Here is a 115,343-nt window from a genome sequence, read left to right as displayed (position 1 = left end):
CATTTATATAATGAAAAAGTAACGGGCGACCATAACCGGCCTCAAGTGGCGGCAGCGAAATAAAATGGACTTTCATACTCTCAAAGCGGGAACTCTTAAATTGGCCAGCAGCTGTGAAGGCCGCGTTGCCTTATATATTCATACAGAGGATGGCTTCATTGAAAAAGATGCTGATGCTGTATTCTCTTCAGCAAGCTTAATAAAGGTGCCGATTTTACTCGCGGGACTTTTACAGGCAGAGAAAGGGCTGCTGCAGCTTGAGGATGAAGTGGAGGTTACTGCTTCTGCCCGGGTCGGCGGATCAGGTGTATTGCAGGCAATGGCGCGGGATTTGAAGATCAAGGTGACAGACTTATTGACACTTATGATTATCGTGTCTGATAATACCGCGACTAATCTTATCATTGAGCTGCTGGGTATGGAGAAAACCAATCAGTTAATCAAATCTTTAGGATTTAATAACACATCATTAAACAGAAAGATGATGGATTTTGCAGCACTGAAAAAAGGAACGGATAACACCACGACTGCAAGGGATATGGCATATGGCATAAAGGCTTTGGCAGAGCAAAAGCTTCTATCAGGGAAGTATACTGAAAAAGCACTGTATATATTGGAAAACCAGCAGTTTAAAAATAAACTGGCCAATACGATAGAAACGGAAAAAATCAAAGTTGCCAGCAAAACAGGCGAACTGCCCGGAATAGAGCATGATTGCGCCATATTTACCCATAAAGGCAAAACAGTCTATGCTGCAGTACTTGTGGACAGGCTCGAAAATCAGTCAGCGGGCAAAAAAGTACTGTCCGCAATCGGAAACCGTATTAGTCAATATATTACACATAAATAAGGAACCGCTCACTGGGAACGGTTCTTTATTTGTGCAAACCAGCGATTTATTTATGGTGAAAAGGGCATTTCCCTTCAATTGGCTTAATGTCATCACCGATGAAGTATTGTTTCCACTCGCGGTGTTCAGGATCGCCATAGTGGCTGATATTTGGATGGGTAGGAAGGCCATCCCATTTTTCAACGCGTTCTCTTACTTTTTCCCTGGACATGACGCCGCCTTTAGAGGTACCCTCAAGTCCTTCAAAAATGCGGCGAGGCTGAAATCCGAGCACAAGACTATTGCCCAGATCCCTCGTTTTACGCTGCTTGTAGGCAGGCGCATTGCCAAACACAAAGAAGGGCTCCTCCGCAAAAGAAAACGCCCATAAATGATGGTCCGGATCGGTCGGGTAATCCTTCGGCCAAGGCTTTGTATCAACCTTATGCAAATACTGAAGGATATTCCAGAAATTCTCTCTGTAATGCTCAAGCGGCTTTTCATCTTTTTCCGGCTCCACAAAAACAAACAGCCCATGACGAATAAGCTTTGGTGCATCAAAAAGCTCAATGAAAGATTCAAGAGCTTCCGGCAGATTAGACCAGTCCTCCTGTGTAATATAGGCATATCTCAACTCACCGCGCATTTCGGCAGTCAATCCAAAATAGCATGGGAAGGTTGTATCTGTAACCGTATCATGAAACGTCTTATATTCTTGAATAACCCACTCAGGCACAATATCGGGGTTCGTCATATCTTCTTTTGTTAATAGAAACTTACTGGCAGTTTTCATTTTTTCACCTCAGGTTAATGGACTTATGAAATATGTACCCCTTAAAAAGTCCTTTGAAACAAGCTGAGTGAATAGGGAATGAAAAAGACAGCCGAAATGGCTGCCTTACGATTTTCGGTATCTATACTGATTAAGCTGAAAGCGGATAAAACAGCCGATGCAAAAGCCCAGAATAGCAATAAATGCTGCTAGACCAACCATAGCTGTAAAAACATACCCTGCAGCTGTCCAGTCCAAGAGAAAGCTGATCAGCCCAAGCGCCAGGCAGGCAACGGCAATCACCTGGTTAAACTGCTGCTGCTCCCAGTCCTCGGGTATGTACTCCGAAGGACTTTTTCTAAGAAAATACCTTGCTGCACGCATTATCGGATTGAAGCCGAACAATAGGCCCATTATACCTGCAAGCAAGGGAATAGCGAGAATCCAGGCTTCTCCGGTAAACCACGAAGCTAAAACACTTAAAACGATTGACCATTGATTGGTTCTGACGAGCGGACGGGGAATCGAAACTGGTGTGTCTGCCATTTTTTCCGACCTTTCTCATTGGTTTTATTGGTAATTATAGTTTACTGAAGTTTTTGGATTTTGGGAACAGAAAAAGCTTGGAAAAGACTAGTGGTGAATGGGAATGGTTCCACTTTTGGCAGAGGGGAGCGTTGGATTAGGAGCCTGCTTCACCTTAGGACACAGAATGCAGAAAGAGGAGTGTTCGAGATGGAACCTGCTCCACCTACAGACACAAGGAGAAAAGAGCCAGTTAGAGTCCGAACCCAGGCCAACTTCGGAAACAAAAAGGAGAAAAGAGCCAGTCAGAGTCCGAACCCAGGCCACCTTCCGACATAAAAAGGGAAAAGAGCCAGTTAGAGTCAAAACCCAGGCCAACTTCGGACACAAAAAGGAGAAAAGAGCCAGTTAGAGTCAGAAGCTGCCCCAACTTCGGACACAAAAAGGAGAAAAGAGCCAGTCAGAGTCCGAACCCAGGCCAACTTCTGACACAAAAAGGAGAAAGGAGTCAGCCAGAGTCAGAACCTGCTCCACCTTCCGACACAAAAAGGAGAGAAGAGCCAGTCAGAGTCCGAACCCAGGCCAACTTCTGACACAAAAAGGAGAAAGGAGTCAGCCAGTGTCAGAAGCTGCTCCACCTTCCGACACAAAAAGGAGAAAAGAGCCAGTCAGAGTCAGAAGCTGCCCCAACTTGGACACAAAAAGGAGAAAAGAGCCAGTCAGAGTCAGAACCCAGGCCACCTTCCGACATAAAAAGGGAAAAGAGCCAGTTGGTGTCAGAACCCAGCTGCACCATCCATAAACACCCGCAAACCACCAGCTGTAAAGTAAAAAGGCCTTGGAATAAGCTCCAAAGCCTCTCTTTACGCAAGCAAGTTGCCAAACCCCAGCGAATCCAGCCATAAAAATCCTACGTACTATAACGATTCTTCGCTGACTTTTTAAATGAAAACTGCGGTATGCTGATTCCGATCAGGATCAGCACAATCCCAAAAGTCTGTGCTTCTGATATTCTCTCGCCAAGAATCAGCATGGCGGCTGCAACAGCGGCCGGAAGTTCAGCAGAGCCTACAATCGTGGCAAGCCCTGAATCTAAGTGGGGTGAACCAATTGCAAAGAATACAATTGGGAAGATGGCGCCAAACAATGCCATCAGCAGCCCGAATTTCCATAGGCCTCCAAGCTGGATGCCGCCGCTTATAATGACTGGGCCTGAAACAGCAGCAACTAGTAGAAGTCCGCCAAATGTGATGAAGATGCTTCTCTGAATGGTTGGGATTCCTTTGCCGGCCTTGCCGCTTGCAAAAATGAACACTGCAAATGTGACCGCAGATAATAAACCATAAATCAGGCCATCTGCTTGAATAGTATAGGATCCGGAATTAATCAGGTTGCTTGCAAATACGGTTCCAATAATAAGCATGATTGAAGAAATGATTTTGGCTTTGCCGGGCATCTTTCTTTCATATAGTGCTTCAAAAAGAATTCCAATCCAGGTGAACTGAAATAAAAGAACAACAGCGATGGATGCCGGGTTCCTGTCAAGACTCATGCCATACAGAATGCCTGTTAAGCTTAGGGAGGCACCGGTCAATAACAAAGCTGCCGCTTGTTTAAAAGTGATCTTCGTTCTTTTGATAAATGGGAAAGAAAGCAATAACAAAAGGAGCCCAATTAAATATTGGCTTCCGGTTAATTCAGGAACAGAGTGGCCGGCCTGAAGACCGAGTTTGACAATGGAGGCCAGAATGCCATAACTGCATGCGCCCAGAAAAATAAATAAGGAATATTTTAAGTTTGCCATTATGGAGACTCCTTTCTAAAAATAAATGAAGCAATCAGGTCAATCATAACACCTCAGAGAGCACAAAGGGCAAAAATTTTTTCAGCACAAAAATAAGAGCCAGTGATTATTCTCACTGACTCTTTTATCAAACTCAATTATTCTCCTAAGTAGGCATTCAGCATCCAAATATGCGTATCTAATTTTTCCAATAGGCCGATGGCAAAATCGCCTGTCACTTGATCTCCATGTTCCTCGGCAAGATCGGCTAAAGAAATTAACTCTTCTTTAATATGTTTATAATCGGAAGCAAGAGCGGCAACCATATCTTCTGCTTTCTTCTCCCCATTGGATTCTTCAAGAGTGGTAATGCTCAAGTACTCTTTAAATGTTGCTGCCGGTGAGCCGCCGATGGCAAGCAGGCGTTCAGCTGCCTCATCCACTACTTCCGCTGCTTCATTGTATAATTCCTCGAACTTTTCATGAAGAGTAAAGAAAAGCGGGCCATTTACAAACCAATGGTAGCGATGCAATTTAGTATAAAGGACACTCCAGTTTGCTACTTGAACATTTAATGCTGCATGTAATTTTTCCATCGTAATTCCCCCTAAGTAATTTATATGTTAATTATAACAAATTTTAAATTATAATCAATACTTATTTATAATTATTATAAATAAGTATTCGTCGGTATAACCATGTGCGTTTATGGTAAAGTGATATAGTATTGAATATCTGGCAAGACATACAGGTGAGTGGGGATTTTTAATGGAATATCTTTTATTTATTACGCTCGGGGTTCTTATTAGTGTGCTCTCTGGTTTTTTTGGGGTGGGCGGGGGATTCATCCTTACTCCGACACTCATGCTGTTTGGTTTTTCTCCGGTAGAAGCAATCACCACAAGTTTGCTTTTTTCAATTGGTACCTCTCTTTCAGGCATCATCGCCCATATCAGGATGAGGAATATATGGCTTAAACAAGGGCTGATTCTTGGACTAAGCGGCATGGCAGCTACTCAGGCCGCGCATCCTTTTGTGATGTTTCTAGCAGATAGGGGATGGGACACATGGGCCGTTCCTTTGTTTTATACCATCCTGCTGTCTTATTTTGCTTTAGGGATGTTAAGAAGGGGGAAAAAACCAGATGGTTCCGCTCAGTCATATTCTCCTTCCATTCTGAAGATGGTGCTGATTGGATTTTTTGCAGGATTTGTTTCTACGACATTAGGGGTGGGCGGCGGTTTTATTATGGTGCCTTTATCGGTCGCCTATTTAGGGATGAAGCCGAAAAATGCAGTAGGGACCAGCTTGTTTGCTATCATGTTAATCGTATCCGCAGGCTATCTATCCTACTCTTCCACTGTCAGTATCGATTATTGGATTGGCCTTTCACTCGTAGGAGGCGGCCTCATAGGATCACAATTTGGAGCGAGGCTTACCTCGTATTTTGATAATGAAGAGATCACCTATATGCTTGGAGCTTTATACATGGCGACAGTCGCAAGTGTGATTCTGAAAGTAATCCATTTGAATTATACCGGCTTAGTGCTGATGGTCATTTTTGTCGGAGGATTTTTAGTGCGGAGCCTTGTGAGAGTGCAGAAAGCAAATGCCCGCCTCAAGGCAAAAAAGAAGAGGCCATAACGGCTTCTCCTTTTACATTTCCCGGGGCACCTTCATGCCGAGTGTCTGCATGCCATCTGTAAGAATAATGGTGACTGCTGTGACAAGGGCAAGCCTAGCCTGGATGTCTGCATCCTTCTCCAGTATCCGTACATGCCCATAATATTTATTGAAGGCCTGGGCCACATCAATCAGATATTTAGCGAGAACGGAAGGGGAAAGCTGATTATACGACTGTCTGATTTTCTCGGGATAGTGATAGAGCAGTTTAATAATTTCCCAGCTGTAAGAATCGGTTAGCCCGCTAGCGGCAGAAGGGAGATCGCCAGCCTTGCGGAGAAGTGAACAGGCCCGGGCATTGGTGTATTGCAGATAGGGACCGGTTTCTCCTTCAAAAGTCAGCATGTCTTCAAGTGAAAATTCAATATTGTTCATGCGGTCATTCTTCAGGTCATGGAACAAAATGGCTCCGATCCCGACTGCTTCAGCGACTTCATTTTTATTTTCCAGCCCGGGATTTTTAGACTCGATGTTGTTTTTTGCGAGAAGAACAGCTTCATCCAGGACTTCCTCCAGAAGGATGACTCTGCCTTTACGGGTAGACATCTTTTTGCCATCTTTCAAATAAAGCCCAAAAGGGACATGTATCATTTTATCTGCCCACTCGTAGCCCATTTTTTTGATCACGCTTTTAACCTGCCTGAAATGGATGCTTTGTTCCTGGCCGACAATATATAGGGAGTGATCAAATTGATAGGTTTCCCTTCTGTAATATGCTGCAGCAAGATCCCGCGTTGCATACAGGGTCGCTCCGTCGGATTTTTTAATCAGGCATGGAGGAAGGTCTTCATCAGGCAGCTGAACGACCTCTGCACCATCAGATTCAGTCAGCAGCTCCTTAGCAACCAGTTCCTCGATAACGGGCTCCATTTTATCATTATAAAAAGCTTCGCCATTGTATGAGTCGAAATGAATGCCAAGCATATCATAAATACGCTGAAATTCTTTCAATGATTCATCTCTGAACCAATTCCAGAGTGCCTGTGCTTCTGTATTTCCGTTTTCAAGCTCTTTGAACCAGGAACGTGCTTCATCTTCAAGGGCTGGATCATTCTCTGCTTCTTCATGAAACCGTATATAAAGGCTGAGCAGCTCCTTAATCGGATGCTCCTTCACTTTATCCAGATTGCCCCACTTTTTATAAGCGGTGATCAGCTTGCCGAATTGTGTGCCCCAGTCGCCTAAGTGGTTGATTCTGACCGACGTATAACCGCATTTTTCAGCCAGGTTCCCGAGGGCATTTCCAATGACAGTTGACCGCAGATGACCCATGGAAAAGGGCTTTGCGATGTTGGGTGAAGAGAAATCAAGCACGGCTGTTTTGCCTGCGCCATCCTTCAGCATTCCGAATTTTTCTCCTTCTTTCAGGATTTCATCCAGTATGTCAGCACCAGCAGCTCCTTTTGAGAAAAAGATATTAATGTAGGGGCCGTCAGCTACCGCTTTTTCAATAAATGGTCCCTGAATCTTGCACGCTGTCTCCTCAGCGATAATTGCTGGTGATTTCCTGAATGCTTTTGCCAGTGTAAAACAGGGAAAAGCAAGATCGCCAAATGCCGGGTTCTTTGGCGTTTCAATTAAATCTGAAATGGCTTTCTCAGTAATCTCCCCATTCAGCACTGAAGCCAGCTGATCGGTGAATATAGCTTTGAAGTCGATCATTTAAACACCTCCTAAAAAATAAAAAAGCCCGCCTCTATATAAAATAGAGACGAGCTGAAATTCCCGCGGTACCACTCTGATTGTCCAAAGGACCTCTTGCGAAAGGACGCTTCATTAGTTTTGAAAGCATTCCTTTAGGGGTTTTATAACGGGACTCCTAACCCGGCACAGCCTACTTTTCTTTCAGCTATGCATCTCCGAAGTGCGCTTCACAAAAAGGGTTTCCGACAGGCTTGCACCGCCCCTGTCTCGCTATTAGGAAAGAGCCCATTGCTACTCTCTTCATCATAGACACTAAATATATTACTGTTATTATACGCGCCTGGTATTATTTTGCAACATAATTTGAGTCAGTTGAAAACATATAGTTTCTGTGATGGTAGCGAATGCTGAATATCAGTCCCATCGCCATCATATTTCCCATAAGCGAGCTTCCGCCGTAGCTGATAAAAGGCAGCGGAATGCCGGTGATTGGCAGGACCTGAATGGTCATTCCGATATTTTGAAATACGTGGAAGGTGATCATACTGATTACCCCGACGCAAATATAGGTATTAAAAGGGTCAGTCGTTTCAAGGCCGGTTTTCGTTAAGTGATAGATAAGCAGAAAGAAAAGGCTGATTACCACACTGGCGCCGAAGAAGCCGTACTCCTCGCCAATGACGCTAAAAATAAAATCAGTGTGGGCATCTGGCACATATACCTGTCTATCGGTAAAGCCTTTACCTGAAATTAATCCCGAGCCGATGGCGAGCATGGAATTATACAGCTGCATTCCGGCCCCCTGCTTGTGATTGACCGGGTCAAGCCAGGAATAAATCCTGCTGAACTGATAGGGGTCGATCCCGAGGTACTTCTCTAAAATCTCCGGTGCTATGATTACCAGATATAGAACTGTTCCTGCAAGAGCTCCGAGGATTCCATAAATAGGCACAAGGATTTTCCAGGTGATGCCGGATACCAGGATGATCCCTGCTAATATCGCGATAAGGACAAGAGCAGTGCCCAGGTCTTCGATAATAATCAATCCTAATGGAGGCAATGTGGCCGCCCCCAGTTTGATGAGGAGAAAAAAGTCCGTGCCTGCGGTCTTCGCCTGATACTTCAGATGGTGGTCAGCAATAACTTTGCTGAGGGCAATGATAAGGAATACCTTAACAAACTCTGAAGGCTGCACCGAACCGAGGCCAGGGATGATATACCACAGCTTGGCACCTTTGCGCACAGGTGCGATGCTTTCCGGTGCAATGAATAGCCCGACAAGCAATAGGATGCCGAAACCGTACAGCAGCCATGTGAGTCTCCGGATCTGTTCGCCGTCAAAATACATGACAATCCCTACAATGACCGCTCCAACAATGTAATTTTTAATTTGAGAGATGACAAAATTCCCTTCATATTGATTGGAGGATTGTCCGCTGTAAATCGCAATGCAGCTGATAAGAAAAAATAGCAGCAGAAGAAAACATAATGTCCAATCGAATCGGTCTGAGAATCTATTATTCTGTTTCATTTTTACACACCTGGTTCCTTTATCATTTACATTTTTATCCTATCAGAGAAAAATTAACCTTACAATGGAGAAAGTGATTTCATTGGTTAGACGAAAAAATCAATGGGATGGTTTCCTGCATTTTCAAAATAACGGTAAAAATTTTTTCGCATTGCAAAGATATTTTCAGATATTTTTGCTACAATAAGAGAATAAAATACTGGAAGTTTGGCAGACAGTTTCAATAAGGAAGCTGTCTTTTTATCGCAGTCTAACGGGCAATAAGATCCCTGCTTCAAGATTGTGAAGAATCAAGGAGGATATGCGGGGTCAATCTGCCCGTAAGGCCCGATTAATTCAATTAAGGCTATGAAAATACTACTTTGCGTAACGGCTCGGAGGTTTCGTCATTGAAAAGAAGGAATCAAACTATTCGTGATCTCATCTACATCCACCTTAATGAAAAGGATCAGTATGTGATGACCTATGGAATTGAGTTTGCAGAGTTTGCCCAGTCACTTGCAGATTCTATTAATAATTTGCTGCTGTTAAAGCACCGTTATGAAGATGGGGACTTTAATAGCCATACGATGTTCGATTATGTGTCAAGGGACAAGCTGGGCAGGCTGGTAGAGGATGATGTATACGGCTATGGCGATTTTTGCTGGATCGACTTCGAGGAAGAGGAAGCAGTGAATGAGCTTCCCGGCCAGGCCATTGCGGAGCTTCTTTATCTCAGTCATATCAAAGAGCATCTTAAGCCGCCTTTTTACAATTATCTGAGTAACCGGTATGTGTACCTTGCCCATGAGGATGGCTGGTTTAACCGCACATATTATCGCGATTTGAACGATTTTTACCGTATGCTTGGAGAAGTGGTTCCCGGTAAAATGGGACAGATGAAGGTAGAAAAAACACTCCTTGGCATTAAAAAGAAAAAGACGTATCCTCCTATCACGAGAGACGTGCTGCTTTCATTAAAGCCCCTTATGAAAGAAGGAGCTGTCCTTTCCATTAAGGATATTGAACAGAATCGGGTCCGGATTGAAATTCCGATTTGGATAATTGGTGATTTTGCCAATATGGATGATATGTATGATGAGTATGTAGCCTTAGTGAAAGAACCATGTGAAGCAAAGATTGTATTCGATAAGAAAACGAGGGAATGGAAAATCTACTCGCGTTAGACTCTGAACTTTTTTACAAGCTTCAGCAATTTTCTGTTACTTTTCCTGCGGGATGGTGTATAATCGGAAATAGAAAATTTTATATCGCAATAGAACAGGTGTCTTCTCAAAAGGGCTTTAAAGCAGGCTCTTTTGAAGACTTAATAGGGAAGCTGGTGAAATTCCAGCGCGGTCCCGCCACTGTAAATGGAAGCAGTCTGCAAAATCCACTGTACATGAATGTATGGGAAGGAGCAGAAAATGCAATGACCATGAGCCAGGAGACCTGCCTGATTCTTAAGCACCCATTAACCTACGAGGATAGGGAGGTGTTTGGTCCGGCCATCTATTCTGCATTTCTTGTAAATGACCATGCCAACATCTCCTTGCCGTTCGAGGGGATGTTTTTTTATTTTTACCGGTGGTGACAGGCACCACCCGAATTTTGTCGATAGTTCTAGGAGGATTGCTGAGTATGAAGAAGTTTTATGCATTTTTAGTAACGATGCTGCTCGCGGCAGGAGTGCTTGCAGGCTGCGGCGAGAGTGCCGAACAGCCTAAAGAAGAGAAAAAGGTTGAGGAAGGGCAGAAAGGTGCTTTTCCTGTAACAATAAATGACGCGCTTGATCATGAAGTGGTTATTGAAACTAAGCCTGAAAGAATTGTTTCTGTTATTCCAAGCAATACCGAAATAGCATTCGAATTAGGATTTAGAGAAGAAGTGGTGGGGGTCTCTGATTTTGATAACTACCCGCCAGAAGCTGAGAAAAAGGAAAAGGTTGGAGGTCTGGAATTTAATGTAGAGAAAGTGATCTCTTTGAATCCTGACCTTGTCCTTGCCCATGCTTCAACCGCACAAAGTTCGGAAGCCGGTCTTCAGCAATTAAAGGATGCGGGTGTGCCTGTCCTTATTGTCAATGACGCGAAGAACTTTGATGAGGTATATGAATCCATTGAAATGATTGGGACTGCAGCGGGAGCGAAAGAAAAAGCCGAACAGCTTGTTTCCGACATGAAGAGCAAGCTTGAGGAAATCAAAACAAAAGCACAAGCGATAAAAGAAGAAGACCGCAAATCGGTAATGGTTGAAGTTTCACCTGCTCCTGAAATCTATGCAGCCGGCAAGAACACCTTTATGGATGAAATGCTAAGTGCAATCAACGCAGAAAATATCATATCGGAAGAAGGATGGCCGAAGATGGATTCGGAAGCAATTATCGAGCGGAATCCGGATGTAATCGTCACCACACATGGCTTTTACACTGAAGACTCTGTCGGCAATGTCTTAAGTCGGGATGGCTGGCAGGATATTACCGCAGTGAAGAACAAGCAGGTTGCCGCTGTTGATTCCGATATGGTGACCCGCTCTGGCCCTCGTATAATTGAAGGAGTCGAGGAACTTGCAAAAGCAATCTATCCGGACGTATTTAAATAATAAATTACTGGCTTATACAACAGCAGCAGCTTTCCTGCTTTGTGCCATGCTGATGGGAATTTCAATCGGAACAGTGTCCATTCATCCCCTGACCATCATCAAAGTAATAAGCGCTGAGATTTTTCCCTTTGTCTCATTGGGAAAAACAGATATCATGCATGCAAATATTATTATGAACATAAGACTTCCGCGTGTACTGCTGGCAGGCTTGGTTGGGGCGTCTCTTGCAATTGCGGGAGCCGCCTTTCAAGGTTTATTAAGGAATCCCCTGGCAGATCCCTATACAATTGGGGTATCTTCCGGGGCTTCGCTCGGTGCAGTTTTAACCTTGTTCTTTGGTCTATCTATTCCGCTGGCAGGAATCTTTACACTGCCGTTATTCAGCATATTTTTCTCCTTTTTAACGATCTTTGCTGTTTTGCTTTTTGCGAGAAGTATTGAAAGATCCATGAAAGTGGAAACGATTATTTTAACAGGCATCATCTTCAGTTCTTTTCTAGGCGCCCTTATCTCTCTAATGATTGCACTGACAGGTGAGGAGCTTAGACAGATTATTGGCTGGCTTCTTGGCAGTGTATCCATGAGGGGCTGGGCGTATATTAACATTATCCTTCCGTTTTTTGTGATAGGCGCGGTTCTATTGCTGGTTAACAGCAAAGAGCTGAATGCGATGAGCTTCGGAGAGGAAAAGGCCCGGCATATAGGGGTGGACGTTCAAAAGAGAAAGATGATGGTCCTGATAGCAGGCTCCATCTTAACGGGTGCGGCTGTTGCGGTGTCTGGAACGATAGGGTTTGTCGGACTGGTGATCCCTCATCTGACCCGGATGCTGTGGGGTCCGGATCATAGGCATCTATTGCCGCTATCCATTCTGATGGGATCAGGATTCCTTATTATAGCCGATCTGGTTTCGCGGACAATCATTGCTCCTTCCGAGCTTCCAATCGGTGTGATTACAGCCTTAATCGGTGCGCCTGCTTTTGGGGTTATTTTAATGAAAAGAAAGAATAAAATTTAAGCACATAAAGGCGCTTGCGCTTTTCTATTCAGAAAGTAGTGATGAATCATGCTAAGAGTCGAGCAGATCACTGGCGGGTATGCCGGTGCTCCGGTTGTAAAAAATATCAGCTTTGAAGTGGAAAAAGGAGAGCTTTTCGGGATCTTGGGGCCAAATGGAAGCGGAAAAACGACGATTCTGAAGATGCTGAGCGGCGTTCTGCCCAATACATCAGGTGATATTTTAATCAAAGGTAAAAACCTTTCAGAATATACACCGAAAGAGCTGGCGAAAATCGTTGCCGTTTTGCCCCAGCATACCTCTCAGGCCTTTTCCTATACTGTAAAGGAAACTGTTTCCCTTGGCCGGTATGCCCATCAAAAAGGCTGGTTCCAGAGCTGGACCGGTAAAGATGAAGAAGCGGTTTGCCGGGTTATGGAGCAGACAGGCATCTCCCGATTTCAGGATGATAATATTCAGCAATTATCCGGCGGTGAAAGGCAGAGGGTGTTTTTAGCGCAGGCCCTTGCCCAGGAGCCGGAAATATTATTGCTGGATGAGCCGACGAACCATTTGGACTTATCTTATCAAAAAGAGCTGCTTGATCTTCTTTCTGTCTGGTCAAAAGACTGCGGATTGACGGTCATTTCCATCTTTCATGATTTGAATTTGGCCGGACTTTACTGTGATCGCTTATTGCTGCTTGAGAATGGTGAAATCAATATTAACCATGTTCCGAATGAGGTTTTAAAAGAAGGGCGGATACGGGAGGTTTACAGGACGAATATTGAGAAGCTTCCGCATCCAAGAGTGGCGGCTCCTCAGATGGTGCTGGTGCCTGAACGCTCACAGGCAGAAAGCCAATTGGAGAAACGAATCGATCCGGCCAGCCTGGAAGTAAGGGAAGACTTACTTGTTCTTCGCTCGCCATTTCCGCTTAAAACCATGTCTTCAGGTGTAACCGGTTCAGGCACTGGCTGGCATCGGATTTTTCTTAACCGGCATGTGAGCAAGAATTATGACTGCAGTGATCATCGGGCAGAAATGGCGGAATTTGTCCGGGGGATTGGCTTTGAACCAGGAGAAACTGTGGGGATGATGACTGCCGTATATATTGAGGATTACTTCAGCAAATTTTATGAAGAAGAGGCATTCTCTGTGTATGTGGTAGTGACAGCAGGTGTCGGCAATGCTGTGGATGCCTCAAAAAGCGAAGAGCATTCTTATCATCTGATTCCGGGTACTATCAATACATGGATTTTCGTTAATGGCCATCTGACTGAGGAAGCCTTCATCCAGTCTATTATGACTGCAACTGAGGCAAAAACCCGTGCACTACATGATCAGAAAGTTAAAGATGGTGTCACAGGGACGATAGCGACTGGAACTTCGACAGACAGTATTTTGATTGCGGCCACACAGCAGGGGGAAAATCTGGATTATGCGGGTACCATTACACCGCTTGGCAAATTAATTGGCAAGGGTGTCTACGAATGTACAGTTGAGGCGATTAAAAAATCACAAAGCAGGATAAAGAGATGATTATAAATCACCTGATGGCTCTGACCTTTGCCTGTATCATAGATAAGCTGATAGGGGACCCGCCCAGCTGGCCGCATCCAGTCAGGTGGATGGGAGCCCTGATACATAAACTTGAACAAGCTCTGAATAAAGGCCGTTTTAAAAAATTAAAGGGGATCCTCATGCTATCTATAGTCCTCCTGGCTGCAGGAGGAATAACTTATTTAATCATATCGCTCTTCTATAAAATTCATCCGGCTGCCGGCATTCTGGCAGAGGGGATCCTTATCTTCACAGCCATTGCACAAAGAAGTTTAAAAGAGGCAGCTCTGGAGGTCTATGTGCCTCTGGCAAAAGGAGATATGGAAGAAGCAAGAGTGAAGCTTTCATACATTGTCGGCAGGGATACTGAACGACTAGATGAACCCGGCATTGTCCGGGCTGCCGTGGAGACTGTGGCAGAAAACACGAGCGATGGCATTACAGCTCCATTATTTTGGGCACTCATCGGCGGTGCTCCGCTTGCTCTTATTTACAGGGCCATTAATACATGTGACTCGATGGTGGGCCATACAAATGATAGATATTTAGATTTTGGATGGGCATCCGCCAAGGTGGATGATATCGCGAACTGGATCCCGAGCCGGCTGACTTCCGTTTGCATCATGCTCACCCAAAAGCCGGAGCATTCTACATATGAGGAAGCTTGGGGAATCCTTTTAAGGGATGCGCCGAAGCATCCAAGCCCGAATAGCGGCTGGGGCGAAGCTGCTATTGCAGCCCTTATGGGGGTCCAGCTGGGAGGAATCAACTTCTATAAGGGATTAATTTCAAACCGTGCAACGATGGGAAAGCCAAAGGTGCTGCTTGAAAAGGAACATATTTTAAAAAGCATCTCGATCATGAACAAGACGGTTTTCTTATTCTTGCTTTTATTATGGACAGGAGGGATGCTCTTTGATTTGGCCTTCACACGGATCTAACCCGCAATACTTATATGAAGCGATGGATAAGCAAATGCCCGAGGAGCGGATTGATTTCAGTGCCAATATCAATCCCCTGGGGCCTCCCCGTGAATTAAAAGACAGGTGGGGCAGTCTATTCCAATATATTAGCGACTATCCCGATCCCCGTTCTTCTCTATTAAAAAGCAAATTGGCGGCTGAAGAGGGAATAGAGGAAACACAGATTCTAGTGGGAAATGGGGGAGCAGAGCTGATTACCCTGATTGGCAGGATGATAGCAGGGAAAAATGCGCTGATTATACAGCCGGCTTTTTCAGAATATGAAGAGGCCTGCCGCGTTAATCATTGTACAGTCTCCTATCATCAGCTGGAGCCCGGGGATTGGAATCTGGATATGGAAACGCTATCTGAAAAGTTAAACGCTGCTGATGCTGCTTTCTTTTGCAACCCAAATAATCCGACGGGTGTCTACTATCCCTCTGCGATGGTGAAGAAGCTGATGGAGGAGTGTCAGAGACACGGCTGCCTGCTTATTATGGATGAAGCTTTTTATGACTTTGCCAGTGAGTATCAATCTATTGTTCCATACATAGGAAAGGATTCGAATGTGGTGGTGCTGCGCTCCATGACGAAGATGTTTTCCATACCGGGCCTGCGCCTTGGCTATATGATGGCAGGTGAGAGGCTAATTGAAAAAGCTGCTGCTCTGAAACCTCATTGGAGCGTGAATGCCCTTGCTTTAAAAGCAGGAGAGTGGTGTTTGGACAGCAAGGAGCACGTCAGGCTGACAAAGGATTTGATCCGGCAGGAGAGAGCGAGGCTGGTTCGGTTTTATCAGCAATTAGACTTTAACGTTTCTCCTTCATCCGTGAACTTTTATTTATTAAGGGATCCCCGCCTGGATGAGCAGCTGCCTCTCTTTCGATTTTTGCTGGAAAAGGGCATTATCCCAAGGCACACGATGAATTTCCCCGGCCTGGAAGGCAGATGGCTGCGTTTTGCGATTAAAGGGCCGAAAGACAATGATGTCCTGATGGAGGCGATGGAGGAATGGCGGAAGGTTCGCTGATTTTTATCACAGGGGGCGTGCGGAGCGGAAAAAGCTCATATGCGGAGAGGACTGCAGCTCGGATTGCAGAAAAAACAGCCGGAAAGCTTCACTACATTGCTGCCGGAAAAGCTTTTGATTCCGAGATGGAGGCGCGCATCCGGAAGCACCGGTATGACCGGGATAAGAGCGGCTTGGGCTGGACTACCTGGGAGAAGCCTAGCAAACTTGATGAGATCTCGGGAAGCTTTGGCAATCAGGATATTATTCTATTTGATTGCTTGACCACTCTCTTGAATAATGAATTTTTTGGAGGAGAAGATGTCTGGCAGACCAGAGAATTTCAGCAAAACCTTTCTAATGAAATACTAAGTTCCGTTGTTGAAATACGCAAAAAGTGCAGCTGCTTGATCATAGTCAGCAACGAAGTCTTGAATGAGGCAATTGGCGAAAACGAATTGGTATTTACATATGCGAAAATATTGGGGAAGCTTCACAGGGAGATCGTAAAGCTGGCTGATGAAGCCTTTCTTGTTGAAGCAGGCATTCCCATTCAAATGAAAGGAGATCCGGCATGAAAGGGATCATGATTCAGGGGACTTCATCCGATGTCGGGAAAAGCCTGATTGCTACCGCTCTTTGCAGGGCATTTGCGAACGAAGGATATCGCGTAGCTCCATTTAAATCTCAGAATATGTGCAACTATACTTATCAGACCAAAAGCGGAAAGGACATCGGCAGAGCACAGGGATTGCAGGCAGAGGCCGCTAAGACTACAGCGAATCAATGGATGAATCCGATCTTACTAAAGCCAATGGCCGGCTGCCAATCCGAGGTCATTATGCTTGGGGACCATGCAGAAGTGGTTTCAGGTAGCTCTTATCAGAATGATTTTTATCAAAAGGGGCTTGAAGCGATTAGGCTGTCACTTCTAAAATTGCGGGAAGAGTATGAGCTTCTTGTGCTGGAGGGGGCAGGAAGTCCGGTTGAGATCAATTTAAAGGAAAAAGAGCTCGCAAATATGAAGGCCGCGGAAATGGCGGATGTGCCCGTGATTCTGGCTGCGGACATTGAAAGAGGCGGGGTTTTTGCCAGTATTATAGGGACGCTGGAGCTGTTGAGTCCACAGGAGCGAAACCGGGTAAAAGGAATCATGATTAATAAATTTCATGGGGATCCGGAGCTTTTTGAGGAAGGGAAGAGGTGGATTGAGGAAAAAACCGGGCTTCCGGTACTTGCTGTTCTCCCATACATAGGCCAGCATGGCATTCCTGTTGAAGATTCCCTTTCGGATGGACCTGAAGCCGCTCATCCGGATATAGTGGAAGACAGCAAATATGATGAGCTGTCAGAAGCGATGCTAAAGCATATGGATTGGGAAAAATTAAAGGAAATTGTCTTTAGCTGGAGAAAACAGAATGAAATGGCTTAAAGGATTATTGATTAATCTTCAATTCTTCACAAGCATTCCCATTCCGGTATCCCTGCCCATGGATAAGCCTCATCTGGAGAAGGCCATCAGGACATTCCCTATAGCCGGCATGATACAGGGCGGGATATACGCATTTATACTCTATGCTTTTCTTGAATGGACTCCTTTTTCCCTATTAGCAGCGGCTTTTGCTGTCTGGCTTGCCGGTATTTTGCTGACCGGCGGAATCCATCTTGATGGGTGGATGGATGCGGGTGATGCGTTCTTCTCCTATCGCGATCAGGAGAAGCGGCTTGAAATCATGAGTGATCCCCGGGTAGGAGCTTTCGGGGTTCTGTCTGTTATTGTTCTGCTGGGTGCCCGTTTTCTGTTTATCTATGAAATTGTGCTGTTATCAAATCCATCTTCCTATTTTTTAATTGCAGTGATTCCCTTTTTAAGCAAGATGGCAATGGGGGTATTGCTCATAAAAGTGAAGGCAGCCAAAAAAGAGGGGCTGGGCTCCTTATTTCAGCAGGCTGCTTCGAAAACCACCTTATTCATTTACCCTATCTTCCTTCTGGGCGCCGCGGCAGCCGCCTGGCTGTCTGGCTTGCCGGCTTTAGCCGGATTTCTTTTCATGGTTCTATTTTCAATCCTGTTTATCGTATTTTTATCAAGAAAAGTTATTGCCTGGTTTGGCGGAATGACAGGGGATGTACTTGGAGCCAGCGTGGAAGGGACGGAGGTGCTTTTATGGATGACACTGTGGCTGTTGCATTATTTCGTCATGGGATGACAGAAGCCAATAAGTCCCATGCTTATCTGGGCTGGACGGATTCCCCTTTGTGTCCGGAACATAGGAGAAAGCTGGCTGCGGCACCTCAAGGCTACAGCAGAATTTATGCAAGTGATTTAGGCAGATGCATGAAGACGGCAGCTATTCTTTTTCCGGGTCATCCTGTTAAACCATGTCCCGAATGGAGAGAAATGCATTTTGGCGAGTGGGAAGGCAGGACTTATGAAGAGCTGAAAGGGAACCCGGATTATCAAAAATGGCTGGAAAATCCTTTCTCGGGAGTACTGCCTGGAGGGGAGTCTTTCTCAGCATTTACTTCAAGAGTGGATAAAGGGTGGAAGAATTTAACCGATCAATTGCTACGGAATGAGATTTGTGATGCTGCTGTAATTACACATGGCGGAGTCATAAGGTACCTTCTTGGAAAGTACGCACCGGAGCAAAAGGAATTCTGGGAATGGCAAGTTCCGTTTGGAAGAGGCTATGAGTTTAGATGGTCTCGGGAAGCGTTTAGGAGGGGAGAAAGATGCACTTCATTACAGGAGGCAGGTTTAACGGGAAATCCGAGTGGGTGAAGGAATTTTATCAATTGGAAGATACTCCCCATAAATGGATTTCTGCTTATCATGGTGAGTTTCCTGATGATTTAGATTACCAGCTGATTGTTTTTGAGGGAATTGAACAGATGATTCGGGAGTGGTCATCGACGCTTGAATTTGAAGAAATCCGGGGCAAGTGGCAGGCGCAGCTGGAAAAGTGGCTTAAGTGGGAAAAAGCAGCTGTTAACCGGAAAATGGTTTTAATCGGATCTGATATGTCAAAAGGGATTGTTCCGATGGAGGCAGCTGACCGAAAATGGCGGGATGCATCAGGATGGGCCTTTCAGGATGCAGCAGCAGCTGCAGATAGAGTTGATTTGATTTGGTACGGCATCAGCCAAAAAATTAAATGAAATGGGGAATTGCAGATGAAGCTTTATACGCGAACTGGTGATGAGGGAAAAACAAGCATTATCGGAGGCAGAGTGGAAAAGGATGATGTACGGGTTGAAGCCTATGGAACAGTGGATGAAGTCAACTGTTTTGTCGGGCAGGCGATGACACAGCTGGATCCAGTCGCTTTTCAGGATGTCCTGGAGGATCTGGAAAAGATCCAGCATGAGCTTTTTGACTGTGGCGGAGACCTAGCAAATGTGTCGAAAAAGCGGGAGCTGAAATTAACGAAGGTATCTGTGGACTATTTGGAGACTAAGATTGATCAAATGATTGAGGAAGCACCCAAGCTTGAAAGATTTATTCTGCCTGGCGGAGCCCCAGCATCGGCGTCCATTCATATTGCCAGGACAGTAACCCGGAGAGCAGAGCGGCTTGTGGTCTCACTAAAAAAAGCAGATCCGGAAACCTCTCCAGTGGCGCTGAAATACTTGAATCGCTTATCTGATTACTTCTTTGCTCTGGCCAGGGTGATTAACTTCCGTCTGAACCAGAAGGATGTGGAGTATGTGCGCAGTGCCAATGTATTCCGTGAAGGAAAGCGCAAGGAGGATAAGTAATGAAGAGCATGCGCTTAGGAATGGCAGCGATGCTGATTGCACTGACAGCAATTGGAGCAGCGATTAAAGTTCCGGCCATTATCGGAAGCGTGGCATTGGATGCATTTCCTGCCTTGCTTGCAGCTGTTCTGCTCGGGGGTTATGGCGGTGCAGCTGTTGCGGCTATCGGGCATCTGCTTTCGGCCTTATTGGGCGGTATGCCTTTAGGGCCTCTTCATCTCCTGATTGCTGCTGAAATGGCTTTGTTAGCCTTTATTTTCAGTTCGTTGTATCAGAGGGGCCGGCACTGGCTGGCGGGAATTCTTTTTGTGTTAGGCAATGCCTTTGCAGCCCCGCTTCCATTTATCTTTGTAATGGGCAAGGCCTTTTATCTGGCAATTGTGCCTTCCCTTTTTATAGGTTCTGTGATAAATGCCGTTATTGCTTATATAGTGATTCCAAGGCTTGTTAAGCTCGTGGGACCGGTTCTTTCCAAAGCGGGTGCTGAACAGTGAGGGATGTCTTAACCTTCCCATTTAATTCGGAAGACACCATTGTGGTAGCAAGTGATAACAGCGGGGCAATTGGCGAGAAAGAACAGGACGCTGTCCAGGTTCCGTACGAGACCGTTTCATATTATTCCTTCCGGGTCGCTGTCATGGAATGCATGTCAGCTGGTGCTCAGCCATTCGCGGCTGTTCTTCAGAATTTCTGCGGAGATGATGCCTGGGAGCATCTTATACGGGGCATCAAAAAAGGGGCAGATGAATTAGGCATGACAGAACTGCAAATCACTGGCAGTACAGAAAGCAACTTTAACCTGCTGCAATCTGCGGCAGGGTTATCGGTACTTGGAAAAAGGCGGGGAGAGCTTCCTGCTGAGACCCTGACATTTACAGAGGATACAAGGATAGCGGTAATCGGTTCCCCTTTGGTTGGCCAGGAGCTGGTTGAAAGAGAGGAAGAGGCAGCACCCTTGAAGCTTTTTAAGGCAATAAATTCAATGGAGAAGACTGTAACTCTTCCAATAGGCTCCAAAGGAATAATGAAGGAGCTGAATGGTTTGTTTTCCAACATGGAATTTAAAGAGAAAGATCTTGAAAGCCCATTGGATCTTAAAAAATCAGCTGGCCCTGCGACTTGCTTCGTCGCGGTTTTTCCGAAGAAGGTATCTGAAGGAATAAGTAAGATTGCAGGGGATTATCTTCACATGCTTGAAATCAGGACATAGAGGCTCGCTTAAAAACGAGCCTTTCTCTATGCCCTTTTCTCCCACTCTTCCCTCAGTACACCCATCCGGATACTGTCATAATATTCCCCGTTTACGATTCGGCACTTTCGCATTCTTCCTTCAAGCTGCATGCCGATCTTTTCAGCTGCCTTCATCATTCTTTTGTTGCCGGACCAGGTGGTTATTCCCACCCGGGCAAGCGGCATAGAGGAAAAGAGTAAATTCACCCAGAGAGTAAGAGCTTCCGTTCCATACCCGCCATTCCAATAATCTGGATCATAAATAATGATTCCTGCTTCAAGCCAATTAGAATCTTGATGCTCCCAGTAATATCCCACAGTGCCGATCACTTTTCCGGAGGCTTCAATTGCCATGCTGCGTGGCGGATATTCTTCTGCCTTTTGGCGAAATCCCTGCTGGTACGTTTCAAAGTCTTTATGCTCAAGAGGAAAATAGGGGGCATCCCATTTTTTCCATTCAGTGCAGTCCGTTCCATAAATATAGTTCCATAAAATGGGCAAGTCCTCTTCCTGAACGGGACGAATCTTTACCTTTAGGGCTATTTCTTTGGTCATAGCGGGTACACCTCCATTAAATCTTAGTAAAAACTCTTGTCCTGCTTGCTCCTTCTGTGTTGTGCTCTTCATCCCAAACCGAATGGATCTCAAAAGTTCCTTCTTCAAAAAATAGCGGCAGTTTCCTTTTAAACCAGGGCTGCATAGGCAGTGCCAGTGCCTCGTTTCGTGGAACCCAATGCAGTTCTCCTTCAGGGGGGGCCTCTAACAGGCTGCCTTCAAAGGAGTCTGCCAGATAATTAAAGACCATGTAGCGGATATTCGTCTGCGGGTTGACGTACTCATCCCAGCCTTTAAAAATAATATTCTTGACGTGCAGGCCTGTTTCTTCCAGCACTTCGCGTTTTGCTGCGTCGGTTATGCTCTCGGGAAACTCGACCTTTCCGCCGGGAGCAAGATAGCCGGGGAAGCCTTTATGATCCGGCCGCTTTATGAGAAGGATCTGATCTTCATCCACAACCATGCACATCGTGTACATCTGATGTTCAATTTCTTTCCATTTCATTGCAGCACCTCTATTGATTTCCAAGTTTATACATTCTTTTGAAAGGAGAAAATACCTCCTATATTGAAATCATATCATGAATAGAAATTCTGAAGAGGTGAACATAATTGGAATTGAAAATGGGTTATGTCATTTTATATGTGGAGAGTCTGGAAAAAACGAAGCATTTTTACGGTGAAATGCTTGGCCTGAAGCTGAGGAATGAATTTGGCACTTACATCGAGTATGATACTGGCAGCACCATTCTTTCCTTTAATACGAGAGAAGGCGGGCGGGAAATCACTGGGCTTCCGATACCGGGTGGAGTCAGAAAGGAGCAGACCTTCGAGCTTGGGTTTGTAACGGAAGAAGTGGAAGGTGTTTTTGGAAAGCTCAAGGCTGCAGGAGTACCAGTCCTGCTTGAGCCTGTTGAAAAGCCCTGGGGACAGAAAGTGGCATATGTGGAAGACCCGGATGGGCATTATATTGAGATTTGTTCACCTATCGGTTGAAAATGACTCTGTTTTCAGGGTCATTTTTTTATTGGCTATATAGTAATCGTGAGAATTGAAAAGAAAAAATAAGATTTTACGGGTTATTTGCGCTTACATGAGGGCTTGTAAATATAAGTAAATGTGTTATGATTCTATATGTTTTTGTCGGCACGACTTTGATGAGAGTTCAAAGTCATTACTATAAATCTATTAAACGAGGTGTTTATTTGAGAATACTGACAAAAAAAGAACAATGGTTTGGCAATGTGAAGGGAGATATCCTTTCTGGAATCGTAGTGGCATTGGCACTGATTCCTGAGGCGATTGCTTTCTCCATTATTGCAGGTGTCGATCCGATGATTGGATTGTATGCTTCCTTCTGTATAGCTGTGACCATTGCTATAGTGGGCGGAAGGCCTGGAATGATTTCTGCTGCAACCGGTGCGATGGCGTTATTAATGGTTACTTTAGTAGCTGATCACGGATTGCAGTATTTATTTGCTGCGACGATTTTGACGGGGATGCTGCAGATTTTATTTGGTGTGCTTAAATTAGCCCGCTTTATGAAATTCATTCCCCGCGCCGTTATGATTGGATTTGTGAACGCACTGGCAATACTGATTTTCATGGCTCAGCTGGAGCAATTTACTGATGCTACCTGGGTGATGTATGCAATGGTTGCCGGTGCATTGGCGATTATTTATATTTTCCCGAGATTCACTAAAGCAGTGCCATCTCCTCTGGTGGCTATTATTGTTATTACGATCCTAGCCATCTTGACAAAGAGTGATGTGCGCACAGTTGGCGACATGGGAGCCATCTCATCTGCCCTTCCGGCATTCTTTTTTCCTGATGTTCCATTGAATTTTGAGACTCTGAAGATCATTTTCCCTTACTCTATTGCCCTTGCAATCGTTGGCTTGCTTGAATCTCTTCTGACTTCATCCATTGTGGATGACATGACCGATACAGCCAGTGATAAGAACATGGAAAGCCGCGGACAGGGAATTGCGAATATCGTGTCCGGTTTATTTGGCGGAATGGCAGGATGTGCGATGATTGGACAGTCTGTCATTAATGTGAAATCCGGAGGAAGAGGAAGGCTGTCAACCCTAGTGGCCGGCACATTCCTGATGTTTCTGATTTTAGTATTAGGAGATATTGTCATTCAGATACCAATGGCCGCCTTAGTGGGAGTTATGATCATGGTATCGATTGGAACATTTGACTGGTCATCCATTAAGGGCCTTGCAAAAACGCCTGTAACAGATTCGATTGTTATGATTGTAACCACTGTTATCACTGTTTTCACCCACGATCTATCCAAGGGAGTTTTTGCCGGGATCATTTTAAGTGCGATCTTCTTTGTGGCTAAAATTTCGAAAGTGCATGTTTCATCACGAGTTGAAGAGGACAAGAAAATATATGCTGTAAAGGGACAGGTATTCTTTGCTTCCGTGGATGAACTTATAGCAGCAGTTGATTTTAATGAAGATTTACAAGAAGTTGAAATTGATTTTACACAGGCGCATGTCTGGGATGACTCAGGTGTCGCCGCCATCGATAAGATTGTATTAAAGCTTCGTGACAATGGTGTGCTGGTCCGCCTATCAGGATTAAACGCGCCAAGTTCGAACCTGATTGAGCGTTTGGCCGTTCACCGCAAACCAGGTGCAAAATTATCAGGCCATTAAAATACTGCAATTAATACCACAGTCAGCTTTGACTGTGGTATTTTCTTTATAAGAATAAGTTAGGGGTGAGGCTCTGTGTTTAAAAAAATATTGATGGCTGCAGATGGATCAGATCATTCCATTCGGGCAGCCGCTAAAGCTGTTCAACTGGCTGAACAGAATCCTGATTCTGAAGTAACCGTAGTGTATGCCGTTGATGGCCAGACCTCAAAGGAAGATATCCTTCACCATTTTGATAAGAGTATCGTGGACCAGGTGAGGAAAAAACGTTTAGAGCCTATAGAAAGCCTATTAAAAGAGAAGGACATTTTATATGAAATAAAAATCCTGCAGGGAGAGCCTGGACCAGCCATTGTGGAATTTGCCAACAAGGGGGATTATGATGTTGCGGTTGTTGGCAGCCGGGGTTTGAATACTCTTCAGGAAATGGTGCTCGGAAGTGTCAGTCATAAGATTGCCAAACGTGTGAAAGCGCCTGTTTTAATTGTTAAGTAAATGTTTAAGCGATAAATCGTCTAACTGAAAAAAAGATGCCCCAAATCGGGACATCTTTTTTCAATCATCCAGCTTTCACAGCCGATTGGGGTTGAAGTTTCTTCTCTTTGCCGCTTACCTTATCAGAAAGCAGGGTCAGCGCACCGTCTCCAGTTACATTGCATGCAGTTCCGAAGCTGTCCTGGGCAAGGTATAGAGCAATCATAAGGGCAAGCATGGTTTCATTGAATCCGAGCATGCTTTCAAGCAGACCCAACGCGGCCATGACAGCTCCCCCAGGAACACCTGGAGCTGCAATCATTGTGATTCCAAGCATTAATATGAAAGGCAGGATTTCTGTAAGTGAGGCTGTTTGCCCCTGCAGCATCATTACGGCGATCGCACAGCTCACAATCGTAATTGTGCTGCCGGAAAGATGAATTGTTGCCAATAATGGTACAGAGAAATCCGCAACCTTTTCGCGTGCACCAAGCTTTTTTACCTGTTTAAGCGTAACAGGAATTGTGGAGGCAGATGACTGGGTTCCAAGCGCCGTAAAGTACGCAGGCATCATATTTTTCATGAGCCTAAGCGGGTTGGCCTTCATCAGGCTGCCGGCTGCTGAATATTGAAGCAGTAAAAATAAGAGATGAAGAGCAATAATCATGACAAATACTTTGGCAAATACCGAAATAATAGCGCCAACCTGTCCGCCTTGCGTCATATTGGCGAAAATCCCGAAAATATGGACAGGCAGCAATGGAATAATGACCTTTTCAATCAGTTTTTCAATAATATCCCGGAAATCATTCATCGCATGTTGCAGTGTGTTCCCTTTAATTGCGGCCAATCCAAGACCTAAAGTGAATGAAATCAGCAATGCCGTCATGACACCCATTACAGGAGGCATGTCCACCTGGAAAAAGGGTGATAGCAAAGCATCCTCAGGATTCTCAAACTCTTTGAAGCTTTGGTTTTTTAATAGAATAGGATACAGCGCCGTCGCAGAAAAATAGGCGACTAACCCGGCAGTGATCGTAGAAGCATAGGCAAAACCGGTTGTAATTCCAAGCAGTTTCCCTGCACCTTTCCCCATGCTGCCGATTCCCGGCGCGATAAATCCGATAATAATTAAGGGAATCGCGAAACCAAGGAAGTTTCCGAACAGTCCGTTAAACGTAGCAAATAGCTGAATAAGCCATTCGGGAGAAAAAGAACCTATTAAAATACCTAATGCAATCGCTGCAATAATTCTGGGAAGCAAACCAAACTTCATTATTTTTGTCCTCCTAAAAAATACAATTGTTTTTGTTAGGGGGATTATATCCTGTTTTGCTGTAAAAGTTAATAGATAAAGGTATTGTTTTAATAATAAAAAAACTCTGATTACTATCTGCAGATTAAGTGTTTTGCTCAATTAAAGGGGGGTAAACGTTTTCCTAAAATAATTAATGCCAGAAAAGGAAATTATTTTGATTAAGTTTCCTTTTATAGCTCTCAGTCATACATATAGAAATATGGGCGTAGGGGCAGAAAAAAATTCCTGAAGAATTGAACATGTAATCACTCCCTTTCTTAAATGTGAAAGTGTTACAATATAGAGTAGCTTGAATGAACATATAAACAGCTTAAGAAAAATAAACGGCATAAGAAGCCATGATTGAATATTGGAGGTTCTTTTTATGAAAACAAAGGTTGGCCTTTTATACGGCGGAAAATCTGCAGAGCATAAAGTATCTATGCAGACTGCAATGGCTGTCATTAAAGCCTTGGATTTAGAAAAATTTGAAATTCATCCTATTTATATATCTGAAGAGGGACAATGGGTGAAGGGCCCTCAGCTGCAAGGTCCTGTTTCCAATGTAAAGGAGCTTGAATTCTCACGAGGGGAAGCACTGCCTCCGACAGCATTGGCACCGACCCTTTTCCAGGATGCCCAGGAGAAAAGCCCATTTGATGTGATCTTCCCGCTGCTTCACGGTCCGAACGGGGAAGACGGTACAGTTCAGGGGCTTTTGGAGCTCTTAAACCTGCCTTATGTAGGAAATGGAGTATTGGCTTCATCTGCGGGCATGGATAAGGTCATCATGAAGAATATATTTGCACAGGCTGGCCTTCCGCAAGTGAAGTATGTCTGGTTTATCCGAGGTGAGTGGGAAAATGAAACTGAGGCAGCTTATGATAAGGTGGAAAAAGAACTCGGCTACCCGTGCTTCGTAAAACCGGCCAACCTCGGTTCAAGTGTGGGCATCAGCAAGTGCATGAACCGCTCCGAGCTTGAGGAGGCTTTTAAAGAAGCTTTCCAATTTGACCGTAAAATCATTATCGAAGAAGGCGTTACTGCAAGAGAAATTGAAGCAGGCGTGCTGGGCAATGATAATCCGGAATGCTCTGTTGCCGGAGAAATTGTCCCGAAGGTTGAATTCTATGACTATAAGGCGAAATATGAGGATGGAGATACAGCATTAATCATCCCTGCCGAAATTTCCGAAAGTGAGTACAGTGAACTGAGAGACATGGCCATTAAGGCATTTAAGGCTCTTGACTGCTCCGGTCTTGTCCGGGCTGATTTCTTCTTGACCAGAGAGGGTAAGTTATACATTAATGAAGTAAATACCATGCCGGGCTTTACACCTTTCAGCATGTTCCCGCTTCTTTGGAAGCATACGGGTGTAGAATATCCTCAGCTGATTGAGAAGCTTGTCAATTTGGCCATCGAACGCCATACTGAGAAACAAAGCATCAAGCACACCATGTAAAAAGGCAAACTGTTTAAGGAAACACGGCATTTTTGCCGTGTTCCTTTTGTTCATACATAATTGGCAAAATCAGGACTCGTGATTTTGCCCAATAGGAGGCGCCATATGATTAAGAAAAAACTTCAGGAAATTACACAGATGATTAAAGTCGATAATGATGTATCTTCTTTTAATGACACTTCCATACAGGGCGTCAGCATTGACTCCAGAAAAATCGGGAAGGGGAATTTATTTGTTCCTTTTAAAGGGGAAAATTCGGATGGCCACCGATTTGTCGAAGATGCCATTGAAAAGGGGGCAGCTGCGGCCTTTTGGCAAAGGGATGTCCCCAATCCCCCCCATCATCTACCCATCCTGATTGTCGAAGATACCCTAACGGCACTTCAGGAATTGGCGAGAAGCTATCGGAATGAATTAAATATAAAGGTAGCAGGGATTACAGGAAGCAACGGCAAAACCACAACCAAGGATATGACTGCAAACCTTCTGTCACTGAAATTCAAGGTTCAAAAAACAGAAGGCAACTATAACAACCATATCGGTCTGCCCTTAACCATTCTAGCTCTTGAGGAAGATACGGAAATCGCCGTACTGGAAATGGGAATGAGCGGAAGAGGAGAAATTGATTTTCTTACAAAGCTTGCCCGTCCGGACGCCGTGATTATTACGAATATAGGCGAATCCCATCTGCAGGATTTAGGTTCCAGAGAAGGGATTGCTGAAGCGAAGCTGGAGATCGTAAACGGCCTTCAGGAAAATGGCCTCGTTATCTATTACGGTGATGAGCCTCTTCTTAATGAAAAGCTGAAAACCTACAATGGTTCTGCCGCAGTAAGAACCTTTGGGAGAACAGGGAAAAACGATGTGTATCCGGTTGATATCAAGCAGAATGACAGCGGCAGCACATTTGGGATCAATGTATCCAGCGAGGAGTTTTATCTGCCTGTACTGGGCACCCATAATGTTCTCAATGCTCTTGCAGCGATGATTGCAGCGTCCCATTTTGGCGTTCCTTATGAAAAGATGAACGAAGGCTTTGCAAGCTTAAAGCTGACAAATATGAGAATGGAGCTTCTTGAGGGCAAAATGGGTGAGAAAATCATTAATGATGCCTATAATGCCAGTCCAACATCCATGAATGCCGCCATCGAACTGGTCGCCAATCTGCCTGGCTATAAAAAGAAAATTCTTGTTCTTGGCGATATGCTGGAGCTTGGTCCGCAAGAGGAGGATTTCCATTACTCCATCGGAAAATCCGTGGATGCAAAAAAGGTTGATTACGTATTTACTTTTGGTAAGCTTGGCGAATTTATCGCCAAGGGTGCGAAGGAAGTCCTGCCCCATGAACGGGTGACAGCCTTTACTGACAAACAGAATCTGATCGGGGAATTAAAGAAACATGCCGATCAGGAAACCATTGTGCTGGTCAAGGCATCCCGTGGCATGAAGCTTGAAGAAGTTGTATCAGCCCTTCAATAGTATTTTAGAGCCTTTTGACTTAAACAGAAGGGGTGCTGGACTAATACAAACATGATGATTTCATGACCCTTTCAGCAATACCATTTTGAATTGTATGTATCTGTTATTATAGGAAATAAGCCCCTGTTCCACGTGGAACAGGGGCTTAAATTATTTTTATATAGTTCCTTCACTGTAATTTCTATCTCCGGGAAGGTTTGATTAGTATGCCAAAAAGGAAAAAGTGTAAAATAGAATAGACTTACATTAATAAGATGGCGGTGACTTGTGGATGATTGGCTGCATGTGCATACATGGTTTTACAGGAGCTCCATTTGAAGTAGAACCTTTGGCAGAGTATTTAAAAGAGAATACAGACTGGGAGATTTCTGTGCCGACATTGCCGGGTCATGGCGATGAGCTGAATCTGAAAGGAATTGCCTATAACAAGTGGATTGAGCATGCAGAGGAAGAGCTGAAGAGGCTTATTAGCCGCTGTGAAAAAGTATATGTCATCGGCTTTTCAATGGGGGGCCTGATAGCCAGCTATTTAACTGTTCATTACCCTGTAGATAAATTGGTACTGCTCAGTGCTGCGGCTTATTACGTAAACCCGAAGCAGATGTTCTTCGATATTAAAGAGATGGTAAGAGATGCATTCAGAGGGAAGCTCGCTGACAATGAAATGTTCGTCAGATATAAGCGGAAAATCAGTGCGACACCGATCACGGCAACACTTCAATTCCGCAGGCTGGTGGCTTCGATTAGACCTATTTTAAACCAGATCACTGTGCCGACATTGATTGCGCAAGGCGAAAGTGATGGAGTTGTCCCTCCGAGAAGCGCCAGATATTTATATAATAATATTGGTTCAACGGCCAAAAAGTTAATTTTTATTAAAGATTCGAAGCATCTTATCTGCCATTGCGGGGAAGGGGACCGCCTCTTCCGGGAGATCCTTGGATTTCTGCAAAAAAAGCCTGAATGATAAGGTTTTCAGCTAGCCTTCAAGTTTGCAATGCTTACTTGGAAATGGTAATATAAACACCAAAGTGCCAACAGGAACTTCTTTTGAGAACCCGGACATACTCCATCAGGAGAATGTCTTTTTTCATTAAATACAGAAGTATAGCTGAAAGAGGCGTACTTCAGTAAGGCCATAAACAGATAAGTGCTTTCTCTTTGACTGAACTTATCTTAAGAGACCTGATTGTCCGTGAACAATTTGGATAGAATTTACCCTCATCCTTTCCTCAAGCGGGTTTCATAGTGAGTGGGACTCTTCTTAACGAAACATAACCGCACTTTTTATAAAAATAAGAAGTTACAGCATCTAAATGCCGGGAACTGCAGGTGAAAAGGCTCCTTACAGGGTGTGCCATAACATTTCTTATAATCGTCCGGAAGAGTGACTCATAGGCCAATTTTTCAGGAGAACTTCTGCCTGCAGGTTTGCAGGGACAAAATTTTTCTATGATTAGAAGGAGAATGAATACATTGACAAAGTTTCAAGACTTGGGCATCAGCCCAGAGACAATGAAATCACTGAAACGAATGGGATTTGAAGAGGCGACTCCTATTCAGACCCAGACCATTCCGTTAAGTTTGGAGAATAAAGACCTGATCGGGCAGGCACAGACAGGAACAGGAAAAACGGCTGCATTTGGAATCCCGATGATTGACAAAATCGACAACACGAAAGATTACATTCAGGGAATTGTTATTGCCCCAACTCGTGAGCTGGCGATTCAAGTATCGGAAGAATTGTATAAAATCGGCTACGGAAAAAGAACGAAAGTCCTTTCCATTTATGGCGGCCAGGATATTAACCGCCAAATCCGCGCTTTAAAGAACAAACCGCATATCATCGTTGGAACACCAGGACGTATTTTGGATCATATCAACCGCAAAACGATGCGTCTGGACCATGTGCATACGGCTATCCTTGATGAAGCGGATGAAATGCTCAACATGGGATTCATTGACGATATTGAAGCAATCCTTGCTCAAATTCCTGAAGAGCGCCAAACACTGCTCTTCTCTGCAACAATGCCTGCGCCAATCCGCAGAATGGCAGAACGCTTTATGAAGGACCCTCAGATTGTCCGCGTAAAAGCGAAGGAAATGACTGTTTCATCTATTGAACAATTCTATATTGAAACGCATGAAAAAAATAAATTTGATGTGCTGACAAGACTATTGGATATCCAATCTCCGGAATTGGCGATTGTATTCGGACGTACTAAGCGCCGTGTTGATGAACTGGCTGAAGCCTTAAATCTTCGCGGATATATGGCTGAAGGAATACATGGTGACTTAAGCCAGGCTAAACGGATTTCTGTACTTAGGAAGTTCAAAGAAGGAAGCATTGACGTCCTTGTGGCGACAGATGTTGCGGCACGCGGATTGGACATTTCCGGCGTAACGCATGTATACAATTTTGATATTCCTCAGGATCCTGAAAGCTATGTTCACCGCATTGGCCGGACCGGACGTGCTGGAAAAACGGGTGTTGCAATGACATTCATCAACCCGCGCGAGAAATCGTATCTGCATGTAGTAGAACGTACAACCAAGAAAAAAATGGAACGCATGGATGCTCCAACACTTGATGAGGCGCTTGAAGGCCAGCAAAAAGCTGTAATGGAAAAAATCATGCAAACCATAGAGGAAAACAATCTTGAAAGCTATAAAGAAGCGGCAGATCAGCTTCTGGCACAAAAGGACGCTTCGACAGTTGTTCAGGCCGTGCTGAAGATGCTGACCAAAGAACCTGATACAACACCTGTTAAATTAACAGAGGAAAAGCCGCTTCCATCTAAACGCGACAGAAAGCCGAATGACCGCAGCCGCGGAGGATACAATGGAAGAGGCAGACAGGGCGGCCAAAAGGGATCATACAAATCACGCCAAGGCCACACTGGAAAACGCCCAAGCCAGAACAACAGCCGTTCAAACAGCTATAGATAAGAAATTTGGAGAGCAGAAATCTGCTCTCTTTTTTATTTAGTCTCATACAGAGCAAGCCCGAACATGCAATTTCTCAAGAGCTGTCGTACATACTAATGGGAAATGCTGAACGGGAGGAATCGACATGACGATTGTACGCCTTGGGTATGTTGCGATGAGTATGAACCTGAAAAACGCATCGCCATCACAAACGATGACGTTCAAACAATTCTCAAGTATTAAAAACCGGGAGGCGGCTATAGCAAGACTGGAACGAATCGCCATTTCAAATCTCGAGAATTGCCTCAGGCTGCTCAAGCACAATGCAGCCCATGATATTCACTTTTTCCGCTTCAGTTCTAGGCTGATTCCCCTTGCAAATCATGAGGAACTCTCTGATTGGAAGTATATGCGTCCCCTTAGAGATATTCTGTCCAGGATTGGCGACTTTCTGGATGAACATCCGATGCGTGTGGATTTTCACCCGGACCACTTTGTGCTCCTTAATACACCGAAAGTTGATACATTGAATATGTCCATCAAAACACTGGCAATGCATGAGGCCCTTCTGAAAGGCATGCATCTTAATCCGGCTCACCGCTGTGTTCTGCATGTGGGCGGCGGATATGATGATAAAGAAAAAGCACTCGAGCAATTTATCCATAATTGGGGCTTTACGCCTCCCGGAATCCAGCAGATGATTATTCTTGAGAATGACGATACCACCTTTACACTTGATGATACTCTCTACCTTTGTGAAAAGCTGGGGATTCCGCTTGTATTTGATTACCACCACCACCTTGCGAACTTCAAAAATGATGACTGGATAGGGCAATGGGAAAGGGTAGCGGCGACATGGGGTCATTCAGAACTGCCTGTGAAAATGCATATCTCGAGCCCCAAATCACACAAAGATTTCAGAGCGCATGCGGATTATATTGATGCTGAAATGTTCAGGGAGTTTCTGCAGAACATTAAGGGGTCAGTGCCTGAGATACATTGCATGATCGAAGCGAAAATGAAGGACAGCGCCCTGTTTAAGCTTGCTGAGGATTTGAAAAGGAACCCCAATCTGACCTTTATTGATTCATCCAGCTTTGAAATATAATCTGTACCCCCCACTTTTTTCATAAAAGGGAGACACTTCTTTTTTCTGTCATGTATACTTATAGAAGTGATAGAGCGGATTTTAAAATCAAATAATTTTATGGAATTGCGGGGGGTACTGCATGATTACAGAGCCGCATAAAAGGATCCCGGCAAGGGGGCTGCTTGCCTGGAGAATCTCAGGCACGCTCCACTCTGTTTTTCCTTTTGTGTTGTCAGGTGGCGCTATTGCTGCCGCCATCCTGTTTGATTGGCCTATTTGGGTTATTGGAGCGTCTTTAATGTTTTTTTCTGCGTATGCCTACCTGGTCATAATGACGTTACCATCTTTAAGGTGGAAAAGATGGAGGTATGAGGTCCGGGAAAATGAAATAGAGCTCAAACACGGGCTATTTGTGATTAAAAGGACGCTTGTTCCTATGATTCGGGTGCAGCATGTGGATACGAGGCAAGGGCCGATATTGCGTAAATATCGCCTGGCTACCGTGACCATCTCAACAGCTGCGACGATACATGAAATACCGGCATTGGATGTGGATGAAGCTGAGGAATTGCGCTTTTTCATTTCTCAGCTGGCAAGGGCTGCAGAAAATGATGTCTAATCCGAAGCGGCTGCACCCAATATCCGCAATAGCCAATTTCCTGAAACACCTTAAGGAAATGCTGGTGCCATTTCTTATTTTTGTCGTCTTTGGAAGCAGAGGAGGAAATGGAGACATTATTCAGCTTGTCCTGTCTATAGGGGTCATCATCGCGGTTTTTTTAATCGGGATCCTTACCTGGTGGAGATATACCTATAGACTGGAGGAAGGCGAGCTTCGAATCGAGTATGGTGTTCTGGTAAGGAAGAAAAGATATATTCCGCTTGAAAGAATCCAAAGTCTCGATTTATCGGAAGGCTTGCTGCAAAGACCCTTTGGACTTGTAAAAATGAAAGTGGAAACAGCGGGCTCCAGCGGTGCGGGTGAGGCAGAAGCGGTATTGACGGCTATATCCAAAGAGGATGCTGATTTCATTCAGCAGGCATTTTCAGCTGCCAAAAATAATCCTTCAGAAATGAAAACAGCATTGGAGAACCGGGAAGTGATCTATAAGATTACTCCTGGAGAATTGTTCCTTCAGGCATCAACTTCCGGCGGGGCAGGGGTCGTTATTTCAGCAGTCTTTGCTTTTGTGTTTCAGTTTGAAGAAATCATACCCTATGAAAAGGTGTTCGCCGGAGTCGAAGGGTTTATTGCAAATGGAATGATATTTGTCAGTATACTGGTATTCTTCGTTTTTCTTGTGGCATGGCTGATCGCTCTTGTAGGGAGCATGCTGAAATACGCCGGTTTTACATTATTAAAAAGTGAGAAGGAATTGATTATTAGCAGAGGCTTGCTTGAAAAGAGGCAGATGACGATCCCGCTGAACCGCATACAGGCTATTCAAATAAGGGAAAATCTTCTTAGGCAGCCATTTGGTCTGGCAACAGTCTATATTGAAAGTGCCGGTGGTTCCATTGAAGACAATGAAAGCTCCCGCCTAATGATCCTGCCGATCGTAAAAAAAACGAGGATTGCCGGTTTGTTAAAGCCCCACTTGCCACAGTATGAACTGCAGCCGGTTTTCTTTAAAGCTCCGAAAAGAGCGCTAAACCGCTATTTATGGAGAGGATTTCTGTGGATTTTGCCTTTTGTGGGTGGGCCGCTCCTCTTTTTCAGGCCATGGGGATATTTATCTTTGGTGCTGCTGATCTTTGCAATGGGCTGGTCTTATCTCAAATACAGGGATGCGGGCTGGGAAATCAGCTCACAGCAGCTTGCACTCAGATATCGCGGAATAGTGAGAACTACAGTTTTTATGAGGAGAAGCCGAATTCAGTCCCTCTCCTTGAAAGAAAGCTATTTTCAGAAAAAACGCAGTCTGGCTACCATACAAGCTGCGGCTATGTCGGGGGCAGGCGGGACAGGCGGAACTGTCCGGGATCTCGACAAACAGGAAGTATATGCTATCTATAAATGGTATTCTTATACCGGACTGAAGCTAAAAGAAAAGCGCCCCTGAGCGCTTTTTTTATTTACCTGTCCAGCTTCGCGTCCCCCTATCTGGCTAAAAACCCCACTATGGCTAAAATAACAATGACTCCCCAAACAGCAAGCCTTGATGCAGGCACTCCTCTTAAAGACGGCCTTATTCCGGAAAGACCGCCTGACCGTGTGATGCCTGATGAAGTGGATGTACGGCCCTTGGCGAGAGAGGCTGCGCCAATCAGGAAGCCGGCAATCAGGCCGAATATGTGTGCCGTTACATTGATGTTTGGCTGAAGGAAGGTCATGATTACCCCGATGATGGTAATGGTCAGGATGATTTGTGAGTTTTCCCTGGATAAAAGCTCTTTTTGAAAAACTAAGATTGCGGCAAAGTAACCGAACAGGCCAAAGATTGAACCGCTGGCGCCCGCGTGAATATACGTTAATGGCTCAAGGATGAGTGTAGCAAGATTGGCGGCTGCTCCCGCAGTGATATAAAGCAGAATGAATCTGGTTTTTCCGATGAGCCTTTCCAAAACTGGACCGAATAGAACGAGTGAAAAGCTGTTAAATAAAACATGGGAGAAGCCGCTGTGCAATATGATTGGGCTCAGCAGACGCCAGTATTCACCCTGCACAATATATAAATTGACACCAGCAAGCTTCTCAAATACAAGTGAATTTGGGAATAGGGGAATGACGGTTAATAGATAGATGATAATATGGATACAAATGATAGCAGTAACAACAGGGTAGTAGCGGATAAATTCTTTGAAGCTTTCCGTTCTTGTAAACATGGCTCTCCTCCGTGCTTGAATTGTTTGAACGTGTATCTACATCATAGCCTGAAAAACGGGATTTCAGCATGCCATAACACTTATTCAGGAGATAAAGTGTACATAATTCGGCTTCTACTGTATTCTTTATGCAGAAAATAATATAAATAGAAGGAAGATGAGAGATGATTTCCGGTATTGGGATTGACATTGCGGATCTAGAGCGGATACGAAAAATTCTTGGCAGGCAGGACCGATTTCCTGCTCGGGTTTTAACCTCAAAAGAGCTGAAGAGCTATCAGCAATTGCCGGAAAAAAGGCGTGCAGAGTTTCTTGCAGGGAGATTTGCGGCGAAAGAAGCTTTTTCAAAGGCATGGGGAACCGGGATCGGCGAAGACCTTTCCTTTCAGGATATTGAAATTGAAAAGGATGAAAAGGGTAAGCCGTTTATTTCGAAGCCAGTTAAAGAGGGGGTTCACTTGTCGATTTCCCATAGCAGGGAGTATGCAGTAGCCCAGGTGGTTATAGAAAAAGATGATTAGTCTAAGGGGTAAAATGCCCGGTAATGTCTGAGAACAAAAAAACGCCAAATCCTGAGGCAGCACACTTTCTGTGGGACTCAACTAACAAATTGCGGGGTGAAATGTACTCCCCGCTGATTGGTGTTTCAATCGGGAAGATTTTCAAAAGCTTGTCATTCCTCCTAGCATATTCCTTAAGGTTGTCTCATATATTCATAATGCGATAGGAGAGACAGGCCGAAGGTTCGGCCAATCTCACTGAAATGAGACAAAGGGGCTGAAGGAATGAAGAAAAAGTGGTTCATGCTGCTTGCCGGGCTTTTGGTTGTTCTTGCATTGTCTGCCTGTGGATCTAAAACACAGGAGGATGTTGTAAAGGATCTAGATAAAAAGCTCGAAGACGTTAAGGGATACAAGGCAGAGGCAAAGATGACTCTGCAGATGGGAACGGACCCGCAGACATATGATATAGAAGTTTGGCATAAAGATCCGGATTTTTACCGGGTAAACCTGAAAAACGCCCAAAAGGAACAAAGCCAGATGATTCTGCGAAACAATGACGGTGTATTTGTCCTCACTCCTGCGCTGAATAAAAGCTTCCGCTTCCAGAGTGATTGGCCGCAGAATAGCAGTCAGGCATATTTATACGAATCATTAGTCAAGGACATTGTGGAGGATAAGGAAGCGAAGTTCTCCGCTACAAAGGAACATTATGTGTTTGAAACAAAAACCCGCTATCAAAATAATCAGATGCTTCCTGTACAGGAAATCAAGCTTAAGAAGTCCGATTTATCCCCAGTCAGTGTGAAGGTTATGGACCCTGATAAAAATGCACTTGTAACTGTAGAATTTTCGAAAGTAAAGTTCAATGCGAGTTTTGATAAGAAAGACTTTGACATGCAGAAGAACATGACAGGCGCCCAGCTTGAAGTGCCGGTTATGGCTGAGGTGGATGATCAGGAATTTACAGTTAAATATCCGCAGATGGACATGGCAGATGTAAAGCTGGTTGATGAACAGGAGATAAAAACAGAAGACGGCAAGCGTGTAGTCTTAACATATGATGGAGAAAAATCATTCACGCTAGTGCAGGAAAAGGCATCTGTTATGCCGACATCATCCGTTGTTACGTCTGTTAAAGGCGAACCGGTTGACCTTGGCTTCACCATAGGTGCACTTTCTGACAACACGATCTCCTGGACCTACCAGGGTGTGGACTATATGATCGCATCCAACGATCTATCACCTGAAGAAATGACCGAAATCGCCCGCACAGTACAAGGTGAGATGGTAAAATAACTCAATGCTTAAAAGCAGGCCGTGCAGGGTCTGCTTTTTTTGTTGAGGTGGGGCGGAGGCGGATACGAGCGTTAGATTTAGGCAGGGAAGTAAGATGAGGTGTGGATTCAAAACAGAGGAACCAGGAGTCTTGAGTCCAAAGTAAGCCAGGGCTCGGACACAACACCCGTATCAAAGCCTCGCAGAATCCTAAATAATCCCCCAAGGTTCATAACCTGCACCACTATTTTGACCTTCTCCCTTCATAAAATCCCAATATCAGCAGAATATCCATTTGACAAATGATCTGCCGAGTTTGATAATCGACATGTATAAAAGCAATGGCTAAGGACGTGAGCACAACGATGAGTGAACAGACAAAAATGTATCGGGACACTTGGGCAGAGATAAATCTGGACCATATTTCATATAATGTAGAGTCAATGAAAAAACATGTAAAAGACGGAACAAAGGTTATTGCGGTTGTAAAGGCAAATGGATATGGGCATGGGGATGCAGCTGTAGCGAAGGCTGCGCTGGAAGCGGGGGCATCCTCTCTTGCGGTTGCGACTCTGGATGAGGCAATGGCTTTAAGGATGAAAAAAATTGAAGCACCAATTTTGGTAATGGGAGCAAGCCGTCCGGAGCACGCTGGCGAAGCCGCAGCAAAAAATATCTCTCTCACTGTTTTTCAACAGGAATGGCTGTTACAAGCATCTGAATATGTAAAAGACGTAACTCTGAATATTCACTTAAAGCTTGATACAGGCATGGGACGCCTGGGGATTCGCAGCCAGGAAGAGCTCGAGGGAATTGAGAGCGCTATCAAAGAGGACAAGCGTTTTCAGCTTGAGGGGGTATTTACGCATTTTGCCACAGCGGATTCATTGGACAATGCTTACTTTGAAACGCAGCTGAACAGGTTTGAAGAAATGACCAGCTGGCTTGAGACCTTGCCGAAATACGTCCACACCAGCAACAGTGCAGCGGGACTCAGGTTTCAAAAAGCGCATTTAAATGCTGTCAGAATGGGAATCAGCATGTACGGACTGGCTCCATCCATGGAAATAAAGCCTGTACTTCCGTTCGAACTGAAAGAGGCTTTTTCTCTCCATACCTCTATTGTTCACGTGAAAAAGCTTACTAAAGGTGAGAAAGTCAGCTATGGTGCAACTTATGAAGCCCAAGAAGATGAATGGATTGCGACACTGCCGATTGGCTATGCAGATGGCTGGATCCGGAAGCTTCAGGGCCAGGAAGTGCTTGCTGAAGGATTAAGGGTTCCAATTGTTGGAAGGATATGCATGGATCAATGTATGATTAAGATCCCTCATCAAATGCCTGTAGGAACGAGGGTAACCCTGATCGGCGAACAGGGGAAAGAAAAGATCTCAGTTGATGAAATCGCGGAAAAGCTTGAAACCATCAATTATGAAGTTACCTGTATGGTATCTTCCCGCGTTCCGCGCATATATAAAAGAGATGGTGAAATTATCGGGGGAATTAATTATCTGCTGTAACGAATGAATGTTCAGCGGCGCTTCCACTTTTCTAAAGTCATGCATAAAAAACTATTTTTTTGGCCGATAATACAGAAGAATTAAAGAATCCCCTTTGCATTAGGCTTTATTAATGGTAATATTGAAAATGGTAGATATAAAAATGGTGTGTAGTGATGGTGGAGGTGTATGTTTGTGTCTGAGTCCAGCACAACAACAGAGATAATGGTAAAATTACCGCAGCATCTTTTAACCGAGTTAGACGGATTTGCTAAACAGGAAAACGTTAACCGGAGCGAATTCATTTATCAAGCAACCAAAATGTATTTGCGCGAACGCAAAAAGAGACAAATTCGCGAGTCCATGAGACGAGGCTACATGGAGATGGCGAAAATAAATTTGACGATTGCATCTGAAGCATTTCAAGCGGAATATGAGGCAGAACACACAGTTGAACGTCTAGTTAGCGGAGGATAATCCTTTGATTGTCAAACGTGGTGACGTTTATTTTGCAGACCTATCCCCAGTTGTTGGTTCAGAACAAGGCGGCGTCCGTCCAGTGCTTGTCATCCAAAACGACATCGGGAATCGGTTTAGTCCCACAGTAATTGTTGCAGCAATCACAGCTCAGATCCAAAAAGCAAAGCTGCCTACTCACGTTGAAATTGATGCGAAGCGTTATGGTTTTGAAAGGGATTCGGTCATCTTATTAGAACAGATTCGTACAATTGATAAACAACGCTTAACCGATAAAATAACCCATCTCGATGACGAAATGATGGAAAAAGTGGATGAAGCCGTGCAAATCAGCTTAGGCCTCATCGAATTTTAACAAACGCTCTTATGAAGAGCGTTTTTTTATTTTTTCAGCCAAAAAAGGTTTAGTTACTTTTCAATAGGGTAAAAAGAAAAGTCATTTAATCTATATAATTGTCTGGTTTTGTAAATATACCCGTTTCCGGCTGGGAGTAACCTTCTGTTTAGCAGGAATTCAGCACACTGGAAAAAGGGTTTTTATAAGAAATTGTCGAATTGACCTATAGCTGGTAATTATTAATTGCAGACCCTATAGGTTTCATTTGACTGGCATTCATTGTTATCATTTAATTGGTGTATACGTAAACAGGAAGATTTTTTTGCTTCTATACAATAAAGGGGAATTGGAAGGCTAATAATAGATATATGATAAAATAGGGAGGAACAAATGAATTCGACAATATTGAATTTTATACAAAATAATAAAGATTCTATCTTTAATGATTGGCTTGAGGCTACAAAGGAAAGTGCGGATGAACGGGTTACAAAGGTAGTTTCCGATCAGGTATTTACAGGAACAAGCCGGGAATTCATTGACCTGATTATTTCAAATATAAAAAGCTCAAATGAGGAATTCACTTCAAAGTTGAGTGATTTCTCTGAGAAAATTGTGCGATTGGGGTGGCCGCTCAGTTTTGTGACAAAAGGGCTCCAAACATTCGGTAAGATTGTATTTGAAGCTATGCAGAATGCCGGGATTGTCACCCGGGAAAATCAAATGAAAGTCGTTTATGAATTCGATGGCTGGATGACTCCCATGGTGAATGAAGTGGTAAATATGTATTCGGCCACCTGGGAAAGAACAGTATCCCTGCAAAAAATCGCCCTTCAGGAACTGTCCGCACCATTGATCCCTGTATTCGAAGGGATTACGGTCATGCCTCTTGTAGGTACCATAGATACCGAGCGAGCAAAGCAGATTATGGAAAACCTCTTACATGGAGTGGTTAAACACCGTTCGGAAGTAGTCTTAATAGATATAACAGGTGTACCGGTTGTTGATACGATGGTAGCCCATCATATTATACAGGCTGCGGATGCTGTAAGACTTGTCGGCGCTAAATGCATGCTCGTTGGCATACGCCCTGAGATTGCCCAGACCATTGTAAACCTGGGAATTGATTTAAATCAGTTCACTACAAAAAACACCTTGAAAAAGGGAGTAGAAGCGGCTCTTGAGTTAACCAGCCGCAAAATTGTGAAGGTGGAGGGAGCGGAATGAGAGTGAGAATCCCAATTTTAAAGCTGAACGATTGCCTGTTAGTCTCCATCCAGTGGGAATTAGATGACCAGACTGCTCTGCAGTTTCAGGAGGATCTGCTTCATAAAATCCATGAGACGAGCGCAAATGGAGTCGTGATTGATTTAACATCCATTGACTTTATTGATTCATTCATCGCTAAAGTTCTAGGCGACGTAATAAATATGTCCAAACTGATGGGTGCAAAAGTAGTCATAACCGGGATACAGCCTGCTGTAGCAATTACGCTTATTGAGTTAGGTATTGGGTTAGATGATGTCCTTACTGCATTAGATCTAGAAAAAGGTTTGGAGAAATTACAACAGGAATTGGGGGAGTAACTGTATGGAAAACCAATCCTGCGTTAAAATCATAAACGAATGGGACATCGTTGCAGCCCGCCAGCTAGGGCGGAATGTTGCTAAAGAGCTTGGTTTTGGTACAGTTGACCAGGCTAGAATCACTACAGCCATTAGTGAGCTTGCCCGTAATATTTATTTATACGCCGGACAGGGGCAAATCTGCATTGAGAAAATATACGACGGCGGAAAAGCGGGATTGCGTATAGTTGCGGTAGACAGCGGCCCTGGTATCAATGATTTACGCCAAGTAATGGAAGATGGATACTCGACATCAGGAGGATTAGGAGCCGGCCTTCCAGGTGTGAAGCGGTTAATGGATGAGTTCTTAATTGACTCCAATCCCGGGACCGGAACAGATATAAAAGCAACTAAGTGGCTTCGTTAGGGGGAAGCGTTATGGATTTCCGAGAAATGATGGAATCAAAGTATCGGGATATTCTTGAGAATTATATTAAGGAACAATCTGAACAGGCCTTATATCAGGGCCAGAAGTTCAGCAGGAAGTCGATCGAGCACAAAATCTCTCCTGAAGAGATTATCAGCGTTCATAAAAACCTGATGGGTGAACTTTATCCGGACTTGCCTGAATACGTTCACCATTCTTTTGATATCCTTCTGGAAGTCATGATAGGTTATGGTTTTGCCTATAGAGAACATCAGAGCCTAAAACATATTCAGCAGGAACTCAGGACAGAAATGGAAATAGCTGCGAACGTTCAGCAAACCTTGCTGGGCACGCAGGTTCCTTCTGTTGAGGGGCTGGATATCGGCGCAATAAGTGTTCCTGCCAAGCATATGAACGGTGATTATTTCCACTTTGTTCAGGATGAAAACAGCACAATCAGCATCGCCATTGCTGATGTAATCGGAAAAGGGCTTCCGGCAGCTCTTTGTATGTCCATGATTAAATATGCTATGGACAGCGTGCCTGAAAACCGCAATGACCCTAAAACGGTCCTTGAAAATCTTAATCGGGTAGTTGAACAGAACGTAGATTTAACGATGTTCATTACCATGTTTTATGGAATATATGATACAAACACCCATATGTTCTCATATGGTTCTGCAGGACACGAGCCGGGATTGTTCTATAATGCTGCAAATGAGCAATTTACCGAGCTGACTGCAAAAGGGCTGCTTCTCGGTATTGATAAAAAAACGAAATACCGCCAGTACGAAAAAGGAGTAAATCCCGGAGATATGATTATATTAATGTCAGATGGGGTTACTGAATGCCGTACAGAAGAAGGGTTTATAGAAAAGGAATCATTGCTGGAATTAATCAAGAAATACATTCATTTAAGTGCACAGGAAATAGTTAATAGCGTATATAAAGAACTTGAAAAACTTCAGCATTTTCAATTGCGTGATGATTTTACCTTAATTATTTTAAAAAGAAATGTTTAATGGGTTTCAAAAGCGGGTAATTAGTAAAAAGCAGTTGACATGTAAAGAGGTGGGTCTATTATGAATATTACTATAGATGTAAAAGAAAATGATATGCTGATTGAAGCAATGATAAGCGGAGAAATTGATGCGTATACAGCACCTAAACTCCGTGAAGAGCTTTTTCCTTTAACAGAAAAGGAAGGCGTAGAAATGGTGGTCAATCTATCTGAGGTCTCTTATATGGATAGTACCGGCTTAGGTGTATTTGTTGGTGTATTTAAAAATGTCCGTGCCAATAACGGCAAATTCCAGATTGTTGGATTATCGGACCGTTTAAAGAGACTTTTCGAAATTACAGGCCTAGCAGATATTATCGATATTAACAGCGGGATTGAAGGTGGAGTACAATGAACGAGCCATTTGATTATATAGAGGTGAAAATTCCGGCCAAGCCGGAATTTGTTGGGGTAATCCGCCTGACATTATCAGGGATTGCCAGCAGAATGGGTTTTGCCTATGAAGAAATTGAAGATCTTAAAATCGCGACAAGTGAAGCCTGCACTAATGCAGTTCAACACGCATACAAACAGAATGAGCAAGGGGAAGTAGTCATCGGGTTCGGTTTATACCCTGACCGTCTTGAGGTAATGGTCGCGGACAGCGGAAAAAGTTTTGATTTCCAATCTGCCAGACAAGGCATTGGGCCATATGACCAGACCGATTCTGTGGAATTTTTGCGTGAAGGAGGCTTGGGTCTATACCTGATTGAGACATTGATGGATGAAGTTAGAATTCATCACAAAGAGGGTGTTACGGTCTTTATGACCAAATACCTAGAAGGAGAGCAGGTGGAGAGGGATGCAAAAACAATCTCAACCTAACCAAAAATCCAAAGAAGAAACAAATGCTTTAATCAAAGCCTACCAGCTTCATCAGGATGAAGATGCTCAAAATACACTGGTTCTACAATATCAGAATTTAGTTGAAGCCATTGCCCGCAAGTACTCAAAGGGGAGATCTTATCATGAGGATATTGTCCAGGTAGGCATTATAGGCTTATTGGGTGCAATCCGCCGCTATGATGAGTCTTTCGGCAAAACCTTTGAGGCCTTTGCTGTTCCTACCATTATCGGGGAGATTAAACGCTTCTTAAGGGATAAAACCTGGAGTGTTCATGTTCCGCGCCGTATAAAGGAATTGGGTCCGAAAATTAAATCCACCGTTGAAGAGCTTACAACAGAGCTTCATAGGTCGCCAAGAGTAGACGAAATTGCCGATGTGCTTGGAGTATCAGAAGAAGAAGTGCTCGAAGCGATGGAAATGGGAAAAAGCTATCAGGCTCTTTCTGTTGACCATTCAATCGAAGCTGATTCTGATGGCGGAACAGTCACCCTTTTGGATATCGTCGGAAATGTGGACGAGGGCTTTGAAAAAGTAAATCAAATGCTGGTGCTTGAAAAAGTCCTGCATGTTCTGTCTGAGAGAGAGAAATTAATTATACAATACACATATCTTGAGAATATGAGCCAAAAGGAAGCTGGAGATAAACTGGGGATTTCCCAGATGCATGTCTCGCGACTTCAGCGCCGTGCAATTAAAAAGCTTCAGGAAGCGATCCACTCTGAAACAAATAACTCGGAGTGCCTTTCATGACCAAATTGGTTAGAGATAACATCGAAGTGATTGCTCACCAGACAGCTAAAGAAGGTAAGTCATTCTGTGGTGATGGATATTATTTTACCGCAACAGATGAATACTTTGTATGTGTGCTGGCGGATGGCCTTGGAAGCGGGGAATATGCGTATGAGGCCTCTTCTGCTGTTGTTTCCGTTGTAGAGCAGCATCATGAGAAAGATGTAGATACCCTGATGAAGCTCTGCAACGAAATTCTTGTGCAAAAAAGAGGAGCAGCAGTCGCGCTGTTTAAAGTGCATTTTGCTTCGAGGGAATTTGTTTACAGCTGTGTAGGGAATATACGATTTTTCCTTTATTCCTCTACGGGGAAACTCACTTACCCCCTGCCAGTAACAGGTTATCTGTCAGGCAGGCCGCAGGTGTTTCATACCCAGCGGTTTACGTATGAAGCGGAATCTAAATTTTTGATATACTCAGATGGATTTAATATCCATGGGGTTAAATCTTTGCTGAAAGCATTTCTCCCTATTGATCTTATCTCGGAAGATATAAAGAAGCAGTATCCATCTACATCAGATGATGCTACTTTCATACTTGGAAGCTTACTCTAGACAGGGTAAGCTTTTTGTTTATTCTTTTGATAAAATAAATATTGAGACTCTATGATGGAGGAATGAACTTGGAAAAAACATTGGATAAACAAGACCAAATACTAAACCTAATCGCTGGAGAATTATCAATAGCCATTAGACAAGTAAAAAACACAATCAGTTTACTGGAAGAAGGAAACACAGTCCCATTTATCGCGCGGTACAGAAAAGAACAGACAGGCGCGCTGGATGAAGTTCAAATCCGCGATATCATGGAGCGCTGGCAATACATACAAAACCTTAATCAGCGTAAGGAAGAGGTCATCCGCTTAATTGAAGAACAAGGCAAATTGACAGGAGAGCTAAAAGCCCAAATTGAAAAAGCAGTCAAGCTTCAGGAAGTAGAAGACTTATACCGCCCATATAAGCAAAAGCGCCGCACGAAAGCGACTTCCGCAAAAGAAAAAGGACTTGAACCCTTTGCTGAATGGCTTCTTACCTTTTCGCTAAATGAACCCCCTGCTGCAAAAGCCAAAGAATTCCTATCAGAAGAAAAGGGAGTAACCACACCGGAAGAAGCGATCTCTGGAGCAAAGGATATTATCGCAGAATGGGTATCAGATGAAGCGGAGAGCAGGAAATGGATCCGTATGGAAACCGCTAAAAAGAGTACCATTGAGTCCTCTGTGAAGAATAAAGAGAATGATGAAAAAGGCGTTTATGAAATGTACTATGAGTATGAGGAACCGGTGAGCAAGATAGTTCCACACCGTACACTTGCTTTAAACCGTGGTGAAAAAGAGGAAGTCTTAAAGATTAACATTAAGCCTAATACCGAATTTATTTTAAAGTACTTATATAAAAAGTGGGTAAAGGATGAGGGTTCTCCTGCCGGCCCTGTTGTAAAGGAAGCCATAGATGACGGCTATAAGCGCCTGATCATGCCATCGATTGAACGTGAAATACGGAATGAGCTGACTGAAAAAGCAGAAGAACAGGCAATTATGATCTTTTCCGAAAATCTCAGAAAACTGCTTCTTCAGCCCCCGTTAAAAGGAAAGGTTGTACTTGGGGTGGACCCTGCCTACAGAACAGGCTGCAAGCTGGCTGTTGTGGATGAAACAGGGAAAGTACTTGATATCGGAGTCATTTATCCGCATCCGCCGGTTTCCAAAACGAATCAGGCGCGGGAGAAAGTAATTCAAATTCTAAAATCCTATAAAGTAAAAATGGTTGCCATTGGCAATGGGACCGCTTCAAGGGAAACTGAACAGTTCATCGCAGATATATTAAAGGACATGGATGAGGAAATATTCTATCTGATTGTCAATGAAGCAGGGGCGAGCGTATATTCTGCCTCAGACCTTGCCAGAGAAGAATTTCCTGACTTACAGGTGGAAGAAAGAAGTGCTGTTTCAATCGCCCGGCGCCTCCAGGATCCTCTTGCAGAGTTGGTTAAAATAGATCCGAAATCAGTCGGGGTTGGTCAATATCAGCATGACGTATCCCAGAAAAAGCTGTCAGAATCCCTGGCTTTTGTAGTAGAAACTGCGGTAAACCAGGTGGGCGTCAATGTAAATACAGCTTCATCTTCATTACTGCAGCATGTAGCCGGTTTGTCAAAAACGGTTGCCTTAAATATTATTAAAAAACGGGATGAGGAAGGAAAGTTTACGGACCGCAAGCAATTGAAGAAAATTCCGCGGCTTGGTGCCAAAACATATGAACAGGCAATCGGCTTCCTGCGGATTATCGATGGAAAGGAACCTCTGGACCGTACTGGCATCCACCCGGAAACATATGCAGAAGTAAATAAATTGCTTACTACTCTAGGCTTTAAATCAAATGATCTTGGATCGCCATCGCTAAGAGAAGCGCTTAAAGGAATTGATATCTCTCAGACAGCCCGGGAGCTTGAGATTGGAGAGCTGACACTGAAAGATATCATAGACGCATTAATGAGACCGGAAAGGGATCCGCGAGATGAGCTGCCAAAGCCCCTTTTGAAAAAAGAAGTTCTAAAGCTTGAAGACCTGCAGGAAGGAATGGAACTGCAAGGGACAGTGCGGAATGTTGTAGACTTCGGGGCCTTTGTCGATATTGGAGTCAAACAGGACGGACTTGTTCATATTTCCAAGCTCAGCCGCAAATTTGTCAAACATCCGCTGGACGTCGTTTCCGTTGGTGATGTGGTAACAGTCTGGGTTGACTCTGTCGACAAGCACAAGGGAAGAGTCGCTTTAACAATGCTGGGCCATTCTAATTAATAAAAGCTAATAGCTTTAAAGTTCATTCGAGCCATAAGCCAAATCACTATTTATTGCGTGATTTGGCTTATGCTTTTTATGGATTATAATAAATGAGTTAGATTGTATAAGGACATCCTGGCATAGTCATTACCGCGGGGTTTCGATGAATTGAACTCCGGCTTTTTATGAGCAGTGTTTCTTTCGATAGAAAAACCAGCACTGATTCAGCAGTTTGATCTGATAGCGGTCTTTTTCATAAAAAGCACGCTGGATTTGATTTTGAAACCATACAGGCATAAGATGACCTCCCATTAATTGAATTCTGACAAAGGCTCCCTGGGCTGAAAGGCGGATTCAGAGCTGTAAAAGGTATATATAATGTATGCTATAATAGGTTGTCATGTTTACGATAAGAGAGGAAAAACATTGCGATGAATGACCAGGATCTTCAGACACTTGTTGAAAAGATATCATTAGAAAGCTTTGGCAAGCCCTTTTGCCACCGGGCATATTTTAATTCACGCCTAAAATCCACTGGCGGAAGATATATGCTGAATACCCATCATGTAGAAATAAACAAAAAGTATTTTGAACAGCTTGGTCTCGAAGAGTTGGAAGGAATTATTAAACACGAGCTATGTCATTATCATTTGCACTTGGAAGGAAAAGGATACAAACATCGTGATCAGGACTTCAGAATGTTAATGAAGAAAGTTGGAGCACCCCGATTTTGTGCAGCCTTGCCTGATCGTCCGAAAACAAACAGATCTGCTAAGGTTCTTGTTTATGTGTGCAAAGATTGCGGCCAAGTCTTTCAGAGAAAAAGAAAAGTTAATACTCAAAAGTATGTCTGCGGAAAATGCAAAGGGAAATTAAAATTTAAAAAAGAGTTGACATTAGAATAGGTACACATTATATTTAATAATTGTCGCAGGTCAAAATCGGACAAACGGCTAATAAATTCTCTTAAAAAATATGCTTGACTTTTATAGCCCATGTCCTTATAATATGAAGAGTCGATAAGAAGTTAACTGTTTTATCGATTAAGATTATTATTGTTTATATTATTCCGCAGTAGCTCAGTGGTAGAGCATTCGGCTGTTAACCGAACGGTCGCAGGTTCGAATCCTGCCTGCGGAGCCATTTTTGGGGAAGTACTCAAGTGGCTGAAGAGGCGCCCCTGCTAAGGGTGTAGGTCGCGTAAGCGGCGCGAGGGTTCAAATCCCTCCTTCTCCGCCAGAATATTCTAACAACGGCCCGTTGGTCAAGCGGTTAAGACACCGCCCTTTCACGGCGGTAACACGGGTTCGAATCCCGTACGGGTCACTTTTTTATTTCCGGCCGTTAACACGCTTGCCTGTCACGCAGGAGAATCGCGGGTTCGATTCGCGTCGGGATCGCCATTTTAATTATTGGGCTATAGCCAAGCGGTAAGGCACCGGACTTTGACTCCGTCACTCGCAGGTTCGAATCCTGCTAGCCCAGCCATTTTTAATGAGCCATTAGCTCAGTCGGTAGAGCATCTGACTTTTAATCAGAGGGTCGAAGGTTCGAGTCCTTCATGGCTCACCATTTTTAATTTTATATTGCGGGTGTGGCGGAATTGGCAGACGCACCAGACTTAGGATCTGGCGCCGCAAGGCGTGGGGGTTCGACTCCCTTCACCCGCACCATTAATTACCATTGAATTAAGTATAACGTTTTGGTATGATGTTACTTGTCGCTTAATTAAGCGGTCGTGGCGGAATGGCAGACGCGCTAGGTTGAGGGCCTAGTGGGGGCAACCCCGTGGAGGTTCAAGTCCTCTCGGCCGCACCAAAAAAAGCTGTTGACTTTCATAACTGAAGTTGCTATAATATAAGAGTTGCTTTAAAACGTGCGCCCGTAGCTCAATTGGATAGAGCGTTTGACTACGGATCAAAAGGTTAGGGGTTCGACTCCTCTCGGGCGCGCCATATTACGGGGAGTAGCTCAGCTTGGTAGAGCACTTGGTTTGGGACCAAGGGGTCGCAGGTTCGAATCCTGTCTTCCCGACCATTCGGGATACAATAATTATATATATATATATATATATGCGGGTGTAGTTTAGTGGTAAAACCTCAGCCTTCCAAGCTGATGATGAGGGTTCGATTCCCTTCACCCGCTCCAAACTTACTGATTGATCTTTGAAAACTGAACGAACAAAACGTCAACGTTTAATCATTAGTCTTTTTCGAAAAGACAATCGAGCTATATCAACTCTTATATGGAGAGTTTGATCCTGGCTCAGGACGAACGCTGGCGGCGTGCCTAATACATGCAAGTCGAGCGGACTGATGGGAGCTTGCTCCCTGAAGTCAGCGGCGGACGGGTGAGTAACACGTGGGCAACCTGCCTGTAAGACTGGGATAACTCCGGGAAACCGGGGCTAATACCGGATAACTCTTTCCCTCACATGAGGGAAAGCTGAAAGATGGTTTCGGCTATCACTTACAGATGGGCCCGCGGCGCATTAGCTAGTTGGTGAGGTAACGGCTCACCAAGGCGACGATGCGTAGCCGACCTGAGAGGGTGATCGGCCACACTGGGACTGAGACACGGCCCAGACTCCTACGGGAGGCGAGTAGGGAATCTTCCGCAATGGACGAAAGTCTGACGGAGCAACGCCGCGTGAGTGATGAAGGTTTTCGGATCGTAAAACTCTGTTGTCAGGGAAGAACAAGTACCGGAGTAACTGCCGGTACCTTGACGGTACCTGACCAGAAAGCCACGGCTAACTACGTGCCAGCGCCCGCGGTAATACGTAGGTGGCAAGCGTTGTCCGGAATTATTGGGCGTAAAGCGCGCGCAGGCGGTTCCTCAAGTCTGATGTGAAAGCCCCCGCTCAACCGGGGAGGGTCATTGGAAACTGGGGAACTTGAGTGCAGAAGAGAAGAGTGGAATTCCACGTGTAGCGGTGAAATGCGTAGAGATGTGGAGGAACACCAGTGGCGAAGGCGACTCTTTGGTCTGTAACTGACGCTGAGGCGCGAAAGCGTGGGGAGCAAACAGGATTAGATACCCTGGTAGTCCACGCCGTAAACGATGAGTGCTAAGTGTTAGAGGGTTTCCGCCCTTTAGTGTTTGCGGCAAACGCATTAAGCACTCCGCCTGGGGAGTACGGCCGCAAGGCTGAAACTCAAAGGAATTGACGGGGGCCCGCACAAGCGGTGGAGCATGTGGTTTAATTCGAAGCAACGCGAAGAACCTTACCAGGTCTTGACATCCCCTGACAACCCTAGAGATAGGGCGTTCCCCTTCGGGGGACAGGGTGACAGGTGGTGCATGGTTGTCGTCAGCTCGTGTCGTGAGATGTTGGGTTAAGTCCCGCAACGAGCGCAACCCTTGATCTTAGTTGCCAGCATTCAGTTGGGCACTCTAAGGTGACTGCCGGTGACAAACCGGAGGAAGGTGGGGATGACGTCAAATCATCATGCCCCTTATGACCTGGGCTACACACGTGCTACAATGGATGGTACAAAGGGCCGCAAAACCGCGAGGTTAAGCGAATCCCATAAAACCATTCTCAGTTCGGATTGCAGGCCGCAACTCGCCTGCATGAAGCCGGAATCGCTAGTAATCGCGGATCAGCATGCCGCGGTGAATACGTTCCCGGGCCTTGTACACACCGCCCGTCACACCACGAGAGTTTGTAACACCCGAAGTCGGTGGGGTAACCTTTTGGAGCCAGCCGCCTAAGGTGGGACAGATGATTGGGGTGAAGTCGTAACAAGGTAGCCGTATCGGAAGGTGCGGCTGGATCACCTCCTTTCTAAGGAATATTTACAAGAAACGTGACGTTCTTTGTTCGTTCAGTTTTGAGAGTTCAATCTCTCAATGAATGATTCGTTCTTTGAAAACTAGATAATGATTATGAAGAAGCAATAACCGAGTAATCGCCATCTTAGTTTTTTCTCTTATTTAATATTAAGTAAGAGCACAAACCATGAGGACGATGAGCGGCAAGGAGATCAAGGAAGCGACCGAGTGAGCACCGGAGCGTACTTCAGTACGTGAGGAGCGGAGCGAGAGAGCTGACGCAGAGATCCGCAGTCGATCAGCGGCCGAAGTAGGTTAAGTTAGAAAGGGCGCACGGTGAATGCCTTGGCACTAGGAGCCGATGAAGGACGGTACTAACACCGATATGCTTCGGGGAGCTGTAAGTAAGCTTTGATCCGGAGATTTCCGAATGGGGAAACCCCCTATCCGTAATGGGATAGGATCTTTACCTGAATACATAGGGTATAGAAGGCAGACCCGGGGAACTGAAACATCTAAGTACCCGGAGGAAGAGAAAGCAAACGCGATTCCCTGAGTAGCGGCGAGCGAAACGGGATTAGCCCAAACCAGGAGGCTTGCCTCCTGGGGTTGTAGGACACTCTATACGGAGTTACAAAGGAACGAGGTAAATGAACAGGTCTGGAAAGGCCGGCCAGAGAAGGTAAAAGCCCTGTAGTTGAAACTTCGTTCCCTCCAGAGTGGATCCTGAGTACGGCGGGACACGAGAAATCCCGTCGGAAGCAGGGAGGACCATCTCCCAAGGCTAAATACTCCCTAGTGACCGATAGTGAACCAGTACCGTGAGGGAAAGGTGAAAAGCACCCCGGAAGGGGAGTGAAAGAGATCCTGAAACCGTGTGCCTACAAGTAGTTAGAGCCCGTTAATGGGTGATAGCGTGCCTTTTGTAGAATGAACCGGCGAGTTACGATTACATGCGAGGTTAAGTTGAGAAGACGGAGCCGCGGCGAAAGCGAGTCTGAATAGGGCGAATGAGTATGTGGTCGTAGACCCGAAACCAGGTGATCTACCCATGTCCAGGGTGAAGTCCAGGTAACACTGGATGGAGGCCCGAACCCACGCACGTTGAAAAGTGCGGGGATGAGGTGTGGGTAGCGGAGAAATTCCAATCGAACTTGGAGATAGCTGGTTCTCTCCGAAATAGCTTTAGGGCTAGCCTCATGTAGTAAGAGTCTTGGAGGTAGAGCACTGTTTGGACTAGGGGCCCCCATCGGGTTACCGAATTCAGACAAACTCCGAATGCCAAAGACTTATCCATGGGAGTCAGACTGCGAGTGATAAGATCCGTAGTCAAGAGGGAAACAGCCCAGACCACCAGCTAAGGTCCCAAAGTATACGTTAAGTGGAAAAGGATGTGGAGTTGCTTAGACAACCAGGATGTTGGCTTAGAAGCGACCACCATTTAAAGAGTGCGTAATAGCTCACTGGTCGAGTGACTCCGCGCCGAAAATGTACCGGGGCTAAACGTATCACCGAAGCTGTGGATTGACATCTATCGATGTCAGTGGTAGGAGAGCGTTCTAAGGGCGTTGAAGCCAGACCGCAAGGACTGGTGGAGCGCTTAGAAGTGAGAATGCCGGTATGAGTAGCGAAAGATGGGTGAGAATCCCATCCACCGAATGCCTAAGGTTTCCTGAGGAAGGCTCGTCCGCTCAGGGTTAGTCGGGACCTAAGCCGAGGCTGAAAAGCGTAGGCGATGGACAACAGGTTGATATTCCTGTACCACCTCTTTACCGTTTGAGCAATGGGGGGACGCAGGAGGATAGGGTAAGCGCGGCCGCTGGATTAGCGCGTCCAAGCAGTTAGGCCGGTAACGAGGCAAATCCCGTTACCACATAGGCTGAGCTGTGACGGCGAGGGAAATTTAGTACCGAAGTTCCTGATTCCACACTGCCAAGAAAAGCCTCTAGCGAGGGAAAAGGTGCCCGTACCGCAAACCGACACAGGTAGGCGAGGAGAGAATCCTAAGGTGAGCGAGAGAACTCTCGTTAAGGAACTCGGCAAAATGACCCCGTAACTTCGGGAGAAGGGGTGCTCATTAGGGTGAATAGCCCTGATGAGCCGCAGTGAATAGGCCCAGGCGACTGTTTAGCAAAAACACAGGTCTCTGCGAAGCCGCAAGGCGAAGTATAGGGGCTGACGCCTGCCCGGTGCTGGAAGGTTAAGAGGAGAGGTTAGCGCAAGCGAAGCTTTGAATCGAAGCCCCAGTAAACGGCGGCCGTAACTATAACGGTCCTAAGGTAGCGAAATTCCTTGTCGGGTAAGTTCCGACCCGCACGAAAGGCGTAACGATCTGGGCACTGTCTCAACGAGAGACTCGGTGAAATTATAGTACCTGTGAAGATGCAGGTTACCCGCGACAGGACGGAAAGACCCCGTGGAGCTTTACTGTAGCCTGATATTGAATTTTGGTACAGCTTGTACAGGATAGGTAGGAGCCTGAGAAGCCGGAGCGCCAGCTTCGGTGGAGGCGTCGGTGGGATACTACCCTGGCTGTATTGAAATTCTAACCCGCGCCCCTTATCGGGGCGGGAGACAGTGTCAGGTGGGCAGTTTGACTGGGGCGGTCGCCTCCTAAAAAGTAACGGAGGCGCCCAAAGGTTCCCTCAGAATGGTTGGAAATCATTCGCAGAGTGTAAAGGCACAAGGGAGCTTGACTGCGAGACCTACAAGTCGAGCAGGGACGAAAGTCGGGCTTAGTGATCCGGTGGTTCCGCATGGAAGGGCCATCGCTCAACGGATAAAAGCTACCCCGGGGATAACAGGCTTATCTCCCCCAAGAGTCCACATCGACGGGGAGGTTTGGCACCTCGATGTCGGCTCATCGCATCCTGGGGCTGTAGTCGGTCCCAAGGGTTGGGCTGTTCGCCCATTAAAGCGGTACGCGAGCTGGGTTCAGAACGTCGTGAGACAGTTCGGTCCCTATCCGTCGTGGGCGCAGGAAATTTGAGAGGAGCTGTCCTTAGTACGAGAGGACCGGGATGGACGCACCGCTGGTGTACCAGTTGTCTTGCCAAAGGCATCGCTGGGTAGCTATGTGCGGAAGGGATAAGTGCTGAAAGCATCTAAGCATGAAGCCCCCCTCGAGATGAGATTTCCCATAGCGTCAAGCTAGTAAGATCCCTGAAAGATGATCAGGTTGATAGGTCAGAGGTGGAAGCGTGGCGACATGTGGAGCTGACTGATACTAATCGATCGAGGACTTAACCAAAATGAAAAGCGGAGGCGACTGTTCAACTTCGAGAGAAGTTAGGAGCCGAAGCTAGACAAGTCATTGGTGAATACTCGGCAAAATGCTTCTTCATACATTATCTAGTTTGAGGGAACGAAGTTTCTTCAACCAAATAGTCCGGTGGCGATAGCGAGAAGGTCACACCCGTTCCCATACCGAACACGGAAGTTAAGCTTCTCAGCGCCGATGGTAGTTGGGGGCTGTCCCCCTGTGAGAGTAGGACAGCGCCGGGCGAAGGACAGAGAGTTTTTCTCTATGTCTTTTTTAATCATAAGAATCACCAGTAACATTATATATTAGAAAAAAACACACAAATAAATTTCTCAACAAACTCTTAAAAAAGTGTTGACGAATCATTTGCGAGATGTTATCCTAATATAGTTGCTTGATTGATCTTTGAAAACTGAACGAACAAAAACGTCAACGTTTAATCATTAGTCTTTTTCGAAAAGACAAAACGAGCTATATCAACTCTTATATGGAGAGTTTGATCCTGGCTCAGGACGAACGCTGGCGGCGTGCCTAATACATGCAAGTCGAGCGGACTGATGGGAGCTTGCTCCCTGAAGTCAGCGGCGGACGGGTGAGTAACACGTGGGCAACCTGCCTGTAAGACTGGGATAACTCCGGGAAACCGGGGCTAATACCGGATAACTCTTTCCCTCACATGAGGGAAAGCTGAAAGATGGTTTCGGCTATCACTTACAGATGGGCCCGCGGCGCATTAGCTAGTTGGTGAGGTAACGGCTCACCAAGGCGACGATGCGTAGCCGACCTGAGAGGGTGATCGGCCACACTGGGACTGAGACACGGCCCAGACTCCTACGGGAGGCGAGTAGGGAATCTTCCGCAATGGACGAAAGTCTGACGGAGCAACGCCGCGTGAGTGATGAAGGTTTTCGGATCGTAAAACTCTGTTGTCAGGGAAGAACAAGTACCGGAGTAACTGCCGGTACCTTGACGGTACCTGACCAGAAAGCCACGGCTAACTACGTGCCAGCGGCCCGCGGTAATACGTAGGTGGCAAGCGTTGTCCGGAATTATTGGGCGTAAAGCGCGCGCAGGCGGTTCCTTAAGTCTGATGTGAAAGCCCCCGGCTCAACCGGGGAGGGTCATTGGAAACTGGGGAACTTGAGTGCAGAAGAGAAGAGTGGAATTCCACGTGTAGCGGTGAAATGCGTAGAGATGTGGAGGAACACCAGTGGCGAAGGCGACTCTTTGGTCTGTAACTGACGCTGAGGCGCGAAAGCGTGGGGAGCAAACAGGATTAGATACCCTGGTAGTCCACGCCGTAAACGATGAGTGCTAAGTGTTAGAGGGTTTCCGCCCTTTAGTGTTTGCGAAAACGCATTAAGCACTCCGCCTGGGGAGTACGGCCGCAAGGCTGAAACTCAAAGGAATTGACGGGGGCCCGCACAAGCGGTGGAGCATGTGGTTTAATTCGAAGCAACGCGAAGAACCTTACCAGGTCTTGACATCCCCTGACAACCCTAGAGATAGGGCGTTCCCCTTCGGGGGACAGGGTGACAGGTGGTGCATGGTTGTCGTCAGCTCGTGTCGTGAGATGTTGGGTTAAGTCCCGCAACGAGCGCAACCCTTGATCTTAGTTGCCAGCATTCAGTTGGGCACTCTAAGGTGACTGCCGGTGACAAACCGGAGGAAGGTGGGGATGACGTCAAATCATCATGCCCCTTATGACCTGGGCTACACACGTGCTACAATGGATGGTACAAAGGGCCGCAAAACCGCGAGGTTAAGCGAATCCCATAAAACCATTCTCAGTTCGGATTGCAGGCCGCAACTCGCCTGCATGAAGCCGGAATCGCTAGTAATCGCGGATCAGCATGCCGCGGTGAATACGTTCCCGGGCCTTGTACACACCGCCCGTCACACCACGAGAGTTTGTAACACCCGAAGTCGGTGGGGTAACCTTTTGGAGCCAGCCGCCTAAGGTGGGACAGATGATTGGGGTGAAGTCGTAACAAGGTAGCCGTATCGGAAGGTGCGGCTGGATCACCTCCTTTCTAAGGAATATTTACAAGAAACGTGACGTTCTTTGTTCGTTCAGTTTTGAGAGTTCAATCTCTCAATGAATGATTCGTTCTTTGAAAACTAGATAATGATTATGAAGAAGCAATAACCGAGTAATCGCCATTTTAGTCAATTCTCTCTATGTTAAATAGAGTTAAAAACCTTTGATCGTGTTCATCTTCGATGAACCTGTCAAATACGGTTAAGTTAGAAAGGGCGCACGGTGAATGCCTTGGCACTAGGAGCCGATGAAGGACGGTACTAACACCGATATGCTTCGGGGAGCTGTAAGTAAGCTTTGATCCGGAGATTTCCGAATGGGGAAACCCCCTATCCGTAATGGGATAGGATCTTTACCTGAATACATAGGGTATAGAAGGCAGACCCGGGGAACTGAAACATCTAAGTACCCGGAGGAAGAGAAAGCAAACGCGATTCCCTGAGTAGCGGCGAGCGAAACGGGATTAGCCCAAACCAGGAGGCTTGCCTCCTGGGGTTGTAGGACACTCTATACGGAGTTACAAAGGAACGAGGTAAATGAACAGGTCTGGAAAGGCCGGCCAGAGAAGGTAAAAGCCCTGTAGTTGAAACTTCGTTCCCTCCAGAGTGGATCCTGAGTACGGCGGGACACGAGAAATCCCGTCGGAAGCAGGGAGGACCATCTCCCAAGGCTAAATACTCCCTAGTGACCGATAGTGAACCAGTACCGTGAGGGAAAGGTGAAAAGCACCCCGGAAGGGGAGTGAAAGAGATCCTGAAACCGTGTGCCTACAAGTAGTTAGAGCCCGTTAATGGGTGATAGCGTGCCTTTTGTAGAATGAACCGGCGAGTTACGATTACATGCGAGGTTAAGTTGAGAAGACGGAGCCGCGGCGAAAGCGAGTCTGAATAGGGCGAATGAGTATGTGGTCGTAGACCCGAAACCAGGTGATCTACCCATGTCCAGGGTGAAGTCCAGGTAACACTGGATGGAGGCCCGAACCCACGCACGTTGAAAAGTGCGGGGATGAGGTGTGGGTAGCGGAGAAATTCCAATCGAACTTGGAGATAGCTGGTTCTCTCCGAAATAGCTTTAGGGCTAGCCTCATGTAGTAAGAGTCTTGGAGGTAGAGCACTGTTTGGACTAGGGGCCCCCATCGGGTTACCGAATTCAGACAAACTCCGAATGCCAAAGACTTATCCATGGGAGTCAGACTGCGAGTGATAAGATCCGTAGTCAAGAGGGAAACAGCCCAGACCACCAGCTAAGGTCCCAAAGTATACGTTAAGTGGAAAAGGATGTGGAGTTGCTTAGACAACCAGGATGTTGGCTTAGAAGCGACCACCATTTAAAGAGTGCGTAATAGCTCACTGGTCGAGTGACTCCGCGCCGAAAATGTACCGGGGCTAAACGTATCACCGAAGCTGTGGATTGACATCTATCGATGTCAGTGGTAGGAGAGCGTTCTAAGGGCGTTGAAGCCAGACCGCAAGGACTGGTGGAGCGCTTAGAAGTGAGAATGCCGGTATGAGTAGCGAAAGATGGGTGAGAATCCCATCCACCGAATGCCTAAGGTTTCCTGAGGAAGGCTCGTCCGCTCAGGGTTAGTCGGGACCTAAGCCGAGGCTGAAAAGCGTAGGCGATGGACAACAGGTTGATATTCCTGTACCACCTCTTTACCGTTTGAGCAATGGGGGGACGCAGGAGGATAGGGTAAGCGCGTCGCTGGATTAGCGCGTCCAAGCAGTTAGGCCGGTAACGAGGCAAATCCCGTTACCACATAGGCTGAGCTGTGACGGCGAGGGAAATTTAGTACCGAAGTTCCTGATTCCACACTGCCAAGAAAAGCCTCTAGCGAGGGAAAAGGTGCCCGTACCGCAAACCGACACAGGTAGGCGAGGAGAGAATCCTAAGGTGAGCGAGAGAACTCTCGTTAAGGAACTCGGCAAAATGACCCCGTAACTTCGGGAGAAGGGGTGCTCATTAGGGTGAATAGCCCTGATGAGCCGCAGTGAATAGGCCCAGGCGACTGTTTAGCAAAAACACAGGTCTCTGCGAAGCCGCAAGGCGAAGTATAGGGGCTGACGCCTGCCCGGTGCTGGAAGGTTAAGAGGAGAGGTTAGCGCAAGCGAAGCTTTGAATCGAAGCCCCAGTAAACGGCGGCCGTAACTATAACGGTCCTAAGGTAGCGAAATTCCTTGTCGGGTAAGTTCCGACCCGCACGAAAGGCGTAACGATCTGGGCACTGTCTCAACGAGAGACTCGGTGAAATTATAGTACCTGTGAAGATGCAGGTTACCCGCGACAGGACGGAAAGACCCCGTGGAGCTTTACTGTAGCCTGATATTGAATTTTGGTACAGCTTGTACAGGATAGGTAGGAGCCTGAGAAGCCGGAGCGCCAGCTTCGGTGGAGGCGTCGGTGGGATACTACCCTGGCTGTATTGAAATTCTAACCCGCGCCCCTTATCGGGGCGGGAGACAGTGTCAGGTGGGCAGTTTGACTGGGGCGGTCGCCTCCTAAAAAGTAACGGAGGCGCCCAAAGGTTCCCTCAGAATGGTTGGAAATCATTCGCAGAGTGTAAGGCACAAGGGAGCTTGACTGCGAGACCTACAAGTCGAGCAGGGACGAAAGTCGGGCTTAGTGATCCGGTGGTTCCGCATGGAAGGGCCATCGCTCAACGGATAAAAGCTACCCCGGGGATAACAGGCTTATCTCCCCCAAGAGTCCACATCGACGGGGAGGTTTGGCACCTCGATGTCGGCTCATCGCATCCTGGGGCTGTAGTCGGTCCCAAGGGTTGGGCTGTTCGCCCATTAAAGCGGTACGCGAGCTGGGTTCAGAACGTCGTGAGACAGTTCGGTCCCTATCCGTCGTGGGCGCAGGAAATTTGAGAGGAGCTGTCCTTAGTACGAGAGGACCGGGATGGACGCACCGCTGGTGTACCAGTTGTCTTGCCAAAGGCATCGCTGGGTAGCTATGTGCGGAAGGGATAAGTGCTGAAAGCATCTAAGCATGAAGCCCCCCTCGAGATGAGATTTCCCATAGCGTCAAGCTAGTAAGATCCCTGAAAGATGATCAGGTTGATAGGTCAGAGGTGGAAGCGTGGCGACATGTGGAGCTGACTGATACTAATCGATCGAGGACTTAACCAAAATGAAAAGCGGAGGCGACTGTTCAACTTCGAGAGAAGTTAGGAGCCGAAGCTAGACAAGTCATTGGTGAATACTCGGCAAAATGCTTCTTCATACATTATCTAGTTTTGAGGGAACGAAGTTTCTTCAACCAAATAGTCCGGTGGCGATAGCGAGAAGGTCACACCCGTTCCCATACCGAACACGGAAGTTAAGCTTCTCAGCGCCGATGGTAGTTGGGGGCTGTCCCCCTGTGAGAGTAGGACGCGCCGGGCGAAACAAATTTGTGATGAAAAATTCACATAAATATTATTATCGCGGGGTGGAGCAGTCCGGTAGCTCGTCGGGCTCATAACCCGAAGGTCGCAGGTTCAAATCCTGCCCCCGCAATCTGGTCCGGTAGTTCAGTTGGTTAGAATGCCTGCCTGTCACGCAGGAGGTCGCGGGTTCGAGTCCCGTCCGGACCGCCATTTTATAGTTATAAATAGTAAAACGAAACTAGGTTTCGTCTTTTTTTTATGCTTTTTTAACCTAAGTGTATAGGGGTATTAATATTGAAAATAGCTTACTTTGCCCATTGCTGCAAAATAAGGTAAACTACATATAGACTATTCTCCTTAGGATTTATCCTAAGGTTTTTTTGTAATCTCAGAATTCAAATCGAGAATATCTAGGCTTATCCCCAGCTGCTCCTCAGACACAGTGGGTGATAAGGCGTTTGTGCTTTTTCTTTTCAATTGGCTTTTTTCGTAAAGTTTGTTGCTTTTTTATAACTAGTTAATTTGCTGAGTTGATCTTCGCTGTGGGCACTTGACCCTCGAAAATGCTGACGCATTTCCTCTATGTGAGCATACTCGAGGAAGCTTATCAATGTTCTCCCGCGGGAGGAGTGGGAAGTGCGAGACCCCGCAGGCCGAGGAGGCTCGCATTCTCCCCGCGTACCGCTGCGTGCCTTTCGCTGCAATCAACGGACAGAATTCACAAACCAAAACAACAATCTTTTAGAAAAGATCCTTTCAATTTATAGATTAGACCATAAAAGGTGATGAATATATGAGTCAGTTTGAGTTTATCTCAAAGAAGCCAGAGGATACGATGGGGTTTTCCGAAAAGCTTGGCAGTCTGCTTCAGCCGGGCGATGTCCTTGCTCTGGAAGGAGATTTGGGTGCAGGGAAAACGACATTCACCAAGGGGCTTGCCAAAGGGCTTGATATAAAACGGAATGTAAATAGCCCAACCTTTACGATTATTAAGGAATACCACGGAAGATTGCCCCTTTATCACATGGATGTATATAGAGTGGAAGATTCCTTTGAGGATTTGGGGTTTGATGAATATTTTGATGGCAATGGGGTCACAGTTGTAGAATGGGCTCACCTTGTTAAGGAACAGCTGCCGGAAGAGTTATTAACGATATATTTATATCTTGATGATCATGATTCAAGAAGGCTGGTTCTGGATCCAAAGGGAAAAAGATATGAGGAATTGTGTAAGGAGATTATGTCATGAAGGTTTTAGCCATTGATACATCCAATTACCCTCTGGGAGTAGCTCTTCTGGATGGTGATCAGGTTTTAGGCGAGTATATTACAAATGTAAAAAAGAATCATTCTGTCCGCGTTATGCCAGCTATTGATATATTAATGAAAGATTGCGGTGTTAAGCCGGCTGAAGTAGATAAGATTGTTGTTGCGAAAGGGCCTGGTTCTTATACAGGCGTGCGTATTGGAGTAACCATTGCAAAAACACTGGCATGGACTTTAAATAAGCCGCTCGTAGGGGTATCAAGCCTTGAAATATATGCAGCCTCGTCAGGCAGATATTTTAATGGCGTCATATCGCCTTTGTTTGATGCAAGGAGAGGGCAAATATATACCGGCCTGTATCAATATAGGGAAGGACAGTTAGTATCGCTGATCAAAGACCAGCTCCTTCCTTCAAAAGATTGGGCAGACAGGCTTTCAGAGCAGCAGGAAAACGTCCTTTTTATCGGGAATGATTTGCCCCTGCATAAAGAGGTATTTACAGACGTCCTGAAAGAGCGGGCAGTGTTCGCTTCACCTGCGGAACATAATCCAAGGCCGGCCGAACTTGCTTTATTAGGAAGGGACCGGGAGCCTGAGGAGGTCCATTCTTTTATACCAAATTACATTAGGATGGCGGAAGCTGAAGCTAATTGGATAAAAGCAAACCAGGAAAAAAAGTTATAGATGAGGAAGCGAACGTATGAATAAATCCTTAACTTTCCGTTTGATGAGTGAAGAGGATATTGATGATGTATTGGAAATTGAACACAAATCCTTTGCTACACCCTGGAGCAGGGAGGCCTTTTTTAACGAAATAACACATAACCAATTTGCTTTGTATGTTGTTTTAGAAGAAGACAATAAAGTAATAGGCTACTGTGGAGCATGGATTGTCGTGGATGAGGCACATATTACAAATGTTGCCCTGCTCCCTGAATACCGGGGGAGAAAGCTTGGAGAAGCTTTGATGCGGCAGCTGATGGAGCTTGCGTCTGAAAAGGGGGCCATCACAATGACTCTGGAAGTAAGGGTATCCAACTTCACAGCTCAGTCTTTATACCGAAAGCTAGGCTTTCAAAACGGAGCAATCAGGAAGAACTATTACACTGATAATCAAGAAGATGCTTTAGTAATGTGGGTGAATTTATAATGAAAAAAGATCAATGGATCATGGCGATTGAAACCAGCTGTGACGAAACGGCAGTAGCCATCATTAAGAATGGGCGTGAAATTGCAGCCAATATCGTTGCTTCCCAAATCGAAAGCCATAAACGTTTTGGCGGAGTGGTTCCGGAAATAGCTTCCCGCCATCATGTTGAACAGATAACGATCGTGCTTGAAGAAGCATTGAATAAGGCTGGCGTCACATATTCCGAACTTTCAGCAATAGCAGTGACAGAAGGGCCTGGCCTTGTAGGTGCGCTCCTGATAGGGGTTAATGCCGCAAAAGCCATTGCGTTTGCTCACGGTATCCCGCTTGTTGGTGTGCATCATATAGCAGGTCATATTTATGCCAACCGACTGGTGGAAGAAATGGAATTTCCGTTACTTTCACTGGTAGTCTCTGGTGGACATACTGAACTCGTCTATATGAAAGAGCATGGACATTTTGAAGTGATTGGCGAGACAAGGGATGATGCTGCAGGAGAGGCATATGATAAAGTTGCCCGGACCTTAAATTTGCCTTATCCGGGCGGTCCTCACATTGACAGACTCGCCCATGAAGGAAATCCGGCTATTCAGCTGCCGAGAGCCTGGCTGGAAGAAGGTTCATATGATTTTAGCTTCAGCGGATTAAAATCTGCCGTTATCAACACTGTTCACAATGCTGAACAAAGGGGCGAGACGATCGTTCCTGAAGATCTTGCGGCGAGCTTCCAGGATAGTGTCATTGATGTCCTGGTTACAAAAACAGAAAGAGCAGTGGAAGAATATAAGGTAAAGCAGCTGCTTCTTGCAGGCGGAGTGGCAGCGAATAAAGGACTTAGGGCTTCTTTAGAAAAGAAATTTGGAAACAGATCCGACATAAAGCTAATTATTCCTCCATTAACTTTATGCACAGATAATGCAGCGATGATTGCTGCTGCAGGAAGTGTTTTGTTTGAAAAAGGACAATTTGCCGGTCTTGATTTAAATGCCAATCCCGGTTTGGACATTACTATCCACAATGATAAATAATTAGGAAAAAGTCCCCGACAGCATTGGGGGCTTTTTTTGTGGATAAAGTCAATTATTTCAGAATTTTATGTTGATAATGTGGATAAAATCAGCTTTAGCTGTGGATAATGTGGAAAAGTCTGTGGAGAGTACATATAACTGCATTTTTCTTGTGATTATCTCTGTGGATAATAAAAAAGACTGGCAGTGACTATTCTACCAGTCTAAAAGTTATGAATATTCCTTTAATCCTCTTCAGCTAAAAGCGTCCATTCTTCCATCAATTCTTCCAGCTTTGCTTTTGCTTCATCCGTTTCATTCGTTATTTCCATTACTTTTTCATGGTCCTGATAAACAGCCGGATCACAGAGCAGCTGATCATTAGTATCTATTGCTGTCTCTAATGCTTCAATTTCCACTTCAATTTCTTCCATTCTTCTTTTTCGCTGGCGTTCTAGCTTTTTGGCTTCTTTATCCAGCTGGTAGTTCTTTTTTTCCTGCTTTACAGGCTGTGAAACAGTGGATATATCCTGCTCATTGAGTGCAAGCAATTCCTTTTGTTCCTGCTTTTTTTCTACATAATAATCATAATCACCAAGATATTCTGCTGCACCGTTTCCAGAAAGCTCAACTACCTTAGTTGTAATTCTGTTGATAAAATATCGGTCATGAGATACAAAGAGAATAGTTCCTGGATAATCGATCAATGCATTTTCAAGGATTTCCTTGCTGTCCAGATCCAAATGGTTTGTAGGCTCGTCAAGAATCAGGAAATTGGCTTTCTGCATCATAAGCTTTGCAAGTGCAAGCCGGGCCTTTTCCCCGCCGCTCAGTGTTGAAACTGTTTTAAGAACATCATCGCCGGAGAAGAGAAAGTTCCCAAGTATGGTCCGGATTTCTTTTTCCGGTTTAAGAGGGTATTCATCCCATAATTCGTTCAGTACTCGTTTATTGCTTGTGAGCTCTGCCTGTTCCTGGTCATAGTAGCCAATGGTCACATTAGAGCCATATTGAATCTCCCCAGTAAAAGAAGGGATTTTCTTAATAATGGTTTTAAGCAATGTGGATTTGCCAATTCCATTTGGTCCTACAAGTGCAATACTATCGCCTCTTGCCAGCCGCATAGAAATATTCTCGCTCACTATTTCTTTGTACCCTATTGCTAAAGAATATATATTCAATACTTCATTGCCTGACTGCCGTTCGATATCAAACCCAAAGGAAGCTGATTTCTCGTCTCCCTGCGGCCTGTCCATCACGTCCATTCTGGCCAGCTGCTTTCTGCGGCTTTGTGCCCTTTTAGTAGTGGAGGCACGGGCAAGGTTTCGCTGAATAAAGTCTTGAAGCTTAGCGATTTCTTCCTGCTGTTTTTCGAATTGCTTCATTTCTTTTTCAAAATTAGCTGCTTTTTGATCCAAATAGGAACTGTAGTTTCCAGGGTACTTTCTTATTTGGTGGCGCGATATCTCGTAAACCTGGGAAACGACCTTATCAAGAAAGTAGCGGTCATGTGATACGATCAGAATGGCACCGCTGTAGCCCTGCAGGTATTGTTCGAGCCACGATAGTGTTTCTATATCAAGGTGGTTGGTAGGCTCATCCAGGATTAGTATATCAGGCTTTGTGAGCAGAAGTTTACCAAGGGCCAGCCTTGTTCGCTGACCGCCGCTCAAGGACGAAATTTTTGTATCATAGCCCATTGAGCTGAAGTTGAGTCCATGGAGAATGGAACGTATATCAGCTTCATATTGATAACCGCCATTTTCTTTGAAATCAACCTGGAGTTTGTCGTAATCTTTTAAAACTCGTTCATAGGCATCAGAATTACCAAGGACATCAGGATCCGCCATTTGCTCTTCAAGGCTGTGAAGCTGTTTTTCCTGCTTTTGCAGATGACTGAAAACAGTCAGCATTTCCTCCCATATGGATAAATCTGATTCCAGGCCGGTATTTTGGGCAAGATAGCCAATGGTTACTTCCTTTGGCTTTATGATCTCTCCGGAATCATACGTCATTTGTCCGGCAATTATTTTTAAAAGGGTAGATTTTCCTGCACCATTGCGTCCTACAAGGGCAATACGGTCCCTGGTTTGTACTTCAAGCTTTATATTCGTTAAAATGGGATCAGCTCCAAAACTTTTTGCCAGCTGATTGACTTGTAATAGTATCATGTTCTTTCACCTCTGGTATAGAGTAAGTGTAACTCATTCATATATTGTTCGGCAATAAAGGAGACAGGACTATAAGCCCGGATGAAGGTCATTAAAACAGAAGAAAAGGTAAATAAATATGTGAAGAACCTTACAATGCACATACAAAGAATCCGAAAAATAGTGTATGATTTTGAAGAGAGGTGTTTTTTTAATGGCGGATTTTACTCATTTTAATCAAGAAGGCAGGGCAAAAATGGTGGATGTCAGCGATAAGCCTGAGACCGCAAGGACAGCCATTGCTCAGTCAAGTATTTCGGTGAATCAGGAGATTTACGAAAAGATCACATCAAACTCCATGAAAAAAGGGGATGTTCTTGCTGTTGCACAAACGGCAGGCATTATGGCAAGCAAGAAAACATGGGACATTATTCCGATGTGCCATCCGCTGCCTCTTAAGGGTGTCGATATTTCATTTTCATGGAAAGCAGAAGAGGATGAGTATGTCCTTATCATTACGGCTTCTGTTAAAACAAAAGGAAATACGGGTGTGGAAATGGAAGCGTTAACAGCTGCTTCAGTCTGTGCGCTGACCGTTTATGATATGTGTAAGGCTGTAGATAAAGGAATGGTAATTGGACCAACCTTTTTAATAGAGAAAACAGGCGGGAAAAACGGAGATTTTAAACGAAATTAATACATCATAAGAAATGGGGATGGACGAATGGCCAATGAACCAATTAAGATACCACAGGCAACAGCTAAACGGCTGCCATTATATTACCGCTTCCTAAAGAACCTTCATTCCTCCGGCAAACAGAGAGTCTCATCAGCAGAATTGAGTGAGGCGGTAAAAGTGGATTCTGCAACAATCCGCCGTGATTTTTCGTACTTCGGTGCGTTAGGGAAAAAAGGATATGGATATAATGTGAACTACCTCTTAGGCTTCTTTCGGAAGACTCTTGACCAGGACGAGCTGACTAAAGTCGCTTTGATCGGGGTAGGGAATTTAGGGACCGCTTTTCTAAACTACAATTTTCTTAAAAATAATAATACGAAAATAGAAGTAGCCTTTGATGTGGATGAGAGTAAGGTTGGCACGAAAATCGGTGATGTTCCGGTCCATCATATGGATGACCTTGAAGAAGTGATTGTGAAAAATAATATTCAGGTGGCAATTTTAACGGTGCCTGCACCGCCTGCCCAGACTATCACCGATCGGATGGTGAATGCGAAAATAAAAGGAATCCTTAACTTTACACCTGCGAGGCTCACTGTGCCGTCCTCGATTCGGATTCACCATATCGATCTGGCAGTGGAATTGCAGTCACTGGTTTATTTTCTTAAAAATTATCCTGAAGAAGTGTAAAAAAAATGAGCCTTATGCGGCTCATTTTTTCATTTTAAAATGCAGGCCAAGCATCCGCAGGCCGGTGCCAAAATCAAATGTAGCAATTAGGATTAAAAAATAAGTAAAGAATCCCCAGGTTTCTTCCCGCTGGGTATTCTGGATGGCTATAAAAGTGAAAAGGCATCCGAGAAGGATGTAAATAAAGCCTGAAAACAAAGGTGTGCTTCTCATGATAATCCCCCAGTAAGTTTAAAACTCCACAGCATTCTTTCTAGAAAAAGCTGATAAAGCTCTGCAAATTTTCCATTTCTTTTAACCACTTTTGTAAATTATCCTGATTCAGCTGAACAACCGCAACAAAGGTATTCATCGCCACATGGGCAAAAATCGGCACGATAATCCTCTTGGTCTTTACATATAAGAAGGCAAAGGTGAATCCCATTGCCGAGTATAGCAATACATGTTCAGGCTCAAAATGAGCAAGTGCAAAAATAACCGAGCTGATCAGGGCAGACAGGAAGAAGTTAAAGCGCTTATGGAGGGAACCGAAAATAATTTTCCTAAAGACGATCTCCTCAAGGATTGGCCCGATGACCGAGCTGATTAAAATGACAATTGGCGATGCTTCAATAATCCGGATAATCTGCTGCGTATTTTCAGAGCCCATTTCAATGCCAATCAGGTTTTCAATACTTGCAGCAGTAGCTTGAGCAATCAGGGCCAAAAATATGCCTCCTATTGCCCAGCCCGCTGAGCCTGCCACAGAAGAGGCATCCCGATCGAGTCCCCTTTTCATTTCTTTCCTTAGTAATAGAAGCGTAATGGTCAGCGTAATCGTGAAACTGATTACGAGCCAGTAGGCTACAGCAAGAATCTGCATATTCTCGGGGTTATGTCCCAGGGCATCGGCAGTTATTAATACGAGCGGAACACCAAACAAGCTTGAAAGCTGCATGGCAATATAGGCGATTAATATAATCCAATATTCCTTCTTCAAAGTGTTTTACTCCTTAATCTGAGTGTTGGTTGCAAGTCCTAAAGCCATTGTACTCTTTATAGGGAGGGTGTTTCAAATATCAGCATCAAAGGAGGAGAAGTACATGATTAAAATGAGGGCTGGTGAAGCATACTTAAGAGGTTGTCTATGAGGAAATTTTTTATAAAAAATTTAAGCTTCACCCTTGCAAATAGATATGAGATTCATTAATATAATAATTGTGTTAGCACTCATAAAGAGAGAGTGCTAATAAATAAAAATATTTACATATTATTTGAGGAGGTTGTTTCACTTGTTAAAGCCACTAGGTGATCGAATCATTATCGAGCTTGTTGAAACTGAAGAAAAAACTGCAAGCGGCATTGTACTGCCGGACACTGCTAAAGAAAAGCCTCAAGAAGGCAAAGTTGTAGCTGTGGGAACTGGCCGCGTTCTTGAAAACGGTGAGCGTGTTGCCCTTGAAGTTGCTGACGGCGACCGTATCATCTTCTCAAAATATGCCGGTACTGAAGTGAAGTACGAAGGCAAAGAATACTTAATTTTACGTGAAAATGACATTCTTGCTGTAATTGGCTAATCGCCGATTAGTTGCAGATTAAAAGATAAAGTGAAAATTTTTGAGGAGGTTTTTATCAATGGCTAAAGAGATTAAATTTAGTGAAGAAGCCCGCCGCGCGATGCTTCGCGGTGTAGATTCCCTTGCAAATGCGGTAAAAGTAACTCTTGGACCTAAAGGACGCAACGTGGTTCTTGAGAAGAAATTCGGTTCACCATTAATCACGAATGATGGGGTGACAATCGCAAAAGAAATCGAACTTGAAGATGCATTCGAAAACATGGGTGCGAAGCTTGTTGCTGAAGTAGCAAGCAAAACAAACGATGTTGCCGGTGACGGTACAACTACTGCAACTGTTCTTGCTCAGGCAATGATCCGTGAAGGCCTTAAGAACGTAACTGCAGGTGCTAACCCAATGGGCATCCGCAAAGGAATTGAAAAAGCGGTTTCTACTGCTGTTGAAGAATTAAAAGCTATTTCAAAACCGATCGAAAACAAAGAATCCATCGCACAGGTTGCTGCGATTTCCGCTGCTGACAATGAAGTTGGCCAGCTGATTGCTGAAGCTATGGAGCGTGTTGGCAACGACGGTGTTATCACTATCGAAGAATCTAAAGGATTCACAACTGAGCTTGATGTGGTAGAAGGTATGCAGTTCGACCGCGGATATGCTTCTCCATACATGGTTACAGATTCTGATAAGATGGAAGCGGTTCTTGAAAACCCTTATATCTTAATCACTGATAAGAAGATTACAAGCATCCAGGAAATCCTTCCTGTACTTGAGCAGGTTGTACAGCAAGGCAAGCCATTATTGCTAGTAGCTGAAGATGTTGAAGGTGAAGCACTTGCTACATTAGTAGTGAATAAGCTTCGCGGAACTTTCAACGCTGTAGCGGTTAAAGCTCCTGGCTTCGGTGACCGCCGTAAAGCTATGCTTGAAGATATCGCGATCCTGACTGGCGGTGAAGTAATCACTGAAGAGTTAGGCCGTGACCTTAAATCTGCTACAATCGACTCTTTAGGACGCGCTTCTAAAGTGGTTGTTACGAAAGAAAACACTACGATTGTTGAAGGTGCTGGTGACAGCGCGCAAATCGCTGGCCGTGTGAACCAGATCCGCACTCAAATGGAAGAAACAACTTCTGAATTTGACCGCGAAAAATTACAAGAGCGCCTTGCTAAGCTAGCTGGCGGTGTGGCAGTAGTTAAAGTTGGTGCTGCTACTGAAACTGAATTGAAAGAGCGTAAGCTTCGCATTGAAGACGCCCTTAACTCTACACGTGCAGCTGTAGAAGAAGGAATCGTTTCCGGTGGTGGTGTTGCCCTTCTAAACGTATACAACAAAGTGGCTTCTATCCAGGCTGAAGGCGATGAAGCTACGGGTATCAACATTGTACTTCGTGCGATGGAAGAGCCTGTACGCACAATTGCACACAATGCAGGCCTTGAAGGTTCTATAATCGTTGATCGCTTAAAGCGCGAGGAAGTTGGAACAGGCTTCAACGCTGCTACTGGCGAGTGGGTAAACATGATCGAAGCTGGTATCGTTGATCCAACTAAAGTAACTCGTTCAGCACTTCAAAACGCTGGATCTGTTGCAGCTATGTTCTTAACCACTGAAGCAGTAGTTGCTGACAAGCCAGAAGAAAATCCTGCTCCTGCAATGCCTGACATGGGCGGCATGGGTGGAATGGGCGGCATGATGTAATCCAGCCTTAAAAACTCCTATTTTTTTCAGGGGTTTTAAGGTGAAACCATCATGTTAGGTGCCAAATAGGGGCCTGAGCCTACCTAAACGTAGTCTATAAAGTAAAAGAAGAATCCATTTTGATACAATATCAAAATGGATTCTTTTTTATAAATAAAGTTTGTTAATTTTCCACCTCTAAAGCTTCTGTCATAAGATACGCACATTGGCAAAGAATATATATATTCAAGTGAAATACCTTTTAAGTACGGAGGAACTCATTCATGAAATATCTTCTTATGATAATCATGCTTTTTGCTGGTGTAATGAGTATGATTGTTGGAATCGATACCCTTCAAAAGAAATCATTTAACATGCTGCTGGACAGAGCTGATATTTTCTTTCAGATTATGTCAGTGGAAGATTATTTTCTGTTAACGATTTACTTTACTCCACTGGTTATTTATCTATTTACTAGCCGGGATAAAATTACTTAAAAAGAGCCGGAGTCTTCTTTTTCTTTATCCAGGCTGCAAGCAAAAGAATGGACGGAATAAATACCGTCATAGGTAAATGGAAATAGATAGGAGCCAATGTAAATCCTTCTTTTATATGCTCGCTGGAATTATTTGAAATAATGACAGAACTTATAAGTATTAAAAATGTAATCGGATAAATCAGAGCAATTTTTCTTATTTGAAATAATTCACTTGTTCCCAAAATTGCGCCATACGCAAGGAGAAAGACCTTAACAAAGCCAAGTAATACCATTAAAAATATTAAGATAGACTCGATACGCTGGACGAAATCCGCAATGTTAATTAAGCCGACTGACGTTAAGAGAGGAAAACTGGATCGGGAATAAACATCAGCTCCTAAAATGGATAGATTTATAATAGAAAAGAGCACTAAGGTCCCGCCTCCAATATAAATGGATTTGATCCCGGTTTTTCGAATTTTAGATGATTGTTGTACATAAGGAAATAGCATGAGGAAAACAATCAATTCACCGTACGGTATTGCTGCGAGTGTTGGAAAAGATGCTTTTAAAACAGGCATTATGCCATCTTCCAGTACAGGCTGTAAATTTTGAAGCTGAACATTACCGCTTAGAAATTGGAGAATGATAATCCCGGCTAGGGAGACCATAACGAGAAAAAAAGTGATTAAAGAAAATCTGGCAAAGACCTCTATTCCTTTATAAGATGCATACATGACACATAAAACCATTCCAATCGCCAGTGTTAAGAAAGTGGTTTTATCGTATGCTGCCAGTCTTAATAAATCGACAAAATCTCTGAGGACGCGGGAGGAAAAATAGATAAAATAGACCACATAAATCCAGCCAAGTATCCAGCCCATATGTCTGCCAAATACCGCTTTTAGTAAAAAGATAAGAGTTTTGCTGCCAGAAAAATGATAAAGGGAAGAATACACTAAAAATAATAGGATTCCTGCAATCATTCCCAATAGGACAGCTAACCAGGCATCTTGCTTGGCATCTGCCCCTAAGCCAAACAACAAGGCACTTCCTAGCTCAAACAAGACCATCATACAAAATAGCTGTTTACTATCTATCATGTGATTATTCATAGGAAATTCCCTCCATTAAAATGGATACGTTGTATTCCTCATTCCAATTCCAATAATATTCATCCTTACTTTAATTTCAATTTCAGCTGCTGCGAATTGCTCATTCCAATTTTTTTCTACTTTTCTCCACTGCTTCGGACTTTTACGATGAAGTACTTCACCAAAGCCGAAAATATCACTTTCCTCTGTCTGGGCAAAACGAATGGCTTCAAGTACATCCTTTTTGATTTTATGATTCAAATTTTTTTCGAGTTGATTTAGCACTTCCTGTTTATTAAACTCTATGTCGCATAACAACTCATTTAATGCAGCGGATCCTACAAGTTCTATCTTGATTTTTGCTTGGCCTTTTTCATAAACTACATTAGTGTTCCTCTTAAGTCTTCGAATTTCTATGGACAAATTTCCTTCTTTCTTAGGGCAAGATATACTAATATTGGAGCTGTTCATTTCGTTTCGAAGCATCTGAATGCTTTTGGCTTTCTCCCCATCCAGCCAGTTGACTAAATATCCTTTTTGAAAAATAGCAAGTCCATCTGCCATAACATAAGTGTTTTCTACTTTTTCATCGTTTGCTTTCGATGCTCCTTGTTCGACATTCCCTACTATTCTCATTCCGTTAATGACTGGTTCTTTTCCTTTGCTTGATATCGCTGATACGGTATTGAAAATAGTGATTTCTGTATTTTCACCTAATACCTTAGCTGTATCATTAATCTTTTTTACAAATGCAACGGAGGGAATTTTATCTTGTGCAGGCAAAATAGATAACATGATTTTTGCAGAATGCCCTCTAGCCACAATAATTGGAATATTGGTCCTTACTCGAGCATCCCTTTCGAATGCATCCAAAATAAAATTAATTCCTTTTTCTCTTGCCAGTTCTTCCGATATGACAACCGCGGAGAGGTGGGAAAATATATTTGTTCGCGATATTTTCTTTGAAGAATTTCTTGTAGCTTCTGATATCGTATTTCCTTTTCCCTCTATTTGATGGACAGGAATGCCACCGCTGCCTTGTGAACTGCCAGCAACTCCGCTTGGGTTGATCATCTGTAATGTAACTTCATACAAGTCTGATTCTTTATCATAATCAATGCCCATTCCCGTAATCAGCCCAATGTTATTGGACTCTGTATAATTGGAACATCCGGTTAATACCATTCCTATATAAATGACAATGATCATATATTTTTTCATTCTTCCACCCCCTTGTTGCTATGCTCGAATCCGATTCCTTTTATTTGCAGGATAGGGTCTTTTTTTTAATGAACGAAGGGAAGGCCGGAAAACAGCATCTTTTAAGTCGTTTTTTCGAACTGGCGCAAACGGTGATAAATAAGGCATTCCAAAGGAACGAAGATCGCACATATGTAAAAGGATGATGATAAATGCAATGACAATCCCGTAAATGCCTATAAATGAAGAGCAAATGATAAACACGAATCTTAGCAATCGGGTTACAATCGACATCGAGTAATAGGGGATAGAAAAACTTGATATCGCAGTAATAGATACCACAATAACGGTAGACGCAGCCACGAACCCTGCTTCTACTGCGGCTTGACCAATGATAAGGGCTCCAACAATTGATAAAGCAGACCCTACAGTCCTGGGCATTCGGATTCCAGCTTCCCTTAAAACCTCGAAAATAATTTCCATAACTAACGCTTCAATAACGATCGGAAATGGAACACCATCCCTTTGAGCCAGGATGCTAATGAGAAGTGTAGTAGGAATAAGACCTTCATGGTGCGCCAAAATAGCAATATAAAGGGCAGGGGCTAAAAGAGAAACAAAGAAAGATCCAATCCTTAGGATTCTTAAAAAGGAAGAAATGTAAGGATATTGATAATAATCCTCTGCAGATTGAAAAAATTGAATAAACACACCAGGGGCAATAAGTACAAATGGTGTTCCGTCCACAATGATCGCTACCTTGCCTTCCAATAATTCAGCGGCTACAGAATCAGGGCGTTCAGAATCCTTAATTAAAGGAAATAACGTTCGATCATCATCTTTAATATACGTCTCAATATAACTGGAATCTAAGATGGCATCTACTTTAATAGATGATATACGTTCGATGACTTCCTTTAAAACTTTTTCATTAACGATGTTTTCAATATAGGCAACCCCGACATTTGTTTGTGTTACTTCTCCCACCGTCATGGTTTTTAGACGTAATTGAGGAGATTGAATACGCGACCTGAGCAAACCCATGTTTTTTTCAAAGCTTTCTGTAAAACTTTCCTTTGGGCCACGGATGACTGCCTGGGCACTGGACTCTTCGATCCCCCGGGTTTCAATTTGTTTCGTTTCTGCGACAATAGCAATTGGTGAACTTTCTAAAAAAATCACCGTTTTGCCTTTTACAAGGGCATCTATAATTTTTTCACGAACCTTTTCCTCAAAAACATTATTGACTGTAATAATTTGCTTTATGTCTTCTATCTGCTGGATTGAACCTTCGTTTAACCGCTCAATGATATGCTCATTAATCGTATCAGTATTTGTAATTCCGCTTATATGGAAAATAGCTATTTTTCTTTCACTGCTAAACGTTCGAAAATTAAGGTCTGATGTTTTTCCTAAAGCCTGCTGTACATAAGAAATATTTTCTTCAAGATCATCTGATAATTGATTTATTTGCGGAGCATTTGTTTGATCGCGTTGAATTGAACGTATCCGATTCTTTTTTTTCCATCTAACCACTTGTCTCATCACCTACGTAAAAGTCCGTAAGGTTAGTATGAGGTTTAGTATGAATCTATTCATAAATTATGAATAAAATGGAAGTTGGAATTAGTATCGATTTTTATTATTAAAAGGGTGCCAGCGAAAAATAAAGAGATATAGGGGAGGTCCAAGCACAATGTTGTCTTAGACGCAAAAAAAAAGGAATTCCAATTTGGGAATTCCTTTTTTAATGTAAGGGAGGTTGAAATTTTCGTAAGGCAGCGCATCTGCTTTATTCTTTATTCTGACCCCCGCCAAAAGCTTCCGGAATCATTGTAAATCCTTCAATCACAGTATCTTCTTCTACCTCAATCATCAGATAACGCTTGCCGTCAAAATGGATTTGTTTTACATATCTCAGATCCTGCGGGCAGATGGAGATGTTGGCTGCTTTTGTGCTGATCTTGATTGATTTTGAATTGTATTTAGGCAGGACGCTGCTAGCCTTTATTTCATATTTGTCATCATCAATAATCTTTTGATAAGCAGATTGGACCTTTTCAGAATCAATATCTTCGATGCCACTCACCTTTAAAACACGCTCTACGTCTTTAGAATCGAGCTTCGGCGGTTCATCCTCTTCGTTTTCCACAATGATCCGGTTAATCTCTTCATATACGTTGGAAAGTGTTGATGTGTTAATCTGATCTCCTGTTACGTCTTTGATAATTTCCTCAAAAACAATTTTATCATCCTGCGCCGTCATCGTTTCTTCCCCGTTTAAAACGTCCTCAATGAACAGATGGTCGGGCTCATGGACCTTGCCTGCAGAATACAGAACGTGATTGACATCAGCTGCATTTTCGGTGAAGCAAGGGAATAGGAACCCTGAAATGGGAGACTTTAGGTTGATAATCGGATCAACGGTAAAATGATATTTAAATTCCCTTTCCACATAGTCAAAAAGCAGTTCCTTCTTCGGTTCCTGTGTGTTATTGATGCTGCAGAGAATAAAGGGATGAGAATAAACAGCATCCCGTTCACTTTCTTCAGCTTCTGGATTGCGGCGTTTCATTGGCTTAAGATATTCCCCGCGAATGAATGTGACGACAATATCCTTATCATATTGCCGGATTCCCAGCATCTTGCCGACAATTTGAAGCATTTGTTCCGTCCAGGCCTCAGCTTCATTGGTCAGCAGCCCTTGATGAAGAATGAGCTGACTGCTGTTTTCCGCATCTCTCCGGAACTTTAATTCAAAGAGCTTTTCATCCAATTGGCCGCCCAGCAGCTTTTTGAAATTGTCCATAAACAGCTCCTGCTGATCCTGATCCAGCATTTCAAAAGGCTGGCTCTCATAATGATAAATCTCGCTTGATTCCTTCATAATATAGACGTTAAAAATATCTGAGATTTTCAGTAAGTCATTATTTAATTTAAATTGTTTCCGAATCTGTGCAATGTCTTTTTTGTTCACAGTTAAAATCCACTCCTAAGCTGGCCAGTATGCATATTTACTAGAATAACAAAATACAGCAGCTCTATAAATTATTATCTATTTTCGCTTTTTTGATAAGGTGTGTATTAAGGGGAGGTGACTGCGGAAATCTGGTTCCAAAATAAAAGATGCTTCACACAAGTTTTGATCAACTTATGGGAAGCATCTTTTTGGACCCTCAATGCTAATTCTTTTCCGCACTGCTATAAATCCCCCTGGAAAGCAGCCGATCTGATTCATCTAAGAATTGTGCAGAATGTCGCGTTGTTTCTTCGTTTTGGAGCAGTACAGACTTATACGCCTCTGTCACCTGCTGAAGCTGCCTATTTAGTGCATTCAATTTATTGATAAAATCAAGAACATTATTCTCTCCAATAGTGGATGGAAGGATGGCTGGAGCCCGTTTGCGGAGGATTGAAGTTTAGATAGTGCCCGTTCTATTTCGTTTATTCTTAGCTTAATCTCAGTATCCATTCTCATGCCTCCTCATTATTGCTTCGACCTCTCTGCAGCAAGCTGTGCCTCCAGGGAAGCAATTGTTTGTTTAATAGAATCGATTTCCTGCTGGAGCTGATGCTGCTTCCGGCTGATGGCTGAAAAAACTTCATGAAACTGATCTGACTCAATGTCAATGTAACTTTTAAGCATTTGTTCAAACCGGATATCCTCAAATTCATCTGCCAGCTTTCCCTGCCAGGTAAAAGGGGAAAGATCCGGCTTTGTGACGGTTTGCCGATAGTGGTTAAACTCCTGATGTTTTCCTTGGAGTTCTCTCTCACAGGCCAGCAGTTTCTGCAGATCATTTTGTTTCTTCGTCAATAAACTGTAGTAATATCCTAAAGACATGAGTATACACCTCTAAATACTGCCATTTTCATATTATTAAACTGGAAAAATAGAATCTATCTTACTATATCACAGGGAAATTTTGTAATGATTGTATATTATACTTATTTTCGTCATTTTGTCGACGGGTATTTATTGCTGTTTTATGCAAAAGTGTAAAAATAATACAAATCATTATAAAATTACTCTAAATAATAGTGTAAAGTATAGGTTATGGAAAATTTTAGTGATGGGCTCTCAGAAGGTCTCTATTCAGTTGTCGAATGGCAGGAGGAGATTTATACTGAACATCACCTCGCTTGAGGAGTCCTTTCAGGGAGAGGGAGCGGCGGCTATTCGGGCTTTTTTCGAAGAATGTCATTCTCCGTTTCTCCTATTTTTTGAAGGTTTTCTTGCAGACTATCAAAATACTTTAAAGAGAAAGAATGGCTTCTTCCCTTCAGATGCTCGAGCCGGCAGGCAATGGATTCATCCGTCAGAGCTTTTTGGATGGAGAAGCGGCACAGGGTCTGGTAAAAACAGAATCTATAACCACTAGCTTAACAGAAGAGACTAATACGGTGATGCAGAAAGTTTCTGATATTGTCAGTCTCCCTCACCTGCGGTATGGGGAGTTTTCGGCACATGTAAGGAGAGCGGAACTTCACCGGAGAAATACGGTTGATGAACTTATAACCTTTGAGAGCCAGCAAACACAGGCACTTGATCCAATTGAGCAGGATCTATATCTGATGCAGACATACATCAATGAAATTTCCAGCCTCTTTCAGAGTGGAACTCTCAGCATTTCGGGCTATTCCGTCAAGCAGCTTCAATCAAGCCCAATCCATGGAGAGCTTTTAGAAGGCATCAGGCATAAAGCAGGAAATACCATACACTCTCCGGAATTCTTTAAAGAACTCGGCGTAACTGCTCTAGGCCAGATTCTGCCGCCCGGCGCTTATTCCATTTGGGCCGTCTGGCAGAGTACCTGCGAAAGAAAGACCATCCACTATCAGTTAAGAACTTTGAAAGCTTTAGCGGGGCTGAACAGTAACGAAATCAGCCGGGAAGAATTCGCCTCCCTGAGCGGCCGGGAAATCCTGACTGTTGATGTCATAGACGAGTATGGCATCGGCAGTGAGAATCAGGGCGGAAAGTTTCATCTATACGAAGACGGCCGGATTATCAGGGAATTCTATGGAGAAAAAGGAACAGGCTATGAATTCGTCGATTCCGTTCCAGAAGACCGAGTGGGAGGAATTCGAGAACTGGACTCCATAGCTGACGGAACCCCGCTTGAGATACTCGAATACCTGTCGCTCGCGGCAGTTGTCCGAAAGCAAGGAACCAAGGTCATACGGAAAAGCATCAAGAAGGGTGACTTTGATGCACTTGTAAGGATATTGAAAGAGGAAAAGGGCCATGTGGTCTTGCCGGGGTAGAAGGCTGGTAAGGGTACGGATGAAATAGATAGGGTATTAACAAAAAATGGAGGATTTAGGGATGCAAAGAGAAGGGCGGGAATACCTAACTCTATTCAGCACAAGAAACCTGTCGATGTTTATGATGGAACAACTGAAAATAGAAGAGTATATGAATTTGAAGTAGATGGTAAGAAAAAATATATCATAGAGCACCGAGAGGATAAATTCGGGAGAGGTCCTCACTTTCATGGTGCTGACGATTTGAAAGGAAGCCCATTGGAAAAAGGAAGATATAATCAGTACCCTGGACATTCCCCGGAAGATTTTGTTGGTTATAAAAAGAAAGGTCTACCATAGAAAGGTGATTAATTTGGGTGACGAAAGAAAAACAAAAATGAAGCTGTTAAAAAGACAAAGTAGAAGAAGGAATTTGGTAAAAGAAATAAACTTCATGAATCTTACAGAGGAACCTTTTTTAGATATTGAAGATAATGATTTATTTTGTAAGAATGTGTTTTCGCTACTTAACACAAAGGAAAATAAGATTCAATTGCAAGGAGAAAACTATAAAGAACATATTCAAAAATCAATACAATTGTTAAATGATACTGTTGATAATATCGAAGTAATACCCAAACAAGGAAGACTATTAGTTTTTAGAGAAAATGAAATAGAAGCATTGTTGGTTAATGTTACTGAAGTATTTAGTCACTTAAATGAAATTATTGAGTTAACAAATTTTTCAGTTGGATATGGAGATTTTATTCTAGTGGCGGAAGATTTTAATTTTGGTTTGTGCATTGAACGAACGGAATATTTTTATGAGTTAAGTGTTTGGGGACTATCATAAGGAAAAACATGAGAACCTGAATGGCTTAATGCCTTTCAAGGTTTTTCATTTAACATATCCCTAACATTCCCCCGCCAAATGTAGTGCATTTGCCCAAGCCAAACCCATTTCCACGCATATACAATAATGTAGGCATATACAGAGGAAATGGAGGTATGAATGAATGTACCCTTACAGAGGCCCTTATCAGCCGCAGAATCAGCGGTTTATTGGATTCTTTGGCCTGCCTTTTTTAGGCGGGTTAGCAGGAGGTTTATTGGGCACTGCTTTATTCTATCCGCGTCCATATTATTGGTATCCTCCACCGCCGCCGCCTTTTTACCCGCGTCCTTGTTGTGGACCTGGATTTGGATATCCTTATTAATAGCTGTCTGGGGGGCTTTAGAAAAAGCTTCCCTTTTTTGATGCCTATAAGCGCTTGAGGCATATCGCAGAGAAACAGCAAAAATCTACCCAGCTTAAATAAAAGCAGGAAATTTTTCATTGCACAAAAGTCCTTTTGGGTTTGAGTAGAGAAGATAAAGGTTAAATATGAATATTATGGAATTATAGTGGGATAACTAATTTATCTGTTTTTGCATGACCAGACTGCTTATGTTATCCTGAAACACGTATCTGTGGACAGGGTATTCCATAATTTAACATTTATGTATAGGAGGTGCTGGAAAAGTTGATCGAATTTAAAGAAGTGAATAAAGTCTTTCAGGATGGGTTTCATGCTCTAAAGGATATTACCTTTAAAGTGGAAGAAGGAGAGCTGCTGGTTTTGATTGGTCCCAGCGGATCTGGAAAGACCACAACCATGAGGATGATCAACCGACTGATTGAGCCGACAAAAGGGACAATTACAATAGAAGGAAAAGATATTTCAAAAGAGGATCCAGTCAAGCTTCGCCGGACGATCGGTTATGTGATTCAGCAAATCGGGCTGCTTCCGCATATGACGATTAAAGAAAATGTATCGCTTGTTCCTAGGCTGATGAAATGGAGGAAGGAAAAATACATAGATAAAGTGGACGAGCTGATGCATATGGTAGGATTGGATCCGGAAGTCTTTGGTGAAAGATACCCCTCAGAGCTGAGCGGCGGGCAGCAGCAGAGGATCGGTGTTATCCGGGCGCTGGCAGCTGAGCCGAAGATCATCTTAATGGATGAACCGTTCAGTGCGCTGGATCCAATCAGCCGGGAGCAGCTGCAGGATGAGTTAGTCCGCCTTCAGCGGGATATTCAGAAAACGATTGTATTTGTAACCCATGACATGGATGAGGCGCTTAAAATCGCTGACCGCATCTGTATTATGAAGGATGGAGAGGTGGTCCAGCTGGATACGCCGGAAAACATTATCCGCAGGCCTGCTAATGAGTTTGTCCGAAGCTTTATTGGTGAAGACCGGCTTCAGGAAAGCGACAATATTTCATTCCCTGAACTGACCAAATTAATGGTTCCTGCTGTAACAGCAGGTGAAAACCGCAGGCTGGCTGAATCCTTGAAGCTGATGCGAAGCAAGCGGGTTAACAGTCTTGTGGTTGTGGATAATGAAGATCTTTTTCAGGGGATTGCAACCGTCTGGGACGTTCAGAAAAATTACAAAGATGAAGGCCTAAGACTTAAGGATATTATGGATTCAAGCGTTGTGACACTTCAGCAAGATGATCCGGCAGAAAAAGCCTTTCAGCTTGTGAACGAATCTGTTTACGGATTTGTTCCGGTCATGGATGAACACAGAAAACTTATGGGCATTGTGACCCGATCAAGTCTCGTAGAATATATGGTCGACGAGATCGTCGAATAATCAGGATAGGGGGTGTAGACAATTCTTAACTTGATCAGCAGTACGGCTGACGTTTTTGTAAACCGTTGGCCTACAATATGGAACTTAATTTTAGAGCATATGTATCTTTCGCTTATTTCGATTGCCATTGCAATTTTAATATCTGTTCCTTTGGGCATTTATTTAACCCGTCATCGAAAAATTGCCGATTCTATTATTGGGATTGCAGGTGTATTTCAGACGATTCCGAGTCTCGCGCTTCTTGTATTTCTCGTGCCATTCATCGGAACTGGACAAGTTCCTGCCATTATTGCATTAACTGTTTACGGCTTATTGCCCATTCTTCGAAATACCTATTTAGGCATTACTGGTGTTGAAAAGTCTGCCATTAACGCCGGGGTCGGAATGGGAATGACGAATCGCCAGGTGCTTTGGATGGTGGAGCTGCCATTGTCTCTTAGCGTCATCATGGGCGGGATTCGAACGGCGACCGTTTTAATTATTGGCGTTGCTACGATAGCAGGCCTCATTGGTGCTGGCGGCCTGGGAGATTTAATTTTCCGCGGACTGCAGACTTATAATACGGGCCTCATTTTGGCAGGTGCGATTCCATCTGCGCTGTTAGCGATTATTTTTGACTATTTGCTGAAGCTTCTGGAGACAGATGTGACTCCTCAAGGGCTTAAGCAAGGGCAGAAAACCAATCCAGCTGTGAGCCGCTGGAGAAAATGGGTGGTGACCGCATTAATATTAATCCTTCCTATCTCAGCTTTTGCTGCGCAGCTGGGAGAGTCATCCGGCGGAAAGGATACCATCACCATTACCGGCAAAAACTTCACAGAGCAGGAAATCATGGTTTATATAATGGGCCATCTGATAGAAGAACACACAGATTTAAATGTGAAATATGAATCCTTCCTGGGTGGTACCGCACCTGCATTTGAAGGGGTTAATAACGGAAATTATGATTTGTATATGGAATATACGGGGACAGCCTTGCTGAGTATTTTAAAAGAAGAAATGATCAGCGATCCTGATAAGGTGTATGAGCTTGTAAAAGAGCGCTTTAAGGAAGAATATGATATGGTCTGGCTTGAACCTTTTGGATTTAATAACACCTATACTCTTACTATTCGAAAAGAAGATGCTGAAAACTGGGGTGTTAAAACAATATCAGATTTAGGCAAGAAATCATCAGAGCTGGCATTTGGTTCTGAGCCTGAATTTCTGGAGCGTCCCGATGGCTATCCGGGCCTTGTGGATACTTACGGATTTGAATTTGGTGAAACACAGGCCATGGACTCTGGCATTATGTACAGTGCCATCAAGAATGGAGAAGTGGATGCCATTGACGCTTTTTCCACTGATGGCCGCATCCCGGCATTCAATCTGCAGGTTCTTGAAGATGATAAAAATTTCTTCCCGCCGTATTACGCGACCCCTGTTATCAGGGCTGATACGCTGAAGGAGCATCCCGAAATTGAAAAGGCTTTGAGCATGCTTGCAGGTAAAATTGATAATGAAAAAATGCAGGAACTTAATGCAAGAGTTGATATTGATAAAGAGCAATATGAAGATGTGGCGGTTGATTTCCTGAAAGAAGAGGGATTAATTGACTGATGCCGTTAGGACTGCGATCTTTCGCAGTCCTTTTTGATGTGAAGAAAGTCTTAACAACTAAGGAAAATGTAGGATAAAATTATTCAGAATATTAATTCTTTTAGCAGATTTACATCCCTCTGTTGAAAAGGCATGATTAAAATAGTTCGTATAACGAATTAATAGATTAGGTGGAGGCTAAAAAATGAAGAAAAAGTCATTATGGAAAGTTCTTAGTTCAGCAGCACTGGCAGCATCGATTCTCGCGCCTCAAGTTAGCTTTGCGGAAGGAGCAAAGCCTGTGACAGAAGAAAATGTATCAATTAAAGGATTTGTAGATTATGAAGAATTAAAGAAAAAGCTGAGCCAGCTTGAAAAGTCATCCAATGGCCAGGTCCAGGTTGAGTCAGCGGGAAAAACAAATCAGGGGAGAGATATCTTTACAGCACGAGTAGGCCATGGAGATAAAGTAGTTCTTGTACAGAGTGAAATTCATGGCAATGAGAAGACTGGTACTGTCGCATTGTTAAATATTCTTCAGCAGCTAGGTTCAAGTCAATCAGCAGAAGCGAAAAAAATCAGGGAAGAACTAACGATTGTAGCGATTCCAATGATGAATGCCGATGGTTCTGAATTGGACAGGCGCGGCAATGTTATGAACTGGGAAGAGGTTCAGGAACAGTTTCCTCAATTACATAATGCACAGCCAACCTGGAATTATTACACACGCAGCCTTCAGGGGGACGACTATTCTCAAACACCAGGCTTCGATGTAAACCGTGACTTTAACCCTGACTTAAACTATGTTCCAAGGGCGGAAGACTTCCCGGGCAATTCAAGCACTCCAGGCTGGTATATCACATCTGAATCGCAAACAGTCAGGGATGTATATAAAGGCCTGCAGGAGGAGTTTGGGAAGGTAGAAGTCTTTTTAGATCTGCATCACCAGGGCTTTTATAAAATTGAAGGAACGGATGAAGATGTAACCATGTCGATTTCAGCAGACTTTGTTCCGGATCCAAGCTCTCCTGAAGGGTCGAAGTATAGCCAATATGCAGAGAATTACCGCTTTGACTTCTCACGCCAGCTAAACGTAGCCCTTTATGATGCCCTTCAGCAAAAGGGAAATTCAGTGTTTACCAATATTTCGTTATATGATCAGGACTTAGACTTGCCTGGAACTGCCTTGGGCTCCTTTGCTCTGAACGGGAGCGGGGTTGTCCTATTTGAAGTGAAAGGGCAGACACAGAACTATGGCCAAAAGATGAAAGGGCAGCTCGTTAAGACAGTAGAAACAGGTGTTATGGGAATCATTCATGGTGTTGCAGATGGCAGTGTTTATGATTTGAATCCGGAAGAATATAATGAAATCCCTAATAGGGTGCCAATTCGTTAATAGAAAAGCAGAGGCTGGTTCCAATTGGAACCAGCCTTGTTTTTGTTACGGATGACAAATTATCTGACAAAAGGTGGATTAGCTATTGTTACAAATGTATTAACCGTGTTAATATCAAAATATTAAAAAAATTATAAAGATTGATATCTTGGGGGTATTTCTATGAAAAAGATGTTGGCCATCCTGGCAAGCAGTGCATTGCTCATGCTTGCTGCCTGCGGTTCAGGAAATGAGGAAACCAGCGGGGAAGCGTCAGAAAAGAAGACCGTTAAAATCGGCATCACGCAAATTGTGGAGCATCCTTCATTGGATTCAGCGAGAGAAGGGTTTATAGCTGCACTGAAAGATGCTGGATATGAAGAAGGTAAAAATCTTAAAATAGACTTTCAAAATGCTCAGGGAGATATGAACAATAATATGTCCATCGCCCAGAATCTTGTCTCGGACAAGAATGATTTAATCCTGGCGATTGCTACAGCAAGTGCCCAATCAGTTGTGCAATCTACGAAGGATATACCAATCCTTTTTACAGCAATCACTGATCCTGTTGGAGCTGAGCTTGTGGAAAGCATGGAAAAGCCGGGCGGGAATGCAACAGGTACCTCTGATACACATCCTGACGCCATCAAAAACACAATTGACTCTATCAAAACATTTGTACCTGATGCCAAGAAGGTTGGCATCATCTACAATGACGGAGAACCAAACTCAGTAGTAAATGTTAAGCATGCAAAAGAAGCCATCGAGGCAGCGGGCCTGGAAGCAGTTGAAACAACGATTTCAACAAGCTCCGAGGTAAAACAGGCTGCTGAATCTTTAGTGGGCCGTGCTGATGTATTTTACATCCCTAAGGACAATACTGTAGTATCTGCCCTTGAATCGGTGCTGAACGTAGCCAATGAAAAAGACATTCCGGCTTTTGTTGGAGAAAGTGATTCGGTTAAGCGGGGCGGATTTGCTTCCTATGGTTTTGAGTATCATGATCTTGGATACTCCACAGGCCAAATGGCTGTAGACATTCTTGAAGGCAAAGAGCCGAGTGAGATTCCTGTCGGCTATCCGGAAAGTCTGGAACTTGTGATTAACAAGAAAGCAGCTGAGGAACAGGGAATCACTCTGACAGAGGACATGCTGAAGGATGTTAAGGTAGTTGGGGAATAAATAGGTTGGGAAAGATACAGCGATTCAGCTGTATCTTTTTTTTGCTTTATGAAACGGAAAATTTTCAAGGAAAATGATTCAAAAGAACTATTAAAGGTATAAGAATAATACCAGGAAAAAAAAGGGCTCAACAAAGTGAAAATTAAATAAGAACAATAGGGTAATTTTACCCATAAAATACAATTGGGGGTTTATAGATTAATAGGAATAAAACCACAGACATAATTCGACATGACCCTATGAGTGATTTGACGAGTTTTAACTGCCATGATAGTAATAAAAAGGTAGAAAATTTGAATTTAGAGATCAGGCAAATAACAATAAATAGAAAAAGCATATGAAGAAAATACCAACTTATGTTTAAACATAATAAAAGTGGGTATTAGTGGGTATAAATAACTGTTTTGTTATTTTTTACAAGCAAGTAATTGACCTTTTTATTGTGTATTTTTACAATAATAGTAACCTATAGAAAAGGAGAGATTTGAATGTCAGGAGTTATTCGCGTTACACCAGCAGAATTAGTAGGCATGTCTAACCGTTATAATGGAGAAAGCAGCCAGGTTGGGGATCAGATTGTCCGTTTGGATAATATGATTCGTGAACTGGAAGGTGCATGGGAAGGGGAAGCAAGCAGAGCGTTTGCTGAACAATACCAATCTTTAAGACCTTCATTTGTTCAAATGCAGCAATTATTAGAGGATATTTCTGTTCAGCTTAATAATACTGCAAGAGCTCTTGAAGATGCTGATAACCAGATCGCTGGCCAAATCCGCGGTTAATTTTATCTGAATCAATAAGTGGAGAAGGAGCGCTGCATTCACAAGATGGAAGGCGCTCTTTTTTTGGTATTAAACAGCCCATTTTCACGTTGGCAATTTGTCTGGCTCCAGCGCCTGCCCTCGAGGTTTAGGGGGGGTTCGAGGCGCTTGAGCTTTTCCAGTGAGGTGTTAAAAATGTACATAGAATTAACAATTGATTTAAAAAACTATGAAGTTGAACCTTTTGATCTCCGTCTATCTAACTATCACTCTGTTAAAAAAGTAGTTGATATTGTTTGGCAAGCTAAGTCTATTCCTCAGCCTCCCCGTGAAGGATATTGGGTCAGAATTCCCAACAAGCAAATGATTTTGTCAGGAAACGATAAGCTGGCAGAAAAGGGGATTACCACTGGGGACCGTTTCGAAATTTTATAAAGGGAGTATTTAAAAATGTCAGTAAAGAGTCAAACCTACCTTGAAGAGCAGCTTGAAGCGGTTGTCGAAACAGATCACCAATCCCTTACTATTCTTTTTCAAAGAGAAAAAATTAAAGCTGATGCTGCCGAGGAATTGGAATTGCTTCAGGCAATGGAATCAGCTATAAAAAGGGATATTCATTTAACAGAGGATGAACTGCGCCTCGTCCTGCAAATTCCCTCAAATTATCTAACCTTCTCCAAATTAAAAAAGAAAGACTTGAGAAGCAGATGGATTTTTTCTTCGCAGCTTCTAAAGCTTGTGAAAAGCCATCCGTACTCCAGGCTGCATCCTGTCGTTTGCCCTGAAAATATTGTAGCGGATGAAAGTCTGTCACCGCATTTACTTCATTATGGTGTAAGTGAAAGCCTGCCGCCTTATGAAACCAATCAGGAAAAACTCTGGATGGAATTGAAAGCGACCATCGCAGCTGCAGTTGATGGAAATCGCAGCTTCCGGGATTACCTTAGCCTTTATGAAACCATTGAATTATCACCTGCAGCGCGTGATGTCATCAAGGCCAAGGATGAAAGTGAATTATCAGAAGTCATCCGGACTAATATTGAAATGCTTGAAAAGAAAGATAAGGAATATGTTAAGGTTCCGCAGAAAAAATGGAAAGCAACCAGATTTTCTGCTTGGGGACTTCTGATTGCCTTATTGCCTTTCCTTGCTTTCAGTTTATATTCCCTTATCTTTACCCAGCCTAAACAGGCAGCATTTATTAACAGCCAGGAACACTTCTTAAAAAGCCAATATAGTGAAGTCGTATCTGAATTATCCAATTATGATATTGACCAGATGCCGCGAGTTGTCCAATACGAACTTGCACAGTCTTACATAATAAATGAAGCATTAACAGAAGACCAGAAAGAGAATGTTCAAAATACCATCACGCTGCAGACAGATCCTCTTTATTATCATTATTGGATCCATATTGGAAGGGGAGATGCCAAGGAAGCTCTCGATATCTCCCGGGATCTTGAAGATAGAGACTTAATTCTATTCGCTTTGCTGAAATACCGTGAAGTTGTCAAAGCAGATGATAAGCTTGAATCCGAAGAAAAACAGCAGAAAATCGATGAAATTCAAGCCGAGATTGACGAGTACTTAGAGGAACAGAAAGCTCAGGAGGAAGAAGAGCGGAGTAATAGCGGAGATAATGAGCAGGCTGTAGAACAAGAGCCTGAAAAAGAGGCTGAAAAAGAGACAAAACCTGCTGATGAAAAGGCAGCTGAGACCTCTGCTGAAAAGCCTGACGAGAAGAAGGAAGAGGCCGAAAAGAAAAAACCTAACTAAGATAGACAGGAGGTGGGAGAGATGGAACAGTTATGGTTGTTTTACAGCGATTACTGCCAGCAGCTGTCTATGCCTATTGAAGAAAAAGGCAGGATCACTATTGGTGCTGAGCTTGAACAGCTGGTAACAATAAGGGATTTTCCTTTCACTAAAGGAATTATTTCAATAGAAAAGCACGACAGCTTCTATGAAGTCAGGCAGAATGAGCTGGTTCTCGGAAGGCTGAACGATGGAGAGCCTTTTCAGATAAATGATGAGGGAAAAATCCTTACGATAATAGGAACCTCTGAAGCTCTTAAAAGCCAGACCTACTATACCGGCTATCAAAGAGAAATAGAGATCTCCTCTGATAACCCGGATGCAGCCATTTATAAAAAGCATGGCATTTTAATGGCTGCCAGCCATTCTTTTGATCTGATAAAAACAAAAAAAGGATGGATGGCAGAGCCGCATTCAGGACAGCTTTATATAAATGGAAAACGAGTTGAAGAGAGGGTATTCCTTGAAATGGGGGATGTGCTGTTCTTTCCCTTTATGTCCATTCGAATTAAAGAAGAGGATCTTTTCCAGATTGATAGCTTTGAACGATATGAATCAAAGCTTCCAATTACCATTAGGCCGCAATCAGAGATGGCAAAGAAATATCCTCTCTATCGAAGAACACCAAGAATGATTTATGAAATGCCTGATGAGAATGTCTCCCTTTCCTTTCCATCACAGGAGCCGGATGATTCAGGCAGGGGATTGTGGCTGATTATCATGCCGCCGCTGATTATGCTGGTTGTAATGGGTATTGTGGCTTTAATTCAGCCAAGAGGAATTTTTATTATTATTTCTATGGTTATGTTCATGACCACTTTAGTGACCTCAACTGTCCAGTACTTTAAGGATAAAAGCAATCAAAAGAAGCGGAAAGAGCGCAGATATCGGGTATATACAGCCTATCTGGAAGAAAAGCGAAAAGAGCTGCAGGCATTGTCTGACAAGCAGAAGCATGTTCTGGAATTCCACTTTCCCTCTTTTGAGAAAATGAAATATCTTACGGGCCATATATCCGACCGCATTTGGGAGCGGCCCCTGCAGAGCTTTGATTTCCTTCAATTCAGGCTGGGTACAGGAAATGTTCCTGCAAGCTATGAGGTCAAGGTCAGCTCAGGAGATTTGGCAAACCGTGAAATCGATGACCTGCTTGAACAATCACGCCAAATGGAAAAAGTGTATAAAGAAGTTAGAAATGTACCTGTAGTAGCTGATCTGGCCAAGGGGCCAATCGGGCTGATCGGAAAAGAGCAGGTTGTTAAAAATGAGATACACCAGATTATTGGGCAGCTGGCCTTTTTTCATAGCTACCATGATGTGCGGTTCGTATTTATTTTTAACGAAAAAGAATATAAGAAATGGGAATGGCTCAAATGGCTTCCGCATTTTCAGATGCCGCATGCACATGCAAAAGGGATGATTTATAACGAACAAACGAGGGATCAGCTCCTATCCTCCCTTTATGAAATTCTGCGTGAAAGGGATTTAGTTGAAGATAAAGAGAAACAGGTGTATGCTCCTCATCTCGTGTTCATTATAGCCAATCACCAGTTAATTGCTGATCACGTCATTCTGGAATATTTGGAGGGGGACCATTCCAATATAGGAATCTCTGTTATTTTTGCAGCAGACTCAAAGGAAAACCTTCATGATAATATTCAAACCCTAGTCAGATATATTAATCAGGAAGAAGGAGACATTCTGATTCAGGATAAAAAAGCAGTCAGCATCCCATTTAGGCTAGATGCTCATCAGAAGAAGGGGAATGAGGAATTTTCCCGCATGTTAAGAACGCTGGATCACCAGGTTGGCATGACCAATTCCATTCCTAATAGCGTTTCTTTCCTGGAAATGATGAAGGTAAAAGAAGTAGGAAAACTTCCGATTAAAGAGAACTGGCTTACAAAAGAGTCTTCCAAATCACTGGCAGTTCCAATTGGATTAAAAGGAAAGGAAGACCTGTCACTCTTGAATCTCCATGAAAAGGCGCATGGACCGCACGGATTGCTGGCTGGTACCACGGGATCAGGTAAGAGTGAATTTCTGCAGACGTATATTCTTTCGCTTGCTGTTCACTTCCACCCCCATGAGGTCGCGTTCCTGCTGATTGACTACAAAGGCGGGGGAATGGCCCAGCCGTTTAAAAACATGCCGCATCTTTTAGGCACCATTACGAATATTGAAGGCAGCAAGAACTTCAGTTCAAGGGCGCTTGCCTCCATCAAAAGTGAACTGAAAAGGCGGCAAAGGCTCTTTGATCAATATCAGGTAAATCATATCAATGATTACACCGACCTTTATAAAAGCAGTATGGCAAAGGAGCCGCTTCCGCATCTGTTTTTGATTTCCGATGAGTTTGCGGAGCTTAAGAGTGAAGAGCCGGAATTCATCAGAGAGCTGGTCAGTGCCGCGCGCATCGGGCGAAGCCTGGGAGTCCATTTAATTCTGGCAACCCAAAAGCCGGGCGGTGTCATTGACGAACAGATCTGGAGTAATGCCCGTTTCCGGGTAGCCCTAAAAGTTCAGGATACAGATGACAGCCGGGAGATCATTAAAAACGGCGATGCAGCTGCAATTACCGTAACCGGACGCGGCTATCTGCAGGTCGGCAATAATGAAGTCTATGAGCTGTTCCAGTCTGCCTGGAGCGGGGCGCCTTATTTGGATGACTCCTCTGAGACAGAGGATGAGATTGCAATTGTAACCGATTTGGGGCTTGTGCCATTATCGGATGTGAATTCACGCCAAGGGAAGAAAAAAGGCGGAAAAACAGAAATCGAAGCTGTTGTGGAAGAAATTGAAGCAGCACAATCCGCTATGGGCATTAAGAAACTTAGAAGTCCGTGGCTGCCTCCTCTTGAAGAGCGCTTAAGCAGGAAGCTTTATCGCGCTGAGGAGAATAATGAAATTCATTTGGCAATGGTGGATGAGCCTGAGAAGCAGAGTCAGTATCCATTAAGCTATCAGATCGTTGAGGATGGAAATGTAGGGGTATTCGGCTCATCCGGCTATGGAAAATCGCATACGATTATGTCCATGCTTCTCAGTATTGCTGAAAAGCTGTCTCCTGAAGAAGCACATTATTATATCTTTGATTTTGGCAATGGGTCCCTGCTTCCGCTAAGGCAGCTGCCGCATACGGCCGATTTCTTCCTGATGGATGAAGAGCGCAAAATTGAAAAGTTCATGAATCTGATCAAGGATGAAATTGCCCGAAGAAAGCTATTATTCCAGCAGCAGGAAGTCAGCGGAATTAAGATGTACAATTCGATGAGCAGTGAAAAGCTGCCGCTCGTCTATATCACCTTTGATAACTTCGATTTAGTTAAAGAAGAAATGCAGGAGCTTGAAACGCAAATTAATCAGATTGCCAGGGATGGACAGTCACTTGGCATCTATATGATTTTCGCAGCGACACGGATTAATTCGATCAGACAGTCACTTATGAACAACCTCAAAACGAAGATTGTCCATTATTTGATGGACAGCAGCGAGGCATACTCTGTACTGGGAAGAGTTCCGTTCGCACCTGAACCTGTACCGGGAAGAGCCATTATTAAGATGGAAGAGGCATATTTTTCACAGGTATTCCTGCCGGCGGATGGTAAAGACGATTTCGAAATCATGGAATCCATCCGGTGCGATATTCAGGAATTAAATGAGAAATACAAAGGCTGCATTCAGCCTGAAGAGGTGCCGATGCTTCCGGCAGAGCTTAGTACGATTAACTTTACCCGTTACATTTCTGGAGAGACTCAGCCGGGGCTTGTCCCAGTTGGCCTTGATGAAGAATCGGTCAAACCTGTCTATGCAAACTTTAATAAAACGAGGCATTGTATTATCCTTGGTCAGGCTCAAAAAGGAAAAACTAATGTTCTTAAGCTCATGATCAATCAAATGCTGGCTCAGGGTGCTGAATCTATTGGTATTTTCGATTCCTTTGACAGAGCATTATCATCTTATGCAAGTGAAGAAAACTCAGTTTATATCGAGACAAAGGAACAGATAAGCGATTGGGCAGCAAAGGCGGAAGAACTGTTATCTCTAAGGGAAAAGGAATATCTTAATGCAATCCAGCATGGCAAGACAGATATAGCGTTTTCGCCAATCGTGCTGGCTGTGGATGGATACTCCCGTTTTGCACAGACCTTGGATAACAGCCTGCAGGAAAGATTCGCGAGACTGATGAAGAATGGAAGTCATCTTGGCTTTAGTGTCATCGTCACAGGCAGCAATAATGAACTGACGAAAGGGTACGATTCCTTAACGGCAGAAATCAAACAGATCCGCCAGGCGGTCGTTCTGATGAAAAAATCAGAGCAAACGCTCTTTACCCTTCCATACGACCGGAAAGAGGCAGAGATTCAGCCGGGGTATGGTTATTACGTAATAAACGGAAAGGAATTAAAAATTCAGATTCCTTTATGCGCCACCGAAAGGAAGGTCTTAGCATGACAGCCAAAACAAAATACATCTTGAAAATGGTTTTGGTGATGCTTCTGATTATCGCCGCGCCAGCCATCTTTTTTGGCTCCATCGGCGATAATCCTCTGCTAGTCAGGGAGAATGCCACAAGAACCATAGCTGTTGTAAATGAAGATACAGGGACTGACAAGGAAGATAAATCTCTTGATTTTGGTAAGGAAATTACTTCGATCCTCTCCAGCAGTTCACAATATGAGTGGACTGTCATTGGCAGGAGTGCTGCAGAAAATGGCTTGAGAAATACCAAATACGATGCAGTTGTTTATATACCTTCCAATTTTTCAAAGAATATCATGTCCTATGAAAGCAAGCAGCCTGAAAAAGCAAATTTTGAATATACCGTCCAGAATCAGCTGAACTCACTCAACCGGGAAAAGGTTCTGCGCGAAATCCAGACAGCCACCAACCGAGTGAATGGGAAGATTTCAACCTTGTACTGGACCTATGTTTCACAGGACCTTGAAAATGTAAAATCCCAATTTGATACTATTTTACAAAAAGAAATAGACTTCCAGAATGCGATGCTTGCTTTCTATAAGCCAAGCTCCAAGAACCTGGCAGCGGAAATTGAACAGCAGCGCAATATGCTGGAGAGCATTCAATCTACAGTGAAGACTACTGCAGAAAGCACTGAGGAGGGAGAAAACAACCTCCGCCAATTTGAAGAGAACCTTGGCTCATTCATACAATTTGTAGATCAGTATAAAGAATACCAGGATAACCAGCAGAATATCCTTCAAAAAATGCAGGATGAAAATGTAGTCGATCTTCAAGCTGTTGCTGGACAAAAAATGCCGGCTCGTATGGATGCTCTTAGTGGAGATTTGACTGAGGGAAAACAGGAATTGGATAGTGGAATTGCGAGTGTGGAAAAGCAGCTTGAAAAGAATAATGAAGAGTTTAATATTCTATCGGATATCCGTAGCGAACAAGTTGGACGGCAAATAAATGCCTTGAAAACGTATTTCCAAGATCAAGAACTAGCTTCCTTCGAAAAAACAGCTAAAAAAATAGGCTCGTTGAAAAGTGAATTAATCGATGGACAACAACCAGGAAATCCTGGTGCAGGTACAGGGGCGGCATCTAACAAGAAAAACGGCGGAGCCCAACTTAATTCCATTATAGAAGCCAGTTTAGAATCACCAGCTTTACCTGGTATGGAAGAGGAAAGAAATGAGATTTTAAGTGTTGAACAAGAGCTTGCTAATTTGAAATCATCTTTAGAGACAATTGAAGGTACCAAGCCCGAACAGGTTGTTTCTGCCTTGACTGCCTTACCTGCTTTATCCCAGCGCTTAATGGCTGTTGAGCAAAAACTGGCAGCGAAGGAGTCTGGAGAAAACCCGCTGCAGGAATTGGTTGAGAAGCTTGAAGCAGAAAACGCCAAATTATTTGAGGAGCTTAACAGCCTTGATGCAGCATACAAAAGTTTAGAGGAAGAAAAGAATAGCCTCTTAGATCAACTTGGAGCTTCAATGAGCTTCTCTTCAATGATTAACCTTATAGAGGAGAAAGAACAGCAAATCATAGAGCTCGGGTTTAACTTAGATGCTTTTAATAATGAAATTACGAATACTAAACCTGTAAAAATGATGGAATATTACGCTTCACTAATACAGTATGAAGATTTAATAAAAAATTCATACAGTCAAAATCCAGATAAGCTGGAAGAGCTTGTACAGAAGTTAAACTCTATAGTAGCTGTAGATAAGAAAGAGGAAAAAGCTAAGGAAGACCTGAATACAGCATTGCTATCATCTCAGCAAAAGCTGACAGACCTCGAAGGTCAGTATACGGTATTCTTCACAGAATACAATAAGAAAATTAAGGAACAGCAAGAAGCTATAGACACAGATTTGTCCGCTTTGCAGGAAAATGCAAATGAAGTTAGGGAGCAAATTCAAACATCCTCAACGAATACACCAGTTCCTGTTGATAGCATTGATGGAACTTCTGTCATGGCCAAACAGGAAGGAATCAGCCAAAGAATGCTGATGATTAATGATCTTATTGGGTCCATCGGAGAAAACCAGAGCAACATTGTGTCCTACACAAACGAGCTTGAGCAAAAGGTGCAAGGCGTCCAGCAGGATGCGGATACACTGAATTCCAAGTGGGGCTCAAACGTGGAGACGACCCAGATGTTCCGGGATGATATTTACAATCTGCTTGGCAACACTTATGTAAATGGCCAAAAGAATGGCCCGGTATACGAGCAATTATCCAGTCCGCTTCAAATCAGCGGAGAAACAGCAGCAAAGAAAGAGGAAAGCAAGCTGCCGCCGGTTGTCATATTGGCCATTGTCCTGCTCAGCAGCTTAATGATCGGATACTTCAGCCATTATTTCAAAAATGCGCCGATGCTTGTCCATGCTTCCATGTTTGTGCTGCTGAATCTGATTGTTGGTCTTATTATCAGCATATTCGGTCTCAATATTTACTCGATGGAACAGGATCGGGCGATTGAATGGACGATTTTCACCATATTGCTGCTGACGGCAGCCTCAGCCATTGTGCTGGCTGGGTTCAAGATCGGTAACCTGGCAGGATGGATATTGAGCGTAGGGCTTATCGCCTTCTTCATAAGTCCATTCCTTGCTCTTACAGCACCGAATATTAACTATGAAGATCCAATGTCCAAGGTATATATGTCCATTCAGTATGACTCACAAACCCTGTTTATTCCGGCTATCCTCGTACTGCTTGGCATTATCGCCTTGCTTGCCATCATTCCATTTGCAGTCCGGTCTATAAAGGACCTGCGTACAAAGAGGGATGAGGACCAGGCTTATGAAGCTTAAAAAACACCTTAAAGTACTGGTGCTGATCCCGGCGCTTTGGCTGATAGCTGGCCAAAACGCCGGGGCGACCCCTGACTTTAATAACGTAACTCCGAATACCTATGAAAAAAAGGAATTCAAAGAGAACACTGATTACCTGCATGAAAAATCACTTTATGAAAACAAGAAGCAGATCCCTGAAGAACAAAAGGATCTTACTTTTACCAAAAAGAACCTTGATCCTTTGAAGGAAGTGAAGGAGAAGCTTTTCGACGGCGGTGAAACTACTAATAACACGATCACTGCAAAAGCAGACCAGCTTCAGCTTTTTTCCGATTCGAAACAGGAAAGCTTTTTCAAGGCGGAGGATCAGGCTCCCGCTGAAAAAGATAACAAATTAATGATTCTTTATATTATTTTGCTTCTCATTGCCATTGGTGTAATTATGGGATTACTCATACCGAGGATGGCGAAGCAGCCTGATAATTAAATAAAACCTGTACATGTCTCCTATTTGGAGACATGTACAAAAATACTGCAACCAAATTCTCCAGCAAATTCCCCTCAAATACATGGCCACTAAAAATAGAATAAAGAATTAGGTTTGAATAGAAATTATTATCTATAAAAAACTTTTAAAAATGAGGTGTCAAAATGAACTCATCAAATGTTAGAGCTCTGGCAAGGGTATTTCAGACAGCTTCAGATGATATCAAAACAGAAGAATTCAAACTAAAGCAAAGTGTTCAAAACCATGCGGATGAATGGAAGGGAAAGGCACGGGACAAATTTGATTCTGCACTGGAAGAAGCCGGTGTCCTCTTCCAAAGGCACTCGGATAACCTTTATAACATCAGCCGGGAACTCGAAAGCGCAGCGAATGAAGTTGACAGAGTCAGAGAGGAAATTGAAAGACAAAGAGAATTAGAGAGATTGGCCCGACTTAAGGCGGATTGAAGAATTTAAGATAGGGTGGGTTTATATGTCTAATAATGAAGAGAAGAAAAAAGGTTCTTATGACAAGAATAAAAGATATGATGGGGAAGCGGTGCCTGGATGTGCAGACATTTTTATATTGCCAATTCAAGTTTTAATAGTTGGGTACCAAATAATTAATTTATTTTGAAGAACTAATCCGAAAAGAAAAGAGGTATTGAAAATGGGAAATGAAATATCTGTAAATCCAGATCGTCTGGAAGACCTGGCAAATGACCTGGTTACTCGTTTATCCAGAATTGAAGACGAATACAGGAATCTTCATATGGAGCTTGCAGAGTTAATCAATAGTGCTCCTGCGGAATACAGACATTGCTTCTATAATGTAGGAGACCCCTGGGGGACAGGTAATCAGCTGGTAGGACAGCTCAGTGAAATGGAAATTGACCTGCGGATGGTCGCAAATAAATTTGCTGATGCGGATAATCTTGTAGGTAAATTGTATAAGTTGTATGACAAATATGGTGCTATTACAGCTCTTGGAACCCTTATGACAAAACAGCTTGCATTTTATGGGTTAGGATTTACTCAATTTATTAAGGGTGCTGACGGTGTATTTACCTATAAACATATGGCAGCCCTCCAAAAAGTAACAGACAAAATTGATGAATCTAAAAAGTTAGGAACATTGGCAAGAGCGTTCGTGGGTCCATTATATTTGAGAAGCAAATATAAAAATGTACCACTTGCTGATTTGGTTCATAAAAAGATTGCTAAATACTTGCCAGAAGATGTTATTAATTATACAAACAGCTCAAAAGCAATGTATAAAGGCATACGAAAAAATACATTAAGTACTGCAAAGTTTAAAACTTTTGCTCAAACGGGAGCGAAATTTGCTAAAACTAATGTTATTAGCACTGTTGCACTAACTGGAATAATGGAAGCCGGTGGAATGGGACTTAAAATCTCCGAAAATTACGCTAAATATGGAAATAATCCAGATGTTCTAAAGAGAGAAAATGCTAAGGCTGTTGGAAATGCGGTTAATAATACTGTAGCCATTTCTGGTGGAGCAATTGCAGGCGCAGTAGTTGGCGGTGCTTTAGGTAGTATTGTTGGACCAGTCGGTACAGTGGTGGGAGCTGCTGCAGGTTCTTTCGTAGGTGGACTTGTAGGAGAGCAGGCAGCTAAGTTAACAGCTGGCATTGCTGAAAAAGGGGCTATCCTGCTGAAAGAGCCTATTCACCATGGTGTTGAGCTATTTAAGAGTGGTTTTGAGAAAGCTGGCGAGGCGTTAGAAGTAGCTAACAAAGGAATTGACATGGTCAATAAACAGATTAAAGAAACAATCGCTGATCCAATTGGAAAGGTAAAGGAAATTGGAAAAGGGCTTTCGAAGGCAAAGGATACAGCTGATTCTCTAATAGAGGGTGCAAAAGGGTTCCTTGGCAAAAAATTATCATTTTTTTAAGGAGGCAATATGAAAACGATTAAGCTAAGCATAGAAGAATTAATATTTTCTTTTTATAGTGAAGGGTTGTATGAGCAGGGGATTTCTTTAAAGGAGACTTATTTTCCGGCTTTGGAGGATTCTGAATTAAAATTGATGCTGGAGTTTGCCTCTCGTTCTTTGCTTGCAAAGGATATGGCAGAGGAAGTAGATAATCAATATAAGTTAAAGAAAGAATACACTTCCTTCATCCATATATTAAATTCTGCAGAAAAGACAGTGAAGGCCTCTAGGTTTAATCAAGACCTAGAGGGGGAAGAAAGTATTTCTTTTCATTTTAAAGAAGGGGCAGTATTTCATCATCGGTTACTGCATGATCATCAGGTTCATTTAATCTCTAAGTATCCTAAAAAAGAGGTTATATCAAGCCTGTTAGAATTTTTTAATTTTACTTCGTCTTGTAAACAAAGTGAAGTGATATTTAAATTAACAAATGAAGAATTTGAGGAACTTTTGGGAGATATGAGCCAGTTAGACTCAATCACTGAAAGTACTATTCATAAGTGGCAGAGTAAAATTCAACATTCTCTTGCATCGATATTTTTAAAGGACATCACTATAAGGAAGGGTAAAATGGATAGTCTTCTTAGTTTAGAATACGACACTAGTAATAACCCGGAATTAATTGATATTTACTTTGTTATTCCTGGTCAGGCCGAATCCTGGCTGATTAAAAGAGACCAGAATCTGGATTTGAATATTTTGAGGTTAAATGAGACAACGATTAATGATCTATTGTTAAACAGCAGAGTTTTTGCAAGTTAAAGGGGGAGATTTAGTTGCCAATGGTTCAAGATAAAGGTGACTCTATAGTCATCAAAGGGTCAAAGTTTTATTATGCTCTAATGTTTTTTGCAACAGTGGGCTTTTTAATAGCCTGCATCTTTCTTATTATACACGGCTTGAAATTCAATTCTAAATATTCCTTGTTCTATCTTGGCGGAGGGATTATTTTCACCCCATTCTATTTATATATTTCTCTCTGGAGTTTGCCTGGATTCAAACCAGGTAAGGTGCTGCTGAAAATTGTTCCAGGAGATAACGGAAAGGTAGTGGGAAAAAGATCTACAGTTTCAATAAAAAATATCCGTAATATTGACTTGATAAGAAATCCATTGAATCTAATAAATGATATTGTTATTGAAACTTTCGATGACAAGAAAGTTAAATTTCGTACTTATAATCTGATTGATGATGGAGATTTTCAGGTAATTGTTGATAAGTATATTTTCCCCTTTATGAATGACAATGCCAAGAAGGTATGGGATCGGAAGATTGATTTAGATAAGTTAAAAGAGGAAGACAACTATGTAAGACAGGAGCATAAAATCGAGTAGTTTTATCCATAAACAAGAATGTAATTTAATGTGTTGATATGGACTTTAGAATAAGCGTTAAAAGTTAAGATCTGTAAATAGCTCTTTGACGACTCCATAAAGCAGTTACGGGAGTATACAAAATTTGAATGAGTAAATAAGTTGAACCTGCTTAACAAGTCCTATCGTAGGCGTGGGCTATCTCATGGAGAGAGAAAGAAGTGGCTCATTTAAAAAAAGAGGAGGATGAATATTTTTCGATGTCCCTTGACAAAGAACCTATAATAATAAAAGGTTCAAAAATTATGTATGTTTTGGTGTTTCTGGCTACTGTAGGTTTTTTAATAGCTTGTATCTTGCTAATTGTTCACGGTCTGAAGTTTGACTCTAAATATTCTTTATTTTATCTTGGCGGCGGGATCATATTCACACCTTTTTATCTCTATATTACGCTTTGGAATTTACCAGGCCTAATTCCGGGCAAAACCTTGCTGTCCATTATACCCGGAGAAAATGGTGTGATTAAATCAAAAAAAGGGATTATTCCAATTAAGGATATACGAAGTATTGACCTTGTAAGGAATCTATTAAATTTAATAAATGATATTGTAATTGAAACCTTTAATGTCAATATATATAGCCTTATATGACTGAAAATGCCAAAAAAGTTTGGGATCGGAAAATAAACCTGGATAATCTTCGGCAGCAGGCTAATTATGAAAGGCAAGAACCGAAGGTTGAGTAATAGTTATATGTGTGGGGTTTTTTAGCAGCATGTATTTTTTAAATTATACATGGGCTGAAATTTAATTCTAAATATTCGTTACTATATTTAGGCGGAGGAATTGTATTAACTCCTATCTATCTTTACATGACTTTATGGACCCTGCCTGGATAAATGCCAGGGAAGGTTTTGTTTAAAATAATCCCGGGAGAACAGGGGACAAATCATTCGAAAAAAGATACGGTTTCTATAAGTAGTATTCGTGATATCAATTTAGTCAGAAACCCTTTTAACTTAATAATTGATATTGTTATTGAGACCTTCCATGACAAGAAAATAAAAATTAGAACATATAATTTTCTTGGAGATTTACATTATAAATTAATTGTAGATCAATACATCTATCCATATATGACAGAAAACGCAAAAAAGGTTTGGGACAGAAAAGTGAATCTTGAACGTCTTCGAGATGTGGCAAGATACGAAAGAAAAGGAACAAAATTTGTTTAAAAAATTAATTAAATCTGATAAGCCCTCTTTTAAGAGGGCTTTCTAAAGGGGCTAGTAAATAACGAGCCCTTTTATTTTTCGTCAACAGGCATTTTGGACGCTGCGAATCAAATGCTTAATAAGGTAATTAAGTAAAGCATATGTGTAAATTGTCTCTCTTTCTGCAGGTTCTCACTATCTGATACAAAGGAGGAGTTATAATGGTCAATGGTTCAGAAAAAAGGGGATGCAGTAATTATAAAGGGTTCGAAGTTTTATTATGTATTAATGTTCCTGGAGAGAACGGTATTATTCATTCCCCAAGAGGAGCCGCTGTAAAAGTAAAAAACATCTGAAATATTGATTTGAACAGAAATCCCTTAAACCTTATTAACGATATTGTTAATCGAAACATTCGATGATAACAAAGTAAGAATTCGCACCTATAACCTCATCGATGATGGAGATTTTCAAGTGATTGTCAATAAATACATTTTTCCGTTTATACAGGAAGATATGGGGTCGGAAAACCGATTTAGATAAGTTAAAAGAGGAAGATGATTATGTGAGACAGGAGTATAAGGTATAAAACACATTTCTGGGCTGGCAGTATGCTGAACCCTCTTTGTCTTGCCAGGGTTATATTTCAAAAGAAATCTGAGAAAGATTACAGCAAGATACATTGGTAACATCACTTATAATGATGCAATATTATCGCTATGGAGGATCTTCGATTAGCATTCAGTTTGTTCTTTGACTAACAAAGTCCTTTTATAAGATTAATACTCTATTTTCTAAATGGGGGAGTTTATCTTGTCAATGATTGAAGAAAAAAATGAAGGAATACTTATTAAAGGTTCAAAGTTTATGCGCATTTGGATGTTTTTGGCCACATCAGGGTTTTTGATTGCATGTGTTTTCTTGATAACACATGGTCTGAAATTTAACTCAAAATACTCTATTCTATATCTTGGTGGAGGAATTGTCTTAACCCCCTTCTACCTATATCTCACTCTCTGGAGCTTGCCTGGTTTTATTCCGGGGAAAGTCCTATTTTCAATTATCCTAGGAGAAGATGGGAAGTTAGTTATGAATAAAAAAGAGATTTTAATAAAAGACATAAAAAACATTAACCTGGTAAGAAACCCCATAAACTTAATAAATGACATTATCATAGAAACGTTTAATAATAAGAAGTTCAGAATTCGCACTTATAATCTTCTTGCTGAAATGGACTATGAAATGATTGTAGATAAGTATCTTTATCCTTATATGACTGAAAATTCCAGGAAGGTTTGGGATCGAAAAGTAAATCTGGAACTACTGCAAGTAGAGTTAAAGTACGATCGGAGGGCACAAAAGATAGATTAATGATACTATCCTTTCAATTTTATAAATAAAAGCTCACATAAGGTCTAACTTAACAAGGAGCTCTTGTTTTAAAATTCAATTTCTGAAACCAGAGGGCATTCCGAACGTAATAAAGTTAAGAACATTAAAAAGGAGGACCCCATGCCAAAGAAAAGCCTCATCAATATATTAATAGTTTTGCTTACCAGCTTCCTCTTCCTCTCTGCATGCAGCAGCTCTGAAAGCAATTCAGAAGCAAAAGCGGAGAAAAAGGAAGAAGACAAATATGAAAAGCTGGCTAAAGAGAAAAATAAGGAACTTGAGCTTGAACCCCTTGAGCTGACTTCTTACAGTGAGGAAGTCGGAGCGGCTCTGAAAAATCCGAAGTATAAGGAGTTTGCTGCTAATGGCAAGGTAGCTGTCCAGGGAGAGGTTGAAAAATACACTGATCTCAAATCAGAATATGCCTGGATCAAGATCCGTTCCACAGAAGATGGACCGGCAGGGAACGATCTGGAATATTACGCACCCATCAAGGAAGGGAAGTTCAAGCAGGATATCCGTTTATTTAATGGGGAAGGCGAGTATAAGGTAACGGTTCAGCTTCCAAGTATAGATAGTGAGAATTATTATTATGATCTTGCTTCATTCACTGTCCATAATGTAAATCCGGATGCGGACCGCGATGTGACGTATACTCCGTTTGGCCAGGAAGCAGATCTCGCCCTAGATATAGAATCGAGCTACGTAAATGGCAATGAAGTCTTCAGTTTACAAGGGGAAGCCGAAAGCCTGTCAGACAGCGATACAATCATGTTACAGCTGAAAAAGGATTCGGAAATGTGGAAGCATGTCATTAAGCTTAAGAATGGCAAGTTTGCTTATGATGTGCCTTTATTCTACGGAAAAGGCCAGCACGAGCTTGAAGTGCTCGTTCCTGACAAGGAAAGGGAAAATTACTATCAGACAGCCACAACCATCTTAATAGACAACGAGTCTGATAGGAAGATGAGCCCGATTGAATACTCTAAATCATATGAGGAGCGGGGAGTGGCGCTCGAATACCCGCAATATGGCGGTGAGAAGTCTGACGGTGTCTTTTCTATAAAAGGAAAAATTGATCCGCAGGCAGAATTCGGTCCTGAAACAGATCATATTTACATTACTACAAAAAAAGGTGAAGACGAGGCACTGGATGTGATCCCTGTAAAGGACTTCACATTTGATGATTCATTTTATTTAAGGTTTGGTCCTGGCACATATGAAGTCACACTAAGTGTGCCGGAAATTAAGGAAGAGAATAGCGATTATTTCCGCTACTATGGATTTGCCAAGTTTGAGGTGGAGTCAACAGGCGAGGATAAGCGGGACCTGCTTCCTTCAAGGGGCATTCAGTCAGATGAGCCGCAAATTACTGAACTCGCACAAAAGCTGACAGAAGGTATTAGCGGGGAAAGGGAAAAAGCGAAAGCCATTTATGATTATGTTGCGAAGAACGTTTCATATGATGTAAATAAGCTCGAAACAGATAACTTCAGCTGGGATGATAGTGCACTCAAGACACTTGATTCTAAAACAGGCGTCTGCCAGGATTATTCGTATCTGGCCATTGCTTTGCTTCGGGCAAGCAATATGGAAGCCCGCTTTATTGAAGGAACTGCATTCGGCGGATTCTGGCCGCAGAAGCATGCATGGGTGGAAGTGAAGGTGGATGGAAGCTGGCTCACGATGGATCCTACATGGGGAGCGGGTTACATTAAGGATGATAAATTCGTGGCAGCTTTTAATGAAAAATACTTTGATCCGAATCAGGCAGAGTTTGAAAAAACTCATAACCGTACAGGTGTATCATACTAAACTGCAAAAAGTCATGGGGCCTGTTCCTGTGGCTTTTTTTATTTGCCAAAGGAGTGGAAATTAATTCGAAATACTCTTCAATAATTATTCTGAAAATTATAAAATTAAGTTGACTGGGCTTCCGTCCGGATCTCCGTTAGGAGGTAATAGCTTGATAAAACAATTGGCAGGAGTGATCTTTTGTATGATGCTGATTTTCCCTGGTATGGTGAAGGCTGGCGGCATTGGCGGTGACGACAGTGGCACTCCGGGTTATTGGTATGCCGGAGAAACACCCTCAAGCATTGACCCTTCCAAATCACCTCTTGTGTTTGTGCACGGCTATAATAATTCATCAGCTGTCTGGCATGAAGGAAATGATATGTATGAGGTGGCATTGGCAAATGGGTATGAAACAGCCTTCATTGATCTTCATCATGACCGTGATATGTGGACGAATGGTGCCATTCTGGCTGAAAAGCTCCAGGAAATGTACCATCATTTCGGCGGAAAGAAGCTCGTGGTCATTGGCTATAGCAAAGGCGGTGTGGATATTCAGACAGCGCTTGTTCATTACAATGCCCATCCATATGTATCAAATGTCATCTCTCTATCCTCTCCTCATCATGGCACCCAGCTTGCAGACCTTGCACACAGCAGTGCCGCCTGGTGGCTTGCTGCCCTTCTCGGAAACAATAATGAGGCAACTGAATCCCTGCAGACAGGCAATATGCAATACTTCCGAAGCCTGACAGACTCCCATCCGAATACTGCAAAAAACCGATATTATACACTTGGCGGAACCAAATGGGGATCATTTGGCAGTGCTTTCTACTGGGGAGGTTTATACCTGAGCCAGTACGGAAAAAGCGATGGTGTTGTGACAGCAGTTAATTCCCGGCTCCCTGGGGCTTCCATTGTCCAGGAAGGCGGCTGGAATCATACAACCATCCGGGAAGGGTCCCGTACATTCCCGGTGTTCAGACCTTACACATCAATTACTCAGCCTGCTGCGAATTATTCCATTGAAGACTCTGAATCCTCAGTCGGAAAGCCACGCATTCACTCCATTGTAAAAGGAGGAACAAGTGTCAATGCAATAAGTGAGCAGTTTCTCGTGGAGGATAAGGTGAAATCCATAACCATTTCTTTTATAAGCGATAAGAATTTATCCTCTTTAAAATTAATCAGTCCGGACGGAAGAGAATATAAAATGGGAAAAGCGCATAAAGAAAAATCCGAGTTTTTCAAAGGGGCATGGGTTCATCAGATTGAAGCAGATAATCCTAAAGATGGAACCTGGGTCTTAAAAGCTCCGGCAAATGCTTCGTATCTATACACCGTTGCACTGGACAGCCCGTTAAATGATAGTATTCAGGGCAAATCTCTGAATAGCCAAGAAACCTTCCATTCAAAGTGGATCCTCTATGAATTTGATTCTTCAGGAAAAAAGCTGCAGCAGAAAGCGAAGGGAGAAAAGCCCGGCATTATGACCGATGGAGATTTTTCTCAGGAAGGTGTATACAATGTGACAACGGAAATAAAAGGTTTTACCGGAAATGGGAAGCCCTATGAAAGGACTCTTATCGAATCTTTTTATATAGATACGAATGGAAAACGATATAACTGACTGCTCTGCGGCTGCTGAAAAGCAGCCTTTATTTATGTCGAATCTGATATGGCCCGTCTCGGAAAATCACAGGAGTTTCCGGGGCGACAGCGAATATATAATAGGTTAGAATAAAATTAAGAAAATTGTAAATTAGTGGAATGATAGATATAGATAAAGGGGAGAGATTTCTAATGGATCGAAATCAGATGCACCCTGCAATTGAAAGGGTATTGGGAAATATTGAAAAAGTTATGATCGGCAAACGGGATGTTGCGGAGTTGAGCTTAGTGGCGCTTTTAGCAGAAGGCCATGTATTGCTCGAGGATGTTCCGGGTGTCGGGAAAACAATGATGGTACGTGCGCTGGCTAAATCAGTTGGTGCTTCATTTAAACGCATCCAGTTCACGCCTGATTTGCTGCCTTCGGATGTAACGGGTGTATCCATCTATAATCCGAAGGAAATGGAGTTTCAGTTCAGGCCTGGTCCCATTATGGGCAATATTATTTTAGCGGATGAAATCAACCGGACCTCTCCCAAGACGCAATCCGCTCTTCTTGAAGGGATGGAAGAAAGCAGTGTGACCATAGACGGAGTGACACATCGTCTTGAAAGACCCTTCTTCGTTATGGCCACACAAAATCCCATTGAGTATGAGGGAACCTATCCGCTTCCGGAAGCGCAGCTGGACAGATTCCTTTTAAAAATGAAAATGGGCTATCCGGAAATAGCAGATGAGATGGAGGTCCTGAACCGCGCGCAGCGCATTCCGCCAATAGAGGGTCTGGAAACTGTAATGGATCTGGCTGAATTGCGCTCACTGCAGACAGAAATTAAAGAGGTACATGTAGACGAGACGATTAAACGCTATATCGTGGAAATCGCAAATGGAACCCGCAATCACAGCAGTGTGTACTTAGGGGCAAGTCCGCGGGGTTCCATTGCTTTAATGAAAGCAGCCCAGGCTTATGCTTTCATGTATGGCCGCGACTTTGTTCTTCCAGATGACATTCAGCATTTGGCGCCTGCGGTTTTTGTCCATAGAATTATTTTGAGATCAGAGGCGAAATTTGAAGGTGTTACGGCTGAAGAAGTGGTGGGGCGGGTTATTGCCAGGGTGCCTATCCCTGTACAAAGGCTAGTGAAGTAAATGAAACAGCTGTTAAATACACTAAAAGGTGTCTGGAAGCTTATTGTACTGTTTCTGCTAATTTTGTTCACCTTTTCGTATGCCATGTTTCAGGGCGGCTTTGTCAGCTGGTTTTTGTTTTACAGCTTTGTGCCATTTGCTTTATATGCCCTTTGTCTGTCGTTATATTCATTAAATGGCGTTAAAGTGGAGCGGATCCTGACGAAAACGGAATATAGTGCAGGTGAAGAGGCATCGATTACTCTAAAGATAGAAAGGGAATCAGCTTTTCCTTTATTGTACCTCGTCGTTGAGGATGAAATGAGCGAGCAGCTCCTGCGTGCCCGGAAGTCAAACGAGGCAAAGCGGTTTTTATTTCCTGGATTTCAAAAGGAAATGTCCATTCAATACAAGATTAACAGCCTGCCCAGGGGAGAGCATTTTTTTGGTTCCGTCCGTTTGAAAACGGGTGATCTCTTGGGCTTAATAGAAAAAGAAAGACAAGCTCCCGCTGAGAGCAGGATGGTTGTCTACCCGGCGTATGAGGAAATCATCTATAAGCCGATGGCACATCATTACGACCAGGGAATGACTGCTTCCAAAGAGCGGGTGCAAAGGGATACTTCCATGGCAATCGGCATCAGGGAGTATCAGCCTGGAGACAGATTTTCCTGGATCAACTGGAAAGCTACTGCAAAGCGAAATGATATTATGACCAAGGAATTTGAACAAAGGCAATCCCATGATGTTTTTATCCTGATGGACTGTGCAGCCGATAGCCGATTTGAGGCCATCGTTTCGTTTACTGCCTCCATTGTAAGGGCAATTCTCCGGAAAGGGGCGCAGTCTGGATTTTTGACCTCTGCAGCTGTTCGGACGGCTTTTCCAATCAGGGGCGGAGAAACGCACCAGCTCCAGATTTTTCATCATTTGGCAAAAATAAAAGATGATTCACAATCCTCATTGGATCGGGTTCTTGAAGCAGAGCATTTTCTTCTGCAGCAGAACAGTCAGCTGATGATTATGACAGGGGAATTAACAAAAGCACTCATAGAGAAAGCCGGATATTTTGCGTCCAAAAATGGAACCTTGACTATATTTTTGATTAAACATGAGCATGAATCTCCTTCCGGTGATGAGCTGCTGCTAAAAACCTCTGCTAATGCCAGGGGGATACGGGTAGTCCTGGTTCATGACGGACATTTTGATGTGTTTTCGGGGGTGAGCAGGTGATGAATTTTGAAAAGGTCCATAAGGACTTTTCCTCCTTTCTCCTATATGTCCTTGGCTTTTTCTTGTTATGGGAATGGCTGCGGCCTGTTGAAGAGCTGACAGATACATCGAATATTGCCGTTTTCCTTGTGTTCCTTGTGCTGTCACTGCTCCTTGCTTTCTTTGGCGTAAGTCCAGTCATAAGCAGTGTTATTAAGGTGCTGTATATTTTATATGAGCTGCATTATTTGTATTTTGAAGGCTCCTTTTTTCAATTTTCATGGATAGCCGTGTTTGCGTCGGATAGTTTGCACAACTTTGGTTTGCTGGCTGAGAGAGACTGGCCCGCCATGACCAATCTTTTCAGAAGCCTGCTATTTTTCATACTGCTGTGGCTGATGTCTTATTTGATTCAATATTGGCTGATTAACCGCAGGCAGATTTTTATTTTCTTTTTCATGACACTCATTTATATAACTGTTTTGGACACCTTTACGCCTTACATGGCAGACGCTGCGATTGTCAGAACAGTAATTGCGGGCTTTGCGGTAATGGGCATCCTAACATTCAATCGTCTTCTGGAGCAGGAAGGGATGAAAAAAGAAGCCTCCCTCTCGCGCAAATGGATGATTCCGCTGATTGCACTGATCGCGTTAAGTACAGGCTTGGGATATGCTGCCCCTAAAGCAGAACCCATTTGGCCCGATCCAGTGCCTTTTATTAAATCTTATGGGCAAAACAGCGGCGGCAATGGCCGGGGTATCCAGAAGATCGGATATGGGGAAGACGATTCCCGTCTTGGCGGCCCTTTTATAGGTGATAACGCAGTGGTCTTCAGGGCGGAAGTGGAGTCTCGCCATTACTGGAAGGTGGAAACAAAGGATAAGTATACAGGCAAGGGGTGGGTAACCTCCCAGCCTGAAGGGGAGTACCTTCCGTTTGGTTTGGGAGAAGAAATCCCGGTTACATCGTTTATCGATAACGATGCAATTGAAACAACTGAAGAAGCAAGCTCGGTTTATACCTTTATGAATTACCCTCATGTGGTGTATCCATTAGGGTTAAAAAGTATTGAAGCTTCGCCGTTCATTACCTATGAGATGGAGTCGGCTACTGAAAAGATACGGACATTGGATGGAGGACGGCCATTTGCATTGGAAGAGTATAAATTGGGATTTGCGGTCCCCGAATACAGTGTGACTGCCATGAAGGCATCAGGGGCAAAGGCGGAATCACTTCCTGAAGAATTTTTGTCCCGGTATACACAGCTTCCTGAAGAATTGCCTGAAAGAGTCAGGGAACTTGCGCAGGAAATTACTCAGGATAAACCGGATTGGTTTGAAAAAGCAAGGGAGCTTGAGAGATATTTCCGCAGAGCGGAATATAGCTACAGCCAGACAGATGTAGCGGTTCCAGGGGAAAATGAGGACTATGTGGACCAATTTTTATTTGATACCAAGCAGGGGTATTGCGACAACTTCTCTTCCTCAATGGTGGTTCTGGCGAGATCGATCGGATTGCCGGCAAGATGGGTGAAGGGCTATACAGAAGGAGAATTCAAGCAGTCGCTTGGATCTGGTTTTCGCTTATATGAGGTAACAAATAACAATGCCCATTCATGGGTGGAAATTTATTTTCCTGAGATGGGCTGGGTTCCATTTGAACCAACTCAGGGCTTTAGTAATAATGTACAGTTCAACTTTGACAATGCTGGCCAAAATACGAGCCAGCCGGAGGCAGAAAAGCCTAAAGAGGCTGAGACTCCTGTTAAGCCGGACAAGCCTGAAACAGTATCAACAGAAGGATCACAGTTCACATTCAAGAAGCTTTGGGGCAATATAGAGGCTTTCTTTAAAGAACAGTGGAAGGTCATTGTAACAGCCGTATTGGCAGCTGTTTTGCTTGTAATAGTCAGTTTCCGAAAACGGGGTAAATGGCTTCCTCATTATTTCATCTGGAGGTTTAAAAGAAAAAGGAATGATGAGCACTTCTCGAAGGCTTACCTGATTCTTTTAAAAGAATTGGATCGATACGGATTAAAACGGAGAAACGGACAAACCTTAAGAGATTATGCCAAGTATGTTGACAGCTTTTTCTCAACAAGGGAAATGAGCAGTCTGACAGCACATTACGAAGAGCTTGTCTACAGGGGAGTTCTGAAAGAAGGAAGCTGGAAGGATACAAAGGAATTGTGGGAAAATTTAATTAAAAAGACAATAGCTTGACCGGGATTTAGGGCTGTTGTTACAATAGGCAAATAAGACAGCGGCAATATTGTTCGGATTTTGCCGTTTTTCACAATTAAATCATGCAACCTTCATATATCCTCGATAATATGGTTCGAAAGTCTCTACCGGATCGCCGTAAATGATCTGACTATGAAGGCAGAAGAAGTTTTTTGCTGTACGTGAGAACCGGAATTCTGCCTTCACTTTTTTTTGTGGAGAAAGAGTTCCGGTTTTTTTATTGTCAGCTTCCCGCTGGAATATATGAACTTGCTGAGAAATTATATTTTTTCTAGATATTTTATCTGTATGAGAGAAGACTAAAGGCAATACAACAAATTTAATGAGGTGAACAGTGTGACGGGGAAAACAGAACTTCAAAATCAGGAAATGATCGTAGTGCTGGACTTTGGGAGCCAGTACAATCAGTTAATCACACGCAGAATTCGTGAGTTCGGTGTATACAGTGAGCTGCATCCGCATACGATTACAGCTGCAGAAATCAAGGAAATGAATCCGAAGGGGATTATCTTCTCCGGTGGTCCTAACAGTGTCTATGGCGAAAATGCTTTCCGCTGTGATGAGGAAATTTTTGAACTGGGCTTGCCGATTTTTGGAATCTGCTATGGCATGCAGCTGATGACGATGCATTTTGATGGAAAAGTAGAACCTGCCAAGCACCGTGAATACGGAAAGGCGATCATGAAGATTGAAAACGAGTCTAAATTGTTTGCAGACCTTCCTCGAGAACAGACAGTCTGGATGAGCCATGGCGATCTTGTTGTAGAGGCTCCGGCTGGTTTCACAGTGGACGGTACCAATCCATCATGTCCGATTGCGGCGATGAGCAATGAAGAGCGCGGTTTATACGCTGTTCAATTCCACCCTGAGGTTCGCCACTCTGTTCATGGCAATGATATGCTGAAAAACTTTGTGTTTGGCGTTTGCGGCTGTACTGGCGATTGGTCAATGGAGAACTTCATTGAAATTGAAATGGAGAAGATCCGCCAGGAAGTTGGGGATAAAAAGGTTCTTTGCGCATTGAGCGGCGGTGTTGATTCATCGGTTGTTGCCGTCCTAATTCATAAAGCAATCGGAGACCAGCTGACTTGTATTTTCGTTGATCACGGCCTGCTTAGAAAAGATGAAGCAGAAGGCGTTATGAAGACTTTTGCTGATGGATTCAATATGAATGTAATTAAAGTGGATGCGCAGGAGCGCTTTATGAATAAGCTTAAAGGGGTTAGCGATCCTGAACAAAAGCGTAAAATCATCGGCAATGAATTTATCTATGTATTCGATGATGAAGCAGCTAAGCTTGAAGGCATTGATTTCCTTGCACAGGGTACACTTTATACGGATATTATTGAAAGTGGAACAGCAACTGCGCAAACGATTAAATCTCATCATAATGTAGGCGGACTTCCTGAAGATATGCAATTCAAGCTGATCGAGCCACTTAACACTCTGTTTAAAGATGAGGTGCGTGCACTCGGAACAGAGCTTGGCATTCCGGATGAAATCGTGTGGAGACAGCCATTCCCTGGTCCGGGATTAGGAATCCGCGTCCTTGGTGAAATTTCAGAGGATAAGCTGGAAATTGTGCGCGAGTCTGATGCGATTTTGCGCGAGGAAATTAAAAAGGCCGGCCTTGACCGTGATATCTGGCAATACTTCACTGTCCTGCCTGACATCCGCAGTGTCGGGGTAATGGGTGATGCCCGGACGTATGATTATACTATTGGAATCCGTGCTGTTACATCAATCGATGGCATGACTTCTGATTGGGCCCGTATCCCATGGGATGTTCTGGAGATCATTTCAACTAGAATCGTTAATGAAGTATCACATGTCAACAGAGTGGTCTACGATATTACGAGCAAACCGCCTGCAACAATTGAGTGGGAATAAAATACGAACATTATTAAAAAGCGAACATGAAAATGTTCGCTTTTTCTATTGACTAGGACTTTTTGGGGTGCTATGATAAAGAAGAATTAAATATGTCGTTTTACGTCGTATAATCTTGGGGATATGGCCCAAAAGTTTCTACCGAGCTGCCGTAAATAGCTTGACTACGAGGTAAGTGCAAATAGGGATGTTTTTGCCTTTATTCTTCTTTATTTTCCCTATGGCAAGCACGAACCAGTTGTCAATGCTCCGGTGCTCAATACCGGAGTTTTTTTATTGCGAAAATATAGATTGCCAATAGGGGGAAAAGAAATGAAGAAGTACTTCCAGTTTGAAGAGCTTGGTACTAACTATCGCCGTGAATTCATCGGCGGACTCACAACATTTTTAGCAATGGCTTATATTTTAGTCGTTAACCCGATTACTTTATCTTTAATGGATATACCGGATTTACCGGATTCCATGAGGATGGACTATGGGGCTGTGTTTGTTGCCACAGCAGTGGCTGCGGCTATTGGTTCCCTGTTGATGGGGGTGCTGGCCAGATATCCAATTGCGCTTGCTCCTGGTATGGGATTAAATGCATTTTTTGCTTATACTGTTGTTTTAACGATGGGAATTCCTTGGCAGCATGCATTAGGCGGGGTTCTTATCTCGGGAATTATTTTTATCATTCTGTCCTTATCTGGCTTGCGGGAGAAAATCATTAACTCGATTCCTGCAGAATTAAAATATGCAGTCAGTGCCGGAATCGGATTGTTTATTACATTTGTCGGCGCTCAAAGTGCGGGGCTGATCGTTAATAATGATGCAGTACTCGTAGGTTTAGGCGATTTTACTGATGGAAATGTGCTTCTGGCCATTTTCGGAATTATCATCACAGTTATTCTAATGACAAAAGGCATTAATGGCGGAATTTTTATTGGAATGGTGATTACAACAGTTGTTGGTATGATTGCCGGTCTGATCGATGTTCCAGGAAAGGTTGTTGACTCAGTGCCAAGTGTAGCTCCAACGTTTGGTGCGGCATTGGGAGCATACAGCGACCCTTCATTCTTCTCAACAAGCATGCTGGTCGTAGTTTTAACATTCCTGTTCGTAGACTTCTTTGATACTGCAGGGACGCTGGTAGGGGTTGCTAACCAGGCAGGCCTAATGAAGGAAAATAAACTCCCGCGTGCAGGCAGAGCACTTCTGGCTGACTCAACAGCAACAGTCGTTGGTGCAATTTTTGGAACATCGACGACAACTTCTTTCATTGAGTCTTCTTCAGGTGTTGCGGCAGGTGCGAGAACAGGATTTGCATCGGTTGTCACAGCAGGATTTTTCTTGCTTTCATTATTCTTCTTTCCGTTATTAGAAGTTATTACTTCTGCAGTAACGGCTCCGGCGCTGATCATTGTCGGTGTATTGATGGTTGCATCATTAGGCAACATTGACTGGACGAAGTTTGAGATTGCCGTTCCGGCATTCTTGACAATTATTGCAATGCCATTGACTTACAGCATCGCAACAGGAATTGCAATCGGGTTTATCTTCTATCCGATCACCATGATTGTAAAGGGCAGAATCAAAGAAATTCACCCAATTATGTATGGCTTGTTTGTTATATTTGTTCTGTATTTCATTTTCTTGAAGTAAAAGGATGTGAAGGGCCCGCAAATGCGGGTCCTTTTTTTATTCAGATCGATCCCGTTGACTTCCCGGGCAGGCTTTTATACCATGAGAGTACATTTGTTTAATGGGCGGGGAGAAGAGAATGGGTGAATATAAGGTAAAAAAGGTGCTTAATAATAATGTTCTCATTGGCAGTCATGAATCCTTTGGAGAAGTCGTCCTTATCGGCAAAGGGATAGGGTTCAGCAGGAAGCCGGGCCAGCCAATCGACTCTAATTTGGTTGAAAAGCTCTTTATTCTTAAAAATGAAAAAGAGCAGGAGAATTATATTAAACTTATGCCTTATGTGGATAATCAATTGCTTGAAGCGATTATCTCCTCCATCCAATTGATAAAACAAAGGGCGAACTCCATGCTTAATGAACATATCCATGTTGCATTAACGGACCACTTGATGTTTGCGATAACTCGCTTGAAAAATGGGATGGAAATGAGAAACCCCTTCCTAGTCGAAACGAAGACACTTTATCCATTTGAATTTGGAATAGCCCAGGAAGTTGTTAACCTTATCGGGCATCGTACAGGTATTTATTTGCCTGAAGGAGAAGTTGGATTTATTGCCCTGCACGTTCATAGTGCAGTAATGAACAGAGATTTATCCGAAGTGAATCAGTATTCTCAGCTGGTGACCCATCTCGTCAATATGATTGAAGAACAGCTGGGTATTCAAATAGATAAAGACAGCATTGATTATATGAGACTTGTCCGCCATATCCGCTTTACTATTGAAAGGGTTAACAAAGGCGAGGTCGTCGAAGAACCGGAAAAAATAACTTCACTCTTGAAAGAAGAATATCCGGTATGCTACAATCTTTCTTGGAAGCTCATTAAAGTAATGCAGCAAACATTAAAAAAACCAGTTTATAACGCAGAAGCTGTTTATTTGACTATGCATCTGCAAAGGCTTCAAAAGAAAATAAATTAATTACAAGATATCTTGTCCAGCAATGGAAAGTCTTTACGTGTTACTGATTCGATCAGGCATGAGTGAAGAAAGGTAATTGAATTTAAGTGAATAGGGTATGATACCCTGTATACACCTGAATTCTATCCTTTTTTCCTCATGCCTTTTTTATTTTTAATGGTTGCCGCTATTAAATGAAAACGCTTAATGAGTAAAAAAATTAGGGGGTTAACAAATGTTTAAAAAAGTATTTGGCGTCCTGCAAAAAGTCGGAAAAGCCTTAATGCTTCCAGTAGCCTTGCTGCCGGCGGCTGGTATCCTGCTCGCCCTGGGTGCTGCACTGCAGAATCCGGCGCTCTTAGAGCTGGCCCCGTTCCTGGATAACAGCGGGGTTGAAATCGTTGCCCAGGTTATGCAAAAAGCAGGGGATATTGTCTTTGCCAACCTGCCGGTGCTATTTGCGGTTGGTGTAGCAGTTGGTTTGGCAGGCGGCGAAGGTGTAGCTGCGCTTGCTGCCATTATCGGTTATTTAATTATGAACGTGACAATGGGTACGGCTGCGGGAATTACAGCCGAGGATGTAAATGGGCTTAATTATGCGAGTATCCTAGGCATCCCGACTCTGCAGACAGGCGTATTTGGCGGTATCATTGTAGGTATTATCGCTGCAGCATTATATAACAGGTTTTTTGAAATCGAACTTCCATCCTATTTAGGATTCTTTGCCGGAAAGCGTTTTGTTCCGATTATTACGGCTGCAGCATCTGTAGTACTTGGTCTTTTGATGCTCGTTATCTGGCCGCCAATTCAGGAAGGGTTAAATGCTTTCTCTCAAAACATGGTTCATGCGAACTTGACTTTATCAGCGTTTATTTTTGGATTAATTGAACGCTCGTTGATTCCTTTTGGTCTTCATCATATTTTCTACTCTCCATTCTGGTATGAATTTGGACAATATGTAACAAATGCAGGTGAAACTGTTCGTGGTGACCAGCGAATCTTTATGGCGCAAATCAGCGACAATGTACAGAATCTTACTGCAGGTACATTCATGACTGGTAAGTTCCCGTTCATGATGTTCGGTCTTCCTGCAGCTGCATTAGCTATTTATCACGAAGCACGCCCAGAGAAGAAAGTGGTAGTCGGCGGCCTTATGGCATCAGCTGCGTTAACTTCTTTCTTAACAGGTATTACTGAGCCGCTGGAGTTTTCATTCTTATTCGTAGCTCCGGTGCTGTTTGCGGTACACGCGGTGTTTGCAGGTCTTTCATTCATGACCATGCATCTCTTGGATGTAAAAATCGGCATGACTTTCTCAGGAGGTTTGATTGATTACATTCTATTTGGTTTAATCAACCCTCAGACAAATGCATGGATTGTCATTCCGGTTGGCTTAGTGTTTGCTGTGATCTATTACTTTGGTTTCCGATTTGCTATCCGCAAATTTAATTTAATGACTCCGGGCCGTGAAGAAGTAGAAGATGAAGAAACCGCTGCTTCAGGTAAAGGCGGAGATCTGCCTTATGAAGTTCTTGATGCTATGGGCGGACAGGAAAACATCGCTCATCTCGATGCATGTATTACTCGACTCCGTGTATCTGTAAATGATATTAAGAATGTAGATAAAGACCGCTTAAAGAAACTAGGTGCTTCTGGAGTACTGGAAGTTGGAAACAACATTCAGGCTATCTTTGGACCAAGATCTGAAACAATCAAAGGTCAAATGAAAGATATTATGAGCGGCAAAAGACCGCGGGCAGTTGAAAAAGCTCCAGAAGGCGGAGTTGAACAGCAAATTGAAGAAGTAAATCCTGAGGCTCTTCAGACTGAACATAAGGAAGACTCTTTCATTGCTCCGCTAAAAGGTGATATCAAACCGATCACAGAAGTGCCTGATGCTGTATTCTCAGGCAAAATGATGGGTGATGGTTTTGCGATTGTACCTGCTGAAGGAACTGTAGTTTCACCTGTAGACGGGAAGATCGTTAATATGTTCCCGACCAAGCATGCGATCGGCATTCTTTCAGATTCAGGACGCGA

General features: G+C 43.5%; 104 protein-coding genes, 12 tRNA genes, 6 rRNA genes, 1 pseudogene, 3 riboswitches and 1 other annotated feature (2 of these 127 cut by a window edge). Of the genes and pseudogenes, 102 read left to right on the top strand and 21 right to left on the bottom strand.

The annotated features are described in order from the left end of the window. A protein-coding gene (locus NSQ49_RS11555; protein WP_251284295.1) for an ABC transporter ATP-binding protein crosses the window boundary here: on the top strand, nucleotides 1–63 show its 3' end. 948 nt of this gene lie to the left of the window's left edge; 63 of the gene's 1,011 nt are visible here — the last part of the coding sequence; its start codon lies beyond the left edge, outside the window; it ends in the stop codon at nucleotides 61–63. 1 nt (nucleotide 64) lies between these two features. Next, nucleotides 65–850 carry a serine hydrolase gene (locus NSQ49_RS11550; protein ID WP_251284296.1) on the top strand — a complete coding sequence of 262 codons (786 nt, stop codon included), beginning with the start codon at nucleotides 65–67 and terminating at the stop codon, nucleotides 848–850. Between the two features lie 46 nt (nucleotides 851–896). Here NSQ49_RS11550 and NSQ49_RS11545 read toward each other — a convergent pair whose 3' ends face one another. The 4 genes from NSQ49_RS11545 to NSQ49_RS11530 form a co-directional block, all read right to left on the bottom strand. Then, on the bottom strand, nucleotides 897–1,622 hold the full coding sequence (locus NSQ49_RS11545; protein ID WP_251284297.1) for a YqcI/YcgG family protein: 726 nt from the start codon (nucleotides 1,620–1,622) through the stop codon (nucleotides 897–899). Nucleotides 1,623–1,727: 105 nt separating this feature from the next. Further along, entirely contained in the window at nucleotides 1,728–2,147 is a 420-nt protein-coding gene (locus NSQ49_RS11540; protein WP_159871710.1) for a DUF4395 domain-containing protein, read from the bottom strand. A gap of 889 nt (nucleotides 2,148–3,036) precedes the next feature. Next, nucleotides 3,037–3,930 carry an EamA family transporter gene (locus NSQ49_RS11535; protein WP_159870855.1) on the bottom strand — a complete coding sequence of 298 codons (894 nt, stop codon included), beginning with the start codon at nucleotides 3,928–3,930 and terminating at the stop codon, nucleotides 3,037–3,039. A gap of 137 nt (nucleotides 3,931–4,067) precedes the next feature. After that, entirely contained in the window at nucleotides 4,068–4,505 is a 438-nt protein-coding gene (locus NSQ49_RS11530; protein WP_251284298.1) for a Dps family protein, read from the bottom strand. A gap of 172 nt (nucleotides 4,506–4,677) precedes the next feature. On the opposite strand from NSQ49_RS11530, the gene NSQ49_RS11525 reads away from it, so the two are divergent. Continuing rightward, a complete protein-coding gene (locus NSQ49_RS11525) occupies nucleotides 4,678–5,553 on the top strand; it encodes a sulfite exporter TauE/SafE family protein (protein ID WP_251284299.1) in 876 nt (291 codons plus the stop codon). Nucleotides 5,554–5,565: 12 nt separating this feature from the next. Here NSQ49_RS11525 and argS read toward each other — a convergent pair whose 3' ends face one another. Both argS and NSQ49_RS11515 read right to left on the bottom strand, forming a co-directional pair. Beyond that, complete coding sequence (gene argS, locus NSQ49_RS11520) at nucleotides 5,566–7,251, bottom strand: arginine--tRNA ligase (protein WP_251284315.1); 1,686 nt, start codon at nucleotides 7,249–7,251, stop codon at nucleotides 5,566–5,568. A 45-nt stretch (nucleotides 7,252–7,296) separates the two neighbouring features. Beyond that, nucleotides 7,297–7,552 (bottom strand) — a binding site (T-box leader). Nucleotides 7,553–7,582: 30 nt separating this feature from the next. Then, nucleotides 7,583–8,767, bottom strand: a complete 1,185-nt coding sequence (locus NSQ49_RS11515) for an FtsW/RodA/SpoVE family cell cycle protein (protein ID WP_159870843.1) — start codon at nucleotides 8,765–8,767, stop codon at nucleotides 7,583–7,585. A 389-nt stretch (nucleotides 8,768–9,156) separates the two neighbouring features. Between NSQ49_RS11515 and NSQ49_RS11510 the strand changes: the two genes are divergently transcribed. The 14 genes from NSQ49_RS11510 (at nucleotide 9,157) to NSQ49_RS11445 (ending at nucleotide 20,850) form a co-directional block, all read left to right on the top strand. Continuing rightward, entirely contained in the window at nucleotides 9,157–9,933 is a 777-nt protein-coding gene (locus tag NSQ49_RS11510; protein ID WP_159870840.1) for a hypothetical protein, read from the top strand. 79 nt (nucleotides 9,934–10,012) lie between these two features. Beyond that, nucleotides 10,013–10,220: riboswitch (cobalamin riboswitch) on the top strand. A gap of 167 nt (nucleotides 10,221–10,387) precedes the next feature. Further along, nucleotides 10,388–11,347, top strand: coding sequence for an ABC transporter substrate-binding protein (locus NSQ49_RS11505; protein ID WP_251284300.1), 960 nt, complete (start codon nucleotides 10,388–10,390; stop codon nucleotides 11,345–11,347). After that, complete coding sequence (locus tag NSQ49_RS11500; RefSeq protein ID WP_159870831.1) at nucleotides 11,313–12,365, top strand: FecCD family ABC transporter permease; 1,053 nt, start codon at nucleotides 11,313–11,315, stop codon at nucleotides 12,363–12,365. The genes NSQ49_RS11505 and NSQ49_RS11500 overlap by 35 nt, the downstream gene beginning before the upstream one ends. Nucleotides 12,366–12,413: 48 nt before the next feature. Further along, the gene (locus NSQ49_RS11495) at nucleotides 12,414–13,886 is read left to right on the top strand and encodes an adenosylcobinamide amidohydrolase (protein WP_251284301.1); all 1,473 of its coding nucleotides are present in this window, start codon (nucleotides 12,414–12,416) and stop codon (nucleotides 13,884–13,886) included. Next, nucleotides 13,883–14,848 carry an adenosylcobinamide-phosphate synthase CbiB gene (gene cbiB / locus NSQ49_RS11490; protein WP_159870825.1) on the top strand — a complete coding sequence of 322 codons (966 nt, stop codon included), beginning with the start codon at nucleotides 13,883–13,885 and terminating at the stop codon, nucleotides 14,846–14,848. Before NSQ49_RS11495 ends, cbiB begins: the two co-directional genes overlap by 4 nt. Continuing rightward, complete coding sequence (cobD, locus tag NSQ49_RS11485; protein ID WP_251284302.1) at nucleotides 14,823–15,899, top strand: threonine-phosphate decarboxylase CobD; 1,077 nt, start codon at nucleotides 14,823–14,825, stop codon at nucleotides 15,897–15,899. Before cbiB ends, cobD begins: the two co-directional genes overlap by 26 nt. Continuing rightward, nucleotides 15,881–16,456, top strand: coding sequence for a bifunctional adenosylcobinamide kinase/adenosylcobinamide-phosphate guanylyltransferase (locus tag NSQ49_RS11480; RefSeq protein WP_251284303.1), 576 nt, complete (start codon nucleotides 15,881–15,883; stop codon nucleotides 16,454–16,456). The genes cobD and NSQ49_RS11480 overlap by 19 nt, the downstream gene beginning before the upstream one ends. Continuing rightward, entirely contained in the window at nucleotides 16,453–17,310 is an 858-nt protein-coding gene (locus NSQ49_RS11475; RefSeq protein ID WP_251284304.1) for a cobyric acid synthase, read from the top strand. The genes NSQ49_RS11480 and NSQ49_RS11475 overlap by 4 nt, the downstream gene beginning before the upstream one ends. Beyond that, a complete protein-coding gene (cobS, locus tag NSQ49_RS11470) occupies nucleotides 17,297–18,088 on the top strand; it encodes an adenosylcobinamide-GDP ribazoletransferase (protein WP_251284305.1) in 792 nt (263 codons plus the stop codon). The genes NSQ49_RS11475 and cobS overlap by 14 nt, the downstream gene beginning before the upstream one ends. Further along, nucleotides 18,046–18,663 carry a histidine phosphatase family protein gene (locus NSQ49_RS11465; RefSeq protein ID WP_251284306.1) on the top strand — a complete coding sequence of 206 codons (618 nt, stop codon included), beginning with the start codon at nucleotides 18,046–18,048 and terminating at the stop codon, nucleotides 18,661–18,663. The genes cobS and NSQ49_RS11465 overlap by 43 nt, the downstream gene beginning before the upstream one ends. Next, entirely contained in the window at nucleotides 18,615–19,040 is a 426-nt protein-coding gene (locus NSQ49_RS11460; RefSeq protein WP_159870807.1) for a bifunctional adenosylcobinamide kinase/adenosylcobinamide-phosphate guanylyltransferase, read from the top strand. Before NSQ49_RS11465 ends, NSQ49_RS11460 begins: the two co-directional genes overlap by 49 nt. Before the next feature lie 15 nt (nucleotides 19,041–19,055). After that, a complete protein-coding gene (locus tag NSQ49_RS11455; RefSeq protein ID WP_159870804.1) occupies nucleotides 19,056–19,640 on the top strand; it encodes a cob(I)yrinic acid a,c-diamide adenosyltransferase in 585 nt (194 codons plus the stop codon). After that, nucleotides 19,640–20,134, top strand: coding sequence for an ECF transporter S component (locus tag NSQ49_RS11450; protein WP_159870801.1), 495 nt, complete (start codon nucleotides 19,640–19,642; stop codon nucleotides 20,132–20,134). The genes NSQ49_RS11455 and NSQ49_RS11450 overlap by 1 nt, the downstream gene beginning before the upstream one ends. After that, nucleotides 20,131–20,850, top strand: coding sequence for an ATP-binding protein (locus NSQ49_RS11445; RefSeq protein WP_251284307.1), 720 nt, complete (start codon nucleotides 20,131–20,133; stop codon nucleotides 20,848–20,850). The genes NSQ49_RS11450 and NSQ49_RS11445 overlap by 4 nt, the downstream gene beginning before the upstream one ends. Before the next feature lie 26 nt (nucleotides 20,851–20,876). Here the strand turns inward: NSQ49_RS11445 and NSQ49_RS11440 are convergent, their stop codons facing one another. Both NSQ49_RS11440 and NSQ49_RS11435 read right to left on the bottom strand, forming a co-directional pair. Next, entirely contained in the window at nucleotides 20,877–21,425 is a 549-nt protein-coding gene (locus NSQ49_RS11440) for a GNAT family N-acetyltransferase (protein WP_159870795.1), read from the bottom strand. Between the two features lie 16 nt (nucleotides 21,426–21,441). Then, nucleotides 21,442–21,930 (bottom strand): 8-oxo-dGTP diphosphatase, encoded by a 489-nt coding sequence (locus NSQ49_RS11435; RefSeq protein WP_251284308.1) that lies wholly within the window; start codon nucleotides 21,928–21,930, stop codon nucleotides 21,442–21,444. Nucleotides 21,931–22,037: 107 nt separating this feature from the next. Here NSQ49_RS11435 and NSQ49_RS11430 point away from each other — a divergent pair, with 107 nt between their 5' ends. From NSQ49_RS11430 to NSQ49_RS11420, 3 genes are all read left to right on the top strand, one after another. Further along, a complete protein-coding gene (locus NSQ49_RS11430; RefSeq protein WP_159870789.1) occupies nucleotides 22,038–22,421 on the top strand; it encodes a VOC family protein in 384 nt (127 codons plus the stop codon). A 209-nt stretch (nucleotides 22,422–22,630) separates the two neighbouring features. Beyond that, a complete protein-coding gene (locus NSQ49_RS11425) occupies nucleotides 22,631–24,097 on the top strand; it encodes a SulP family inorganic anion transporter (protein WP_251284309.1) in 1,467 nt (488 codons plus the stop codon). A gap of 75 nt (nucleotides 24,098–24,172) precedes the next feature. Further along, on the top strand, nucleotides 24,173–24,592 hold the full coding sequence (locus tag NSQ49_RS11420) for a universal stress protein (protein WP_159870783.1): 420 nt from the start codon (nucleotides 24,173–24,175) through the stop codon (nucleotides 24,590–24,592). 64 nt (nucleotides 24,593–24,656) lie between these two features. Here NSQ49_RS11420 and NSQ49_RS11415 read toward each other — a convergent pair whose 3' ends face one another. Continuing rightward, nucleotides 24,657–25,847, bottom strand: a complete 1,191-nt coding sequence (locus tag NSQ49_RS11415; RefSeq protein WP_159870780.1) for a dicarboxylate/amino acid:cation symporter — start codon at nucleotides 25,845–25,847, stop codon at nucleotides 24,657–24,659. A gap of 406 nt (nucleotides 25,848–26,253) precedes the next feature. On the opposite strand from NSQ49_RS11415, the gene NSQ49_RS11410 reads away from it, so the two are divergent. From NSQ49_RS11410 to NSQ49_RS11380, 7 genes are all read left to right on the top strand, one after another. Then, nucleotides 26,254–27,330, top strand: coding sequence for a D-alanine--D-alanine ligase (locus NSQ49_RS11410; RefSeq protein WP_159870777.1), 1,077 nt, complete (start codon nucleotides 26,254–26,256; stop codon nucleotides 27,328–27,330). 105 nt (nucleotides 27,331–27,435) lie between these two features. Beyond that, a complete protein-coding gene (locus tag NSQ49_RS11405) occupies nucleotides 27,436–28,809 on the top strand; it encodes a UDP-N-acetylmuramoyl-tripeptide--D-alanyl-D-alanine ligase (RefSeq protein WP_159870774.1) in 1,374 nt (457 codons plus the stop codon). A gap of 271 nt (nucleotides 28,810–29,080) precedes the next feature. Beyond that, complete coding sequence (locus NSQ49_RS11400; protein WP_159870771.1) at nucleotides 29,081–29,776, top strand: alpha/beta hydrolase; 696 nt, start codon at nucleotides 29,081–29,083, stop codon at nucleotides 29,774–29,776. Between the two features lie 509 nt (nucleotides 29,777–30,285). After that, entirely contained in the window at nucleotides 30,286–31,758 is a 1,473-nt protein-coding gene (locus NSQ49_RS11395) for a DEAD/DEAH box helicase (RefSeq protein ID WP_159870768.1), read from the top strand. A gap of 124 nt (nucleotides 31,759–31,882) precedes the next feature. Beyond that, nucleotides 31,883–32,845 (top strand): UV DNA damage repair endonuclease UvsE, encoded by a 963-nt coding sequence (gene uvsE / locus NSQ49_RS11390; RefSeq protein ID WP_251284310.1) that lies wholly within the window; start codon nucleotides 31,883–31,885, stop codon nucleotides 32,843–32,845. A gap of 121 nt (nucleotides 32,846–32,966) precedes the next feature. Continuing rightward, on the top strand, nucleotides 32,967–33,446 hold the full coding sequence (locus NSQ49_RS11385) for a PH domain-containing protein (protein WP_159870762.1): 480 nt from the start codon (nucleotides 32,967–32,969) through the stop codon (nucleotides 33,444–33,446). Further along, nucleotides 33,439–34,890 carry a PH domain-containing protein gene (locus NSQ49_RS11380; RefSeq protein WP_251284316.1) on the top strand — a complete coding sequence of 484 codons (1,452 nt, stop codon included), beginning with the start codon at nucleotides 33,439–33,441 and terminating at the stop codon, nucleotides 34,888–34,890. The genes NSQ49_RS11385 and NSQ49_RS11380 overlap by 8 nt, the downstream gene beginning before the upstream one ends. 37 nt (nucleotides 34,891–34,927) lie before the next feature. Here NSQ49_RS11380 and NSQ49_RS11375 read toward each other — a convergent pair whose 3' ends face one another. Then, nucleotides 34,928–35,653, bottom strand: a complete 726-nt coding sequence (locus NSQ49_RS11375; RefSeq protein WP_251284311.1) for a rhomboid family intramembrane serine protease — start codon at nucleotides 35,651–35,653, stop codon at nucleotides 34,928–34,930. A 164-nt stretch (nucleotides 35,654–35,817) separates the two neighbouring features. Between NSQ49_RS11375 and acpS the strand changes: the two genes are divergently transcribed. From acpS to NSQ49_RS11305, 14 genes are all read left to right on the top strand, one after another. Beyond that, the gene (gene acpS / locus NSQ49_RS11370) at nucleotides 35,818–36,174 is read left to right on the top strand and encodes a holo-ACP synthase (protein WP_159870756.1); all 357 of its coding nucleotides are present in this window, start codon (nucleotides 35,818–35,820) and stop codon (nucleotides 36,172–36,174) included. Between the two features lie 264 nt (nucleotides 36,175–36,438). Then, nucleotides 36,439–37,452: a LolA family protein gene (locus NSQ49_RS11365; RefSeq protein WP_159870754.1), complete on the top strand. Its 1,014-nt coding sequence runs from the start codon at nucleotides 36,439–36,441 to the stop codon at nucleotides 37,450–37,452. Nucleotides 37,453–37,796: 344 nt separating this feature from the next. Next, the gene (gene alr, locus NSQ49_RS11360; RefSeq protein WP_341070737.1) at nucleotides 37,797–38,951 is read left to right on the top strand and encodes an alanine racemase; all 1,155 of its coding nucleotides are present in this window, start codon (nucleotides 37,797–37,799) and stop codon (nucleotides 38,949–38,951) included. 174 nt (nucleotides 38,952–39,125) lie between these two features. Continuing rightward, nucleotides 39,126–39,407: a CopG family ribbon-helix-helix protein gene (locus tag NSQ49_RS11355; protein WP_035331931.1), complete on the top strand. Its 282-nt coding sequence runs from the start codon at nucleotides 39,126–39,128 to the stop codon at nucleotides 39,405–39,407. Nucleotides 39,408–39,411: 4 nt separating this feature from the next. Beyond that, nucleotides 39,412–39,762, top strand: a complete 351-nt coding sequence (gene ndoA / locus NSQ49_RS11350) for a type II toxin-antitoxin system endoribonuclease NdoA (RefSeq protein ID WP_009336311.1) — start codon at nucleotides 39,412–39,414, stop codon at nucleotides 39,760–39,762. Between the two features lie 372 nt (nucleotides 39,763–40,134). After that, nucleotides 40,135–40,968, top strand: coding sequence for an RsbT co-antagonist protein RsbRA (locus NSQ49_RS11345; protein ID WP_159870750.1), 834 nt, complete (start codon nucleotides 40,135–40,137; stop codon nucleotides 40,966–40,968). Further along, the gene (locus tag NSQ49_RS11340) at nucleotides 40,965–41,327 is read left to right on the top strand and encodes an STAS domain-containing protein (RefSeq protein ID WP_009336309.1); all 363 of its coding nucleotides are present in this window, start codon (nucleotides 40,965–40,967) and stop codon (nucleotides 41,325–41,327) included. The genes NSQ49_RS11345 and NSQ49_RS11340 overlap by 4 nt, the downstream gene beginning before the upstream one ends. 4 nt (nucleotides 41,328–41,331) lie before the next feature. Further along, the gene (locus NSQ49_RS11335; RefSeq protein ID WP_035331811.1) at nucleotides 41,332–41,733 is read left to right on the top strand and encodes an anti-sigma regulatory factor; all 402 of its coding nucleotides are present in this window, start codon (nucleotides 41,332–41,334) and stop codon (nucleotides 41,731–41,733) included. 11 nt (nucleotides 41,734–41,744) lie between these two features. Next, nucleotides 41,745–42,755, top strand: a complete 1,011-nt coding sequence (locus NSQ49_RS11330) for a PP2C family protein-serine/threonine phosphatase (RefSeq protein ID WP_159870748.1) — start codon at nucleotides 41,745–41,747, stop codon at nucleotides 42,753–42,755. Between the two features lie 60 nt (nucleotides 42,756–42,815). Beyond that, the gene (locus tag NSQ49_RS11325; RefSeq protein WP_035331808.1) at nucleotides 42,816–43,148 is read left to right on the top strand and encodes an anti-sigma factor antagonist; all 333 of its coding nucleotides are present in this window, start codon (nucleotides 42,816–42,818) and stop codon (nucleotides 43,146–43,148) included. Further along, the gene (gene rsbW / locus NSQ49_RS11320; protein ID WP_159870746.1) at nucleotides 43,145–43,618 is read left to right on the top strand and encodes an anti-sigma B factor RsbW; all 474 of its coding nucleotides are present in this window, start codon (nucleotides 43,145–43,147) and stop codon (nucleotides 43,616–43,618) included. Before NSQ49_RS11325 ends, rsbW begins: the two co-directional genes overlap by 4 nt. After that, nucleotides 43,596–44,390 carry an RNA polymerase sigma factor SigB gene (gene sigB, locus NSQ49_RS11315; RefSeq protein ID WP_251284313.1) on the top strand — a complete coding sequence of 265 codons (795 nt, stop codon included), beginning with the start codon at nucleotides 43,596–43,598 and terminating at the stop codon, nucleotides 44,388–44,390. Before rsbW ends, sigB begins: the two co-directional genes overlap by 23 nt. Further along, a complete protein-coding gene (locus NSQ49_RS11310) occupies nucleotides 44,387–44,983 on the top strand; it encodes a PP2C family serine/threonine-protein phosphatase (RefSeq protein ID WP_159870742.1) in 597 nt (198 codons plus the stop codon). Before sigB ends, NSQ49_RS11310 begins: the two co-directional genes overlap by 4 nt. Before the next feature lie 68 nt (nucleotides 44,984–45,051). Then, the gene (locus tag NSQ49_RS11305) at nucleotides 45,052–47,229 is read left to right on the top strand and encodes a Tex family protein (RefSeq protein WP_285870460.1); all 2,178 of its coding nucleotides are present in this window, start codon (nucleotides 45,052–45,054) and stop codon (nucleotides 47,227–47,229) included. 165 nt (nucleotides 47,230–47,394) lie between these two features. Here the strand turns inward: NSQ49_RS11305 and cmpA are convergent, their stop codons facing one another. Beyond that, on the bottom strand, nucleotides 47,395–47,508 hold the full coding sequence (gene cmpA, locus NSQ49_RS11300) for a cortex morphogenetic protein CmpA (protein ID WP_009336300.1): 114 nt from the start codon (nucleotides 47,506–47,508) through the stop codon (nucleotides 47,395–47,397). Nucleotides 47,509–47,642: 134 nt separating this feature from the next. Between cmpA and NSQ49_RS11295 the strand changes: the two genes are divergently transcribed. The 23 genes from NSQ49_RS11295 (at nucleotide 47,643) to tsaD (ending at nucleotide 63,108) form a co-directional block, all read left to right on the top strand. After that, the gene (locus tag NSQ49_RS11295) at nucleotides 47,643–48,116 is read left to right on the top strand and encodes a SprT family protein (RefSeq protein ID WP_159870737.1); all 474 of its coding nucleotides are present in this window, start codon (nucleotides 47,643–47,645) and stop codon (nucleotides 48,114–48,116) included. A 163-nt stretch (nucleotides 48,117–48,279) separates the two neighbouring features. Then, nucleotides 48,280–48,354: transfer RNA gene (locus tag NSQ49_RS11290), tRNA-Asn, on the top strand. A 5-nt stretch (nucleotides 48,355–48,359) separates the two neighbouring features. Next, a tRNA-Ser gene (locus NSQ49_RS11285) sits at nucleotides 48,360–48,450 on the top strand. 15 nt (nucleotides 48,451–48,465) lie between these two features. Continuing rightward, a tRNA-Glu gene (locus tag NSQ49_RS11280) sits at nucleotides 48,466–48,537 on the top strand. An 87-nt stretch (nucleotides 48,538–48,624) separates the two neighbouring features. Then, nucleotides 48,625–48,699: transfer RNA gene (locus NSQ49_RS11275), tRNA-Gln, on the top strand. Nucleotides 48,700–48,707: 8 nt separating this feature from the next. Continuing rightward, a tRNA-Lys gene (locus NSQ49_RS11270) sits at nucleotides 48,708–48,783 on the top strand. Nucleotides 48,784–48,799: 16 nt separating this feature from the next. Then, a tRNA-Leu gene (locus NSQ49_RS11265) sits at nucleotides 48,800–48,884 on the top strand. A gap of 59 nt (nucleotides 48,885–48,943) precedes the next feature. Continuing rightward, nucleotides 48,944–49,029: transfer RNA gene (locus tag NSQ49_RS11260), tRNA-Leu, on the top strand. Nucleotides 49,030–49,089: 60 nt separating this feature from the next. Further along, nucleotides 49,090–49,166: transfer RNA gene (locus NSQ49_RS11255), tRNA-Arg, on the top strand. 5 nt (nucleotides 49,167–49,171) lie between these two features. Further along, nucleotides 49,172–49,248 (top strand) — tRNA-Pro (locus NSQ49_RS11250). Between the two features lie 37 nt (nucleotides 49,249–49,285). Beyond that, nucleotides 49,286–49,359 (top strand) — tRNA-Gly (locus tag NSQ49_RS11245). Nucleotides 49,360–49,453: 94 nt separating this feature from the next. After that, nucleotides 49,454–51,001 (top strand): 16S ribosomal RNA (locus tag NSQ49_RS11240). A gap of 300 nt (nucleotides 51,002–51,301) precedes the next feature. Further along, nucleotides 51,302–54,238 (top strand): 23S ribosomal RNA (locus NSQ49_RS11235). Nucleotides 54,239–54,375: 137 nt separating this feature from the next. Continuing rightward, nucleotides 54,376–54,492, top strand: a 5S ribosomal RNA gene (rrf, locus tag NSQ49_RS11230). 242 nt (nucleotides 54,493–54,734) lie between these two features. After that, nucleotides 54,735–56,283: ribosomal RNA gene (locus NSQ49_RS11225) — 16S ribosomal RNA — on the top strand. 207 nt (nucleotides 56,284–56,490) lie between these two features. Next, nucleotides 56,491–59,425 (top strand): 23S ribosomal RNA (locus tag NSQ49_RS11220). Nucleotides 59,426–59,563: 138 nt separating this feature from the next. Then, nucleotides 59,564–59,679: ribosomal RNA gene (rrf, locus tag NSQ49_RS11215) — 5S ribosomal RNA — on the top strand. The 16S, 23S and 5S rRNA genes sit together here with 12 tRNA genes alongside, the layout of an rRNA operon. Nucleotides 59,680–59,720: 41 nt before the next feature. Beyond that, nucleotides 59,721–59,794, top strand: a tRNA-Met gene (locus tag NSQ49_RS11210). A gap of 3 nt (nucleotides 59,795–59,797) precedes the next feature. After that, a tRNA-Asp gene (locus NSQ49_RS11205) sits at nucleotides 59,798–59,874 on the top strand. A gap of 583 nt (nucleotides 59,875–60,457) precedes the next feature. Continuing rightward, nucleotides 60,458–60,913, top strand: coding sequence for a tRNA (adenosine(37)-N6)-threonylcarbamoyltransferase complex ATPase subunit type 1 TsaE (tsaE, locus tag NSQ49_RS11200; RefSeq protein ID WP_251284706.1), 456 nt, complete (start codon nucleotides 60,458–60,460; stop codon nucleotides 60,911–60,913). Continuing rightward, on the top strand, nucleotides 60,910–61,614 hold the full coding sequence (tsaB, locus tag NSQ49_RS11195; RefSeq protein WP_251284705.1) for a tRNA (adenosine(37)-N6)-threonylcarbamoyltransferase complex dimerization subunit type 1 TsaB: 705 nt from the start codon (nucleotides 60,910–60,912) through the stop codon (nucleotides 61,612–61,614). Before tsaE ends, tsaB begins: the two co-directional genes overlap by 4 nt. 16 nt (nucleotides 61,615–61,630) lie before the next feature. Continuing rightward, nucleotides 61,631–62,080 (top strand): ribosomal protein S18-alanine N-acetyltransferase, encoded by a 450-nt coding sequence (gene rimI / locus NSQ49_RS11190; RefSeq protein ID WP_251284704.1) that lies wholly within the window; start codon nucleotides 61,631–61,633, stop codon nucleotides 62,078–62,080. Further along, nucleotides 62,080–63,108 carry a tRNA (adenosine(37)-N6)-threonylcarbamoyltransferase complex transferase subunit TsaD gene (tsaD, locus tag NSQ49_RS11185; RefSeq protein ID WP_159870068.1) on the top strand — a complete coding sequence of 343 codons (1,029 nt, stop codon included), beginning with the start codon at nucleotides 62,080–62,082 and terminating at the stop codon, nucleotides 63,106–63,108. The genes rimI and tsaD overlap by 1 nt, the downstream gene beginning before the upstream one ends. Before the next feature lie 224 nt (nucleotides 63,109–63,332). On the opposite strand, the gene NSQ49_RS11180 is transcribed toward tsaD, so the two are convergent. Continuing rightward, nucleotides 63,333–65,258 carry an ABC-F family ATP-binding cassette domain-containing protein gene (locus NSQ49_RS11180; protein ID WP_341070736.1) on the bottom strand — a complete coding sequence of 642 codons (1,926 nt, stop codon included), beginning with the start codon at nucleotides 65,256–65,258 and terminating at the stop codon, nucleotides 63,333–63,335. Nucleotides 65,259–65,451: 193 nt separating this feature from the next. Here NSQ49_RS11180 and moaC point away from each other — a divergent pair, with 193 nt between their 5' ends. Both moaC and NSQ49_RS11170 read left to right on the top strand, forming a co-directional pair. Continuing rightward, on the top strand, nucleotides 65,452–65,934 hold the full coding sequence (moaC, locus tag NSQ49_RS11175; RefSeq protein WP_159870074.1) for a cyclic pyranopterin monophosphate synthase MoaC: 483 nt from the start codon (nucleotides 65,452–65,454) through the stop codon (nucleotides 65,932–65,934). Between the two features lie 27 nt (nucleotides 65,935–65,961). After that, on the top strand, nucleotides 65,962–66,606 hold the full coding sequence (locus tag NSQ49_RS11170) for a redox-sensing transcriptional repressor Rex (protein WP_159870077.1): 645 nt from the start codon (nucleotides 65,962–65,964) through the stop codon (nucleotides 66,604–66,606). Nucleotides 66,607–66,627: 21 nt separating this feature from the next. Here NSQ49_RS11170 and NSQ49_RS11165 read toward each other — a convergent pair whose 3' ends face one another. Further along, the gene (locus NSQ49_RS11165; protein ID WP_159870080.1) at nucleotides 66,628–66,819 is read right to left on the bottom strand and encodes a YdiK family protein; all 192 of its coding nucleotides are present in this window, start codon (nucleotides 66,817–66,819) and stop codon (nucleotides 66,628–66,630) included. A 40-nt stretch (nucleotides 66,820–66,859) separates the two neighbouring features. Next, entirely contained in the window at nucleotides 66,860–67,585 is a 726-nt protein-coding gene (locus tag NSQ49_RS11160; RefSeq protein WP_159870083.1) for a CPBP family intramembrane glutamic endopeptidase, read from the bottom strand. 292 nt (nucleotides 67,586–67,877) lie between these two features. Between NSQ49_RS11160 and groES the strand changes: the two genes are divergently transcribed. From groES to NSQ49_RS11145, 3 genes are all read left to right on the top strand, one after another. Then, a complete protein-coding gene (groES, locus tag NSQ49_RS11155) occupies nucleotides 67,878–68,162 on the top strand; it encodes a co-chaperone GroES (protein WP_009336289.1) in 285 nt (94 codons plus the stop codon). A gap of 58 nt (nucleotides 68,163–68,220) precedes the next feature. Next, nucleotides 68,221–69,852 (top strand): chaperonin GroEL, encoded by a 1,632-nt coding sequence (gene groL, locus NSQ49_RS11150; RefSeq protein ID WP_159870086.1) that lies wholly within the window; start codon nucleotides 68,221–68,223, stop codon nucleotides 69,850–69,852. A 263-nt stretch (nucleotides 69,853–70,115) separates the two neighbouring features. Continuing rightward, nucleotides 70,116–70,328, top strand: coding sequence for a hypothetical protein (locus tag NSQ49_RS11145; protein ID WP_159870089.1), 213 nt, complete (start codon nucleotides 70,116–70,118; stop codon nucleotides 70,326–70,328). On the opposite strand, the gene NSQ49_RS11140 is transcribed toward NSQ49_RS11145, so the two are convergent. The 7 genes from NSQ49_RS11140 to NSQ49_RS11110 form a co-directional block, all read right to left on the bottom strand. Beyond that, nucleotides 70,321–71,424 (bottom strand): GerAB/ArcD/ProY family transporter, encoded by a 1,104-nt coding sequence (locus NSQ49_RS11140; protein ID WP_251284702.1) that lies wholly within the window; start codon nucleotides 71,422–71,424, stop codon nucleotides 70,321–70,323. The genes NSQ49_RS11145 and NSQ49_RS11140 overlap by 8 nt on opposite strands. Nucleotides 71,425–71,439: 15 nt before the next feature. Next, complete coding sequence (locus tag NSQ49_RS11135) at nucleotides 71,440–72,612, bottom strand: Ger(x)C family spore germination protein (protein ID WP_285871023.1); 1,173 nt, start codon at nucleotides 72,610–72,612, stop codon at nucleotides 71,440–71,442. Nucleotides 72,613–72,642: 30 nt separating this feature from the next. After that, complete coding sequence (locus tag NSQ49_RS11130; protein ID WP_251284701.1) at nucleotides 72,643–74,139, bottom strand: spore germination protein; 1,497 nt, start codon at nucleotides 74,137–74,139, stop codon at nucleotides 72,643–72,645. Between the two features lie 256 nt (nucleotides 74,140–74,395). Beyond that, complete coding sequence (locus tag NSQ49_RS11125; protein WP_159870098.1) at nucleotides 74,396–75,580, bottom strand: DUF4317 domain-containing protein; 1,185 nt, start codon at nucleotides 75,578–75,580, stop codon at nucleotides 74,396–74,398. Between the two features lie 205 nt (nucleotides 75,581–75,785). Then, nucleotides 75,786–75,941, bottom strand: a complete 156-nt coding sequence (locus NSQ49_RS11120; protein WP_251284700.1) for a DUF5344 family protein — start codon at nucleotides 75,939–75,941, stop codon at nucleotides 75,786–75,788. After that, nucleotides 75,938–76,075 carry a hypothetical protein gene (locus NSQ49_RS11115; protein ID WP_251284699.1) on the bottom strand — a complete coding sequence of 46 codons (138 nt, stop codon included), beginning with the start codon at nucleotides 76,073–76,075 and terminating at the stop codon, nucleotides 75,938–75,940. Before NSQ49_RS11115 ends, NSQ49_RS11120 begins: the two co-directional genes overlap by 4 nt. A 15-nt stretch (nucleotides 76,076–76,090) precedes the next feature. Then, nucleotides 76,091–76,447, bottom strand: a complete 357-nt coding sequence (locus NSQ49_RS11110) for a DUF5082 family protein (protein WP_251284698.1) — start codon at nucleotides 76,445–76,447, stop codon at nucleotides 76,091–76,093. Between the two features lie 145 nt (nucleotides 76,448–76,592). On the opposite strand from NSQ49_RS11110, the gene NSQ49_RS11105 reads away from it, so the two are divergent. From NSQ49_RS11105 to ptsG, 33 genes and pseudogenes are all read left to right on the top strand, one after another. Next, complete coding sequence (locus NSQ49_RS11105) at nucleotides 76,593–76,985, top strand: T7SS effector LXG polymorphic toxin (RefSeq protein WP_311315967.1); 393 nt, start codon at nucleotides 76,593–76,595, stop codon at nucleotides 76,983–76,985. Then, entirely contained in the window at nucleotides 76,873–77,871 is a 999-nt protein-coding gene (locus tag NSQ49_RS11100) for a T7SS effector LXG polymorphic toxin (RefSeq protein WP_251284696.1), read from the top strand. Before NSQ49_RS11105 ends, NSQ49_RS11100 begins: the two co-directional genes overlap by 113 nt. A 24-nt stretch (nucleotides 77,872–77,895) precedes the next feature. Beyond that, nucleotides 77,896–78,210: an HNH/endonuclease VII fold putative polymorphic toxin gene (locus tag NSQ49_RS11095; protein WP_311315968.1), complete on the top strand. Its 315-nt coding sequence runs from the start codon at nucleotides 77,896–77,898 to the stop codon at nucleotides 78,208–78,210. A gap of 4 nt (nucleotides 78,211–78,214) precedes the next feature. Beyond that, entirely contained in the window at nucleotides 78,215–78,703 is a 489-nt protein-coding gene (locus tag NSQ49_RS11090; protein ID WP_251284707.1) for a YxiF family protein, read from the top strand. Nucleotides 78,704–78,866: 163 nt separating this feature from the next. Next, nucleotides 78,867–79,067 (top strand): hypothetical protein, encoded by a 201-nt coding sequence (locus tag NSQ49_RS11085; protein ID WP_159870119.1) that lies wholly within the window; start codon nucleotides 78,867–78,869, stop codon nucleotides 79,065–79,067. A 306-nt stretch (nucleotides 79,068–79,373) separates the two neighbouring features. Beyond that, entirely contained in the window at nucleotides 79,374–80,495 is a 1,122-nt protein-coding gene (locus NSQ49_RS11080) for an ABC transporter ATP-binding protein (protein WP_251284695.1), read from the top strand. 30 nt (nucleotides 80,496–80,525) lie between these two features. Next, nucleotides 80,526–82,094 carry a glycine betaine ABC transporter substrate-binding protein gene (locus tag NSQ49_RS11075; RefSeq protein ID WP_285870998.1) on the top strand — a complete coding sequence of 523 codons (1,569 nt, stop codon included), beginning with the start codon at nucleotides 80,526–80,528 and terminating at the stop codon, nucleotides 82,092–82,094. Nucleotides 82,095–82,278: 184 nt separating this feature from the next. Beyond that, on the top strand, nucleotides 82,279–83,469 hold the full coding sequence (locus NSQ49_RS11070; RefSeq protein WP_251284694.1) for a M14 family zinc carboxypeptidase: 1,191 nt from the start codon (nucleotides 82,279–82,281) through the stop codon (nucleotides 83,467–83,469). A 162-nt stretch (nucleotides 83,470–83,631) separates the two neighbouring features. Further along, the gene (locus NSQ49_RS11065; protein WP_251284693.1) at nucleotides 83,632–84,630 is read left to right on the top strand and encodes an ABC transporter substrate-binding protein; all 999 of its coding nucleotides are present in this window, start codon (nucleotides 83,632–83,634) and stop codon (nucleotides 84,628–84,630) included. A 488-nt stretch (nucleotides 84,631–85,118) separates the two neighbouring features. Beyond that, nucleotides 85,119–85,412, top strand: a complete 294-nt coding sequence (locus NSQ49_RS11060; RefSeq protein WP_009336200.1) for a WXG100 family type VII secretion target — start codon at nucleotides 85,119–85,121, stop codon at nucleotides 85,410–85,412. Between the two features lie 174 nt (nucleotides 85,413–85,586). Next, on the top strand, nucleotides 85,587–85,826 hold the full coding sequence (locus NSQ49_RS11055) for an EsaB/YukD family protein (RefSeq protein WP_019382382.1): 240 nt from the start codon (nucleotides 85,587–85,589) through the stop codon (nucleotides 85,824–85,826). A 15-nt stretch (nucleotides 85,827–85,841) separates the two neighbouring features. Then, nucleotides 85,842–87,167 (top strand): type VII secretion protein EssB, encoded by a 1,326-nt coding sequence (essB, locus tag NSQ49_RS11050; protein WP_251284692.1) that lies wholly within the window; start codon nucleotides 85,842–85,844, stop codon nucleotides 87,165–87,167. A gap of 21 nt (nucleotides 87,168–87,188) precedes the next feature. Next, entirely contained in the window at nucleotides 87,189–91,661 is a 4,473-nt protein-coding gene (gene essC, locus NSQ49_RS11045; RefSeq protein ID WP_251284691.1) for a type VII secretion protein EssC, read from the top strand. Then, on the top strand, nucleotides 91,658–94,492 hold the full coding sequence (esaA, locus tag NSQ49_RS11040) for a type VII secretion protein EsaA (protein ID WP_251284690.1): 2,835 nt from the start codon (nucleotides 91,658–91,660) through the stop codon (nucleotides 94,490–94,492). The genes essC and esaA overlap by 4 nt, the downstream gene beginning before the upstream one ends. Next, nucleotides 94,482–94,961 (top strand): type VII secretion protein EssA, encoded by a 480-nt coding sequence (gene essA / locus NSQ49_RS11035; protein WP_159870142.1) that lies wholly within the window; start codon nucleotides 94,482–94,484, stop codon nucleotides 94,959–94,961. The genes esaA and essA overlap by 11 nt, the downstream gene beginning before the upstream one ends. 164 nt (nucleotides 94,962–95,125) lie before the next feature. Next, nucleotides 95,126–95,428 (top strand): WXG100 family type VII secretion target, encoded by a 303-nt coding sequence (locus NSQ49_RS11030; RefSeq protein WP_251284689.1) that lies wholly within the window; start codon nucleotides 95,126–95,128, stop codon nucleotides 95,426–95,428. Between the two features lie 25 nt (nucleotides 95,429–95,453). Beyond that, nucleotides 95,454–95,597, top strand: a complete 144-nt coding sequence (locus NSQ49_RS11025) for a hypothetical protein (RefSeq protein ID WP_159870148.1) — start codon at nucleotides 95,454–95,456, stop codon at nucleotides 95,595–95,597. 33 nt (nucleotides 95,598–95,630) lie between these two features. Continuing rightward, the gene (locus NSQ49_RS11020; RefSeq protein WP_251284688.1) at nucleotides 95,631–96,881 is read left to right on the top strand and encodes a glycine zipper domain-containing protein; all 1,251 of its coding nucleotides are present in this window, start codon (nucleotides 95,631–95,633) and stop codon (nucleotides 96,879–96,881) included. Between the two features lie 9 nt (nucleotides 96,882–96,890). Then, nucleotides 96,891–97,685 (top strand): hypothetical protein, encoded by a 795-nt coding sequence (locus NSQ49_RS11015; RefSeq protein WP_159870154.1) that lies wholly within the window; start codon nucleotides 96,891–96,893, stop codon nucleotides 97,683–97,685. 20 nt (nucleotides 97,686–97,705) lie between these two features. Next, nucleotides 97,706–98,257: a DUF5381 family protein gene (locus tag NSQ49_RS11010; protein WP_159870187.1), complete on the top strand. Its 552-nt coding sequence runs from the start codon at nucleotides 97,706–97,708 to the stop codon at nucleotides 98,255–98,257. Nucleotides 98,258–98,496: 239 nt separating this feature from the next. Then, a pseudogene (locus NSQ49_RS11005) lies at nucleotides 98,497–98,981 on the top strand (DUF5381 family protein). A gap of 168 nt (nucleotides 98,982–99,149) precedes the next feature. Then, entirely contained in the window at nucleotides 99,150–99,470 is a 321-nt protein-coding gene (locus tag NSQ49_RS11000) for a DUF5381 family protein (RefSeq protein ID WP_341070735.1), read from the top strand. 378 nt (nucleotides 99,471–99,848) lie between these two features. Continuing rightward, nucleotides 99,849–99,992, top strand: a complete 144-nt coding sequence (locus NSQ49_RS10995) for a DUF5381 family protein (RefSeq protein WP_236566323.1) — start codon at nucleotides 99,849–99,851, stop codon at nucleotides 99,990–99,992. Between the two features lie 276 nt (nucleotides 99,993–100,268). Continuing rightward, nucleotides 100,269–100,820, top strand: coding sequence for a DUF5381 family protein (locus NSQ49_RS10990; RefSeq protein WP_159870190.1), 552 nt, complete (start codon nucleotides 100,269–100,271; stop codon nucleotides 100,818–100,820). Nucleotides 100,821–100,961: 141 nt separating this feature from the next. Next, entirely contained in the window at nucleotides 100,962–102,656 is a 1,695-nt protein-coding gene (locus tag NSQ49_RS10985; RefSeq protein WP_159870157.1) for a transglutaminase domain-containing protein, read from the top strand. Between the two features lie 151 nt (nucleotides 102,657–102,807). Further along, the gene (locus NSQ49_RS10980; protein WP_159870160.1) at nucleotides 102,808–104,265 is read left to right on the top strand and encodes an esterase/lipase family protein; all 1,458 of its coding nucleotides are present in this window, start codon (nucleotides 102,808–102,810) and stop codon (nucleotides 104,263–104,265) included. A gap of 173 nt (nucleotides 104,266–104,438) precedes the next feature. Then, entirely contained in the window at nucleotides 104,439–105,395 is a 957-nt protein-coding gene (locus NSQ49_RS10975) for an AAA family ATPase (RefSeq protein ID WP_159870163.1), read from the top strand. Beyond that, nucleotides 105,396–106,607, top strand: coding sequence for a DUF58 domain-containing protein (locus tag NSQ49_RS10970; protein ID WP_251284687.1), 1,212 nt, complete (start codon nucleotides 105,396–105,398; stop codon nucleotides 106,605–106,607). Beyond that, complete coding sequence (locus tag NSQ49_RS10965; RefSeq protein WP_159870169.1) at nucleotides 106,607–108,811, top strand: transglutaminase TgpA family protein; 2,205 nt, start codon at nucleotides 106,607–106,609, stop codon at nucleotides 108,809–108,811. Before NSQ49_RS10970 ends, NSQ49_RS10965 begins: the two co-directional genes overlap by 1 nt. A gap of 72 nt (nucleotides 108,812–108,883) precedes the next feature. Then, nucleotides 108,884–108,985, top strand: a riboswitch (purine riboswitch). A 216-nt stretch (nucleotides 108,986–109,201) separates the two neighbouring features. Beyond that, nucleotides 109,202–110,722, top strand: a complete 1,521-nt coding sequence (guaA, locus tag NSQ49_RS10960; RefSeq protein ID WP_201306605.1) for a glutamine-hydrolyzing GMP synthase — start codon at nucleotides 109,202–109,204, stop codon at nucleotides 110,720–110,722. Nucleotides 110,723–110,807: 85 nt separating this feature from the next. Next, a riboswitch (purine riboswitch) is annotated at nucleotides 110,808–110,909 on the top strand. Between the two features lie 125 nt (nucleotides 110,910–111,034). Continuing rightward, entirely contained in the window at nucleotides 111,035–112,363 is a 1,329-nt protein-coding gene (locus NSQ49_RS10955; RefSeq protein ID WP_159870175.1) for an NCS2 family permease, read from the top strand. A gap of 118 nt (nucleotides 112,364–112,481) precedes the next feature. Continuing rightward, nucleotides 112,482–113,324: a glucose PTS transporter transcription antiterminator GlcT gene (gene glcT, locus NSQ49_RS10950; protein ID WP_159870178.1), complete on the top strand. Its 843-nt coding sequence runs from the start codon at nucleotides 112,482–112,484 to the stop codon at nucleotides 113,322–113,324. Between the two features lie 214 nt (nucleotides 113,325–113,538). After that, on the top strand, nucleotides 113,539–115,343 hold the 5' portion of the coding sequence (ptsG, locus tag NSQ49_RS10945; protein ID WP_159870181.1) for a glucose-specific PTS transporter subunit IIBC. It continues 256 nt past the right edge of the window; 1,805 of the gene's 2,061 nt are visible here — the first part of the coding sequence; the start codon lies at nucleotides 113,539–113,541; its stop codon lies off the right edge, out of view.

This window comes from Cytobacillus sp. FSL R5-0377 (assembly GCF_038004385.1).
GTDB lineage: Bacteria > Bacillota > Bacilli > Bacillales > Cytobacillaceae > Cytobacillus.
The sequence above is the reverse complement of the archived record's forward strand: the minus strand, read 5'-3'. Positions and strand labels throughout refer to the sequence as shown.

Bases quoted from the DNA above. Each gene is read 5' to 3' on its own strand.
- NSQ49_RS11495 (WP_251284301.1), top strand. From the start codon at position 12,414: ATGCTAAGAGTCGAGCAGATCACTGGCGGGTATGCCGGTGCTCCGGTT.
- NSQ49_RS11435 (WP_251284308.1), bottom strand. From the start codon at position 21,930: ATGAAATGGAAAGAAATTGAACATCAGATGTACACGATGTGCATGGTT.
- NSQ49_RS11345 (WP_159870750.1), top strand. From the start codon at position 40,135: ATGAATTCGACAATATTGAATTTTATACAAAATAATAAAGATTCTATC.
- NSQ49_RS11475 (WP_251284304.1), top strand. From the start codon at position 16,453: ATGAAAGGGATCATGATTCAGGGGACTTCATCCGATGTCGGGAAAAGC.
- NSQ49_RS11010 (WP_159870187.1), top strand. From the start codon at position 97,706: ATGGTTCAAGATAAAGGTGACTCTATAGTCATCAAAGGGTCAAAGTTT.
- NSQ49_RS11165 (WP_159870080.1), bottom strand. From the start codon at position 66,819: ATGAGAAGCACACCTTTGTTTTCAGGCTTTATTTACATCCTTCTCGGA.
- sigB (WP_251284313.1), top strand. From the start codon at position 43,596: ATGCAAAAACAATCTCAACCTAACCAAAAATCCAAAGAAGAAACAAAT.
- NSQ49_RS11310 (WP_159870742.1), top strand. From the start codon at position 44,387: ATGACCAAATTGGTTAGAGATAACATCGAAGTGATTGCTCACCAGACA.
- guaA (WP_201306605.1), top strand. From the start codon at position 109,202: ATGATCGTAGTGCTGGACTTTGGGAGCCAGTACAATCAGTTAATCACA.
- essB (WP_251284692.1), top strand. From the start codon at position 85,842: ATGTCAGTAAAGAGTCAAACCTACCTTGAAGAGCAGCTTGAAGCGGTT.
- NSQ49_RS11295 (WP_159870737.1), top strand. From the start codon at position 47,643: ATGAATGACCAGGATCTTCAGACACTTGTTGAAAAGATATCATTAGAA.
- NSQ49_RS11085 (WP_159870119.1), top strand. From the start codon at position 78,867: ATGTACCCTTACAGAGGCCCTTATCAGCCGCAGAATCAGCGGTTTATT.
- cmpA (WP_009336300.1), bottom strand. From the start codon at position 47,508: ATGCCTGTATGGTTTCAAAATCAAATCCAGCGTGCTTTTTATGAAAAA.
- NSQ49_RS11105 (WP_311315967.1), top strand. From the start codon at position 76,593: ATGCAAAAGTGTAAAAATAATACAAATCATTATAAAATTACTCTAAAT.
- alr (WP_341070737.1), top strand. From the start codon at position 37,797: ATGAGTGAACAGACAAAAATGTATCGGGACACTTGGGCAGAGATAAAT.
- NSQ49_RS11385 (WP_159870762.1), top strand. From the start codon at position 32,967: ATGATTACAGAGCCGCATAAAAGGATCCCGGCAAGGGGGCTGCTTGCC.
- NSQ49_RS11340 (WP_009336309.1), top strand. From the start codon at position 40,965: ATGAGAGTGAGAATCCCAATTTTAAAGCTGAACGATTGCCTGTTAGTC.
- NSQ49_RS11325 (WP_035331808.1), top strand. From the start codon at position 42,816: ATGAATATTACTATAGATGTAAAAGAAAATGATATGCTGATTGAAGCA.
- NSQ49_RS11530 (WP_251284298.1), bottom strand. From the start codon at position 4,505: ATGGAAAAATTACATGCAGCATTAAATGTTCAAGTAGCAAACTGGAGT.
- NSQ49_RS10990 (WP_159870190.1), top strand. From the start codon at position 100,269: ATGATTGAAGAAAAAAATGAAGGAATACTTATTAAAGGTTCAAAGTTT.
- NSQ49_RS11515 (WP_159870843.1), bottom strand. From the start codon at position 8,767: ATGAAACAGAATAATAGATTCTCAGACCGATTCGATTGGACATTATGT.
- NSQ49_RS11380 (WP_251284316.1), top strand. From the start codon at position 33,439: ATGTCTAATCCGAAGCGGCTGCACCCAATATCCGCAATAGCCAATTTC.
- NSQ49_RS11110 (WP_251284698.1), bottom strand. From the start codon at position 76,447: ATGTCTTTAGGATATTACTACAGTTTATTGACGAAGAAACAAAATGAT.
- essC (WP_251284691.1), top strand. From the start codon at position 87,189: ATGGAACAGTTATGGTTGTTTTACAGCGATTACTGCCAGCAGCTGTCT.
- NSQ49_RS11330 (WP_159870748.1), top strand. From the start codon at position 41,745: ATGGATTTCCGAGAAATGATGGAATCAAAGTATCGGGATATTCTTGAG.
- NSQ49_RS11375 (WP_251284311.1), bottom strand. From the start codon at position 35,653: ATGTTTACAAGAACGGAAAGCTTCAAAGAATTTATCCGCTACTACCCT.
- moaC (WP_159870074.1), top strand. From the start codon at position 65,452: ATGGCGGATTTTACTCATTTTAATCAAGAAGGCAGGGCAAAAATGGTG.
- NSQ49_RS11065 (WP_251284693.1), top strand. From the start codon at position 83,632: ATGAAAAAGATGTTGGCCATCCTGGCAAGCAGTGCATTGCTCATGCTT.
- NSQ49_RS10970 (WP_251284687.1), top strand. From the start codon at position 105,396: ATGAAACAGCTGTTAAATACACTAAAAGGTGTCTGGAAGCTTATTGTA.
- rimI (WP_251284704.1), top strand. From the start codon at position 61,631: ATGAATAAATCCTTAACTTTCCGTTTGATGAGTGAAGAGGATATTGAT.
- NSQ49_RS11405 (WP_159870774.1), top strand. From the start codon at position 27,436: ATGATTAAGAAAAAACTTCAGGAAATTACACAGATGATTAAAGTCGAT.
- NSQ49_RS11400 (WP_159870771.1), top strand. From the start codon at position 29,081: ATGATTGGCTGCATGTGCATACATGGTTTTACAGGAGCTCCATTTGAA.
- NSQ49_RS11135 (WP_285871023.1), bottom strand. From the start codon at position 72,612: ATGATCATTGTCATTTATATAGGAATGGTATTAACCGGATGTTCCAAT.
- NSQ49_RS11030 (WP_251284689.1), top strand. From the start codon at position 95,126: ATGAACTCATCAAATGTTAGAGCTCTGGCAAGGGTATTTCAGACAGCT.
- tsaD (WP_159870068.1), top strand. From the start codon at position 62,080: ATGAAAAAAGATCAATGGATCATGGCGATTGAAACCAGCTGTGACGAA.
- NSQ49_RS11365 (WP_159870754.1), top strand. From the start codon at position 36,439: ATGAAGAAAAAGTGGTTCATGCTGCTTGCCGGGCTTTTGGTTGTTCTT.
- NSQ49_RS11480 (WP_251284303.1), top strand. From the start codon at position 15,881: ATGGCGGAAGGTTCGCTGATTTTTATCACAGGGGGCGTGCGGAGCGGA.
- NSQ49_RS11525 (WP_251284299.1), top strand. From the start codon at position 4,678: ATGGAATATCTTTTATTTATTACGCTCGGGGTTCTTATTAGTGTGCTC.
- NSQ49_RS11100 (WP_251284696.1), top strand. From the start codon at position 76,873: ATGGCTTCTTCCCTTCAGATGCTCGAGCCGGCAGGCAATGGATTCATC.
- uvsE (WP_251284310.1), top strand. From the start codon at position 31,883: ATGACGATTGTACGCCTTGGGTATGTTGCGATGAGTATGAACCTGAAA.
- NSQ49_RS11180 (WP_341070736.1), bottom strand. From the start codon at position 65,258: ATGATACTATTACAAGTCAATCAGCTGGCAAAAAGTTTTGGAGCTGAT.
- NSQ49_RS11025 (WP_159870148.1), top strand. From the start codon at position 95,454: ATGTCTAATAATGAAGAGAAGAAAAAAGGTTCTTATGACAAGAATAAA.
- cobS (WP_251284305.1), top strand. From the start codon at position 17,297: ATGAAATGGCTTAAAGGATTATTGATTAATCTTCAATTCTTCACAAGC.
- esaA (WP_251284690.1), top strand. From the start codon at position 91,658: ATGACAGCCAAAACAAAATACATCTTGAAAATGGTTTTGGTGATGCTT.
- NSQ49_RS11540 (WP_159871710.1), bottom strand. From the start codon at position 2,147: ATGGCAGACACACCAGTTTCGATTCCCCGTCCGCTCGTCAGAACCAAT.
- NSQ49_RS11170 (WP_159870077.1), top strand. From the start codon at position 65,962: ATGGCCAATGAACCAATTAAGATACCACAGGCAACAGCTAAACGGCTG.
- NSQ49_RS11440 (WP_159870795.1), bottom strand. From the start codon at position 21,425: ATGACCAAAGAAATAGCCCTAAAGGTAAAGATTCGTCCCGTTCAGGAA.
- NSQ49_RS10955 (WP_159870175.1), top strand. From the start codon at position 111,035: ATGAAGAAGTACTTCCAGTTTGAAGAGCTTGGTACTAACTATCGCCGT.
- acpS (WP_159870756.1), top strand. From the start codon at position 35,818: ATGATTTCCGGTATTGGGATTGACATTGCGGATCTAGAGCGGATACGA.
- NSQ49_RS11070 (WP_251284694.1), top strand. From the start codon at position 82,279: ATGAAGAAAAAGTCATTATGGAAAGTTCTTAGTTCAGCAGCACTGGCA.
- NSQ49_RS11450 (WP_159870801.1), top strand. From the start codon at position 19,640: ATGAAGAGCATGCGCTTAGGAATGGCAGCGATGCTGATTGCACTGACA.
- NSQ49_RS11465 (WP_251284306.1), top strand. From the start codon at position 18,046: ATGGATGACACTGTGGCTGTTGCATTATTTCGTCATGGGATGACAGAA.
- NSQ49_RS11015 (WP_159870154.1), top strand. From the start codon at position 96,891: ATGAAAACGATTAAGCTAAGCATAGAAGAATTAATATTTTCTTTTTAT.
- essA (WP_159870142.1), top strand. From the start codon at position 94,482: ATGAAGCTTAAAAAACACCTTAAAGTACTGGTGCTGATCCCGGCGCTT.
- NSQ49_RS11140 (WP_251284702.1), bottom strand. From the start codon at position 71,424: ATGAATAATCACATGATAGATAGTAAACAGCTATTTTGTATGATGGTC.
- NSQ49_RS11020 (WP_251284688.1), top strand. From the start codon at position 95,631: ATGGGAAATGAAATATCTGTAAATCCAGATCGTCTGGAAGACCTGGCA.
- glcT (WP_159870178.1), top strand. From the start codon at position 112,482: ATGGGTGAATATAAGGTAAAAAAGGTGCTTAATAATAATGTTCTCATT.
- NSQ49_RS11410 (WP_159870777.1), top strand. From the start codon at position 26,254: ATGAAAACAAAGGTTGGCCTTTTATACGGCGGAAAATCTGCAGAGCAT.
- NSQ49_RS11535 (WP_159870855.1), bottom strand. From the start codon at position 3,930: ATGGCAAACTTAAAATATTCCTTATTTATTTTTCTGGGCGCATGCAGT.
- groL (WP_159870086.1), top strand. From the start codon at position 68,221: ATGGCTAAAGAGATTAAATTTAGTGAAGAAGCCCGCCGCGCGATGCTT.
- rsbW (WP_159870746.1), top strand. From the start codon at position 43,145: ATGAACGAGCCATTTGATTATATAGAGGTGAAAATTCCGGCCAAGCCG.
- NSQ49_RS10975 (WP_159870163.1), top strand. From the start codon at position 104,439: ATGGATCGAAATCAGATGCACCCTGCAATTGAAAGGGTATTGGGAAAT.
- NSQ49_RS11115 (WP_251284699.1), bottom strand. From the start codon at position 76,075: ATGGATACTGAGATTAAGCTAAGAATAAACGAAATAGAACGGGCACTA.
- NSQ49_RS11550 (WP_251284296.1), top strand. From the start codon at position 65: ATGGACTTTCATACTCTCAAAGCGGGAACTCTTAAATTGGCCAGCAGC.
- NSQ49_RS10965 (WP_159870169.1), top strand. From the start codon at position 106,607: ATGAATTTTGAAAAGGTCCATAAGGACTTTTCCTCCTTTCTCCTATAT.
- NSQ49_RS11060 (WP_009336200.1), top strand. From the start codon at position 85,119: ATGTCAGGAGTTATTCGCGTTACACCAGCAGAATTAGTAGGCATGTCT.
- cbiB (WP_159870825.1), top strand. From the start codon at position 13,883: ATGATTATAAATCACCTGATGGCTCTGACCTTTGCCTGTATCATAGAT.
- NSQ49_RS11455 (WP_159870804.1), top strand. From the start codon at position 19,056: ATGAAGCTTTATACGCGAACTGGTGATGAGGGAAAAACAAGCATTATC.
- NSQ49_RS11415 (WP_159870780.1), bottom strand. From the start codon at position 25,847: ATGAAGTTTGGTTTGCTTCCCAGAATTATTGCAGCGATTGCATTAGGT.
- NSQ49_RS10985 (WP_159870157.1), top strand. From the start codon at position 100,962: ATGCCAAAGAAAAGCCTCATCAATATATTAATAGTTTTGCTTACCAGC.
- NSQ49_RS11505 (WP_251284300.1), top strand. From the start codon at position 10,388: ATGAAGAAGTTTTATGCATTTTTAGTAACGATGCTGCTCGCGGCAGGA.
- tsaB (WP_251284705.1), top strand. From the start codon at position 60,910: ATGAAGGTTTTAGCCATTGATACATCCAATTACCCTCTGGGAGTAGCT.
- NSQ49_RS11545 (WP_251284297.1), bottom strand. From the start codon at position 1,622: ATGAAAACTGCCAGTAAGTTTCTATTAACAAAAGAAGATATGACGAAC.
- NSQ49_RS11055 (WP_019382382.1), top strand. From the start codon at position 85,587: ATGTACATAGAATTAACAATTGATTTAAAAAACTATGAAGTTGAACCT.
- NSQ49_RS11335 (WP_035331811.1), top strand. From the start codon at position 41,332: ATGGAAAACCAATCCTGCGTTAAAATCATAAACGAATGGGACATCGTT.
- NSQ49_RS11145 (WP_159870089.1), top strand. From the start codon at position 70,116: ATGAAATATCTTCTTATGATAATCATGCTTTTTGCTGGTGTAATGAGT.
- tsaE (WP_251284706.1), top strand. From the start codon at position 60,458: ATGAGTCAGTTTGAGTTTATCTCAAAGAAGCCAGAGGATACGATGGGG.
- NSQ49_RS11460 (WP_159870807.1), top strand. From the start codon at position 18,615: ATGCACTTCATTACAGGAGGCAGGTTTAACGGGAAATCCGAGTGGGTG.